This is a genomic window from Streptomyces sp. NPDC053427, from assembly GCF_044544985.1.
In the GTDB taxonomy this organism is placed as follows: domain Bacteria; phylum Actinomycetota; class Actinomycetes; order Streptomycetales; family Streptomycetaceae; genus Streptomyces.
The window spans coordinates 304805-394969 of sequence record NZ_JBITYA010000011.1; the positions used below are offsets into that span (position 1 = coordinate 304805).

The following is a 90165-nucleotide window of genomic DNA, read 5'->3' on the forward strand; positions in this document are numbered from 1 at the left end:
GTCCCCCGCAGGGCGCCCGGGCCCCCCCCGGGGGGGGCCCCCCCCCCCCCCCCGGCGGGGGGGGGGGGGGGGGGGGCCGCCCCCCGCCCCACGCCGCGATGCGCCGCCGGCGGCTCACCCTCCGCGCAGCAGGCGGCGCGTCGGCGCCGACGGTCAGTTGATTCCCCGGTCGAGGCCGGACCAGTACGGCTGACGGAGCTTGAACTTCTGGATCTTGCCGGTGGCCGTGCGGGGGATGGCGTCGCGGAACTCGACGGAGGTGGGCGCCTTGTAACCCGCCAGGTGCCGCTTGCAGTGCGCGATGAGGTCGGACTCCTGCACCGTCGCCCCCTCGACGAGGACCACCAGCGCCTTGATCGTCTCGCCCCACTTCTCGTCCGGCACACCGATGACGGCGACCTCGGCGACCGCCGGGTGGCTGAAGAGCGTGTCCTCCACCTCGATCGACGACACGTTCTCGCCCCCGGTGATGATCACGTCCTTCTTCCGGTCCGAGATGGTCAGATGGCCGTCGGCGGCGTCGATGGTGCCGCCGTCGCCGGTGTGGAACCAGTCGCCCTCAAGGGCCACCGAGGTCTCCTCCGGCTTGTCCCAGTAGCCCTCGAGCACCGTGTTCGAGCGGGCCAGGACCTCGCCCGACTCGGAGACCTTCAGTGTGACGCCGAGCGCGGGCAGTCCCGCGCGGGACAGCTTGTGCGCCCGCTCCTCGGCGGGCAGTTCCGCGTCGGCGGGCCGGATCCGGTTGAAGGTGAGCAGCGGCGACGTCTCGGTCAGGCCGTAGATCTGGGTGAACTCCCAGCCCAGTTCCTCGCCCACGCGCTGGATGGTCCTGCTCGGCGGCGGGGCGCCCGCGCAGACGACCCGTACCCGATCGCGGCCCGGGATCTCGCCCTCCCATGTCGCCGCCGCGTCCAGCACGGCGTTCCAGACCGCGGGCGCGCCGCACATGAGCGTGACGCCGTGCTCTTCGACCCGCCGCAGGATCTCCGCGCCGTCGACCTTGCGCAGCGCCACCTGTTTGACGCCGAGTCCGGCCATCACGTACGGCATTCCCCAGCCGTTGCAGTGGAACATCGGCAGCGTGTGCAGGTACACATCGCGCTCCCACACCCGCGTGTGCAGGCCGAAGGTCATGCCGTTGACCCAGATGTTGCGGTGGGTCAGCTGCACGCCTTTGGGCCGGGCCGTGGTGCCCGACGTGTAGTTGATCGTCGCGGTGGCATCCTCGTCCGGGTGCGACCAGGGGCGCGGCTCAATCCCGAACCGCATCAGGCCGGTCTCGGTCTGCTCGCCGAGCACGAACCGGTGGCGCGCCTTCACGCCGCTCAGGGCGTCGTCCAGCTCCGGGTCGACGAGCAGGACCGAGGCCCCGCTCTGCTGCACCACGTAATCGACCTCTTCGGGCTTGAGACGGAAGTTCACCGGCACGCAGATCCGGCCGCTCATCGGCACCGCGAACAGCAGCTCCAGCATCCGCGCGGAGTTGTGGCTGACCACCGCCACCCGCTCTCCCTCGCCGACCCCGAGCGCATCCAGGCCCGCCTGCCAGGCCCGCACCCGCTCCGCCAACCGCCCGTACGTCGACTCGGGCACCGGCGGGCCGGGTTGATGCGGTTCGTCGACCACCCCGGGACTGCCACGGAAGCCCAGCTCGGCACGGTCGAGGAAGTCCGCAATCGTCATTGGTGTCCGCATCGTTCACTTCTCCTGTATCCGGAACAACCGCGTCTGACAGGAGTCTGGCAGTTGGCGTCTGCGCCGGCAGATGAAGCGACGCTTCCGTCGGGCAGAACCGGCAGGTCCGGCGGGCCGGCGGCGCGGGCGGCGGCCCCCACGAGGCGCGGCCCCGTGCGGGGGCTACCCCCACCCCTGAGTGGTGGTTCGCCGGATGGGCAACGGCGCGGCCGGCGGCGATCGTATGGCCAGGGATTTCGCTCATCGGACGGCAAGGGCCCAGGGCACACGGTGCCGGGGACCGACCGCCCTGTCGGACGTCCCGGAAGACCACGTGAAGATCACGAAGGGGGAACAGTGAATCGTCCCATGGGGCACGCTCTCGCGCGCCGGACACTGCTCGCCGGTGCCGCCGCGGCCGGTGCGGGAATCGTGTGGGGAACCACCGGTAAGGCCGTCGCCGACGGGGGGCGACAGCCGCTGGCGCAAGGGGCGGTGGACGCCGAGGTGGCGCGCCTGGAGCGCGGGCTGATCGAGCTGCGGCGGGACCTTCACCGGCATCCCGAGGCGCCGGGTGAGGAGCGGCGTACCGCGGGGGTGGTGGCCCGGGAGCTGCGGGCGGCCGGGCTGACGGTCACCACCGGGGTGGGCGGCCACGGCGTCGTCGGCATCCTGCGGGGCGCGCGGCCGGGCCGGACCGTCGCGTACCGGGCGGACATGGACGCGGTGCCGCCCAAGGACATCGTCGGCGGCGGCCCGGCGACGGCCCACCTCTGCGGCCACGACATCCACACCACGGTGGCCGTCGGCGTCGCACGGGTCCTGGCGCGGCTGCGGCAGCGGCTGAGCGGAACGGTGGTGTTCCTCTTCCAGCCCGCCGAGGAGGCCCTGGCCGGGGCCCGCGCCGTGATCGACGCGGGCGTGCTGGAGCGCACCCGCACCGAGGAGATCCACGCGCTGCACTGCGGGCCGTTCCCGGTGGGGCAGTTCGCCGTGACGCCGGGCTACGGGCTGCCGGGCCAGGACCGCGCGGAGGTGACCCTCTCGGGGCCGGACGCGCCCGGTGCCGCGCGGCGACTGGCCGCCGAGATCGGCGCGCTCGCCACGGTGACTCCGCCGCAGACGCCCGCGGACCTGGAGCGGATGGTCGCCGACGTCCAGACACCGGACGGGCCGCTGGCGCGCTTCGTGGCCGTCCGGGCCGGTGCGCAGGAGGCCAAGGTGAGCGTGTCCTACCGCTGCTGGCCGCAGGAGCGGTACGTGGCGGTGCGGGAGGACATCCGCCGGCTGGCCCGGTCGTACGAGGGAGCCGGGGTGAGCTTCCCCGCCGAGCCGTTCCCGGCCATGGTCTGCCCGGAAGGCGACGCCCGCTCGCTCGCCCGCCATCTGCGCCGCACGCTCGGCCGGGACACGGTCACCGAGCTCCACGCCGCGTTCCCCTTCAACGGCGAGGACTTCGCCCTCTATCTGGACCGCGTCCCCGGCACGTACACCTTCCTCGGCGTCCGCGCCCCCGGCGCCCCCCTCACGGCCTGCTACCCGCACTACCCCGACTTCTCCCCGGACGAGCGCGCCATCGGCGTCGGCGTGCGGGCGATGGGCGGCTGGATCGCGGAGCGGACCCACCGGGCGCCGGGCCTGCCCGGAGGGTCCGGCAGGCCCTAGCGACACCGTCCGCCGCGCCCTCGCCTACGTGTCGGCGGTCAGCCCGCCCGCCACGCCCCAGCTGTCGGCGGGGACCTCGTGGATCCATACCTGCACGCTCTCGGCGGGAATCCGGTACGCGTCCACGAACGCGTCGGTGATCTGCTTGACCAGCTCCCGCTTGAGCTCGACGCTGCGCGGGCCCTGCTGGACGGTGACGATCGGCATGGCTGAACTCCCTTTTCAGTGGCGGCCGTTGCGTGCCGTCGGCGCCGGATCTCCGGGCCTCCGGGTGGCTCACCGGCGTGGGATCAGCCCATCGCGTCCGGGGCGCGCGACCAAGAAGCGGATCGCGCAGGCAGCGATCACCGATCGAGATCGGCGGGCGCCGCGCAGGCCCGCAGCAGCAGTTCGACCCCCTCGGGCGGTGCGGTCCGCTGGACGGCGAGGGAGGTGGTCAGTTCCATCCCCGGGTTGCGGAAGGGGAGGTAGGCGACCTTCGGGGTGTTCAGGCGGCGGGCGTGGGCGGCGTAGACGACGGTCCACAGGGCGTCGGCCGGGCCGCAGGCGCCGATTGCGGTCAGGGTGTTGTCCAGGCTGCCGGGCTGCGGGCCGGGGACGGGGGTGAAACCGGCCTCGCGGCAGGCCGTGACGACCAGGTCGACCAGGGGCCGGTTCCGGCGGCGTTCGGCCAGGACCAGGGGCACGTCCGCGAGGTCGGCGAGGGCGAGGGTGCCGGGGGAGGCGGCGAGCGGGTGGCGGGCGGGAACGGCGGCCACCAGGGGGTCCTGCCACAGCGGGACGAAGGTCAGGCCGCCCCGGGCGTCCCCCGTCGCCTCGCGGGCGTGGGAGCGGCCCCCGTCCTCCGCATCGCCACGGACGAACGCCGCGTCCAGTTCGCCGGCCGCGACCCGCTCCAGGCGCTCCCGGGCCGGGGCGGCGATCAGCTCGACGCCGAGTTCCGGGGCGAGTTCGGCCAGCGCGTCCAGCACCCGGTCCAGGTGGGCGCCCAGGCCCGTGCCGGTCCCCACCCGCAGCAGGCCGGTGCGGGTGGCGGCCAGGTCGGCGACCACCGCGCGGGCCCGTTCCTCGGCGGCGAGCAGTGCCCGCGCCTCGGGCAGGAACCGCTCGCCGACGCGGGTCAGCCGCACCTGGCGCGCCGACCGGTCGAACAGGTCGGCCTTCAACTCCCGCTCCAGCCGCCGGATCTGCTGGCTGACCGCCGACTGCACGATGTGCAGCCGGTCCGCCGCCCGCCCGAAGTGCAGCTCCTGCGCGACCATGACGAAATACCGCACCTGTCTGAGTTCCACGCCCTCGCCCGTCCCGGTCGATTCCCGCTCGCTGTCCCGTACCACCGCGTCCGCCGCCCGCCCATCATCCCCCCGAGCAGGGCACCGCTCGGCGGGCGGCGAACGCGTAGTGGGGCGGGCGGGGCGACCGGGCCTGGAGGCCGAGCAGCCGCTCCACGGCCTCCAGTGCGGTCAACTCGGCACGCCACAGGGGGAGTTGACGTTGCAGGGTGGCGCGGGCGGTGAGGAGGGGGGCGGCGGTGCGCCGGGTCATGCGGGGAGCGTATGGCCCCTTGCGGTCAGCCGGCGTCCGCAGGGGCACGGAGCGGCCACGGCCCCGGGCGTCATGGCACGGGACCGGCGGTGTCAGGGCCGCCGGTCCCGTGAGTCCGGTCGGCGTCAGGCCACCGAACCGATCCGCCCCACCGGCCGGGCCGCGTCGTGGTGGATGGGCGTATGGGCGCCGGTCAGCGGGGTGCCGGTGCCACCGCGGCGGTTGGCGACGATCTCGGCGGCGATGGAGAGGGCGGTCTCCTCGGGGGTGCGGGCGCCGAGGTCGAGGCCGATGGGCGAGCGCAGCCGGTTGATCTCGAGCTCGGTGACGCCGATGTCGCGCAGCCGCTGCTGGCGGTCGAGGTGGGTGCGGCGCGAGCCCATCGCGCCGACGTAGGCGACCGGGAGCTTCAGCGCCCGCTCCAGCAGCGGGACGTCGAACTTGGCGTCGTGGGTCAGCACGCACAGGACCGTACGGGCGTCCAGCTCCTGGGAGTCGAGGTAGCGGTGCGGCCAGTCGACGACGATCTCGTCGGCGTCCGGAAAGCGGGTCCGGGTGGCGAAGACCGGGCGGGCGTCGCAGACGGTGACGTGGTAGTGGAGGAATTTGCCGATGCGGACGAGCGCGGAGGCGAAGTCGATGGCACCGAAGACGATCATGCGGGGGGCGGGTACGGAGGATTCGACGAGGAGGACGACCGGTTGGCCGCACTGCGAACCGTCAGTACCGATTTCGAGGGTCGCGGTGCGTCCGGCGTCGAGCAGGGCGCGGGTCTCCTCGATCGCCGTGCGGTCGAGGGCGGGGTGGCCGCCGAGGGTGCCGGTGTGGCTGCCGTCGGGGCGGACGAGCAGGGCGCGGCCGAGCAGTTCGGCCGGGCCCTCGATGATCCGCGCGACCGCCGCCGCTTCCCCCTGGGCAGCGGCGGCCAGCGCGGCGGCGAGCGTGTCGGCAGTGCTGTCCACCGGGGCTCCCGTGGATCCGCTGTCGACGGCGGATCCACGGCCGCTCGCCCGTACCGGGGTGATGAGGATGTCGATGATGCCGCCGCAGGTCAGGCCGACGGCGAAGGCGTCCTCATCGCTGTAGCCGAAGCGTTCGAGAACCGGTTCGCCGGTCTCCAGCGCCTCCTGGCACAACGCGTAGACCGCTCCCTCCACGCATCCGCCGGAGACCGACCCGATCGCCGTGCCGTCGGTGTCGACGGCGAGGGCGGCGCCGGGCTGGCGGGGCGCGCTTCCGTTGGTGGCCACCACGGTGGCCACCGCGAAATCGCGTCCCTGCTCGACCCACCGGTGCAGCTCTTCGGCGATGTCCAGCATGTCGGTCTCCTAACGGACGGGGAGCGGGCTGGCGCTTACTTGACGCCCAGCCACTGCTCGATCGGATGGAGCGAGAAGTAGACGAGGAAGATGCCGGTCAGCACCCACATGAAGGGCCCGATCTCGCGCCACTTGCCCTGGGCCGCCTTGATGGCGGTGTAGGCGATGACGCCGGCACCGACTCCGGTGGTGATCTGGTACGTGAACGGCATCAGGCCCACGGTCAGGAAGACCGGGATGGACACGGAGCGGTCGCTCCAGTCCACGTGGGCGGCGGCGCTCATCATCATCGAGCCGATGACGACCAGGGCCGCCGAGGCCACCTGGGCCGGGACGAGCTGGGTGAGCGGGGTGAAGAACAGGCAGGCCGCGAAGAACAGGCCGGTGATGACGGACGACAGGCCCGTACGGGCACCCTCGCCGACGCCGCTCGCCGACTCGATGAACACGGTCTGCCCGGAGCCGCCGGTGATGCCACCGATCGCACCGCCGGCGCCGTCCACGAACAGCGCCTTGGAAAGGCCCGGCATCCGGCCCTTGTCGTCGGCCAGCTTGGCCTCGGTTCCGACGCCGATGATGGTGGCCATGGCGTCGAAGAAGCCGGCCAGCACCAGGGTGAAGACGATCATGCCGACGCTGAGTGCGCCGATCTTGTCCCAGCCGCCGAGCTCGACATGGCCGAAGAGGCCGAAGTCGGGCATCGAGACCGCGCTGCCGTGCAGCGCCGGGGCGGCGCCCTGCCAGTCCTTGTCCGTCAGCCCGCCGAGCTTGGTGGCGGCGATGGACAGGACCGAGCCGGCAACGATGCCTATGAGGATGGCTCCGGGCACCTTGCGGGCCTGCAGCACGAAGATCAGCAGCAGGGTGACGCAGAAGAACAGGACGGGCCAGCCGGCGAGTTCACCGGTGGGGCCGAGGGTGACCGGGCCGCCCTGGCCCTTGCCCACGAATCCGGCCTTCACCAGGCCGAGCAGGGCGACGAACATGCCGATGCCCATGGTGATCGCGTGCTTGAGGGCCAGCGGGATGGCGTTCATGATCATCTCGCGGAGGCCGGTGACCACCAGGAGCATGATGACGACGCCGTACATCACACACATGCCCATGGCCTGAGGCCAGGTCATGTTCGGGACCACCTGCGTGGTCAGGGCCGCCGAGACGTTGAGGCCGGCCGCGAGCGCCAGCGGCACCTTGCCGATGAAGCCCATCAGCAGCGTACAGATGGCCGCACCGAGCGCGGTGGCGGTGACCACGCCCGCATGCGCGAGGGTGTTCTTCTCCACGTCCGGGGTCGAAAGGATCAGCGGGTTGAGCAGAAGGATGTAACACATCGCCATGAAGGTGGTGATGCCGCCGCGCAGCTCTCGCGCGACCGTCGACCCTCGTTCGGAAATGTGGAAGTACCGGTCGAGCCAAGAGCGGCCGGCGGGAAGACGCGAGCCGGTGCCCGCGTCTTCCGCCACCGTCTTCGGCTCAGTGGACTGCTGGGTCATGGTGCCTGACTCCCAAGGTTCACAGGGGCACTCGCATCGACTGCGAGATTTGGGACGAAACTTCGGCTGCACGACCCGGGGGACGGCCCGAGGCGAACGTGGGGTACTGGCCGGTGGGTTGCCGGCGCAGCGACTGCGTGGTGCGTGGGTGGTGCGGGGTCGAGCTGGGATCCGGGCGGTACGGGGAGGAGGACGGACAGGGACACCCCTAGCCACGTACCGCCCGGAACCGGTTGTCCAGGGGTCGCCCCCCGGACGGATCAGGTGCCGGTGAGGTGCTCGGGGCGTACCGGCGTCTTGTTGAGCTCCAGCCCGGTCGCGTTCCGGATCGCCGCGAGGACGGCCGGAGTGGACGACAGGGTGGGGGCCTCGCCGATGCCGCGCAGCCCGTACGGGGCCGCGTCGTCGGCGAGTTCGAGCACATCGACCGGGATGGTCGGGGTGTCGAGGATCGTGGGGATGAGGTAGTCCGTGAAGGAGGGGTTGCGCACCTTCGCGGTCTTGGGGTCGACGATGATCTCTTCCATGACCGCCACGCCCAGGCCCTGGGTGGTACCACCCTGGATCTGGCCGACGACGGACAGCGGGTTGAGCGCCTTGCCGACGTCCTGGGCGACGGCCAGCTCGATGACCTTGACCAGGCCGAGCTCGGTGTCCACCTCGACGACCGCGCGGTGCGCGGCGAAGGAGTACTGGACGTGGCCGTTGCCCTGGCCGGTGTGCAGGTCGAACGGCTCGGTGGGCCGGTGCCGGAACTCCAGCTCCAGGTCGACCGACTCATCCTCCAGGACGTCCGCGATGTCCCTGAGGACCTCGCCGCCGTCGGTGACGACCTTGCCGCCCTCCAGCAGGAGTTCGGCGGTGGCCCACGCCGGGTGGTAGGTGCCGAACTTGCGGCGGCCGATCTCCAGGACCTTCTCCCGGACGGCCTCGCAGGTGTTCTTCACCGCGCCGCCGGTCATGTACGTCTGCCGGGAGGCGGAGGTGGAGCCGGCCGAGCCGACCTGGGTGTCGGCCGGGTGGATGGTGACCTGCTGGACACCCAGTTCCGTACGGGCGATCTGGGCGTGGACGGTGATGCCGCCCTGGCCGACCTCCGCCATCGCGGTGTGGACGGTGGCGACCGGCTCGCCGGCGATGACCTCCATGCGCACCCGCGCGGTGGAGTAGTCGTCGAAGCCCTCGGAGAAGCCGACGTTCTTGAGGCCGACGGCGTAGCCGATGCCGCGCACCACACCCTCGCCGTGGGTGGTGTTGGACAGTCCGCCGGGCAGCGCGCGGACGTCCGCGCCCTCGCCGGCCGCCAGCCACTGCTGCTCCGGGGGAAGCGGCATCGCCTTGATGCGGCGCAGGAGTTCGGCGACCGGGGCCGGGGAGTCGACCGGCTGGCCGGTGGGCATGATCGTGCCCTGTTCCATGGCGTTGAGCTGCCGGAACTCGACCGGGTCCATGCCCAGCTTCTTGGCGACCTTGTCCATCTGCGCCTCGTAGGCGAAGCACGCCTGGACCGCGCCGAAGCCGCGCATCGCGCCGCAGGGCGGGTTGTTGGAGTACAGCGCGATGGCCTCGATCTCGACGTCGTCGACGACGTACGGACCGACGGCGAGCGAGGAGGCGTTGCCGACGACGGCCGGGGAGGCGGACGCGTAGGCGCCGCCGTCCAGCACGATGCGGCACTTCATGTGGGTGAGCTTGCCGTCCTTGGTGGCGCCGTGCTCGTACCAGAGCTTGGCCGGGTGCCGGTGGACGTGTCCGAAGAAGGACTCGAAGCGGTTGTAGACGATCTTGACGGGCTTGCCGGTGCGCAGCGCCAGGAGGCAGGCGTGGATCTGCATCGAGATGTCTTCGCGGCCGCCGAACGCGCCGCCGACGCCGGAGAGCGTCATGCGCACCTTCTCCTCGGGCAGGCCGAGGACGGGGGCGATCTGCTTGAGGTCGGAGTGCAGCCACTGGGTGGCGACGTACAGGTCGACGCCGCCGTCCTCGCCGGGCACCGCGAGGCCGGATTCCGGGCCGAGGAAGGCCTGGTCCTGCATGCCGAAGACGTACTCGCCGGAGACGATGACGTCGGCCTTCTTGGCGGCCTCGTCGGCGTTGCCGCGGATGATCGGCTGGCGGTGGACGATGTTGGGGTGCGGTACGTGGCCGGAGTGGTGGTCGTCGCGGCCCTCGTGGATGAGGGGGGCGTCCTCGGCGATGGCGGAGGCCTCGTCGGTGACGACCGGCAGCTCGACGTACTCGATCTTGATCTTGGCGGCCGCGCGGCGCGCGGTCTCCGGGTGGTCGGCGGCGACCAGCGCGACCGGCTCACCGTGGTGGCGTACCTTGCCGTGCGCGAGAACCGGCGTGTCCTGGATCTCCAGGCCGTAGTTCTTCACGTCGGTGGGCAGGTCGTCGTAGGTCAGTACGGCGTAGACACCGGAGGTCGCGAGCGCCTCGGAGGTGTCGATCGACTTGATCTCGGCGTGCGCGACGGTGGAGCGGAGCGTGTGGCCCCACAGCATGTCCTCGTGCCACATGTCCGAGGAGTAGGCGAACTCGCCGGTCACCTTGAGGGTGCCGTCGGGCCGCAGCGTGGACTCTCCGATACCGGCCTTGGTCTTGCCGCCCTGCGTGAGGTTGGTGGGTGTGCGAGTGACACCAGCCATGGTGGTCAGGCCCCCTGTCCGGCGGTCCGGGATTCGCCGCGGGCGGCTGCCAGCCGGACCGCGTCGAGGATCTTCTCGTAGCCCGTGCAGCGGCACAGGTTGCCCGACAGCGCCTCGCGGATGTCGGCGTCCGACGGGGAGTCGTTGCGCTCCAGCAGCTCATCGGCGGCGACCAGCAGGCCCGGGGTGCAGAAGCCGCACTGGACCGCGCCGGCGTCGATGAACGCCTGCTGGATCGGGGAGAGTTCGCTGTTCTCGCCGGTCTGCGAGTCGGCCGGCTTGGACTGCCACTGCTGGGCGTCCTGGAGGCTCGTCCCGCAGGCACCGGTCGCACAGCCGCCGTGCTCGGCACGCTGCTTGGCGAAGTCCGCCAGTCCCTCGACGGTCACCACCTCGCGGCCCTCGACCTGGCCGGCGGCGACGAGACAGGAACACACCGGCACGCCGTCCAGGCGGACCGTGCAGGAACCGCATTCGCCCTGCTCACAGGCGTTCTTCGAACCCGGCAGGCCCATCCGCTCGCGGAGGACGTACAGCAGGCTCTCGCCTTCCCAGACATCGTCGGCCTCTTGCTGCCGGCCGTTGACGGTGAATGTCACGCGCACTGTGCGCTCCTCTCGTTTCCGCGGTAGGACTCCCAGGTCCAGCCGAGGGTGCGGCGCGCCATGATCCCGACCGCGTGGCGGCGGTACTTGGCGCTGCCGCGCACATCGTCGATGGGGTTGCAGGCCCCGGAGGCGAGCTGCGCGAACTGCTTGGCGACCGACGGCGGGATCGGGGCACCCGACTCCCAGAAGCCGCCCTCCTCCAGCGCCGCGGCCAGGAAGATCTCGGCCTCCTTGGCGCGTACCGGGGTCGGCGCGGCCGAGCCGATGCCGGTGCGGACCGTGCGGGTCTCGGGGTGCAGCGCGAAGCCGAACGCGCAGACGGCGATGACCATGGCGTTGCGGGTGCCGACCTTGGAGAACTGCTGGGGGCCGTCGGCCTTGGGCAGATGCACCGAGCGGATCAGCTCGTCGGGCTCCAGGGCGTTGCGCTTGACGCCGAGGTAGAACTCGTCGATGGGGATCATCCGGCGGCCGCGGACGGACTCGACCTCGACCTCGCAGCCGGAGGCGAGCAGCGCGGGATGCGCGTCGCCGGCCGGGGAGGCGCAGCCGAGGTTGCCGCCGACGCCGCCGCGGTTGCGGATCTGCGGGGAGGCGACGGTGTGCGAGGCCAGTGCCAGGCCCGGAAGCTCGGCTCGCAGATTCTCCATGATCTTGGTGTAGGTGACGGAGGCGCCCAGCCGTACGGTCTTCTCCCCGACCTCCCACTCGCTCAGGTCACCGATACGGTTCAGGTCGAGCAGGTACTCGGGGCGGCGGTGGTCGAAGTTGATCTCGACCATCACGTCCGTGCCGCCCGCGATGGGCACAGCTGTGGGGTGCTCGGCCTTAGCGGCGAGCGCCTCCTCCCAGCTGGCGGGGCGAAGGAAGTCCATGGGTGGCCTCTTCTACGAATTCTACGAAATCGGTCGTTCGCTGCTCATGGTGAGGACCTTCGGCCCTCGTCGCCACGGAGCTTGTTCACGTCTTGTTAACGCGGTTGGGCCAAGTGAACGCGCCAAGGGCCCACCCGGTGCAGTCACCGAAACCATGAAGCGGTTGGCTGGCCAAGCCACCCGTCTTGTAGATTCGAACGAAAGACGAGGCTCTGAAACCTCGCGGCATTCCACCGGCCACACAAGACAGCAAAGAACGGCGGGCGAGGTCATGCGGCTCCGCGCACTCCTGGACACCGACACTCTGGGCCTACGGCTGCTCGGAGGCGAGGACGAGCTGGACCGAACGGTACGCGGCGTGATGACCACCGATCTCCGCGACCCCAGCCGATATCTCTCCGGTGGCGAACTGGTACTGACGGGCCTCGCCTGGCGCCGCGAGGCGGAGGACTCCGAGCGGTTCGTGCGGATCCTGGCCTCCGCCGGGGTCGCCGGGCTCGCGGCCGGCGAGGCGGAGCTCGGCGCCGTCCCCGACGATCTCGTACAGGCCTGCCTGCGGCACCGGCTGCCGCTGTTCTCGGTGGTCGAGGACGTGTCGTTCGCGTCCATCACCGAGTACGTCGTACGCCAGGTCTCCAGCGAGCGGGCCGGCGACCTGGCCGCCGTGGTGGACCGCCACCGGCGCCTGATGACCTCCGGGCCCACCGGCGGCGGTCCCGAGGTCGTCCTGGACCTGCTGGGATCGGACCTGGACCTGCGGGCCTGGGTCCTCTCCCCCACCGGCCGGCAGATCGCCGGATCGTCGCTGGCGGACTCCGGCCCCGAGCTGCCCTCCGAGCTCGGCGCCCGGCTCGCCGGCGAGCATCTGGCCGCCTCCCGCAGCGGCCGCCGCGGCCCGCACCGCGTCACCCTCGGCGGCATCACCTACTCGCTGTTCCCGATCCGCTACGACGGCCGCGACCTGCGCGAAACCCTGCTCTCGGACTGGCTGCTGGCCGTCGAGGCGGACGCCGGCGACTGGTCCGAGGAGCGGCTGGATCTGCTCAACGGCGTCACCCAGCTGATCGCCGTGGAACGCGACCGGCGCGATGCGGCCCGTACGGTGCGCCGGCGCCTCGCGCAGGAGGTGCTGGAGCTCGTCCAGACCGGCGCGCCGCCCGCCGAGATCGCGGCCCGGCTGCGGGTGGCGGCGCCGGTGCTGCTGCCGGGGCTGGGCAGCGCCCCGCACTGGCAGATCGTGGTGGCCCGCGTCGAGTGGGAGTCCGGCGAGGTGCCCGGCGGCCCGGTGGCGCAGACGCTGCTGGAGGAGGTGCTGGTCGATCCGGGCACGTTCGGGCCCGAACCCTCGGACCGGATCGCGGTGGCGCACACCGGCGACGAGGCGGTGGCGCTGGTGCCGCTGCCCGCCACGCCGGACGAGTCCGGGGACACCACGGTCGTCGGCCTGCACGCCGACGACCTGCTCGCGGTCGTCCGGGAGCCGCTGGGCCGGGGGCTGGACGCCGATGGCCGGCTGACCGTCGGCGTCAGCGCGTCCGTCCATTCCGCCGAGGGGCTGCGCGGGGCCCTGGAGGAGGCCCGGCACGCCCGCCGGGTGGCCGCCGCCCGCCCCGGCCGGGTCTGCGCCGCCGGGCACGAGGAGCTGGCCTCGCACGTCCTGCTGCTGCCGTTCGTCCCGGACGACGTCCGCCGCGCCTTCACCGCCCGCCTCCTGGACCCGCTGCGCGACTACGACCGCCGGCACCGCGCCGAGCTGATCCCCACCCTCGAGGCGTTCCTGGACTGCGACGGCTCCTGGACCCGCTGCGCCACCCGGCTGCACCTGCATGTGAACACGCTCCGCTACCGGGTGGGCCGGATCGAGCAGCTCACCGGCCGCGATCTGTCGCGGCTGGAGGACAAGCTCGATTTCTTCCTCGCGTTGCGGATGAGCTGATTCCGGCCGAGCCGATTCCGAGCGGTGCCCTGCGGATCCCGTCGCCGAGCGGCGGGATCCGCGCGTTTTTCCCGGCCTCCCCGACGCCGCGGACCGCTCTTCGGGTGAACGCATCGCCGTACGCCATTCGGGGTACCTCGATCGGGCGGCTTGCCGTCAACGGCGGTTGCCTGCGCGGCGGCCGCGCCACCGGGTGGCGTGGCCGATCAGGGCCGTCACGCCGGGCCCGAGCGCCCTCCCGGCGATTGTGAAATCATTCACCCACCCCCTTGGCCGCACGACGGAATTCGTGCTGAGATTCGCCCACTGCACCAGTTCCCGCTCAATGGCGCGCTCGGGGAGGGCAATGTGGCGGATACCGCCATGTCAGGATCCGCGGAATCCGCGGATTCCGTTAGGTCCGCAGAATCGGCACCGGAATCCACATCAGCACCGGAATTCTCATCGGTATCGGTCCCGGCACCACTGGTGCCGGCCGCCAGATCGGTCGGCGACAGATCGGGCGCGGACGGATCGATCACGAACGACGACCCCCTCGACCGCGCCGTGTGGCGGCTGCGCTCCCGCGGCTGCTGGGACGACGCCGCCGCGCTGCTGGAGCCGCACGCCGCCCGGCACGCCCCCGCCGCGCTGCGCCGCGCCGCGCTCCTCGTGGAGCGCTGCATGTTCACCGCCACCGGGTGGGCCACGGCGGAGGACGCGCTGCGCGGCGCCGAAGCGCTGGCGGGCGACGACGACGAGCGGGGCGGGGCGGCCTGTGAACGCGGCCAGCTCGCGTACGCGGCAACGGTGCTCGGCGTGCGCGACCGGGCCGACGAGGCGCGTTCGGCGCTGGGCCGGGCCGCCGCGCTGCTCGCCCCCGCCGCGGCCGGGCGGCCGCTGCTGGACTTCCGCCGCGGGCTGATGGCCGAGCATGTCGCCGACAGCCCCGACTCGGCGCGGGCCGCCTACCGCCGCGCGCACGCGGGCGCCACCGCCCAGGGCGACACCCTGCTGCTGTCCTTCACCTGGCGCCATCTGGCCGGACTCGCGTTGCGCGACGGGGAGTTGGCCGAGGCCCGGCACGGCTTCGCCGAGTCGCTGCGGATCCGGGAGGAGCTGGGGTTCCTGGTCGGTACGGCGCCCGCGCTGGCGGCGCTGGCCGATGCCGCGCCGGAGGAGGACGCGCCCCGGCTGCGCGCCGAGGCCGCCCGGCTGTTCCGTCTCATGGGCGGGGTGCCGACCTGGCTCGCCGATCACCTCACGCCGGATCCGGCCGCGACGTAGAACGGCGCGGGGCGACGTGGGACGTGGGACGCAGGACGTCCTACGTCCCGCGTACGGGCCGATGCCCGGCCGTAGGGACCGGTCCCACCGGTCGGGCACCGCGGACCCGACCGCCCCGTCAACCCCCCGTCGTCAGCCATGCGGGCCGACGAGGCGATTGGCCGAAAGCGCACGGTCACTACGGCGGATCGGCCGGGGTGCGATGGCTGTACCCGTGTGCGAGGCTCGGACGCGGGTGCCCCGCCCCCGCCCCACGGGCCCCGAGAATGGCCGCAAGTCGCACTGTGACGCGACGGCCGGGCCTGAATGCTGTTCCGGGACCAGCTCCCTTTGGGGGCGCCTTTTCAGGAGGTCCACCGTGGCAGCAGGAGTGTCCAACAGCACCGCGTCAGCCGACTGGGGCAAGGCGGATTTCGAGTCGATCTACAACTGCCCTGATCCGCGTGGGTACTTCACCACTCTGCAACCGTTCGAGTACCAGATTCCGCACCACGGCCAGGCGGTCTTCCGCGCCGTGACCGAAGCCCTGCGGCGACGCCGCAGCGACCGCCCGCCGCTGAACGTCATCGATCTGTGCTGCTCGTACGGGGTCAATGCGGCGCTGCTCAACCACCGGCTGACCCTCGGCGACCTCTACCGCCGCTACGCCCGGCGCGGTCCCGGCAGCCCCGCGACGCCTCGGCTCGCCGAGGAGGACCGGGCGTTCTTCGCCGGCCGGCGACGCCCCGAAGCGGCCCGGGTGATCGGCCTCGACGCGGCGGAACACGCGGTCGCGTACGCCCAGTCGGTCGGCCTGCTCGACCGCGGTTTCTCCGAGAACCTGGAACTCGCCGACCCCAGTCCGCACTTGCGGGCCGCACTCGCCGACATCGACCTGATCACCGTCACCGGCGGCGTCGGCTACATCTCCGAGCGCACCTTCGCCCGTCTTCTCGACTGTGTGTCCACGCCGCCCTGGGTCGCGGCGTTCGTGCTCCGTACGGTGTCCTACGAACCGGTCTCCGCCGCCCTGACCCGCGCCGGGCTGGTGACCGAGAAGCTGACCACGCGGACGTTCCGGCAGCGCCGGTTCACCGACGGCGAGGAGCGGCGTGCGGCGTTCGCGGCGCTGGCCGCGCGCGGGCTGTCCACCGTCGGCAAGGAGGCCGACGGCTTCTACCACGCCGATCTGTATGTCTCCCGGCCCGCCGCCGATGCCGCGGCGCTGCCGCTGGCGGAGCTGCTGCCCGGCTGAGCCTGCGGGGCCGGCCCGCTCAGTGCGGGTGCCGGGCCGCCGACAGATGCTCGCGGGCGATGCGCTCGGCGACCGCGTACTCCTGGGCGATCAACGCGTCCAGCAGCGCCGTGTGCTCGGAGGCGTCCGCGAGCAGTTCGGCGGTGCGCAGCCGGGAGCCGCCGGCCGGCCATTGGGTGCCGCGCAGCAGATCGTCGGTGACCTGGGTCAGCCGGCGGTTGCCGGTGAGGGAGATCAGCGCGTGGTGGAAGGCGCGGTCCGCCTCGGCGTAGCCGACCCGGTCGCCGTGTGCCGCGGCGCTCACCCCCGCGTCGGCGAGCGGACGCAGCTCCTCCCAGCGCTCCGGCGGCAGCGCCCTGGCCAGCCGGACGATCGCGGGGACCTCCAGCATGGCGCGCACCTCGGCCAGCTCGGCCAGCTCGCGGGAGCTGCGCTCGCAGACCCGGAAGCCGCGGTTGGGCACGACCTCGACGGCGCCCTCCCCGGCGAGCTGCTGCATGGCCTCGCGCACCGGGGTCGCCGAGACGCCGTAGCGCTCGGCGAGGGCGGGGGCGGAGTAGACCTCGCCGGGGGCCAGCTCCCCGCCGACCAGCGCCTCGCGCAGCGCGGCCAGCACCTGACCGCGTACGGAGTGCCGCTGCGGACGGACCGGCTGGCGGGGCACGGTCGGCTGCAGCAGGGCGGAACCGGCGTGCGCGGGCGTACGCGTGAGTGCGCGCGGCGCCTGTTCCGCTGTGCCGTGCTCCATGGGTGCCTCCTGACGGTTCCCAGCACCATAGGCGCCCGCAGCGCCGGTTCACACCTCAGCGGGCCTGGGTAGCGTCTTCCGATAAGGTAAGGCTTACCTGCTAACGATCGCGATTCGGTGGTCTCCCGCATGACTCCTGCCCCCGCCGCCCCGCCGCTGAGACAGCCCGTGACCGCCGCGTACGCCCGGCTTTTCGAGGCCTTTCCCGGCCTGCGGGTGACCGAGTGGGACGCGGCACCGCCCAGCGGCGACGGCTGGGTGTCCGCGGCCGGTCTCGCGGCCGGCGGTGAGACCCTCGACACGTTTCTCGCCTGGGACGACGCGCAGATCCTCCGGGACTACGGGCAGCGCGCCCGCCCCGACGTCATCGCCGGCTTCGCGCTGCACCGCTACGCCTGGCCCGCCTGTCTGCTGATCACCATCCCCTGGTTCCTGCACCGCCGGGTGCCGCGGCTGCCGGTGGCGGACGTGACCTTCCAGCGGGAGCTGGGCCAGATGGCGGTACGGGTCCGCTCGTTCGCGTGCCTTCCAGGAGATCCGGCGGCGGAGCTGCCCGGCGCCCGGGTCGTGCCCGACGAGGAGGCGCTGCGGGCCGAGGTGCGGGCGGCGGTGGCCGAGCATCTCGAACCCGTGCTGCACGGTTTCCGGAGCCGGATGCGGCGCGGCCCGCGGGCGCTGTGGGGCATGGCGTCCGACGAGATCGTCGAGGGCCTGTGGTACCTCGGGCATCTGCTGGGCGAGGAGTCGCGCGCGGTCGCCGAACTGGAGCGGCTGCTGCCGGGGGCCACCGCCCCCTACGTCGGCAGCGCGGCGTTCCGCACGCTCACCGGCCCGAACGGCGAGGCGCTGCCCACCCGCGACCGCGCCAGCTGCTGCATGTTCTACACGCTGCGCCCCGACGACACCTGCATCACCTGCCCCCGCACCTGCGACGCCGACCGCATCACCCGCCTCACGGCAACCGCCTGACCCACACACCACCCCTTCGGGTCATCGTATTCGAACTCAATCCCCCCTTCCCTTAAGGGAGTTCGAGGGCCGACCACCCATCTGCCGCTCCCGGCACCACCTTGGCGTTCTCTTGCCACGAAACCCCCCTGGGGGAGGGAGGAATTCCGCCAGGATGCCTCGCGAAACCGCGTATGCGAGGTACTCGAGGCAAGGATTCCCAGAATGAGAATGACGGACATATCGCTGAATTGGCTGATTCCGGCGGCCCTGCTGCTCGCCGGTGTCACGGCGGCCGTGGCGGTGGTCCTGCGCGGCAAACGCGCGGCCGGCCGGCCCACCGACGACTCGTGGGAGCGCAGCGAGGAACGGCGCCGACGCAAGGAGGCCGTGTTCGCCTCGGCCTCCTATCTGCTGCTGTTCTGCTGTGCGGCGGTCGCCGCCGCGCTGTCCTTCCACGGCCTGGTCGGCTTCGGCGTGCAGAACCTCAGCCTCTCCGGGGGCTGGGAGTACCTGGTGCCGTTCGGGCTCGACGGTGCGGCGATGTTCTGCTCCGTACTGGCGGTGCGCGAGGCCAGTCACGGCGATGCGGCGCTCGGCTCCCGGATGCTGGTGTGGACGTTCGCGGGCGCCGCGGCCTGGTTCAACTGGGTGCATGCGCCGCGCGGCATGGACCACGCGGGCGCGCCGCAGTTCTTCGCCGGGATGTCGCTGTCGGCGGCCGTCCTCTTCGACCGGGCGCTCAAGCAGACCCGCCGGGCGGCGCTGCGCGAGCAGGGTCTGGTGCCCCGTCCGCTGCCGCAGATCCGGGTCGTGCGCTGGCTGCGGGCCCCCCGCGAGACCTTCGGGGCCTGGTCGCTGATGCTGCTGGAGGGCGTACGGTCGCTGGACGAGGCGGTCGAGGAGGTACGGGAGGACCGCCGGGCGAAGGAGCAGCGCCGGCTGCGCCGCCGCGAGCAGGGCAAGCTCGACCGGGCCCGGATCAAGGCCATCAACCGGCAGCACCGTTCCTGGGGCATCGGCAGGGGCGGCGGCCGGCTGACCGTCACCCAGGCCACCGCGGCGCCCGCGGAGATGGGCGACCGGGATTCCGCCATATCCACCGACCCTCAAGGACCGTTGCCCGCATCAGATTCGCCGGTGCGCTACCGCCCGGCTCTCAAGGCCGTGACCGGCACTGATCTCGGCACCACCGCCGTCGCGGCCGAGCCGCGCCGGACCGTGGACCTCACCGCCGAGGACGACACCCAGACGCTCCCCCGTCTGGACTCTCTGGAGGAGAAGCTCGCCGCGATCGAGCAACGCTTCGCCTGAACGGTGGCGGACCGCGCCGAACCCACACCCCCGATGCCGGCTCAGGCCGGTCCGCCGCCCAGCTCGAACCACACGCTTTTGCCGACCCCGTGGGACCGTATGCCCCACGCGTCCGCTAAGGAGCGGACCAGCACCAGACCCCGGCCGGACGTCCCCTCGGTGGTCGGTGCCTTCGGCTCGGGGCGTCCCGAGACGAAGTCGCGTACCTCCACCCGCAGCCGGTCGCCGACCGTGGCGGTGACGACGGCGCCGCCCTCCGCATGGACCAGGGCATTGGTGACCAGCTCGCTCGTCAGGAGCGTGGCCACCTCCGCGACCTCCGTGGCGGCGTTTCCCGCCCCCGCCCAGCAGTTCAGCAGCAGCCGGAGTTCCCGGCGCACCTCGCCGACCGCCCGCAGGTCCGCATGGCGCACCTTGCGTCGCAGCATCCCCGGTGTTCGCGCGGCGATCCCCCCGCCCCGGCCCTGCTCGGTCGCCTTCTGCAGTCTGTCCCGTTCCTCGCGCCGCACAGGCTGACGCATGCTCTCCCCCGCCCCCGACAATGATCGGCGCTCTCCCTCGAACAGCCTCACGGTGATGCATTCCCATCGGGCCAGGCGCCATGCTTCGACCGACGCCATACCGCGCCATGCGGAGCCCCGTTCCCCAGTGGGTATGCCTCCGGTAACCGTCCGGACCGGAACCGGCCACATCCCGTATGCGTGAGAGGAGCCGCCGTGCACGACGACCGACTGCTGGTGGAGGGGCGTCTGGAGCGGGCGCTGGGGCAGTTCATCCGGCCCGCGCAGTACGCGGCGCGGGTGCCGCTGGGGCTGGACGTATGGCACGCGCCGGGCGAGCCGGTTCCGGTGGCGGAGGCGTTGCGGGCCGCGTACGAGCCGTTCGCGGTGGGTGAGGCCTGGGGGCCGCCGTGGTCGACGAGCTGGTTCCGGCTGACGGGCGAGGTGCCCGGGGAGTGGGCGGGCCGGCGGGTGGAGGCGGTCATCGACCCCGGGTTCGGCGGCGACGGGCCCGGCTTCCAGGCGGAGGGGCTGGTCCACACGGCGGACGGCGTACCCCTGAAGGGGATCCATCCACGCAACCGGCACATCCCCGTGGCCGCCCCGGCGCAGGGCGGCGAGCAGGTACGGCTGCTGCTGGAGGCGGCCGCCAACCCGGCGGTGCTGCGGGACTTCCGCCCCACCGACCTCGGCGATGTCCGCACCGCGCCGCCGCACCCCCTGTACCGCTTCGCCGCCGCCGACCTCGCCGTCCTCGACGAAACCGTCTGGCATCTCGTCCTGGACATCGAGGTGCTGTCGGAGCTGATGCCCGAGCTGCCCGCCGACCGCCCCCGCCGGCACGAGATCCTGCGGGCCCTGGAGGACATGCTGGACGCGCTGGACCTGCACGACGTCGCGGGAACGGCGGCCGCCGGACGGGCCGCGCTGGAGGACGTACTGAGCCGCCCGGCCGCGGCCAGCGCCCACCGCGTCTCGGCCACCGGGCACGCCCATATCGACTCCGCGTGGCTGTGGCCGCTGCGCGAGACCGTGCGCAAGGCCTCCCGGACCTTCGCCAATGTCACTCAACTGGCAACGGAATACCCGGAGTTGGTGTTCGCGTGCTCCCAGGCGCAGCAGTACGCGTGGGTCAAGGAGCACCAGCCGGACATCTGGGAGCGCATCAAGGAGGCCGTACGGCGGGGCAACTGGGCGCCGGTCGGGTCGATGTGGGTGGAGTCCGACGCCAATCTGCCCGGCGGCGAGGCGCTGGCTCGGCAGATCGTGCACGGCAAGCGCTTCTTCCTGGAGGAGCTGGGGGTGGAGACCGAGGAGATCTGGCTGCCGGACTCCTTCGGCTACACCGCCGCCTTTCCGCAGCTGGCGCGGCTGGCCGGGGCGAAATGGTTCCTGACCCAGAAGCTGTCGTGGAACCAGAGCGACAAGATGCCGCACCACACCTTCTGGTGGGAGGGCATCGACGGCACCCGCGTCTTCACCCACTTCCCGCCCGTCGACACCTACAACTCGCAGCTCCACGGCCACGAACTCGCCCACACCGAGCGCAACTTCGCCGAAAAGGGCCGCGCCACCCGCTCCCTGGTCCCCTTCGGCTGGGGCGACGGCGGGGGCGGCCCGACCCGGGAGATGCTGGAGCGGGCCCGTCGGCTGCGTTCCCTGGAGGGCTCACCGCGCGTCACGGTCGAGCCGCCGGCCCGGTTCTTCGACGCCGCCCACGAGGAGTACGGGGCGGCGGCGCCGGTCTGGTCGGGCGAGCTGTATCTCCAGTACCACCGCGGTACGTACACCTCGCAGGCGAAGACCAAGCAGGGCAACCGGCGCAGTGAACACCTGCTGCGGGAGGCGGAGCTGTGGGCGGCGACGGCCGCGGTGCGGGGCGGCGGCCGCGGGGCGTACGCCTACCCGTACGACGCCCTCGACCGGCTCTGGAAGACCGTTCTGCTGCATCAGTTCCATGACATCCTGCCGGGCTCGTCCATCGCGTGGGTGCACCGGGAGGCGCGGGCGACGTATGCGGCGGTGGCGACGGAGCTGACGGAGATCATCGAGGGGGCGATCGGGGCGCTGGGCGGGGCGGCGGCCGGGGCCGCAACCGGGGCGGACGCGGTGCCGACGGTGTTCAACGCCTCGCCCTACGACCGGGACGAGATCGTCGAGCTGCCGACGGGGGCGCCGGAGAAGCGCACCGCCGTCCCCGTCCATGTGCCCGCGCTGGGCTCGGCGACCGTCCGGCCGCCCGGCCCGCACTCCCCCACGCCGTCGCCGGCGTCCGTGCGGTCGAGCACCGACGCGCAGGGCGCCATCACCCTGGACAACGGACTGCTCCGCGTCCGCATCGACGCCGACGGCCTGCTGACCGCCGTGCGCGATCTGCACGCCGCACGCGAGGTCCTGGCCCCCGGCGCCCGCGGCAATCTGCTCCAGCTGCACCCGGACCACCCCACCAAGTACGACGCCTGGGACCTCGACCGGCACTACCGCCACCGCGGCACCGATCTGACCGACGCCGAGTCCGTCGAGCTGGTGACGACCGGGCCGCTGACCGCCACGGTACGGGTGACCAGGGCATTCGGCGCCTCGCGCATCGCCCAGGACCTGACGCTGCGGGCCGGCTCCCGCCGCCTCGACATCCTCACCGACATCGACTGGCGCGAGTCCGAGAAGGTCCTCAAGGCCGCCTTCCCTCTCGATGTGCACGCCGAACGGTCCACCGCCGAGGTGCAGTTCGGACATGTGCACCGCCCCACCCACGCCAACACCAGTTGGGACGCGGCCCGTTTCGAGATCCCCGCGCACCGCTGGCTGCGCGTCGCCGAGCCCGGCTACGGCGTGGCGCTGCTCAACGACTCGACGTACGGCCATGACGTCACCCGTACGCCGCATGCGCAGGGCCTGGGCACGACCGTACGGCTGACGCTGCTGCGCGCCCCGCACAGCCCGGATCCGGAGACCGACCAGGGCAGGCACCGCTTCACCTATGCGCTGCTGCCGGGCGCCGGGGTGGGCGACGCGGTCGCCGAGGGCCTGGCGCTCAACCTCCCCCTGCGGACCGCCACCGCGCCGCCCGTACCGCCGCTGATCCGCATCGACCACCCGGCCGTCACCGTCGAGTCGGTCAAGCTCGCCGAGGACCGCAGCGGCGATGTGGTGGTGCGGCTGTACGAGTCGCGGGGCGGCCGGGCCACCGGCACCCTCGCTCCCGGATTCGCGGTCGAACGGGCCACCGTGACCGACCTGCTGGAACGCCCCCTGCGGGAGGAGGAGGGAGGGCCGACGTCCGACATCACGGTGGAGCTGCGCCCGTTCCAGATCCTGACGCTGCGGCTGCGGCCCCAGCGCCGGCCCCGTAGCTGACCGCGCTCGGTACCCGACCTCCGGGGTCCACCGCTCCGCCTACATCCGGGGAATGTTGCGCAGGTTGGAGCGGGCCAGCTGGGCCATCCGGCCGACCCCGCCCGCCAGCACGATCTTCCCGGCCGACAGTGCGAAGCCGGACACCATCTCCGCGCTGATCTTCGGCGGAATCGACAGGGCGTTGGGGTCGGTGACGATGTCCACCAGCGCCGGGCCGTGGTGCCTGAACGCCTCGCGCAGCGCGCCGCGCACCTGCTTGGGCTTCTCCACCCGCACGCCGTGCGCCCCGGCCGCGCGGGCGATGGCCGCGAAGTCCGGGTTGCGGTTGGTGGTGCCGTACGAGGGCAGACCCGAGACCATCATCTCCAGCTCCACCATGCCCAGGGAGGAGTTGTTGAAGAGGACGACCTTCACCGGCAGGTCGTACTGGACCAGGGTGAGGAAGTCTCCCATCAGCATGGAGAACCCGCCGTCGCCCGACATCGAGACGACCTGCCGCCGGCGGTCGAGGAACTGCGCGCCGATCGCCTGCGGCAGCGCATTGGCCATCGAACCATGGCTGAACGAACCGATCACCCGGCGCCGGCCGTTGGGGCTGAGGTAGCGGGCGGCCCAGACGTTGCACATGCCGGTGTCGACGGTGAAGACCGCGTCGTCGGCGGCCTCCTCGTCCAGGACGGATGCGACGTACTCGGGGTGGATCGGGAGGTGCTTCTCCACCTTGCGGGTGTAGGCCTTGACCACCCCCTCCAGCGCGTCGGCGTGCTTCTTCAGCATCCGGTCCAGAAACTTCCGGTCCGTCTTCGGCCGGACCTTGGGGATCAGACAGCGCAGCGTCTCGCGGACATCGCCCCATACCGCGAGGTCGAGCGTGGTGCGGCGGCCGAGGTGTTCGGGGCGGACGTCGACCTGGACGATGGTGACGTCGTCGGGAAGGAAGGCGTTGTAGGGGAAGTCGGTGCCCAGCAGGATCAGCAGATCGCACTCGTGGGTGGCCTCGTAGGCCGCGCCGTAGCCGAGCAGCCCGCTCATGCCGACGTCGTACGGGTTGTCGTACTGGATCCACTCCTTGCCGCGCAGCGCATGCCCGACCGGGGACTTCACCCGTTCCGCGAACTCCATCACCTCGGCGTGCGCGCCGGCCGTGCCGCTGCCGCAGAACAGCGTGACCTTGCCGGCCTCGTCGATCATCCGGGCCAGCTTGTCGATCTCGGTGTCGCCGGGGCGTACGGAGGGGCGCGAGGTGACCAGGGCGTGCTCGACGGCGCGCTCGGGGGCCGGCTCGGCGGCGATGTCGCCGGGGAGGGAGACGACCGCGACGCCGCTGCGGCCGATGGCGTGCTGGATGGCGGTCTGCAGTACGCGGGGCATCTGCCGGGTGCTGGAGATCAGTTCGCTGTAGTGGCTGCACTCGGCGAACAGGCGGTCGGGGTGGGTCTCCTGGAAGAAGGTGGTGCCGATCTCGCTGGAGGGGATGTGGGAGGCGAGGGCGAGCACCGGGGCCATCGAGCGGTGTGCGTCGTAGAGGCCGTTGATCAGGTGCAGATTTCCGGGCCCACAGGAGCCGGCGCAGGCCGCGAGCTTGCCGGTGAGCTGCGCTTCCGCCCCGGCGGCGAAGGCCGCCACCTCCTCGTGCCGGACCTGGATCCAGTCGATGGCGGAGTTGCGGCGGATGGCGTCGACGACCGGGTTCAGGCTGTCGCCGACGACGCCGTAGAGCCGCTGCACCCCCGCCCGCACCAGGATGTCCACGAACTGCTCGGCGACGGTCTGCTTGGGCATGGCGGCCGGCTCCTCCCGACGGTGCTGCGCCTCGGACGGCACTCGGCCCGCCTACCCGCCGCACCAGGACTCCCACACCCCGACGGCCGTCCGGTCCTTCGTATGGCCCTGGACGGCAACTGCGGCGGCGTCCGCCGGGGCGCGCGTCCGTGCCGCGTCCGGCAGGCTTGGGCCATGAGAGAGCGCAGGGCACGGACCGTCACATGAGTGTGTGGCAGTTGGTCGCGGTCGGCCTGGTCCTGCTGCTCGGGCTGCTCGGGGTGCTGATGCCCGGCATTCCCGGGCCGCCGATCGTCTGGGCCGGGGTGCTGTGGTGGGCGCTGACCGAGCGGACCGGCGTCGCCTGGACGGTCCTGATCGCGGCCACCGCTCTGCTGCTCCTCAACCAGGCCCTCAAATGGCTGCTCCCGGCCCGCAACCTCCGCGCCGCCGGCGCGCCGTACCGCACGCTGCTCCTGGCGGGTCTGGCCGGCATCGCCGGGTTCTTCCTGGTCCCGGTCCTCGGCGGGCTGCTGGGCGCCGTCGGCGGCCTCTACGCCCTCGAACGGGTGCGGCTCGGCAGCCATGGCGACGCCTGGGCCTCCACCCGTACGGTCATGCGCGCCATCGGTCTGAGCGTGCTGATCGAGCTGTTCGCCTGCCTGCTGGTGGTCGGGGCCTGGATGGGCGCCGTGCTCGCGAAGTGAGCCGCGTACGGCACGGTCGTCGCTACGCGGCCGCCTCGCCCGCCCCCGGGATCTCCCCCTCCGCCCGCAGCCCGGCGCGCCACAGGTGATGCAGCGCATACGCCCCCCACGGCCGCCATGCGTCCGCCACCCCGGCCGCCCCGAAACCGGCCCACACGTCCGGGTCGCCCATCCCGCGCATCCGGATGTACGCCGCCGCCCGCGGCCCGGCGCCGGGGAGGGCCGCCAGCGCGCGCTCGGCGACATTCCGGTCCGCGCCCGCGTCCAGCACGATCTCCCCGGCGGCGAGCGCGGCGCACAGTGCGCGTACCGGCGCCGCCACGTCCGCGCCGGTCAGCTCGGTGGGCCCCGGGAAGAGATGGGTGAGCCCCCCGTCCGGCGCATCCAGCGGCTTCCCGTACGTCCGCACCAGCTCCGCGGCACGCTCCGGCGGCCCGCCCAGAACCGTCCGGACGGCCAGCTCCTCCGGGTCCACGGCGCCGGGCGACCGCAGCCCGGGGCGCTCCGCCACCAGCGGGCCGAGCAGCGGGTCGGCGCCCAGCCGCTCGGCGACCGCGTAGGGGTCGGCATCCAGGTCGAAGAGGCGGCGCAGCCGCTGGACGGCCGTCGCCAGGTCCCGGAGATCGGTCAGCCGCAGCCGGCACTCCAGCCAGCCGCCGTCCGCGCCCCGGTCCGCCGGGCAGACCAGCCCGGCGGGTGAGATGCGCCGCGACCGCGCGCCGCCGCATTCGTCGACCTCCGCGGTCCCGGTGCCGTAGTCGAGCCGCAGCGTACGGCGGTAGGTGCGGCCGCCGCGCGGGCCCCGCATCTCCTCGACGCCCGGCACCGCCCGCACCTGGAGGAAGTCGAACATCTCGGCCTCGGCGCACGGCCCCCGATAGGCCAGCCGGACCGGAATCCCGCCGGCCGCGCTCCGTGCCGTGCCGCGGACCGCCGCCGCCCTCAGCTCGCTGGGCGTCCCGGCGTAGATCTCCCGCATCGTGTCGTTGAACTGCCGGATGCTGGCGAACCCGGCCGCGAAGGCCAGCTCCGTGACCGGCAGCTCCGTGGTCTGGAGCAGCACCCGGGCGGTGTGCGCCCGGCGGGCCCGCGCCAGCGCCACCGGGCCGGCGCCGAGCTCCGCGGTCAGCTGCCGCTGCACCTGCCGCGCGCTGTACCCCAGCCGGCGCGCCAGCCCGCCGACGCCCTCCCGGTCGACCACGCCGTCCCCGATGAACCGCATGGCGCGGCCGACCAGGTCGGCCCGTACGTTCCACTCCGCCGACCCCGGCACGGCGTCCGGCCGGCACCGCCGGCAGGCCCGGAACCCGGCGGCCTGCGCGGCGGCGGCCGACGGGAAGAACCGCACATTGACCCGCTTGGGGGTGACCGCGGGGCAGCTCGGCCGGCAGTAGATCCCCGTGGTCCGCACCGCGAAGAAGAACTCCCCGTCGAACCGCGCATCCCGACTGGACACCGCTTCGTACCGGGCCTCGTCACACATCACGTCGTCGCGCACCCTCCCAGTCTGCGCCGCCCGCACCGCCGCTACCGGCGGAAATCGGACGCGGCGCTGGTGCGACGCCCCGAGCCTGCCGGGGCCCGGCACCGCGGGCCCCGGCAGGCTCGGCCTCCGCTACCCCCGCGAGCCCCGCTTCCGCTCGCCCATGTGCCGGCCCAGCGCCTGCTTCTGCTTCCAGTCCCGCCGGATGTCCGCCCGTACCCGGGCGTCCGTCTTCGCCACGATGCGCAGGTTCTCGCGCCGCAGCTTCCGGAAGCTCTCCAGCCGGCGCTCGGGCAGCGCCCCGTCCTCGATGGCCGCCAGCACCGCGCAGCCCGGCTCCGTCTCGTGCGCGCAGTCGGGGAAACGGCACTCCTCGGCCAGCGCCTCGACATCCGAGAACGTCCGCGCCAGCCCGGTCTCCGCGTCCCACAGCCCGACGCCGCGCAACCCGGGGGTATCGATGAGCACCCCGCCCCACGGCAGCGCCAGCAGATCCCGCGTGGTCGTGGTGTGCCGCCCCTTGCCGTCCCGGTCACGGATGGCCTGGACATCCTGCACGTACTCGCCGACCAGCGCATTGGCCAGTGTGGACTTGCCCGCACCGGACCGCCCCAGCAGGACGGACGTACCCCCCGCGAGCACCGCGGCCAGCGCCTCGACCCCCTCTCCGGTGGCCGAGCTGACCCCCAGCACCTGCACTCCCGGGGCCACGGTCGCCGCGTCCTCGACCAGATGCGCCAGCCGGTCCGGCCCCCCGGCCAGATCGGCCTTGGTCAGCGCCACCAGCGGCTGGGCCCCGCTCTCCCAGGCGAGGGAGACGAACCGCTCGATGCGGCCCAGGTCGAACTCCTCCGCCAGCGAGACGGCGATCACCGCATGATCGACGTTCGCGGCGAGGATCTGCCCCTCCGACCTCTTGGACGAAGTGGACCGCACGAACGCCGTGCGCCGCGGCAGCAACGCCCGTACGACGCCGTCGACATGGTTGCCGGCCCGGCCGTTCTCGAGGTCGATGACGGCCCAGTCCCCGGTGCACGGCACCTTCATCGGATCGCTCGTCGCCACCAGCGCGGTATCCGCCAGGACGGTTCGGACGCCGTCGCCCGTGCCGTCACCGTCTCCGGCGCTAGCGGCCACTACGGCGTCCACGCGCCCGCGATCCACGCGGACGATACGGCCGGGCACAATCCCCTGCCCGGCATAGGGGGTGAAATTCTCCGCGAAACCTTCGTCCCAGCCATAGCCGGACAGCGGGTGCGCAGCGGAGAGAGTGTGGTCGAACAACGGGATGACCCTTCGAAAAGGAGTGGTCCCGGCTCCGCGCACCACGCGCGAAAGAGAGAAATGACGTCAAGTCAGCCGGAGACCACGGGGGTGGAATTGATGAACTCCTGAATGCGGGCAGCACCCTTCACAGCGACAGTCATCAGTACTCACCTCCGGATTCCTCGATACGGCCGACGACGGCGGCTTCGTGCCGCCCTCCGCAACGTCGCCGAGCCTAGACCGGCCCGCGCGGCGGCGCACTTCATTTTCCCGGTCGCGATCGGCGACCCGGTGAGGCGCCCCGAGTACCCCCAGGGCACCGCCGAGCGGACGGGGGGACGGCGTGGCTGCGCCGCCCTCGCCGCCCCCTCGCTCGTGACGCGTCGTGGAACGTCAGTCGCGATCCCCCAAGTAGTCGGTGACGATGCAGCCGTCGACCTCGCCCTCGTCGGCGGTCTTGCCCGGCGGCGCCTGGAAGCCCGGGGAGCAGTTGAGGAACAGCAGTCCGGCCTTGAGGAGCCTGCTCCGCTGGTCGTCGCTGCCCGGGTCGACGGCGAAGTCGTCGCCGATCATGAGATCGTCCTCTTCGCCCTTGCCTTGCTTGATCGAGGTCTGGAACGCCTCCATGTCCTCGATCGTGAGGAAGTCGACGTCACCGTCGCTGCCGACCGGGTCGGAGCATTCGCCGCCGCCGTTGATGCCCGTCAGGCCCATGGCCTGCACCTGCTGCACCTCGCGGGGCGTGGCGAGGTCGATGCTCTCGCAGGCGAGCGTCGACGTGAGGAAGTCCGCGGCTTCCTGCGGCGAACCCGCGGAGGGCAGGCTGCCGCAGGCGGAGACCGAGGCCAGGGCGAGAACGGTGCCTGCGGTGGCGAGTATTCGATGGAATCGCACGACGTCCCTTTGCAGATGTGGCTTTGAATCGAGCGCGCCGACCTGAGGCGGCGGCGCCCCGGCTGCGGGGGCGAAGAAAGCCACCTGCTCTCCCCCGTTTCCCCCGGCCGTCATCAGTTGACCGGGACATGGTAAAGGAAATCCCAAGTCTGCGTTCGCCGCTGGAAGCCGGTGAACCCACCCACCGATCGGGCTTCCGGTGTTCGCGGTGCCCATGGGCGACACCGCCGAGGGGCCGGGGATTCCTCCGCCGTCACCCGGTGGCAGCCGGCCGCTCCCGCCACCAGTCCACCGTCGCCGCGATCTGCTCGTCGACGGGGGTGGCCCGTACCGTGAAGGCGGCTTCGTACGCGCGCGAATCGGCGACGAACGGGCGGTCGAACTGGTAGCGAATCTCCTTCAGTTCGCGGATCAGCGGGGAGAAGAGCGAGACGACGCTCAGCACGGCCGGCGGCAGCGTGCGCACCGCGACCGGTCCCGTTTCCGCCCGGGCGGCGAGACGGTCGACCATCTCCCGGGTGGACAGCGCGGGCTCCGTCGGCACGTGCCAGGCGCGGCCCCAGGCCCGTTCCTCGCCCGCGACCTCGACCAGGGCCCGAGCCACATCGGGGAGATAGGTCCAGCTGTGCGGGGCGTCCGGATCCCCGAGCGTGGAGACCGGCTTGCCGCGCAGCAGTCGTGGCACGACGCGGGCGGCCAGGTGCCCGCCGTCGGTCACGCCGGGCCCGAAGAAGTCCGAGGCCCGCACCTCGACCGCCTTGATGCGGCCCTGCTCGTGCAGCTTTTGCGCCTGCTCCCAAACGGCCGCGCGCACCCGCCCCTTGGGGCCGGTCGCCGCCAACGGCAGGGCCTCGGTGAGGGGACCGTCCACCGGACCGTAGCCGTAGAGGTTGCCCAGCATGACCAGGACGGCGCCGGTCGCCTCGGCCGCCGCGCAGAGCGACGAGGCCAGCGGCGGCCACTCGCTCGCCCAGCGGTGGTAGGGCGGTGCCGCGCAGCTGTGGATCGCGGCCGCGCCCTGCGCGACCTCGATCAGTCGCGTGCTGTCGGCCGCGTCCGCTGCGACGTGCTCGATGCCGGGCTCCGGGCTTCGGCCCGATGTGGTGACGACCCGTACGGAATGGCCCTTCTCGACCAGCAGCCGAGCGGTGGCGGCCCCGGCGGGCCCGAATCCTATGACGACATGAAGGCTCACGCGCGCACAGTAGCGCGCGCGTGTTCCGCTCTTCCCGCGTCGGGTGCGTCAGAGGTGTACCCACCGCGGGGATCGCCCGTTGCCAGCGGGTGGCTGCCCCGGGTGTCACGCGCGGGGCGGGTGACCTCGATGTTCCCAACCCCTCAGTGGTGCGGCGGAGTTGCTGCCCGGTCCCGTCCATCGGGTCGTTGTGCGGGGCGTGCGCGCGGCCTCCGCCGGGGAGGACGCGCGCGCACGCCCGGCCGTCATCGAGCGGCCTGCTGCAACCGCCCTAGCGACGCCACCAGTTGGTCCACCTCCTCCGCTGTGTTGTACAGCGCGAGCGAGGCGCGGGCCGCGCTCTCCAGTCCGTAGTGGGCCAGGGCCGGCTGGGCGCAGTGGTGGCCCGCGCGGACGGCGATACCGTCGCGGTCCAGCCAGTCGGCGATCGCGGCGGGGTCGTGGCCGGCGAGGGTGAAGGTCAGTACGGCGATCCGGTCGGGGGCCGAGCCCAGCAGATCGAGTCCCGGCACCGCGGCCAGGGCCTGCTGGGCGTAGGCCATCAGGGAGGTTTCGTACGCGGCGATGGCGTTCCGGTCGAAGGAGGTCAGCCAGTTGAGCGCGGCCAGCAGGCCGACCACGCCGGAGATGTGCCCGGTACCGGCTTCCAGCCGGTGCGGGACGGGGGCGTAGGTGGTACGGGTGAAGTCCACCGACTCGATCATGTTGCCGCCGCCCTGCCACGGCGTCATCTCCCGCAGGATCTCCGGTTTGGCGTACAGCGCGCCGATGCCGGTGGGGGCGAACAGCTTGTGGCCGGAGAAGGCGTAGAAGTCGGCGTCCAGGTCCTGGACGTCCACGGGGAAGTGCGCCACCGCCTGCGCGCCGTCGACCAGCACCTTGGCTCCGTAGCGGTGCGCGAGTGCGGTCATCTCCCGTACCGGCGGGACGGTGCCGAGCACATTGGACGCCTGGCTGACGGCCACCAGCCGGGTGCGTACGGAGAGCAGGTCGGCGTAGGCGTCGAGGTCGATCCCGCCGTCCGGCCGGAGGGGTACGGGCACCACCCGGGCCCGGGTCTCCTTGGCGACCAGCTGCCAGGGGACGATGTTGGAGTGGTGCTCCAGCACCGGCACCAGGATGTCGTCGCCGGGGCCGAGGTTGCCCCGTCCCCAGCTCTGGGCGACGAGGTTGATCGCCTCGGTGGTGCCGCGGACGAAGACGATGTCGTCCGGGGACGGGGCACCCAGGAACCGGGCGACCGCCGCCCGGCCCGCCTCGTACGCCTCGGTGGCTTCCCGCGCCATGGTGTGCGCGCCGCGGTGGATGTTGGAGTTGGCCGCGCCGTAGAAGCCGGAGAGCGCCTCGATGACCTGGCGCGGCTTCTGGGTGGTGGCGCCGTTGTCCAGCCAGACCAGGGGGTGGCCGTTCACGGTGCGGTGCAGGATCGGGATGTCGCGGCGGGCGTCCTCGGGGGCGAAGCCGCCGGGCCGGCGGGGCGCCCCCTGGGCCGGGACGGCGGGGCCGACCGCCGGGACGGCCCCGGCCGCCGCCGGCGGGTCGGTGTCCGTCACCGGCCGCGCCGACCGCTCAACGTCAGGAATAGTCATGGTAGTTGGACACCTCGACGTTCTGGAGCACCGCCAGCGCGTCCTCCACGAGCACCGCGCTGTTGAAGTACGCCGTCATCAGATACGAGGTGATGCCCTTCTGGTCGACGCCCATGTTCCGCATCGCCAGGCCGGGTTCGACCTCGTCCGCGATCTTCGCGGGGCGCAGCCCGATGACGCCCTGTTCGGCCTCGCCGACGCGCATCAGCAGGATCTCGGTCGTACCGATGCCCGCCCGGCCGGAGAATCGCACCTTGTCGGAGGGGAGCAGCGGGACGCCGCGCCAGGTCAGCAGCGGGCTGCCGAAGCGGTTGTCGATCACCGGGGGCACGCCCCGGCGGGTACATTCCCGGCCGAACGCGGCGATGGCCCTGGGGTGGGCGACGAAGTAACCGGGCTGCTTCCAGACCCGCGTCAGCAGTTCGTCGAGGTCGTCCGGGGTCGGCGAGCCGGTGCGGGCCTGTACGCGCTGGCCCGGGGCGACATTGTGGAAGAGCCCGAATTCCGGGTGGTTGAGCAGCGAGGCCTCCTGGCGCTCGCGCAGCGCGTGGACGGTGAGAGTGGACTGGGCCCGGGTCTGGTCGATGGGCCCGTTGTAGAGGTCGGCGACCCGGGTGTGCACGCGCAGCACGGTCTGGGCGAGGGTCATGTGGTACTCGCGGGGGGTGTCCTCGTAGTCGACGAAGGTGCCCGGGAGGTCGGGTTCGCCGACGTGACCGGCGGTCAGGTCGACGGGTACCTCGGCGCCCGGCAGCACCCCGTCCGTGGCGAGGTAGGCGTCCATCGCGCCCCGTAAGCCCGCGTCGCGGTCGCAGAGCCCGGCGAGCACGCTGCGTTCGACGCACAGCGCCACGCCGGGGGTGAGCGCCCGGACGCGGTACGGCATGGCTTCGGCGCGGGTCCAGGCGTCGAGGTCGAAGAACTGGCCGTCGCCGATCACTTCGAGCACCGCGTCCTCGCCGTACCGGCCGCTGACCCGCTTCTCGGCCCGGCCCTGGACGAGCACCCACAGCCGGTCGTGGGCGTCGCCGTCCTGGGCCAGCATCTGCCCGGACTCGAAGGTGACCTCCGTGAAGGCGCCCGCGAGTTCGGCCAGCAGCGCGTCGTCGGCGTCCCGCAGATACGGCAGTTCTCGCAGGTCGCCGGGGATGATGCGAGGCGATCCCTGATCGGTGTGGGTGCTGATGCGGTCGTCGCCGAGGACGTAGGTGCGGCGGCGGTTGACGCGGAAGACGCCCGATTCGACGTCCACCCAGGGCAGGGCGCGCAGGAGGTAGCGCGGGGTGATGCCGCGCATCTGGGGGCTGGTCTTGGTGGTGGTCGCGAGCTGCCGTGCGGCATCCGGGGCGAGACTCATCCGATCGTTCACGGGGACCTCCTTGAGGACATGCCGGCATGCCGGACGGCCGGCGCACGGCCGTTCACGACATGGGAACGGTTGCGATCGTGCGGGCGGAATGTGCCCCCCGCAAGGAACCGTTCGCCGGGCCGCGGCCGGAAACGCCCGGTCCTTCGAATCGACGATTCCGCATATGCGTGCGACTACCGCGTGCGGCATGCCCGCCACCACGAGCGGAGCTACCGGAATCTCCGTTCCGGCGCGTCCGGAAACGCCTCTGCGTAGGCGAGAGGCGACCTGATTTACCCTCATAAGCGCGCTTTGGCAATTACAAAGAGGGACTTATGAGCCTCCATGAGTGCTCCATGCCACCCCCCGTGCGCCCTCCCTCACGTCGGTGGTCGCCTCGGGGCGGCGGGCAGTGCCAGACAGGGGACATGACGGGACATTTTGGGCAATCGGGCGCCGGGCGGGAGGGCGTCGGGGCCCAGGCATCGCCGCCTCCCTCCCCGGAGCGGCGCCTTCGCTCCCCCGCCCGGTACCTGCGCTCCCTGCTGAGCGTGCACACCGTCGCGGGCCAGGTGTTCGTGCTGCAGCTGGGGCTGGTGGTGCTGCTCGTCGTCGCGGCCGTCGTCGCCCTCGTCCTCCAGGCCCGGGGCGCGGTCCTGGAGGAGGCCCGTCAGCGCTCGGTCGTCGGCGCCGAGACCTTCGCCCATGCACCGGGGACGCTGGCCGCCATGCAGTCCGACCGCCCCAGCGCGCTGCTGCAACCGCAGGCCGAGGCGGCCCGGAAGGCCTCCGGGGTGGACCTCATCGTCGCGTACAGCCCGCAGGGGATCCGCTGGACGCACCGGGACCCGCGCCTGATCGGCAAGCACCTCCCCGGCCACGTCGCGGAGCCCAGCGACACGAGCCGCACCGAGACGTTCACCACCACCCTCGGCCCCGCCGTGAACACCACCGTCCCCGTCAAGGACGCAGGCGGCAAGGTCGTCGGGCTGGTCACGGTCTCGATCACGGTCCACCACACCGACCAGCAGGTGAGGGGGCAACTGCCGCTGCTCCTCGGCTCCGCGGCCGGCGTGCTGCTGCTGGGCACGGGCGGGGTCGCGCTGATGAAACGCCGGCTGCGGCGGCAGACGCACGGCCTGGACCCGGCCGAGATGCGCCGGATGTACGACCACCACGACGCGGTGCTGCATGCCGTACGGGAGGGCGTGCTCATCATCGGGAGCGACGGGCGGCTGCTGCTGTGCAACGACGAGGCGCGGCGACTGCTGGACCTGCCCGCGGACGCCGAAGGGCACCACGTCGCCGACCTGGGCCTGGAGCCGCGGATGGGCGCGCTGCTGGCCTCCGGGCGGACGCTCACCGACGAGGTGCACCGGGCCGGCGACCGGCTGCTGGCGGTGAATGTGCGCGAGACCGCCCCGTACGGCGGGCCGGCCGGAACCGCCGTCACGCTACGGGACTCCACCGAGCTGCGGGCGCTGGCGGGCAAGGCGGAAGTGGCCCAGGAACGGCTCAAGCTGCTGTACGACACCGGGATGCGCATCGGCACCACGCTGGATGTGACGCGTACCGCCGAGGAGCTGGCCGATGTCGCGGTGCCACGGTTCGCCGATGTCGTCACCGTGGAACTGCTGGAGCCGGTGCTGCACGGCGCCGAGCCGCCGTGGGGGACCACCGCGCTGCGGCGGATGGCCGTCAGCGGGGCGGCCCGGCAGGACGCGCCCCGCCACCCGGCGACCGAGCTGATCACGTCGCTGCCGACCGCGTCCATGACCGCGGAGACGGCGGGCGACCCGCCCTCCCCGCGCAGCCGCCGGCCGGCCGCGCCCGCCGCCGGCGAACCGGACCCCGACTACTCGGCCCTCGACATCGACATCGGCCGCTCGCTCCCCGAGACCAACCGCCCGGTCCTCGAACGCGACCTGCGGACGGCGGACGGCTGGCGGGCGCAGGACCCCGAGGCGACCCAGCGGGTCCTGGACCAGGGCATCCGCTCCCTGATCAGCGTCCCGCTACGGGCCCGGGGCGCCGTCCTCGGCCTGGCCAACTTCTGGCGCGGCGAGGCCTCCGGGCCGTTCGAGGAGGAGGATCTGTCGTTCGCCGAGGAGCTGGGCGCGCGGGCCGCGGTCTCCCTCGACAACGCCCGCCGCTACACCCGCGAGCACGCCACCGCCGTCGCCCTGCAGCGCCGCCTGCTGCCGCAGACGCTGCCCGAGCAGTCCGCGCTGGACGTGGCGTTCCGCTATCTGCCCGCGCGGGCGGGGGTCGGCGGCGACTGGTTCGACCTCATCCCGCTGCCCGGCGCCCGGGTCGCCCTCGTCGTCGGCGACGTCGTCGGGCACGGGCTGCACGCCGCCGCCACCATGGGCCGGCTGCGCACCGCCGTCCACAACTTCTCCGCCCTCGACCTGCCGCCCGACGAACTCCTCGGTCATCTGGACGAGCTGGTCGCCCATATCGACGCCGACGAGACGCGCGAGGGCAACGGCGCCGCCATCACCGGTGCCACCTGCCTGTACGCCATCTACGACCCGGTCACCGGCCGGGCCACCCTGGCGCGGGCCGGCCATCCCGGGCCCGCGCTGGTCCGCCCCGACGGCACCGTCTCCTTCCCCGACGTCCCCGTCTCGCCGCCCCTGGGCCTGGGCGGCAGCGTGCCCGTGGAGACGGCGGAGCTCCCGCTGCCGGAGGGCTCCCGGCTGGTGCTGTACACCGACGGCCTCGTCGAGGCCCGCGACCGCGACATCGACACCGGTCTGGCGCTGCTGCGCGGCGCCCTGGCCACCGGTGCGGACCGCACCCCGGAGGAGACCTGCGCGGCCGTCCTCGAAGCGGTGCTGCCCGAGCGTCCCAGCGACGACATCGCCCTGCTGGTGGCCCGCACCCGGTTGCTGGAGCCCGACCGGATCGCCGAGTGGAACGTCCCCTCCGACCCCGCCGCGGTCTCCCCCGTACGCACCGGATGCACCCGCACGCTGGAGTCCTGGGGGCTGTCGGACATCGGCTTCACCACCGAACTGATCCTCAGCGAGCTGCTCACCAACGCCATCCGCTACGGCACCCAGCCCATCCGGGTGCGCCTGCTCCACGACCGCTCGCTGATCTGCGAGGTCTCCGACGGGACCAACGCCTCCCCGCATCTGCGCCGCGCCGCCACCACCGACGAGGGGGGCCGCGGCCTGTTCCTCGTCGCCCAGTTCGCCGAGCGCTGGGGCACCCGGTACACACCCGGCGGCAAGGTCATCTGGACCGAACAGTCGCTGGACGACGGCGACCGGGTACCGGGCCCCGACCTCACCGACGCCCTCCTGGACCAGTGGGACGAACCGGCGCTGTGACGAAGGCGGCGGCCGTCGCGTCGCGGAGCTGACGGCGCTGACGGCGCCGGCGGAGGAGCCTCAGCCGCCCCGCCGCCCGTCCGTCGAGGGAGTGCTCCGGTCCGGGGCGCAGTGCGCGAAGTGGCGACGGACGCCGCGCACCGCGGCCGCGCTGCCGGCGCCCGCGAGTCCCGCGGCGGCGAGCACCAACAGGCCGGTCCGGTCGGCCGGTTGCCAGCGCAGTTGCGCCTGCCCGTTGACCACGAACCCGTCGAAGAACATCCAGCAGACGAGGACGATGACGGGCACCGGCCGGGGTCGCGCCAGCGCCGTCACCGCCAGGGTCAGCAGGGCGAAGACGCCCAGGGCGAGCGAGGCGTGGGTCTGCTCGCCGGTCAGCAGCAGGGCGGCCACCAGCAGCGCCGCGCCGACGGCGCCGACCGGGAGGGCGAGGTCGCGCGCGAGGCTGGGGACCGGCGGCGTCCGGGGTGCGGCACGCGGGCGGAGCAGCGGTACGCCGTACGGGATGCGGCGGGCCGACGGGACGATCGACGGTATCGGGTGCTGCGTGGCGGCCATCGCAAACCTCCTGCGTGCGGCCCTGTCGGACGGCCCCCTGACGCCAGGCTGCCGCCCGTGGCGGGCGCGCGGCAGGGCCCTTGACGCCACCGATACGGGCGGCGGGCGCTTCCTGATGCCACCCTGACGTGCCCCGCGCACCGCTCCGGTGCCGCTGCCCCGGCCGCCCCCGGCCACGGCGCCGGAGAGCGGCGGGCGATGCGCTGCTCTCCGGCGCCGTATCGGGCGGATCGGCCACGGGCCCTTACCGGGCCGCCGTCCGCGGATAGAACTCCCGCGGCCGCCCGCTCCCGTCCTTGAGCCGGCCCAGCAGGCTCGCCGGATATTCGATCAGCCAGTAGCTGGCCGCGGCCACGGGGACGGCCGCGAGCAGGACGATCACGATGGCCGGCAGAAAGCCGGACCGGCCGGTGGGCAGCAGGCCGGCGTCGTGCAGCACGAGCATGACCGGCTCGTGCCAGATGAACAGGCTGTAGCTGATCAGTCCGGCGGCGGCCGCCCAACGGGCCGTCAGCAGGCGGTTCCAGAAGGTGGGCCGGCGGATGTGGAGGGTGCCGAAGAGCAGCACGATCCACAGCACGGAGGCGAGCGGGTGGTAGAAGGTGAAGGCGGCGTTCTCCGGGGCGGAGAACAGGGAGAGGCCGTAGAGGCCGGCGAGGGCGAGGGCGCACAGGGGCAGCGCCGCGCGCGGGGCGAGCCGGCCCCGTGGGCCGAGGGCGACGGTCAGTACGGCCAGGCCCATGCCGGCCGCGAAGCCGCCGAACCGGGCCTGCGGGCCGAAGTAGACGGCCCAGTCGGTGTACGGAACGCCGACGACGTAGTGCGCGACGGCGATCCAGGCGAGCGGCGCGGCGTACAGCAGCACACAGCCGCCCGCGCACAGAGCCACCCGGGAGCCGCGGCGGCGCAGCGTCCGGCAGGCCCTTACGGCGAGGGGGCCGAGCGCGACGAGGACGACGTAGAACATCACCTCCAGGGACAGCGACCAGGTGGGGCCCAGGGTGTAGAAGATCCGCCGGCCGTCGAAGACATGGGTGAAGGTGAGGTGCTCGACCAGGTCCCGCCAGTTGCCCGGCAGGGTGGGGTTGCGACTGGCCCAGACGACCAGGACCGCCAGCAGGTACAGCGGCAGGATCCGGATCGCGCGCCGGAAGAGGAACACCTTGGCCGGGCGGACCGAACGGCCGTCGAGGGCGGCCCGCGCGTACGAGAGGGTCAGCAGGTACGCGGAGAGCACGAAGAAGAGGTCGATGACCTCGAAGGAGAAGGCGGCCCCGACGAAGGGGTTGTCGACGGGCGGGTGGCTGCCGTGGGCGTCGTAGCGGAAGTACTGCTGCCAGACGTGGAAGACGACCGTGCTGAGTGCGGCGAATCCGCGGAAGCCGTCGATGTCGCGGGCCCGGCTGCGGGCCGGGGCGCCCTCGGGCGGTTCGAGGGCCGGGACGGGCCCGGGGGTGAGCGTGGCGGTCGCTGTCATCGGCGGGCCACCGCCTTCGCCGCGGCCCGCGGGGTGACCCGCCACTGCCGGTCGCCCAGCGCCTCCTTCAGATGGGCCTGCCGGGCCACCATGTTCTTGAAGTGGCTGTAGAAGAAGGTCGAGACGACGAAGTACGACCAGAACCAGGCGCGGCGGTTGCGCAGTTCGGGGACGGCCAGGCGCCAGGCGAAGAGGGCCTGGACGGGGCCGGCCGCCAGGGTGAACAGCATCGCGAGGACGCACACCGGTACCGCCCAGTCGAGGCGGTCGAAGCCGCCGCTGCGCCAGGCCGAGTAGAGCAGGATGGGCAGGATCTGGAGCGTCAGCCAGGGCTGCACCTCGCGCCAGCCGAGCAGCACCAGCAGTCCCAGCTTCTGACGGGCCGTGAAGACCGGTGACCGCAGGCCCTGCCAGAGGTGTTTGAGCGAGACCTGGAGCCAGCCCTGGGCCCAGCGGGAGCGCTGGTTCCACAGGGACTTGAGGGTGGTGGGGGCCAGTTCGCGGGAGATGAGGGTGCGGTCGACGGCGAAGCGGGCGCCTCCTTTCAGGGCGCGGAGGGTGGAGTCGATGTCCTCGGTCAGCATCGAGCCGTGCATCCGGGTGCGCGCGAGCAGGTCCGTGCGCCAGAAGCCGTTGGAGCCGCCGAAGACGCCGAAGCCGTAGAGCCGGGTGCGGCCGGGGTGGCTGACCGCGTAGATCGCCTCGAACTCGACGGCCACCAGCCGGGCGACGCGGGAGCTGTCGCCGTTGCGGATGACGCAGTGGCCCTGGACGACGTCGTACCCGTTGGACAGCCAGTGCCAGGCGTCCTGGAAGGCGGTCGGCACGGGGTGGTGGTCGGCGTCGAAGATGCCGACGAACTCGCCGCGGATGCGGGTGACGGCGGCGTTGATGTTCTGCGCCTTGGAGGTGGAGCCGGCGACCGGGAGCAGCACCAGACGGGGGTCGCGGGCCGCCATCTCGCGGAGGGTGTCCTCCACGGGCAGCGGGTGCGGGGTGTTGTACGCGAGGACGATCTCGAGCTCGCCCGGGTAGTCGAGGCGGAGGAACGACTCGACGGTGTCGACGAGGGTCGCGGCCTCATTGGGGAGGTACGCGGCGATGACGGCGCTGGCGGGCGGGTACGGCGCGCCGGGCCGTTCGGGACGGTCGGTGGAGTCGAGCGCATAGAGGCACTCGAGAACGATGAGCAGGGCGGAGAGGACGAGTCCGGCCACCACCACCCAGTACATCGCCGAGCCGAGGTCCCAGCCCAGTTGGTAGGTCTGCCGGTAGAGCACGAACGGGACGCCGACGCCGAGCAGCAGCGCCAGGACCGGGGAGAGCGAGGCGAGCGCGGGGCGGATCAGGGAGCCGAGCGGGCGGCGCCGGTGGCGGTGCGGGGCGGGGCGCATCCAGGGGGCGTAGCGGACCGGGCGCAGGTCCCGGTGGCGCAGCGCCTCGACCGCCGCGTCGCGGGCCTTTTCCAGGGCCTGGGTGCCGGCGTCGCACTCGGTCAGCGGGAGCCAGCCGACCGCCGGGGTGAGGCGGACGTTCTCGTCGGCCACGATGAAGCGGGTGCCGGCCACGGTGGTGGCGAACTTCTGCAGGCCCTGACGGGCCGTCTCCTCGTCGACGCCGGGCAGCAGCATCAGCAGCAGGCCGTCGTCGTGCCGGCCGAGCCGGTCGCAGAAGCTGCCCAGCCGCTCCGCCACGCCGGCCAGCCGCTCGGCGACCTCGCGGCGTACCCGGGGACCGAGCCGGGCTTCCAGGGCGCTCAACTCCGCGACGGCGACGACGGCGAGGACGCCGCCTTGCCGGCCGGCCGCGGGCCGCTGGAGTTCCCGGTCGAGTTCGTCCAGGAAGTGCGGGTGGGAGTAGAGGCCGGTGCGCGGGTCCTGGAGGAGCTGCTCGACCGGGACGGGGACGCGGCGCAGTTTCGCCTCGATCCGGGCGGAGAGTTCGACCGGGTCGGAGGCCTCGGGTATGCAGTCGTCGGCCCCCTGGCGCAGCATGTCGACGACGCCGGCGGGCTCGCGGCCGGCGGTGATCATCAGGAGCGGCAGCGCCTGTCCTGCGGGGACGGTACGGACCTCGCGGATGACCTCGAGTCCGGGGCGGTGGGCGGGCTGTGCACCCCCGTCGCCCCCGTCCGCCGGTTCGTGCCGTTCGTCGAGGGCGACGATGACGTCGGGGGGTGCCTGACCGACGCGGCGGTTGACCTCGCCGGGCGGGGCGTGGCTGACGTCGTGTCCGGTGGCGCGCAGGCTCCGGGTGAGCCGCTCCCGTCGTGGCCCCGGCGTGCCGACGACCAGCACATGGCCGGCGGGTCGGGGTGCGGCCTCGGGGCCGGCGGCGGTGGAGTCACGGGGGTACGTGGTGCCGTCGGTGTCGCCGAGCAGGGCCGTGGGTGAGCCCTGGGGTCCTGTGGGGTGCGAAGTGAGCACCTGGTGGGGTCCTTTCTTGCAACGAGGCATGCCGAAGCCGGTCCGGGCGCCCGGAGGAGGGCGGTTCGGACCGGGGCGGCACGGGGCGCGAGGGCGTCGATGACGCCGGCCGGGCCGCGGCCGTGGCGTGCCGCCGGGGGATGTGGGGAATCACCCGGCGGTCAGCGAGGGGCGCGCGGGGGCGCGGGCGTCATGAGGGGAGAGCGCGGGGCAGCGTCGTCAGGCCTGCCAGATGCATGACAAGCAGGGCTTTCGCGAGCGCCGTCAGCGGCTGTCTCTCCGTGGATCGGCCTGTCTCGTCAGGACGCACGGCTGTCGAGCCGGGGAATGCGCGAGCGCATTCCAGCAGTGATCGCATATGAAGGGTCCCATCCTGATCGGATTGTGGGGGAGGACCGGATGTCGGTGGTGCACCGAAGGCTCCCGCTCGGCGGGCCCGTCGGCAACGCCAGCCTCGACGATCACTGTGACGCCGCACCTTCATCCACGTAACGCTCTTATTACGTCCCGTCGTCTTACCGGTCTCGATGAGCGCTACCGTCCGGTACGCACCAGTGCATCGGCTATACACGGTAAGGAAGTTGATGAGCGATATCGGACGATAAGGCGCAACTCATCCCCCACTCTCCGCAAGCACCCCGGCACCTTCAGAGCGAAAGAGCACTGTAGGTTCGTACTTCTGGACCATCTGTTAATCTGCCCGCCCCTGGATGTTCCTCCATCTCCCGCCCCCCAAGCACCCCTCCGCCCACGGGTGCAGCGAGGTGTCCCGCACGTGTACAGCACACCGTTTTCCCCCTCCGAAGCCCGTGCCGCGCGGGCCCGGGTGGGCCTGACCACCGCTCAGGTCGCCCAGTCCATGACGGCGTGCGGCGCGCCGGCCCGCCCCGAGCTGATCGAGGCCTGGGAGTACGGCTCCCAAGTACCGACGGAGCCGCAGCTCTTCGCGCTGGCCGACGTCCTGTGGTGCGCGCCGACGGTCCTGATGGGCCTCGAGCCCCGGACCCTGGCCGAGCACCGGATGGCCCGGCAGCTGAGCGTGGAGCGGCTGGCGCAGCTGATCGGCATGGACCCGCACGCCTACCGGCAGGCGGAGGCCGAGCAGCGCTGGACCGGCGACTACCGGCAGACCAAGGCGCTGGTGGACGCCCTGGGTCTGTCGCTGCGGAAGCTGATCGGGGTGATGGGGCGGATCGACGACCTGGCCGGGCATCTGCGCGCCGCCATCGACGGACGCTGGAAGACGCATGTCTCTCCGATCATGGAGATCACCACGCTGAACAAGACCCGGGTGAGCGATGCGCTGCGCACGATGCATGCGGAGTTCGCGGAGTTCGCCGAGCGCTACATGGGGCATGTGGTGGCCCGTAACGACGACGCCCGGCTCAAGGAGGTGGCGGCCGAGCGCTCGGCGTATCTGCGGCGGCTCGTCGACCACTTCTGGGAGCTGATCGGCGAGGCCGGTGAGGCGCCGCCGTTCAACTCGGTGTCGCACTGAACCCGGCGTGCCGGGTGCGGCGATGACGCACTGAAGGCGCCGGACGCGGGCGGCCGTGCGGCCCGCGTCCGGCGGCGTGGCTCAGCGTGCGGGGAATCCCATGGGCGGTCCCTGCGGATCCGCCGGCTCGCCGTCCCCGTCGGACTCGACGTCGTCCCAGTCGATCTCCATCGACTTGCGGCCGGTGAAGACGTTGAAGAACAGGTTGAGCACGATGGCGGTCAGGCCGCCCAGCGTGATCCCGCTGTCGAGGATCGCCTTCACATCGTCCGGCATCCGGTCGAAGAACGGCGCGACCGCGGACGGCAGCAGTCCGGCACCGAGGCTGACGGCCAGGATCAGGGCGTTGCGCTCCTCGCGCAGATCGACCTTGCCCAGGATCTGGATGCCGACCGTGGCGACCATGCCGAACATCGAGATGGCCGCGCCGCCGAGCACGGGGTGCGGGATCACGGCGACCACGCTGCCGACCTTGGGCAGCAGCCCCAGAGCGATCATGAAGACACCCGCGGCGACCACCACGAAGCGGCTCATCACCCGCGACATCCGCACCAGGCCGATGTTCTCGGCAAATGCCACGTACGGAAAGGAGTTGAGCACCCCGCCGAGAACGGTGGCGACACCGTCCGCGCGCAGGGCATTGGCGACGGTGGTGTTGTCGACCCTTTTGCGGGTGATCTCCCCGATCGCGTACACGTCTCCGGTGGTTTCCACCATCGTGATCAGCATGACGACGACCATGGCGATGATCGGGAACAGCTCGAACTTCGGCAATCCGTAATGGAACGGGGTGCTGACGCCGAACCATTCGGCATTCCCCACCGCACTGAAGTCGACATCGCCGAAGCACCAGGCGACCCCGGTGCCGCCGATCAGGCCGAGCAGCACGGCCAGGCTGCTCAGGTACGGCTTTCCGAGGCGGACCACGGCGAGAATGAACAGCAGGGTGCCCAGGGCGTAGGCGAGGTTCTTGCCCGAGCCGTATTCGGGGTGCCCGATCAACTGCGCACCGCCGGCCGCGTCCTGGAGCCCCTGGGGTATCAGGGTGAGACCGATAATGGTGAGGATCGTGCCGATGACGACCGGCGGGAAATACTTCACCAGCTTGCTGAAGAACGGCGCGAACAGGAATGTCGCGATACCCGCGGTGATGACCGCGCCGTAGACGACGAGCAGTCCGGCGACGCCGCCGCCCGCACCCGTGCCGATGGCGATCATCGGGGAAACCGCGGTGAAGGTGACGCCCTGTACGAGCGGCAGCTTGGCGCCGATCTTCCAGACGCCGAAGGCCTGGATGATGGAGGCGATACCGCAGGTCAGCAGGTCCGCATTGATCAGGTAGACGAGTTCCTCGTGGCTCAGACCCAGGGCATTGCCGACGAGAATGGGGACGATGACGGCCGCGGCATAGAAGGCGAGGACGTGCTGAAAACCGTAGAGCGTGAGTTTGCCGACGGGGAGCACCTCGTCGACGGGGTGCGTCCTCTGGCCGGAGAACTGCGGGGAGGATTGTCGGGAGGATCGTGCCATCTCTGCCTTGCCTTCACGAGGTAGGTGAATAAGAAGGGAACCGGCTCCGGCATGTCCGGTGGCATGACGGGACCGGCTGGGTCCTACAAAGCCGACGTTGAGCGGTGTTGCCGACACCACGTAGCCCTGCGCTGCGCATTGTGTCCCGGTTCGACAGGACTTCCTTCGATCGGCCGGGCAAATTCCGTTATTTCCATGGAATTTGCAGGTGGGGCCAATCGGAGCGCTCACCTTAGTTGACCTGGGGCATTCCTCGCGAGTAACCGGCGGTCACCACCGTCGGCGTACGGGACGGGCGCGTGGATGGGCCGTGCGCGCGCCGGGCGCACACCTGGCTAGCTCGCATGGGGGAGCCTAGCGAAGTGCCAGGTCAGGCATGGAACACAGGGGCGCGTGGGCCGCTCCCGGAAGGGCTGGAGCGCGGCGTCCGCCCGTGCCCGCACATCCACGCAACGAAGTGAGGCATTCCCTCCATGACCGTCACGTTCCAGGACTATCTGCCGCTGAAGCAGCAGGGCGACCCCGTCGCCGACGAGGTCGTCAAGGAGCTGCTCGACGCGAACCGGATCGACAGCGTCAATGAGCTGTTCAAGAAGATCTCCACCGCCGACCAGTCGCCGCCCGCCGAATGCCCGCCCGAGCTGCGGGACTACTTCGAGTCCACCAAGCGGATGCCGGACTGGGTCGAGCCGTCCCGCCTGAAGCACACCGCGGAATTCTTCCGGCACCACAAGGCGGAGGCCGCGGCCCTCCAGGCCACCGCCGGGCTGGTGGGCACGTATCTGTCCCCGGTCGGCGCCAAGACCCTGCATTCCACGCATGAACTCGACCAGCCGCACCGCCGACTGTCGCAGTCCACCCGGCTGTTCATGGGTATGGCGGACGAGGACGCCTTCACCGAGCACTCCAAGCTCATCCCCACCTGCCAGAAGGTGCGCCTGGTCCACTCCGCGATCCGCGTGCTGCACGAGCGCTCGGGGACGTGGGACCACGCGAACGACGGCACGCCGGTCTCGCAGTTCTACACCGGCGGCGCGGCACTGGTCTTCTCCGCCGGAATCCTGGACGCCTTCGAGCGCATCGGCATCAAGAACATCAGCGAGCGCGAGGCGGACGGCTTCTGCTACGCCTGGGCGATCATCGCCCACTTCCTGGGCGTGCCCGACGAGGTGCTGCCCGAGAGCGCCCGGCACGCCCATGAGCTCTGGGACGCCGGCCGCGACACCGAGTGGGCCGGCAGCGACGAGGGCATCATCCTGACCGCCGAGTGCATCACGCTCTACCAGTCGTACGTACCGCCCGGCATGAAGGACGCGGTGCCCGCCTTCCTGCGGCTGGCGCTGTCCGACAAGTACGCGGACATGGTCAATGTCCCGCGCTCCGCCTACGACTTCGGCGCCAACGCCGTCTCCGTGGCGACCTCGCTGTTCTCCAGCAGCCCGGCCGGCGACAACCTCGTCGTCAGGCCCGTGCTCGGCGAGCTGAGCAAGGCCGTCGAGGCCATCGCCCGCAAGGCCTTCACCGAGGGCCAGGAGACCGAGCCGGCGATGACCGACCGCATCGACAAGAAGTAGCGTGACCTGCGGCTTTATAGGGTGGGACGGTCCTCGCGAACAGGCGGGGACCGTCCCCTCGCCGTAAAATCCAGTTATGGCCAAGCGCCCGGATGCCACCGCGCCGGAACTCGTTGTCGAGGCCGGCGGCGGCACGGTGATGATGGATCCGCACCGGACCTACCACGTGGGCCGCGACCCCGCCGGCGAAGTCGTCCTGAACGACGCGCGGGTCTCCTGGCACCACGCGGTGCTGCGGACCACCGACGGCCACTGGATGGTCGAGGACGAGCACAGCACCAACGGCACCTACGCGGACGGGCGGCGGGTGGAGCACTGCGACGTCGGGCCGGGAAGCGTGATCCGGTTCGGCAATCCCGCCGACGGGCCGAGCGCGGTGCTGCGCGGGGTGCCGCGGCCCACCACGGCCTCCCGGCGGCCCTCCGCCGTCTCGCATCCCGCCGGCACCCACACCTTCCGCCGGCCCAGTTCCGTACGGCCGCTGCCCGCCGCCGCCAGAACCACCCGGATCGGCCGCGCGCCCGGCAACGACCTGGTGGTCGACGATCTCGCCGTCTCCCGGCGGCACGCGGAGCTGCGCGCCGGACCCGACGGCTACGAAATCGTCGACCTGGGCAGCCACAACGGCACCTACCTCAACGGCCAGCCGGTCACCCGCGCCATGGTCGTCCCCGGCGACATCATCGGCATCGGCCACTCCGCGTTCGCGCTCGTCGGCGAGGAACTGCAGGAGTTCGTCGACACCGGTGAGGTCTCGCTGGACGTCCAGGACCTGGCCGTCCGGGTCGACAAGGGGCGCAGGACACTGCTGGACCACGTTTCCTTCCCCGTCGGTGAGAAGTCGCTGGTCGCGGTGGTCGGGCCCAGCGGGGCGGGCAAGTCGACGCTGCTCAACGCGCTGACCGGACTGCGGCCCGCGGACGACGGCTCGGTCCTCTACGACGGCCGGGACCTCTACCGCGACTACGCCGAGCTGCGCCAGCGCATCGGACTCGTCCCGCAGGACGACATCCTGCACTCCCAGCTCACCGTGCGCCGGGCCCTCGGCTACGCCGCCAGGCTGCGCTTCCCGGAGGACACCGCGAAGGCCGAGCGGCTGGCCCGGGTCGACGAGGTCATCCATGAACTCGGCCTGGACCAGCGGGCCGACCAGCCGATCCACAGCCTCTCCGGCGGCCAGCGCAAGCGGGTGAGCGTCGCCCTCGAGCTGCTGACCAAGCCGTCGCTGCTCTTCCTCGACGAGCCGACCTCCGGGCTCGACCCCGGTATGGACCGCTCGGTGATGCATATGCTGCGCGGCCTGGCCGACGACGGCCGTACCGTCATCGTCGTCACGCACAGCGTGCTGAGCCTGGATGTCTGCGACCGGCTGCTGGTCCTCGCACCGGGCGGGAAGATCGCGTACTACGGACCGCCGGCCGAGGCGCTGCCGTTCTTCGGGTTCACGCAGTGGCCGGAGGCGTTCGAGGCCTTCGAGGCGGACACCGCACGGGACTGGGCGGGGCAGTACCGCGCCTCGACGCCGTACCGGCACTACATCTCTTCCGACTCCCGGCAGCCGCCGCACGCGCCCGAGGCCCCGCGGGGTTCGGTGGCCGCGCACAAGGCGCAGAGCTGGGGCAGCCAACTGCGCACGCTGGTACGGCGGTATGCGGCGGTGCTGAGCGCCGACCGCACGTTCCTGATCATCATGGTCGCGCTGCCGTTCGTGATGGGCGCGCTGGCGCATGCCTTGGCCGGCAGCAGCTTCACCCGGGAATCGGCGCTCAACGGGCTGCTGATCCTGTGCGTCGGCGCGGTGCTGACCGGCGCCGCCAATGCCGTCCGCGAGCTGGTCAAGGAACGGACGATCTATCAGCGGGAGAGAGCCGTCGGCCTGTCCCGCTCGGCGTATCTGATGTCCAAGGTGCTGGTGCTGGGCGCCGTCACGGTCGTACAGGCCGTGGTGCTGACCCTGGTGGGACTGTTCGGCGTCCGGCTCAATGCGCCCGGAGGCAAGGGGGTGTTGATGCCGCCCCTTGTCGAAATCATCCTCGCCGTGGCGCTGTTGGCGTTCACGGCGATGATGCTCGGCCTCTTCGTGTCCGCGCTGGTGCGCAAGGAGGAGGTCACCATGCCGCTGCTGGTCCTCCTCGCGATCGTGCAGGTCGTGCTCTGCGGCGCGCTGCTGAAACTGCACGGGGTGCCGGGACTGGAGCAGGTGGCCTGGCTGGTGCCGTCCCGGTGGGCGCTCGGCGCGATGGGGGGCACCGTCGATCTGCACCGGCTGCTGCCGACACCCATCACCGCCGATCCGCTGTTCCAGCACCGGCCGGGGATCTGGCTGCTCAACATGGGCATGCTGATCGTGCTCTCCCTCGTCCTGGGGTTCCTGGTCACCAAGCTGCTGCGGCGGCGTGAGCCCGAGATCATGCGCAAGTAGCGTCGAGGAGCCGCCTGTGACCGCGCCCGCATTCCTGCCCAGCCATATCGTCCCGCCGGACGGCATGGCGACCTGGTCCGCGCCGGACGCCACCCGGCCGACGGTGCCGCTCGACCCGTTGCTTCCCGTCCAGGTCGTCGAGCGGCGGGGGGACTGGGCGCTGGCACTGTGCTCCAACGGCTGGTCGGCCTGGGTCGACGGCCGGCTGCTGCTGCCGATCCCGCACCGTCCGCCCGCCGCCGGGCAGCCGCCCGCCCGGACCGCGGACCCCCGGCCGCTGCTGGGCGCGGTCGAGAGCGAGCTCGGCCGCTATCGGCGGCTGGTCGAGGAACTGGCCGCGGGGCGGCTGGACGGCGAGTCGTTCGGACAGCGGACCCGGGGCATGCGGGTGGGGGTGGTCGTGGACGGCGAGGCGGTGTGGCTGTACGACGCGCGGCACGAGCGGTGGTGCTACTGCGACGGGGTGTCGTTGGCGACGTATGCGGTGGCGGCGGGGCCTTCGGTACGGAGCGGGGAAGAGGACGCACCGGACCCTCCGGGCTCCCCGGACTCCCAGGACCCCCCGGCCGGGGCGTACGAGGCGTCGCCGGTGGACGGCGGGGCGGCTAACGGCCCACCGCCCGCCCCCACCCGCCTGGGTGACTTCCGGTGAGCGCCGGAGTGCCGGAGCCCGACGACCGCTCCCCCGCCGCCGGCTCCTCCGGGCTGCGCGGCCGCCGGATCGCCGGGTACCAGCTGCGGGAGGAGATCGGCCGGGGCGGTATGGCGGTCGTCTACAAGGCGGAGGACCTGCGGCTCGGCCGCATGGTCGCGGTGAAGCTGCTGGCGCCCGAGCTGGCCCGTAACGACACCTTCCGGCAGCGCTTCGTCCATGAGTCGCGGGTGGCCGCGGCCATCGACCATCCGCACATCGTGCCGGTCTTCGAGGCCGGGGAGACCGAGGGCGTGCTGTTCATCGCCATGCGGTACGTCGAGGGACGGGACCTGCAGGCGCTGCTCGCCCGCGAGGGGCCGCTGTCCTTGGCGGTCGCCTGCCGGATCGCCCTCCAGGTGGCCTCCGCGCTGGACGCCGCCCATGACCACGACCTCGTCCACCGGGACGTCAAACCGGGCAACATCCTGATCGCCGAGGGCACCGACAGCGACCGCCCCGAGCACGCGTATCTGACGGACTTCGGGCTGACGAAGAAGTCGCTGTCGCTGACCGGCTTCACCAGCGTCGGGCAGTTCGTCGGCACGCTGGACTATGTGGCGCCCGAGCAGATCTCGGGGCGCCCGGTGGACGGCCGCTGCGATGTCTACAGCCTGGCCTGTGTGCTGTTCGAGATGCTGACCGGGGCGCCGCCGTTCCGCCGCGACGACGACATGGCGCTGCTGTGGGCGCATCAGTACGACCCGCCGCCGGCCCTGACCGAACGGCGCCCGGACCTGCCGCCGGCCGTCGACGCGGTGTTCGCCCGGTCGCTGGCGAAGTCTCCGGAGGAGCGGTACGACACCTGCCGGGGCTTCGTGGCGGCGCTGCGCACGGCGGGGCGGGGCGCCCCGGCGGGGCGGCCCGAGGCGCACCCCCCGACGAGAGTGGACGCGGACGCCGTGCGCTCGGGCCCGGGCGCTCCCCCACCACCGCCGAGCTGGGCCACGCCGGTGTTTCCGGGTACCTAGGACTGTCCGGTGACCGGGCCGGTGCGGTCCGTCTTCCGGGGTGCGGGCCGGTGCCGGTTCAGCTGACCGAGACCCCGGTCAGGCCGGGGGCGCGTGCTCCGGCGCCTCTCCCGGATGCCGGACCCGCCGCGCCAGCAGGCCGCCGATGTACCCGGTGACCAGCCCCCATGCGGCGCCCGCCGCCACCAGGCGCAGCAGTTGCGGCTGCAGGGTGACCTCGCCGCCCAGGTTGCCGCCGAGGTCGCCGACGCCGATCAGGGAGAGCCCGTAGTGGGCGAGGATCCGGGTGATCAGTCCGACGAGGAGCAGGGTGACGGCGAGCGCCACGGCCAGCTCCACCGCCTGCCGCCAGGCGGGCGTGCCGGCCGGGGAGCGGACCGCCGCGGCGAAGGCGGCGCCAAGCAGGACCACGGCCGCCACCGCCACCAGCAGCCAGACGCGGCCGTCGTGCTCGCCGAGGGACGCCAGGTCGACGGTGCGTGCCCCGTGCCGGGTGCGCAGGACGTCGTCGAGCAGCTGTGGCACGGGCAGCCCGATGGCCTTGTCGACGTGGCCGGTCCAGGCGCCGCCGGTGCCGATGCCCAGCGCCATCCAGGCCAGGTTCGGCAGCCCCAGGAAGAGCACGGCGAGGGTCTCGGCCGGATGGCCCTTGACGATCAGCACGATCACGCCGGTGATCAGCCCGATCGCCGCATAGGCGAGCAGTACCAGCAGCATCGCGAAGGCGGGCGGCCGTACGGAGTTCTGCAGATGCAGCAGCGGGGAGGAGAGCGGAGCCCGGCGGGAGACGAGGAAGGTGAGCGCGAGCAGCGCCAGCACCCACAGCAGCCCGAAGCCGAGGGTGGCGGGCACATCGGCGCGGAAGCCGACGGTGGGGGTCGCGCCCAGCTCCGCGCCGATCTCGTCGGCGAGGTCGTTGCCCACGGAGATCGTGAAGCTGTGGCGCGCGACCAGGGCGAGGACCAGCAGGAACAGCAGCCAGAAGGCGGCCGTACGGGCGACCCGGGCGAGCAGTTCGTGTCCGGTGGCCACCGCGCGGTGCCGTAGCGGGCGCAGGAAGACGGCGGCGGTCACCAGCGCGCCGGCCAGCGTCACCGACAGGGGTACGGCATCGAGGGCGGCGTCCGCCTGCGCGATCACCCCGGCGTCGCCCGTCAGCTCGACCGAACCGCCCGCCGCGGCGACGACGGTGGCGGCCACGACGTGCGGGAACGCGCCGCCGGGCAGGTCCCCGGCACCCGCGGCCCACAGTCCGAGCGAGGCGACCACGTACATGGTGACGACGCCCGCCGCGGCGGCGGCCAGGGCTTCCCACCAGACACGGAGGGGACCACTGCTTGCGGGGCCTCGCAGCTGGCTCACGCTGCCTCCTGCCGGACGGCGGACCGAGGGGGAATCTCCCCCACCGTAAGCACGCGCAGGCCACCCCGCTTGCGGACGACACCGGCCACCGGCACACAATTGCACGAACATTGACGAACTCGGGCAAAACTCCGGGTGGCGCTCGCTTCGCCGGATGGCCCACACGCGCCGGAAGAGGGACCCGTGACATCTCAGCCGCCGCCTGACAGCCACCCGACCGGACCGCCGTCGGGTCCGCTTTCCGGCCCCTCGCCGGACCCGTCGCCGGGCCCCCCGTCAGGCCCCTCGTCCGAGCGGCCGACGCGGCCGGGCGGGCCGCCGACGGAGCCGGACCGGCCGCGCGGACCCGGCGACGGGGGCCCGGGTGACGGAGGGTCCGGTGGCGGCGGAGGCCGGGGCGGCGGAGGCGGAGGCGGAGGCGGAGGCGGTGGGACGGTCGGCCGGCCGGGCGGCGGTACGCCCTGGTGGCGCTCCACGCCCCGGGTCGCGATCGTCGCGGCCGCCGTCGTGGCGGCCGTCGCGCTGACCGTCGTCCTGACCCGCCCGAGCGGCAACGGCGCGGGCGAGGTGTTCCTCCAGCCGGCCGCCGCGGCGGGTCCCGACCCCTTCACCAAGTCGACGGCGAAGCAGTCCTCCCCGCCGCCGACACCGACACCGAGCGCGTCCTCCGCCACGCCCTCCGGCGCACCTCCCGGCACCGCGGGCGGCACACCCACGTACCAGGGCTCGGATCCCGGCCTGTACGGCGGCAGCCGGAACACCACCAGCTGCGACGTCGAGCAGCAGATCCGGTTCCTGAAGAGCGACCAGGCCAAGGCCAGGGCGTTCGCCGACACGACGGGTATCGACGTCGGCGCCGTCCCGTCCTTCCTGCGTTCGCTGACGCCCGTACAGCTGCGCAGGGACACCCGCGTCACCAACCACGGCTTCAAGGACGGCAAGGCCACCGGCTTCCAGTCGGTGCTGCAGGCCGGCACCGCCGTCCTCGTCGACTCCCGCGGCATGCCGCGGGTGCGCTGCGCCTGCGGCAATCCTCTCCAGCGGCCGGTGCCGCTCAGCAGCCGGGCGAGGACGGCCGGTACGGCGTGGCCCGGATACCGCGCCTCGAACACGGTGGCCGTGCAGCCCGCCACCACCGAGGTGAGGTCCTTCGTCCTCTACGACCCGGAAACCGGCCAGTACTTCCGGCGCCCCGAGGGCGGCGACGGCAACACCGACAGGTGGACGCCGCCCCCGACCGCATCCCCCTCCGGCACCCCGTCCTCCGGGACCCCCACCACCCCCGGGACCTCGCCCTCGTCGTCGTCCTCGGCCTCGTCGTCCGAGCCCCCCTCCACCGGCAACGAGACCGCCACCACCCCGCCGGAAACCGGGACCGGGACCGGGGCCGGCACCGGGGGCCCGACCGCGCAGTCGCCCGGCGTCGCCTCCCCGCCCCCGCCGGCGTCCACGGGCGGCGAGACGGGGCAGGTCAGCCCGTGAGCCCCGGTCGCCGACCCCGGGGACCACGAGACCGAACCGTGTCATAAATCTCCGATCCCCCAGACAACCTCCGAAGCAGACAAAGCCTCTGTATGTGCGGCGGGTTCCCCGCCGTCAGCTGTCTGCTCTGGAGGTCCCTCGTGCACGCCGCACCTCGCCGCCATCCCGTCCGGTTCCTGCCCGCCCTGATAGCGACGGCCACCCTGCTGAGCGCTTGCGGGACGAGCGGCGCCGCGGGCTCGTCGAAGGCGGACGAGCCCACGACCAAGGTGACCGTCACCCCTGCCGCGGGCAGCAAGTCGGTCAAGCTGGGCTCGGCCATATCCATACGGGCCGACGGCGGCAAGCTCACCTCGGTCGAGGTCAAGGACGACCAGGGCACCAAGGTCGACGGGCGGCTCTCCGCCGGAGGCGCCGCGTGGGCGTCGGACGGCAAGGTCCGGCCCAAGACCACCTACACCGTGAAGACCCGAGCGAAGTCGACGGGCGGCAAGGAATCCGCCGCCACCTCGGTCTTCACCACGGAAGCGGCCGACAAGGTCAACAAGCTCACGAACACCCCCGGCGGCGGGCAGACCGTCGGCACCGGAATGCCGGTCTCGATCCTCTTCGACAACCCGGTGGCCAAGGACCGGCAGGCCGGGATCGAAAAGGCGCTGACGGTCACCACCACGCCTCATGTCGAGGGCGCCTGGGGCTGGGTGAAGGACTACTCCGGCAAGGACCGGATCGACTGGCGGCCCAAGGACTACTGGCCTTCGGGCACCAAGGTCTCCGTCAAGGGCGCGCTGGCCGGGATCGATTCCGGCGACAACGGCGGCTGGTTCGCCCGGGACTACAACTTCGGCTTCCGCATAGGCGCCGACCACAAGGCCGTCATCGATGTGCCCTCGCACACCCTGACCATGTACGAGAACGGCAAGAAGGTCGACAGCGTCGTCGGCTCCGCGGGCTCCCCGCAGGACCCCACCCGTGGCGGCGTGCACACCGTACGCAGCAAGAACGCGGCCGAGACCATGGACTCCTCCACCATCGGCCACGGCAACGAATGGATGCTGGACTCGAAGTGGGTCACCCACCTCACCGCCTCGGGTACGTTCCTGCACTCCGCGCCCTGGAACAACAAGCTCGGCGTGGCCAACACCAGCCACGGCTGCTTCGGGATGTCCACCGGCGACGCCAAGAAGGTCTACGACTTCCTGACGATCGGCTCCACGGTCGAGGTGAACGGAACCAGCAACCCCAACAAGACCGACGTCGGCAACGGCCTCGAGGTCTGGCAGGAGAGCTGGCAGCAGTGGCAGCAGCGCAGCGCCCTGAAGTGACGGACGTCCGGGCCGTCGCCCGCGGTCGCTGCACGGGCCGCGGGCGCGGCCGCCGGGCGCAAGCGGTGTGAGACCACGGCGCCGCGGGCCCCCGCGGCGCTCAGCCACGGACGACCAGGCGGCCCTTCATGTACGGATGGATGGTGCAGAAGTACGGGTAGCTCCCGGCCTTGGCGGGTGCGGTGAAGGTGGCGCTCGTTCCGGGTTCGATGTCGCCGGTGTCGAAGAGTTTGTCGCCGGTGGCCGTCAGCGTGTGCGTCGCGGAGTCCTTGTCGGTCACCGTGATCTTCACCCCCGGGCGCACGGTCAGGACGGCGGGGACGAAGGTGAAGTCCTTGGCGGTGATGCGGATCCGGCCGCCGGCGGACGGTGCGCCCGAGGGCGAGTGCGCCGTCGTGGCGGCCGGTGAGCCGCCGGTGGTCTGGGAGCAGGCGGGGAGGGCCGCCGCGATGCCGAGGGCCGCGGCGGCCACGGCGCGGCGGGGCCGGCGGCGATGCGGGAACGGCATGGTCTCTCCGTAGGGGTCGGGGCGGGCCACCCGCCCCACCCACTAGACCGCAGCCCCCGCCGCCCGGCCATCGGCGCGCGGCGTTCGGCGTACTCCCCGCAGGCCCGCGGCCTGCCATGGAGGCGCGCCGGGGGCCGGTACGCGCGGTACCGGCCCCCGGCGCTCGGCCGGCGGTTCAGCCGGTGATGATCGCCGGGTCGCTCACGCCCGGCCGCCCGTTCTCGACGTGCCCGGCGAACCGGCGCAGGAACGAGGCGTCCCCGTCCGCGACCACGGACACGTCGTACCAGCGCTTGCCGGCCCGCAGGTCCACGGTGTGCTTGACGGTGGCACCGGCGCGCACGGTGAAGGTCTCGCTCGCGCCGCCGTAGGCGTTGGTGACCGTCAGGTGGCTGTCGGCGGTGCCCGGGTTCGTCATGGTCAGCGCGAGGTTTCCGGTGGTCGCGTCGTGGCGGGCGGTGACCTCGGGGCCGGCGGTCTTGCCGGGGCCCTTGAAGACGCGCAGGAAGCCGTTGGGACCGTGGACCGTCAGGTCGTAGGAGTCCTTGGAGTACTTGGTGTTCCAGGCGTCGGAGATCTTCTTGCCGGCCTCCGTGGTGTAGGTCCACGGGCCGTCGCCGCGGTTCCCGGAGGTGACCGTGAAGCACGCACCGGCCGCGTCGCCGCCGCTGAAGGTGAGCGCGTACTTGCCGTCCGACGGCGCGGCGGCGCCGTCCACCAGCGGGGCGTACCGCAGCGGGCGGGTGGGCCGGGAGCCCGCCTCCTGCTTGGGCAGTACGGGGTTGGCGGGCGGCTTGGGGACGTAGCTGTCGTGGCGGTTCTTGTCCGGCGGCTCGTAGCCGTCGGTGTCCGGCAGCGCGGCGGGCTTGGTGTTCTCGAGGCCGAAGTCGAAGGCGGCGGTCAGGTCGCCGCAGATGGCGCGCCGCCAGGGCGAGATGTTGGGCTCGTGGACGCCGAAGCGCTGTTCCATGAAGCGGATGATCGAGGTGTGGTCGAGGACCTCGGAACAGACGAAGCCGCCGGTGCTCCAGGGGGAGACCACGAGCATCGGGACGCGCTGGCCGAGGCCGTAGGGGCCGGCCGAGTAGGAGGCGCTGCCGGAGAAGTGGTCGAGGCTGCTGTCCACGGTGGACAGGCCCTGGTTGGCGTCGGCCGGCGGGAACGGCGGCAGGACGTGGTCGAAGTAGCCGTCGTTCTCGTCGTAGGTGATGAACAGGGCGGTCTTGCTCCACACCTCGGGGTTGGAGGTGAGCGCGTCCAGAACCTGCGAGACGTACCAGGCTCCGTAGTTGGCGGGCCAGTTGGGGTGCTCGGAGAACGCCTCGGGGGCGGCGATCCAGGAGATCTGGGGGAGCTTGTCGGCCTTCACATCGGCCTTGAGGCGGTCGAAGTAGCCGTCGCCCTGCTTGGCGTTGGTGCCGGTGCGGGCCTTGTCGTAGAGCGGGTCGCCGGGCTTGGCGTTGCGGTACTGGTTGAAGAAGAGCAGGGAGTTGTCGCCGTAGTTGCCGCGGTAGGCGTCGTCGATCCAGCCCCACTTGCCGGCCGCGTCCAGGCCGTCGCCGATGTCCTGGTAGAGCTTCCAGGAGATTCCGGCCTTCTCCAGCCGCTCCGGGTACGTCGTCCAGCCGTACCCGGCTTCCTCGTTGCCCAGGACCGGGCCGCCGCCGGAGCCGTCGTTGCCGACGTGGCCGGAGAACATGTAGTAGCGGTTGGGGTCGGTCGCCCCGATGATCGAGCAGTGGTACGAGTCGCAGATGGTGAAGGCGTCCGCGAGCGCGTAGTGGAACGGGATGTCCTTACGCGTCAGGTAGGCCATCGTGCCGGTGCCCTTGGCGGGGATCCAGCTGTCGTACTTGCCGTCGTTCCAGGCCTTGTGGCCGCCGGCCCAGTCGTGGTTGAGGCCCTCGATGAACTGCATGCCCAGGTTCTCGGCGTCCGGGTGGTAGGGCAGGACGTCCTGGCCGCCGTTCGGCTGGTGCCAGACCGACTTGCCGCCGGCCAGCGTGAGCGGGCGCGGGTCGCCGAACCCGCGGACGCCCTTCATGGAGCCGAAGTAGTGGTCGAAGGAACGGTTTTCCTGCATCAGGACGACGATGTGCTCGATGTCCTTGATGGAGCCGGAGCGCCGCTTGGCCGGGATGGCCGCGGCGCGGGCGATGCTGCTCGACAGGGCGGCGGCGCCCGCGCTGGCGCCGGCTATCTGGAGGAAGCGGCGCCGGTTGAGTTCAGCCATGAGTGCGAGAACCTCTCGGTGTGTGGGGGAATGTGCGGAACGGGGGATCGCGCTGTGCGGACGGGTGAAGGGCCGTAAGGAATCAGGGCTCAGCAGAGTGTTCCAAGAGGAACCAGCGTCAGGGAAGCGGGGGTGTCCCTCACGCGACACCTCGCGGTACGCACGACGAACTCCCTGCTCGGGGCCGTGACACGACGACGCGCGCGGATATTTCGGGCACGGGGGAGGTAAGGGAGCAAGACGGCGGCCGTCCCCCTGCGCCCAGGGGGACGGCCGCCGGCCCGCTCAGGCCATGGCCGCCGCCGGCCTGCCGACCGGTCCGAGTCGGCCGGTGCGGTGCAGGCCGTAGAGCGCGGCGCTGCACGCCAGGCCCAGCGCCGCCAGGACGAGCCAGGGCAGGGCGGGCAGCCCGGCCGCGCGGGAGGCGTCCAGGGCGGCCCCGGTGAGGAGGTTGCCCAAGGTGATGCCGATGCCGCAGATGGTGTTGTAGAGCCCGTAGTGGGTGGCGACCAGGCGGTCGCCGCAGAGCCGCACGATGGTGTCCATCTCGAACGGGTAGGTGATCATCGTGCCGAGGGCGAGCAGCAGCGCGGCGAGCGCCGGCGGCAGTGCCGCCAGCGCCCAGCGGCCGATGCCCGCCTCCGGGACCGGCAGCGCACCGGCCGCCAGGAGCGGCACGAACGCCAGACCCATCGTCAGCAGCCCCCAGGCGAGGGCGCGGCCGGGCACCAGCCGCGCCTTGCACCAGGCCGTCACCCGCGTCTGCGCGACGATGGTGCTCAGCCCCGACACGGCGAACAGCATCGCCACCGCGGCCGTACCGAACTCCCCGTCGCCACCGAGCCGCTTCACCTCCAGCGGCAGCGCCAGATAGACCTGGAAGGACAGCACATACGAGCCGATCATGGCGCCGGAAAAGAGCAGGAACGGCCGGTTGGCCAGGATCCGCCGCCACTGGGAGAGCACGCCCTCGCGCCGCCCGGCCCCGTCCGCGCCGCCCTGGGCACCGTCGCCGCCGCGGGCGGGCAGCGCGCGGATCTGCACGATGCTCAGCAGCGCGAAGATCCCGGCCGAGACCAGGCAGGTGACCCGGAAGTCCAGCCCGGTCAGGACCATGCCCACCAGCGGGCCGAGCAGAATGCCCGCCTGGTAGAAGACGTTGAACAGCGCGAAGGCCTCCAGCCTGCGCTCCCCCGCCTCCGCGGCGAGATACGCCCGCACCGCCGGATTGAACAGCGCCCCGGCCAGCCCGGTGGCCGCGGACGCCGCCAGCAGCGCGGGCAGCGAGTCCACCAGTCCCAGCGTGGCGAACCCCGCCGTCCGCAGCACACACCCGGCCACGATCAGCGGCTTGTACCCCAGCCGGTCGGCCAGAGTGCCGCCGATCAGGAACATGCCCTGCTGGCTGAAGTTACGGACGCCGAGCACCAGCCCGACCAGCCACCCGGCCAGCCCCAGCGTCCCGGACAGATGCGCGGCCAGGTAGGGCATCAGCATGTAGAAGCCGAGATTGATGGTGAACTGATTGACCATCAGCAACTGGACGCTGCGCTCGTACGAACGCACCTGCGCGAGCGTGCCCTTCACCGGCCCGCCCCCTCGGAAGCCGTCTCCCGCAGGGTGAGCGGATCGACGACACTGGCGCACCGGCTCCAGGCGGTGACCTCCTTCTGGTCCAGGCGCCGCACCGTCTCCGGCCCGTCCGCCGGCGGGGCATCGAGCAGTCCGTGGGCGGCGCAGTACTCGTCGTCGTACACCGTCTCCAGATAGCGCTGCGGCCCGTCCGGGAAGACCGCCGCGATACGCGTCCCGGCCGGTTCGGTACGGCTGAGCCAGCCCGCCACCAGCGCGACCGCCCCGACGCTCCAGCCGCCGGTGGCGTAGTGCGAGGCCGCCAGCCGGCGGCAGGTCCACACCGCTTCGCCCGGCGCGACCCAGTGCACCTCGCTGAACTGTTCATAGGCGACATTGCGCGGATAGATGCTGGACCCCAGTCCGCGCATCAGCCGGGGGCGGGCGGGCTGCCCGAAGATGGTCGAGCCGATGGTGTCGACCCCGACGAGCCGCAGTTCCGGATAGAGCTGGCGCAGCACCCGCGACACCCCCGCGGAGTGTCCGCCGGTGCCCACGCTGCACACCAGCATGTCGATATGGCCGAGCTGGGAGGCGAGTTCGAGGGCCAGCGGCAGATAGGCGGAGGTGTTGTCCGGGTTGTTGTACTGGTCCGGGCACCACGCGCCGGGGTGCTCGGACAGCAGCCGGGCCACCCGGTCGCGGCGCGCCTGCTGCCAGCCGCCGCTGGGGTGCGGCTCCGGGACGAGTTCGACCCCGGCCCCGTACGCGGTCAGCAGCCGGGTCATCGAGGGTTCCAGGCCGGGGTCGGTGACCAGGGTGACGGGATGCCCGTACACCATCCCGGCGAGCGCCAGGCCCAGCCCGAGGGTCCCGCTGGTGGATTCGATGATGCGCCCGCCGGGCCGCAACTCGCCGCGGGCGCGGGCGCGTTCGACCATGTGCAGGGCGGGGCGGTCCTTGATGCCGCCGGGATTGCGGCCCTCCAGCTTCGCCCAGAAGCCGCGGCCGGGCGGGGTGAGCGGCTCGGAGATGTGCAGGACGGGGGTGTTGCCGACGAGGCCGGGCATGCCGGAGTCCGCACGGGCGGGCCGGACTCGCGTGGGGTCGGGGGTGACGGGGACGGTGGGCAGGGTGGGAAGAGAGTGCATGAGTCGCTCTCGTTGGTTGTGCAGGGACAGGGACGCTCCTGACGCGCACCGGGCCGCTGGGCACGGCGCGCGGCGGCCGGTCCGAAGAGCCGGCCGCGGGGCGGCTCCTATATCCGGCACCTGCACAGGACGGCGAGCGTCCGGCGCCCGCCGCGCGCCGGTCCGCACCGCGCGGCTCCGCTCCCCATGGCCGGATGCCGCACGGTCACGGCCGCCGCCACGGCCGCGGCGAGACCCGCCACCGGGGCGCCGCCCCCGTCCCCGGCGGCCGCCCGCCCCTGCGGGATCCGGCCGGCCGCCCCGTGCCCGCACTCGGCATGCGGACCGTCCGATTCCGGGGCCTCCGCCACCGGCGCATGGCGCGCCGAGGGCACCGCTGTGGCGCCCGCCGGATGCCGGTGGCCCGCGCCGCCCGCGCCGGAGCACGGCAGCGCGGTCAGCAACAGCGCACCGAGGAGCAGCAGTACGGCGACCGGCCACCGCGTGCGGGGGAACGGGAAGCGGAACGGTACGGGGCGGGGGAAGGTGCGGGGGCGAAGCGACACGGGTCCTCCATGGCGCGACCTCCGCCTCGTCCGCGAACGACAACGGAACGCGGAACGGCGGGATCGGCGCGAGCAGCGGAAGCGAGGAGCGGCGGAGTCGGACGCGGGCCGGAATCGGCCGGAAATCTAGACCTGCCGAACGACGGAGCCCGTAGCGCTGCGCAACGGAGGCAGGGCCGATGCCTCACCGGCCGCCCCGGACCGGGCCCACCGCGGCGCAGGCACCGGAGCTGCGGCCACCGTCGCGGCGCAGGGAAGGGCCAGCCCGACGCCCTGCTGCGGCTGCCCCGAGACACACAGCTCGGAGGAGTGCGCGTGGGAGGGGTCCCCGGGAAGGCCGCCGCCGAAGCCGTGAACGCCCTCGTCGCCGCCGTGGCCCTCGCGGCCTTCGTCAACTGCCGTGCGCTGCACGGACGATGAGGGCGTGTCCGCCTCGAGTTCGACGGCGTCCGAGACGGCGGGCGCAAGGACGACAGCGGGCACGGCGGGCACCACGGATGCGACGGGTACCACGGATGCGGCGGGCACGACCGACGTGGCGGGCACCGCGGAAGCGGCGGGCACGGCGCTCGCCAGATGCCCCTCCGCGCTCTCCGCCCGCGCGCCATGCGCGACGGTCACGCAGAACAGCAGCATCAGGGCCGGCCACAGCAACCGGAACGGGACCGCTGAACCACGGTCCCGCACGCTGCGAAGGGGCGACCACGCCGTTGCCATGCCGCGATCGTAACCTCCCGCGCCGGACACCCGGCGTCAGGCCAGAGAAATGACCGGAGTCGGCCGTACCTTGACGTCCGGCACGCTGCGCAGCGGCACCCGGCCCGTCAACCGGGTCACGCGGGCCGACCCCACCCGCCGGGTGAACCAGATGACCTTGCCCGTGGGCGTCCCGCAGCTGCCCCAGCTGTCACTCAGCGCCGCGATCGCCGAGAGCCCGCCGCGGCCCACCCGGCGCACCGGTGGCAGCCGCGGTCCGTCGTCGGCAACGGAAGCCGTCAGTTGCCGGCCGGCCCAGCGCAGTTCGACCACGCACCGGGCGTCGGTGCCGATATGGCGGTGCACGTTGGTCACGAGCTCCGTCACTCCCCGGCACACCGGCGGGATATGCGGTTCGAGCTGCCAGTACCGCAGGTGCGCGGCCACGATGCGCCGGATCTGCGGGACGCGTTCGGCCGAGGCCTGCAGTTCGACCGCGTAGTGACGGTCGCCGGGCAGCATCATCATCGTGGCTCCTCACCGCGAGGCTCATCTGCGTCACCTCGTTGGACCATCGCCCCCGAACGAGCGGCGAACGCGCGCGGGCATCGATGGTGACGAACTGTCACATACGGGTCAGTGACATGGTGAATCGTCGGCAGGGGGCCCGCAACGGCTCTTGCTGCGATCGGGCGGCGTCAACGGGTCTCCAGCCGCAGCTGGACCTCCTGCTCCTGGTCCCCCGCGGCCGTACCGACGATCCGTACCGCGAACGCATGGGTCAGGCATTCGCGCAGCCGGGCCACGGCCCAGTAGCCGCCCTGGAGATCGACCGTCACCGGCGCGGTCAGCGGCCGCGGCGCGGCCTCGGCCCGCAGTTCGCTCACATCGATGGTCACGGTCCACACCGTCGCGCCGGCTCCGGCCACCTCCGTGGGCACGTCGTCCGCGGCCCGGTCGGACGCGAAGGATTCGCGCAAGGCGCTGAAGACCGCATGCGCGTCCTGCGTCGCACAGCCGACGATCTCCACCACGACCTCGTCCGAGTGTTGCGGGTGTTCCGTGTGTGACGTCTGTTCCGCGCTGTTCACTGTCGGGGCCTTCCTCTGGGAGCCGAACGCTTCCAGGCTCGCCCCATGGCCCACGGTGTGCGACCGGAGACTCGAACGAGTGGTTTAAATGGGCGCAACTTCCCCACACACCCCCAGAGCATTACCGTAAGTAATCAGCGAGTGCGCATCGTGACCACGCGACCGCCCATCGACGGCAGGCGAGAAGAAGGCAGGCGGAGGAGGCAGCGCATGAGGACACATCGAGGAAGAGGAAGGGGAGGAGGGAGCGGGAGGGAGGGGGGAGGGAGGAAGGAAATTCAGACGGGCTGCGTCAGATTGACCGCGTTGCCGTCCGGGTCCTGGATATGCGCGACGCGCTGACCCCAGGGCATGTCGTTCGGCGGGCCCAGCACCTTCCCACCGAGGGGCTCGACCCGCTCCAGGAGACCGTCCACGTCGTCGACGGTGACGCTGAGCAGGATCCTGGTCGGAGTGCCGGTCTCCACCTCCGCGTCGGCCACAATGCCCAGCTCGGCGTTGCCCAGCCGCAGCGAGACGAAGAAGGTCGGCCCCTCGTCGGGCACGCGGGTGACCTCCTCGGCGCCGAGGAGGCCGGCATAGAAGGCCTGGAGCCGGGCGAGGTCGGGGGTGACGATCACCGGCTGGATGGCGGCGGGTGCGGTCGGCGTGGTGGCGGACATCGGGGCCTCCTGGGGCATGCACGGACGGCGGGGTATGCGCGACGGCTGTCGGGGTGAGCATGGGGTCCTACGGGTCAGGCTCCCCTGGTAGACGCCGCCGGGCGTGGCGACTCATCGGTGGATGCCGTCCGGATCGCCGACCGGCGGCAGCGGGCGGTCCGTGGAGGGCGTGCGGACGTGACCGGCAGGGCACGGTGCGCCGGTGAATGTGGTGTCCGCGGCGTGGGCGAGGATTTCGATCTCGTCGCCGAGGGCCCATTCGGCGGCGCGCGAGGACATTGCGGCCGGAACCAGGTCGCTGATGCCGGGGGCCGGCGGAATGTCGTAGGTGGCGTGCGCGTCGTGCGGCAGGACGACGCGGAAACCGGTCGCCAGGGCCGTTCGGGCGGTTGCGCTGACACACATCTCGGACAGCACACCGCAGATGGCCAGCGCCCGGACACCGGCGTCGGCGAGGAGGGTGCCCAGCGGGGTGTCCTCGAAGCCGTCGTCGTCCGTCTTGCGGACCACGAACTCCAGGGGGCCGGGTTCGACCGGCAGATGGAGTTCCCAGCCGGGGGTGTGCGGCTCGTCGACGGCACCGGGCGGGCCGTCGTTCTGGAGATGGACGACGAGGGTGCCGGCGGCTCGGGCACGCGCGATCAGGTCACGACTGCGGTCGAGTACCCGGGCCGCGTCGGGCACCGCGTCGCCGCCGGAGACGAAGGCCGTCTGCATGTCGACGACGATCAGGGCCTCGACGGGGTGCAGCTGGGGGTGAGAGTGGAGGGCCTGGGGGTGACGGCAGATCGCTGGCTCGGTCATGCGTCCCATCGTGCGGCAGGCGTCGGGAACGTACGGGCGGGAGGGGCCGCGGAGGTGCACCCGGAGCGTCTGCGGCGGCGCACCGTACGGACGGCGGAGGGCCGTCAACCAGCCCGGCTCAACGCCGGGTTCGGGCGACCGGCGACCCCGGCGCGCCCGACCGCGCTCCGCGGGGCGCACCCTCGCGGGTCATTCGGCGGCCCTCCCCGGCCGTCGGCACCGCCGCAGGCCGTCCCCGGCCGGCGGTGCGATCCGGACACGCCCCGCTGAGCCGTACGGGCTCTCGTAGTTGCCACGGGCATCGACCGGACGGATCATCCCGTACGGAACAGCCCCTGTCGGAACGCCCTTACGGGAACAACACGCACCGGACGGACACGCACGGGAACGGCACCCGCAGGGACGGCACCCCCGACCGAACACGCACGAGAGGACATCCACGACAGGACACGCACGAGACGACACCCACGACACGACACCCACGAGAACGAGCGCGCGCCAGGGGCACGGGTGTGAACGGCGCGTGCGAAGAGGACGGACGGGCATGAGGACGACGCGAGGGAGAGTCACCATGGCGGAGGCGGGGGAAGCCGCCGTGAGCGGACACTGCGCGCCCGGCTTCGAAGGCGTGCGGGAGGCCTTCGCACGGAATTTCCGGGTGCACGGGGAGGTCGGCGCGGCGGTGACGGTGACCGTGGACGGGGAGGCGGTGGTCGACCTGTGGGGCGGGCATGCGGATGCGGGGCGGACGCGTGCCTGGGAGCACGACACCCTGGTCAACGTCTACTCGACCTCCAAGGGGATGACCGCGCTGTGCGCGCATCTCCTCGTGGACCGGGGCGAGTTGGAGCTGGACGCACCGGTCGCCCGCTACTGGCCGGAGTTCGCGCAGGCCGGCAAGCAGGACATACCCGTGCGCTGGCTGCTCAGCCACCGCGCCGGGGTGATCGCGCCCCGCGAGCCGGTGGCCGCGCGCCATGTCTACGACTGGGATCACGTGTGTGCCGCGCTGGCCGCCGCGCCGCCGTGGTGGGAGCCGGGTACCGCGCAGGGGTATCACGCGGTGACGTTCGGTTATCTGGTGGGCGAGGTGGTCCGGCGGATCAGCGGGCAGTCGCTCGGGGCGTTCCTGCGGAGCGAGATCGCGGAGCCGCTGGGTGCGCGGGTCTTCATCGGTACGCCGGCGGAGGAGCACGCGCGGTGTGCGGAGATGGTCGGGCAACTGGACGAGGCGCGGATCGCCGAGCGGTTCCCGGGCATTCCGAAGCCGCCGTTCCATGCGCTGTCGGACCACCCGCTGGCCGTGGTGATGCTGGCGCTGACCTACATCCCCACCGGCGATGTCAACAGCGCCGCCTATCGCTCGGCCGAGATCCCGGCGGGCAACGCGCACGCCTCGGCGCACGGTCTGGCCACCGTCTACGGCGCGCTGGCGGGCGGGACGCTCGTACGGCCCGCCACTTTGGAGGCGATGCGCGAGGCGCAGAGCCTGCCGAACGAGCCGGATCTGGCGATCGACGCGCTCGCGCCGCCCGGGACGGAGCGGCGGTGGGGGCTGGGTTTCATGCTGAATCATCGGAGTCAGGCCGGTCCCAATCCGCGGGCCTTCGGGCATGGCGGCGCGGGTGGCTCGTACGCCTTCGCGGATCCGGAGAACGGCATGTCCTATGCGTATGCGATGAACAAGTACGGCACCGGAGCCACCGGTGATGCCGACCCGCGCAATCTGGGGCTGATCGCGGCGACGTACGAGGCCCTGGAGCGGACGCGTGGCGGGGCTGCCCCGGGGTGAACGCGCGCCGGATCCGCTCCCGCCCGTCCGCCCATCCGCCCGTCCGCCGGGGGCCTACGGCGCTGCCGACTCCGGTGGCGGCGCCGGCTTGGGCGCGACGCGGGGTTCACCGGCCGCGTCCGTGAGCGCACGCAGCGAGGTGATCAGGCCGGCGCGCTGTTCCGCGGGCAGCCGGGCGACGATGTCGGCGATCTCCGCGTGCCGGTGGGAGAGCACCCGCTCGACGAGGTCCCGGCCCGTTGCCGTCAGGCTCAGGACGACCTCGCGGCGGTTGCCGGGATTGGCCTGCCGGCTGACGTTGCCGGACGCCTCCAGCCGGTCGACCATCCGCATCGCGGTGGACGGGTTGACCCCCAGCGCGGTGGCCAGTGCGGCGAGCTTGACCGGGCCCTGACTGTCCAGCACCACCAGGGCGCGCAGCTGCGGCAGGGTGAGCGTGGGCTCGGTCTCGGCCAGCGCCCGCGCCGATATCGCCACCAGCAGCCGGGAGGCGGTCAGCACGGCGGCGATCACCTCCTCGGCGTCGTCGTCGAGTCCGCGATCGGGCCCGGAGTGCGCGTCGTGTCCCTTGGCGACCATGCCGTCTTTATACCCGGTGAGCGCGTTTCCCCTGATGGCAGGCCTGTTCCGGCAGCATCGGGCGCCCCGCGTCCGCACACTCCGCGCTTGCCGTTGCACGGCGCAATAATGGAGAGATGCGGCACGGATCCGTGCCCGGTGCGCAGGTGTGCCGGGCCCGGGAAAGGCAGTGGTGACCATGGACGCCGAGACCGTTCACGAGGCGTATTCGTTCGTCTGCCTGCACTGCGGATACGGGTGGGAGCAGGAGTACGAGATCCGGCACGCCACCGATCTGGCCGGGCAGCGGCGAACCGACTACTTCGTCGGGGGCCGGCGGGTCGCCTCGCCGCTGACCCGCGCGGACTGCCCCGCCTGCAATCGCGGGCCGCTGCGGATCCTGCGCCCCGGCCGGGTGAATGCGTCGCGTTCGCTGTTCGCATGGTCCAGCTACCCCGACTGGTCGTCACCATCCGGTGTACAGAAGGTGGTTGATGACCAGGGCTAGGGCGGCCTGAGCCGTCAGCCAGTGGCGGTGCCGGGCGGCGGGCAGCAGGGCGGCCGCGGGCAGCAGCCAGACGGCGAACGGCAGCCAGATGCGTTCGGTCTCCGCCTTGCTCATGCCGGAGAGATCGGCGGCGAGGAGGGCGGCCAGGGCCGCCAGGGTCAGCAGGACCTGGCGGTCGGCGGCGGTGCCGGGGAGCCGCCGCAGCCGCCGTAGGGCCGGGGGTGCCGCCGCCAGGGTCCGCCGGAGGCCGGCCACGGTGGCGAGGCCGGTGATCAGGACGGTGCAGGCGAGGTTGGCCCAGATCCAGTACGCGTACGGGCGGACCGCCGCGGCGCCTTGGTAGTAGCGCTCGACCAGCAGGCGGTAGCCCTCCCACCAGTCGAATCCGGCGAGGGTGAAGGCGGCCGCGACGGCCGCCGCACCGGCCAGGAAGAGGGGCAGCGGGCGGAGGGTGCGGCTCATCAGCAAGATCGCGGCGGCGATGAGCGCGACCAGGGTGAGGCCGTAGGAGAGGTAGCAGGTGAGGCCGAAGAGGAGGCCCGCGGCGAGAGCAGCCGCCGCGGGGGCGCGCACCGAGCGGGTCGCGGCGAGCGTCAGCAGGGCGAGGGCCCAGGCGGCCACGGCGGCGAAGTAGCCGTCCGCGGAGGTGCCGACCCAGACGGCGGCCGGGGCCAGGACGAGGAAGGGCGCGGCCCGGCGTGCGGTCGGCTCGTCGGTGAGGGAGCGCAGGGCGACGAGGACGGCGGCCGCGGCGGAGGTGCCGAGGGTGAGGCACCAGACGCCGGCCCAGGCGCCGCCGCCCAGGCCGATGCGGTCGAGGCCGACGAAGGTGAGGACGGCCGCCGGCGGGTGGCCGGCGACATGGGCGGGCCAGGAGTCCGGCCCGTGGTGCAGAAGGATGTGGTGGGTGAAGTCGCGCAGCGCCGGGCCGAGGTGGTCGAAGCGGCGGATGACGGTCAGGTACTCGTATGAGGTGGTGAGGCGGCCGGCGATGCCGGTCCCGAAGCCGTCTATCAGGGCCAGCGACCAGGTCCAGGCCATCGCCGCGAGCCAGCTGGTGAGGACGAGGGCGCGCCAGGGCAGGCGGGCGGCCAGCGGGGGGCCGTAGGCGATGACGAGGACGGCGGCCGTGAGCGCGGCGGGGGTGCCGGGGCCGAGGTGCGGGAACCATGAGGCGTACAGCGGGGGCCAGTTGACGTGCAGGCTGCCGTTGGCGCGCTGGATGAGGGTGCCGATGACGGCGGCGGCCGTGACGAGGAGGATGCCGACGGCGGCGGCCAGCAGATCGGCGCGGCGCACGCGGCGTTCTCCGGACGTCATGCGACGCGTCGCACGGGGCGTCGTACGGGGAAGCACTCGAGGGATCACACCGGAACGCTAGGTCGCCGGTGGGCCGCAACGGCCGCCGTGCCGTGGCGACGTCAGAGTTTCGTCATGCGTCGCGGCCGCCTGGGAGCGCCGGTTGCCGCATACGGTCGAAACGCGGCGGCGGACCCTCGCCGCGCGCAATCCGTCGAGGACACCCGATCCGTCGAGGACCCATGATGCGTGCCCGTTTTCCCGTGCCCACTCCCCCTACCTCGCCGTCGTTCTGGCGCAGTCCGCTGCGCGGCCCCCGGCTGACGGCGCTGCTCGGCGTCGTGCTGCTGGCCGGTATCACGCTGCTGTTCGTGACCGGACTGCTGTCGTACGCCGCGTACAACCCGGATCTGGCCGGCGGCGTCAACGACAAGACGCCGGGCAAGGGGCTGTTGGGCTTCTCTCTCTTTGCCTGGCCGACCGGTCCGCACTGGCTCTACCGCGTCACCCAGGGGGTGCATGTCACCCTCGGCATCGCGCTGGTGCCGGTGCTGCTGGCGAAGCTGTGGTCGGTGATCCCGAAACTGTTCACGCTGCCGCCCGCCCGGTCGCCGGGGCATGCGCTGGAGCGGCTGTCGTTGCTGCTGCTGGTCGGTGGGGCGCTGTTCGAGTTCCTCACGGGGATTCTCAACGTCCAGCTGGACTACCTCTTCCCGGGGTCGTTCTATGCGCTGCACTTCTACGGGGCGTGGGTGTTCATCGGTGCGTTCGTCGCGCATGTGGTGCTGCGGTTCCCGCGCACGGTGCGGGCGCTGCGGGAGCGGACGGACCCGGTTGCGGAGGCCGACGACACCGGGCTGGTCGCGCCGCGGCCCGCCGCGCCGACCGTGTCGCGGCGTGGCGCGCTGTGGCTGGTCGGCGGCGGTTCGCTGCTGCTGTTCGCGACGACGGCGGGGCAGAGCGTCGGGGGGTGGTGGCGTCGTACGGCGCTGCTGGCGCCGCACGGTGGCGCGGATCCCGGGAGCGGCCCGAACGGTTTCCAGATCAACAAGACCGCCGCGCATGCCGGGATCCGGCCGCAGGACACCGGTGACGACTGGCGGCTGACGGTCGAGGGCGGCGGGCGGCAGGTGCGGCTCGGCCGCACCGAGCTGCTGCGGCTGCCCCAGCATGTGTCGGCGCTGCCGATCGCCTGTGTCGAGGGCTGGTCGACGGACGATCAGCTGTGGAGCGGGGTGCGGCTGCGCGATCTCGCCGCGCTGGTGGGGCTGGGTGAGCGGCCGCCGGATGTCCTGGTGGAGTCGCTCCAGTTGCACGGGGCGTTCCGGCGGGCCGCGCTGCGCGCCAACCAGGTGCGGGACGGGCGTTCGCTGCTGGCGCTGCGGGTGGGCGGTGCGGAGCTGTCCGAGGACCACGGCTATCCGGCGCGGATCATCGTTCCGGCGGCGCCCGGGGTGCTCAACACCAAGTGGGTGGCGCGGCTGACGTTCGGGGAGCTGCGATGAGGCGGCCGGCGGAGCCGGGGGCGTCGGCGGGGGCGTTGCTGCGGCGGATCGGGCGCCGTCCCCGGTACGGCGAGGGGGCGCTGCATCTGCTGCTGATGTTCGCCTCGTTCGCGCTCACCGGGTATGCGGGGCTGCGGCTGCTCGGCGGGGCGCAGTGGCCACTGGTGGTGGTGTGGTTCGTCGGGGCGGCGCTGGTGCACGACCTGGTGCTGCTGCCGCTGTATGCGCTCGCGGACCGGGCGGTGGGCGCGGCCCTCGCCCGGTCGGGGCGGCACCGGGCGTGGACGATGTATGTCCGGGTGCCCGGCGCGCTGTCGGGGCTGTTGCTGTTGGTGTGGTTTCCGCTGATCGCCGGCTCGGCAGGACTGCCGGCCGGCGCCTCGGCGGCGCATTACGAGTCGACCACCGGCCTGCCCGGGGATGTCTTCCTCGTCCGCTGGCTGCTGATCACCGCGGGGCTGTTCGCGGTGTCGGCCCTGTTGCTGCTGGGCGGTGCGGTGGCGCCCCGGCTGCGCGGTACGGCGGCGCGGGCGCGGCGGCGCAGGGCCACGAAGCGGCGCTCGGCGGCCTCCGGCCGGTGAGTCCGGGGCTCCGCGACGGACCACTGTTCCTCGGGCGCCCAGCCGGCGGCGGCCGCGTACCGCAGCAGCGCAGGCGTGCCCACCCGGGCCCAGGGGAACAGTGCGCCCGCCGCGCGGTGGCCGCCGTGGCCGCTGTCGACCCGTACCTGGACCTGCTCGTCGACGTCCGCGGCCGTGGTTTCCACGATGAGCAGCCCGCGCCGGGTGAGCAGTTCGGCGGTGCGCAGGAGCAGGGCGCGGGGGTCGCCCCCGATGCCGATATTGCCGTCGAGCAGCAGGGCGGTGCCCCAACTCCCCTCGTCCGGGAGGGAGTCGAAGACCGAGCGGCACAGGGCGGCGCCGCCGATCGCGACGGTACGGGTCACCGCGGCCTCGCTCACGTCGATGCCGAGCGCCCGGCGGCCCCGGGCGGCGAGCGCGGCGACCAGCCGGCCGGGGCCGCAGCCGATGTCGAGGACCGGGCCCTCGCAGCGGCGCAGCGCCGACAGGTCGGCGACGTCCGCCCCGGCGCACCAGCGCTCGACGTCCAGGGGCAGCAGCCAGCCGTCCGGGCGGCGCAGGAACAGCGGGCCGCGGCCGCTGCGCAGCGCGTCGGCGTACGGGTCGGCGCCCCAGGTCGGGGCGCGGTTCGTGGTGGGGCTCATCGCTCGGCGACCGCCGTCAGCCGGGCGAGAGTTGCGGCGAAGCGTCCGCCGGGTGCGGCGGCCGCGACGTGTTCGGCGTCGGCGGCGGTGTCGACGTCGCGCAGCGGCGGCAGGTCCCGCACCCGGAGTCCGGCGTCGGTCAGCCGGGCGCGCTGGGCGGCGCCGGTGCGCGGGGTGGACATCGGTACGCCGCGGAGCAGTCGGGGGTCGGGGTCGGCCAGGCCCAGCGCCCAGAAACCGCCGTCGTCGGCCGGCCCGAACCAGGCGTCGCAGTGCTGCCAGGCGTCCGGTTGCAGGGCGGGGGCGAGGAGTTGGGCGGTGACCTGGGGGGTGTCCATGCCGATGAGCAGCGTCGGCCCGGGGCTGTCGGCGAAGGCCGCCGCCAGTCGTTCGTCGAGGCCGCCGGCGCACTGCGGCCGGATCTCGAAGCCGGCGGGCAGCCAGCTCCCGGGGCGGCCGTCGAGGACGACGACGCGGCGGCGGGCGGGCATGGTGGTGACGGCCTGGAGGGTGTCGCGCAGGGCGGCCTCGGCCAGTTGGGCGGCCTCGTGGGGTGTGTAGGGCGGGGTGAGGCGGGTCTTGACCCGGCCGGGGACCGGTTCCTTGGCGATGACCAGGACCGCGGTCGGGCCCGGGGCGGGTGCGGGCGGCACCTCGGCCGCGTGCGCGTCGCTCATCGGGCCGCCCCCCGTGCCTCGGCGCCCGTGCGGGGCGGCGGCTGCCGCAGCACGCCGCGCATATCGCGCACCGCGTGCCAGGTGCCGCGCCAGGTGCCGGTGACCTTGGAGCGGCCGGTGCGCGGGCGGTAGGGGACGTCGCGTTCCTCGATGCGCCAGCCCGCGTCGGCGGCCCGGACGACCATCTGGAGCGGATAGCCGCTGCGGCGGTCGGTGAGGCCGAGGCCGAGCAGGGCGGTGCGGCGGGCGGCGCGCAGCGGGCCGAGGTCGTGCAGGCGCAGGCCGGTGCGGCGGCGCAGCATCCGGGTCAGGGCGAGGTTGCCCAGCCGGGCGTGCGGGGGCCAGGCGCCGCGGCCCTGCGGGCGCCGGCGGCCCAGTACGAGGTCGTGCCCGCCGTCCTGTACGGCGCGTACGAACGGGGCGAGCAGGCCGGGGTCGAGGGAGGCGTCGCAGTCGCAGAAGCAGACGATGTCGGCGTCGGCGGCGAGCAGTCCGGCGTGGCAGGCGGCGCCGAAGCCGCGGCGCGGTTCGTGGACGACGGTGGCGCCGAGGTCGCGGGCGAGCGCGGCGGAACCGTCGGTGGAGCCGTTGTCGACGACGATGGCCCGCCAGCCGTCCGGGATGCGGGCCAGGACCCAGGGCAGCGCGGCGGCCTCGTCCAGGCAGGGGAGGACGACGTCCACCGGGGCCGGGCGTGGGGTGGTGAGGGCGGGTCCGGCCGGGGCGGCCCGCATGCCGTCCCGGGCGAACTCGGCCATGCCGTCGGCGAATCCGGTCTCCGCCCGCCACCCGAGCTCGTCGGCGATCCGCCGCGACGACGCCGTGATGTGCCGGACGTCGCCGAGGCGGTACTCCCCCGTGACGACCGGCTCCGGTCCGCCGCAGGCCCGGGCCAGCGTGCGGGCCATCTCCCCTACGGTGTGCGGTTCTCCGCTGCCGGTGTTGTACGCGGTCAGCGTCCCCGCATCCCGTTCCGCCAGGGCCTCCAGCGCCACCGCGTTGGCCGCGGCGATGTCCCGTACGTGCACGAAGTCCCGCCGCTGGCCGCCGTCCTCGTACACCGTCGGCGCCTGGCCGCGGGCCAGCGCCGAGCGGAAGAAGGAGGCCACGCCGGCGTAGGGGGTGTCGCGGGGCATGCCGGGCCCGTAGACGTTGTGGTAGCGCAGCGAGAGGGCGCGGCCGCCGGTTGCGCGCGCCCAGGAGGCGGCCAGATGTTCCTGGGTGAGTTTGGTCGTCGCGTACACATTGCGCGGGTCGACGGGCGCGTCCTCGGCGACGAGTCCCGGCCGCAGTTCCGCGCCGCAGGAGGGGCAGCGCGGCTCGAACCGCCCGGCGTCCAGATCGGCGGCCGCACGGGGGCCCGGCCGCACCACCCCGTGCTCGGGGCAGGTGTAGCGGCCCTCCCCGTAGACCACCATCGACCCGGCGAGCACCAGGGCGCCGACCTCGGCCGCGGCCATCTCGGCGAGGAGCACGGCGGTGCCCAGGTCGTTGCAGCCGACGTAGTCGGGCGCGTCCGCGAAGTCCTTGCCCAGGCCCACCATCGCCGCCTGGTGGCAGACCGCGTCCACGCCCCGCAGGGCCTCGGCGACGGCCGCCCGGTCCCGTACGTCCGCGACGATGCGGCGCTCGCCCGGCCGGGGCGGGGGCGGTTCGGGGTGGGCGGAGGGCAGCAGCGCGTCGAGGACGACGGGCTCGTGCCCGCGGGCCGCCAGCGCCGCGACGATCTGCGATCCGATGAATCCGGCGCCGCCGGTGACCAGTACACGCATGCCGGTCACGCTAAATGCGGCGGGGCGTTCCGGCCCGTCCGACGGACGGTGCGTCATGGGTCCGTAAGATCCCCGGCCGCCCGCGCGGGCCGCTGGACGGCGATTTGATAACAGAGCGGCAGGACCGTATTTCGGTCCGGCATATCAGGCATATGCTCAGGTCGGGGGCGGTTTTCCCCTGCCTGCTGACGCATCTGATGACCCCGTCGGAGTACACCTTGGCCGTGTCCCACACCGAACAGCGCACCGGCTCCCGGGTGCTGGTCGCGCTCCCGTATGCCGTGATGGCCGCGGTCTGTGCGGGGGACCTCATCGCCGGACCCGGACTCGGGCTGCTGCCGCTGGTCTCCCTGGGGCCCGCGTTCGCCGGGCTGGTCGGCGGCTGGCGGCGGACCGCCCTCGTCGGGCTGATCGCGGCCGTCCTCTGTACCGCGCTGGGCCTCTACAGCGACCTGATCGAGGGGCGGCGCGGGCTGACCGCGCTGCTGACGGTGGCCGGGGTCACCGCGGCGGGTGTGGTGGCCGCGGTGATGCGCCAGCGCCGCGAGGCGGAGCTGGCCAGCGTCCGGTCGATCGCGGAGGTCGCCCAGCGCGTCCTGCTGCGCCCGGTCCCGCGCGCTGCGGGCCCGCTGGTGATCGCCGTCTCCTACACGTCGGCGGTGGCCGAGGCCCGGATCGGCGGGGACCTGTACGAGGTGGTGACCTCACCCGGTGGCGTACGGATGATCGTCGGCGATGTGCAGGGCAAGGGGCTGGAGGCGGTGGAGACCGCGGCGGTGGTGCTCGGCGCGTTCCGGGAGGCGGCGCACGACGAGCCCGATCTGTCCGCGGTCGGCGAGCGGGTGGAACGGGCGCTGAACCGGCACCTGGCGGGCGAGCGCTTCGTCACCGCGGTGCTGGCCGAGGTCGGCGACGGCCCGCACGCCACGCTCCTCAACTTCGGCCACCCGGCCCCCCTCGTCGTCCGCCCCACCGGCTCGGTGGCCTTCGCCGCGCCGCCCGACCGCGCCCTCCCCCTCGGCCTCTCCGACCACGGCTCCGACCCGCCGCTCCCCTACGAGGTGCCGTTCGCCCCCGGTGACCAGCTGCTCTTCTACACCGACGGCGTCACCGAGGCCCGCGACGCGGCGGGCCGCTTCTACCCCCTCGACGAACGCGCCGCCCTCCTCAAGGAGCCCGACCCCGAAGGGGCGTTGCGGGCGGTGCGCGAGGACCTGGTCGAGCACGTCGAGGGGCCGTTGCACGACGATGCGGCGATGCTGCTGGTGCGGTACCGGGAGGGGCACGGGGGCCAGGACCGGAACCAGGGCGTCCCTCTCGGACGAGCGGTCGGGAGCTGAGCGCGCGACGCCCCCTCAATTGCCCCGCCAGGGCCCACACTTGCCTCTTTGCAACAATGCTCGGTGTTTCCCTACCGAGCATGCACAGATAGCGAGGTCTTCATGACCAAGGTCAAGCTGGCCACCGACCACGGCGACATCATCCTGCGGTTGGACGCGGAGAAGGCCCCGAGGACGGTCGAGAACTTCGTCCGGTACGTCGAGGACGGCTACTACGACGGGACGGTCTTTCACCGGGTCATCAAGAACCTCGTGCTCCAGGGCGGAGGGTTCGAGCCCGGCATGAACATAAAGACCACCCGTGACGCCATCGTGAACGAGGCGAACAACGGGCTGGGCAACAACGCGTACACCGTGGCGATGGCCCGCATGACGGAGCCGCACTCGGCAGCGTCACAGTTCTTCATCAACGTCAACGACAACGACTCCTTCAACCACACCGACCAGACCGAACAGGGCTGGGGCTACGCGGTCTTCGGTGAGGTGATCGAGGGCCGAGAGGTCGTCGACGCGATCGAGAACGTCCGTACGGTCACCAAGGCCGGGTATGCGGATGTCCCGGAGGTCGACGTCGTCCTCGAGCGCGCCGAGATCGTCGGATAGGGGCGGCATTCGCACGGCTTTCGGACCGTCCCGCCGTCCTGGAGCGGGTCGTCGCGGTGGACGCCACCCTTGTGCGCGCTCACCGGGACGCGGCCGGAGCCCGCAGTACGGGGGCTCCGGCCGGAGAGCCCGACCACCGAGCCCTCCGGCGATCCCGACGACGAGGCGGTGGCCGCGCCCGGTCATCCCAACGGCAACCCCGTGTAGTTCTCCGCCAGTTCGGCCGCGGCATGCGGCGAGGTGGCGATGCGGTCGAGCTGGGAGAGCTGGAGCCGGGTCTCGAAGGGGCTCTGGTCCGGGTCGGTGTGCAGGGTCGAGGTCATGAAGGAAGAGAAGTGTTCGGCGCGCCAGACGCGGCGCAGGCAGGTGGCGGAGTAGGCGTCGAGGAGCGCCGTCGAGCCGGTGCGGTGCAGGTGGGCGAGGGCGCGGGCCAGGACGGTGACGTCGGCGACCGCGAGGTTGAGGCCCTTGGCGCCGGTGGGCGGGACGATGTGCGCGGCGTCACCGGCGAGCAGGATGCGGCCGTAGCGCATGGGTTCGGTGACCGAACTGCGCATGGGCAGGACCGACTTCGCGGTGATCGGGCCGCGCTCCAGCTTCCAGGGCGTGTCGACGGCGGCGCGTCGCTCCAGTTCGTCCCAGATGCGGTCGTCGGGCCAGTCGGCGGGGTCGGTGCCGTTGGGGACCTGGAGGTAGAGGCGGCTGACGGTGGGCGTGCGCATGCTGAAGAGGGCGAAGCCGCGCGCGGAGTGGGCGTAGATCAACTCGTCGGAGGACGGGGGCACTTCGGCGAGCACGCCGAGCCAGGAGTAGGGGTAGCTGCGCTCGTAGGTGCGGCGTTCGTGTGCGGGGACGGCGCTGCGGGTGACGCCGTGGAAGCCGTCGCAGCCGATGACGTAGTCGCAGGTGAGGGTGTGTTCGCGGCCCTTGTGGCGGTAGCGGATGCGGGGGCGGGAGGTGTCCGCGCCCGCTACGGCGAGGGCCTGGGCGTCGAACAGCAGGGGTGGGCCCGAGGCGAGCTGGAGGGCTATGAGGTCCTTGACGACCTCCGTCTGGGCATAGACCGTGACCCGGCGCCCGCCGGTCAGCGCGGGGAAGTCGAGGCGGTGGGCGCGCCGGTCGTGGCGCAGCTCGATACCGTCGTGGACCAGGCCCTCGCGGTCCAGCCGCTCCCCCGCCCCGCAGGCGCGCAGCACGTCGACGGTGCCCTGTTCGAGGATGCCGGCGCGCTGCCGCCGCTCCACGTAGGCGCGGTCGCGGTGTTCCAGGACGGTGCAGTCCATGCCGGCGCGGTGCAGGAGGCGGGCGAGCAGCAGGCCCGCGGGGCCGGCGCCGATGATGCCGACGGTGGTGTGGCGTGGGCCCGTCACGTCGGTGTTCCTTCCGTGAGGTGGGCGAGGAGGGCGGCGCGTACCGGGGCGGGGCGTTCGACGGGGGCGAGGTGGGCGGCCCTGGGGAGTTCGAGGAGGGTCGCGTCGGGGATGCCGTCGGCGAGTTCGCGGGCGTACGGGGGCGGGGTGGCCGGGTCGGCGCGGCCCGCGACGATGAGGGTGGGGGCGGCGATGCGGGGCAGGTCGGCGCGGAGGTCGCAGGCGGCGAGGGCGTCGCAGCAGGCCGCATAGCCCGTGGGCGAGACCGTGTGGCGCAGCGCGTCGAGGAGGGCGGTGGCCTGCGGGGAGGCGGCGAAGGCGGGGGTGAACCAGCGGCCGGCGGCTGCGTCGGCTACCGGGCCGGTGCCTTTCTCGCGGACGAGCGCGGCCCGCTCGTGCCAGGCGTCGGGGGCGCCGAAGCGGGCGGCGGAGCAGATCACGGCGAGGGAGGCGATCCGCTCGGGGTGGTGTGCGGCGAGCCAGGTGCCGACGGCGCCGCCGAGGGAGATTCCGGCGTGGGCGAAGCGGTCGATGCCGAGGGTGTCGGCGAGGGCGAGGACGCGGCGGGCCAGGTCGGGGACGGTGGTGGTGGGCGTCGGGGTGGGTTCCGGGCCGTCGTCGTGGCCGGGGAGGTTCCAGCGCACGGTGCGGAACCGGCCTGCCAGGTAAGGGAGTTGGGCGTCCCAGACATGGTGGGAGGTGCCCAGGGAGGGGCCCAGGACCAGGGGCGGGGCGTCGGCGGGGCCGTCCAGGGTGTGGTGCGGGAGCGGTGCGGTCGGCGGGTGGGTCATGGGGTGGGCTCCTGCGGGTGGTGCGCGGGGCGGGCCAGGGCGCGGTCGACGAGGGGGCCGGCGGAGCCCAGGTAGGTGGTGGGGTCGAGGAGTGGGCGGAGGCGGTCGTCGGGGAGGGTGCCGGGGGCGAGGGCGTCGCGGAGGTCGAGGCCCTCTGCGGCGGCGCGGCGGGCCGCCTCGTCGAGGGTGCGGCGGGCCTCGGCACGGCCCAGTACGGGGGTGAGGGCGGCGGCGAGGCGTTCGGTGACGACCAGGCCGCGGGTCGCGTCGAGGTTGCGCCGCATGCGGTCCGGCCGGACCTCCAGGCCGGCAGTCAGTTCGGCGGCGTCCCGCGCCGCGCCGCCCACCAGGCGCAGCGCCTCTCGCAGCGGCTGCCATTCGGCGTGCCAGGCGCCGGGTGGGCGTTCGTCCTCGGCGGTGAGGGACCCGTACAGCACGGCGGCCTGCGCCGGGACCTGGCGGGCGGCGGCCGCGATGAGCGTGGCGCGCACCGGGTTGGCCTTGTGCGGCATGGCGGACGATCCTCCTCCGGCGCCGCCCTCGGCGAGTTCGCCGATCTCGGTGCGGCAGAGGGTCAGAACATCTGCCGCCATCTTGCCGAGGGCGCCCGCGGTGAAGGCGAGCGCGCCGGCGAGGTCGGCGATCGGGGTGCGCAAGGTGTGCCAGGGCAGGGCGGGTTCGGCCAGGCCGGTCTCGGCGGCGTACCCGGCGAGGAGCCGTACGCCCGGGCCGGGCCCGGCCGCTTCGCCGGGCCCGGCCCCGGCCTCGGCGTAGGCGTGGAACGCCGCGAGGGTGCCCGCGGCACCGCCCAGTTGGGCGGGGAGCGAAGCGCGTACGGCGGCGAGCCGGTCGTCGGCGTCGAGGACGAGGCTGCGCCAGCCGGCGGCTTTGAGGCCGAAGGTGGTGGGCACCGCGTGCTGGGTGAGGGTGCGGCCGGCCATGGGGGTGTCGCGGTGTTCGGCGGCGGTGCGGCGCAGCGCGTCGGCGGTGCGGCCCAGGTCGGCGCGGACGGCGTCCAGGGCGCGGGCGCTGACCAGCATGGTGGCGGTGTCGAGGATGTCCTGGCTGGTGGCGCCCCGGTGGACGGCGGGAGCGGCGTCCGGGTCGCGGTCGGCGACGGCGGCGGTCAGGTCGGCGACGAGCGGGACCACCGGGTTGCCGGCGGCGCGGGCCCGCAGCGCGAGGTCGTGGCAGCGAAGGGTGTGTGCCGCGGCGGTGACGGCGGCGGCCGCCGATTCCGGGGCGAGCCCGAGGGCCGCCTGGGCGCGGGTGAGCGCGGCCTCGGCGTCGAGCATGGCGCGCAGATAAGCGGCGTCGCCGGTGCGGTCGGCGACGGCGGAGCCGGCCCAGGAGGGGCTCAGCAGGCCCAGGTCGGCGGCGGGGGGCGGGACTTCGGCCATCGGGTGCGGCCTCTCCTCGCCCGGCCTGTCATCGGAAGGCAAGGAACACCGTCTCCTCGTGGCTGCCGTCCTCGGCGCCCTGCAGATGGATGTCGAAGCGGTAGCGGCGGGCGGGGCCGTCGGGGCGGGCGAGGAGGGTGCGCGCGCGGTCGGCGGGGAGCCGGGAGAGCAGCGGGTCGGCGGCGTGGGCCGTTGCGTGCTCGGGGAAGTAGATGCGGGTGAAGAGGTGGTGCAGCAGTCCGCGGGCGAAGACGCAGACGGCGAGGTAGGGGGCGGCGTCGGGGCGCGCGGCGGGAGCGGTGGCGGGGAGGGTGCGTACGGCGTAGTGGCCGTCGGCGTCGGTGGGGACGCGGCCGAAGCCGGTGAAATCCACGCCGTTGCGGCCGATGACCGCGCCGGTGGCCGGGTCCCGGCGCAGCGAGCCGGGCGCGCCCGTCAGGCTGCCGTCCGGGCCCGCCTGCCAGAACTCCAGCAGCGCGTCCGGCACCGGGGCGCCGGCTCCGTCCCGTACGTGTCCGTGGACGGTGAGGGTGTCGGGGTGGCCGGCGGGCGCGATCTGTTCGCCTCCGGGGAAGGGGAGGGCGTAGCCGTAGAACGGGCCGATGGTCTGGGACGGGGTCGGGGGGAGCGCGGCAGCGGGGCGCGGGACGGCGGGCATCAGCGGCCTTCCTCGATCCAGGTGGCGGACGGGCCGTCCAGGACGATGTCCCAGCGGTAGCCGAGGGACCATTCGGGGCGGGACAGTTCGTGGTCGTAGGCGGCGACCAGGCGGGCGCGGGCGGCGGGGTCGGTGACCGAGGCGAGGATCGGGTCGTAGGGGAAGAGCGGATCGCCGGGGAAGTACATCTGGGTGACCAGGCGTTGGGTGAAGGCGGAGCCGAAGAGCGAGAAGTGGATGTGGGCCGGGCGCCAGGCGTTGTCGTGGTTGCGCCAGGGGTAGGCGCCGGGCTTGACGGTGGTGAAGGCGTAGCGGCCGTCGTCGTCGGTCAGCGCCCGGCCGACGCCGGTGAAGTGCGGGTCGAGCGGGGCGGGGTGCTGGTCGCGCCGGTGGGCGTAGCGGCCGGAGGCGTTGGCCTGCCATATCTCGACGAGCTGGCCGCGTAGGGGGCGGCCGGTGCGGTCGAGGACGCGGCCGGTGACGGTGATGCGTTCGCCGAGCGGCTCGCCCGTGTGCTGCCGGGTGAGATCGGCGTCGAGGTCGGTGATGTCGGTGACACCGAAGGCGGGGCCGGTCAGTTCGACGGCCTCCGGGTCGGCGAGCGCGTCGATCTCGACGAGCGGGTGGCGGGGGTGGCGGGGGGTGCTGCTGCGGTAGGGCGCGTAGTTCCGGGCGGGGTGCTCGGGTGCGGGAGCGCCCGCGGTACGGGCCCGGTCGGCGGCGGTCTCGAGTGCGGCGATCTCGCGGGAGATGTCGGCCTGCGGGGTGATCGGTGCGGTCATGATGCCTCTCCGTGCAGGGGTGCGGATACGGCTGCGGCGGCTATCTCTCCAGTACCACGGCGAGGCCCTGGCCCACGCCGACGCACAGCGTGGCGAGTCCCGTGCCGGAGCCGGCGGCGGCCAGTCGGTGGGCGACGGCGCCGTATGCGCCGATGGGGGTGCGGACGGCGTCGACGACGTACGCGTCCCGGGGGCGGCCGGTGATCACGAGGCCTCCTTGAGGGCGCGCAGGGCGGCGAGTTCCGCGGCGGTGGGCGGGTCGGTGACGCCGATCCGATCGGCCCTCTTCAGGTCCCAGCCGGTGGCGTCCCGTACCTGATCGGCCGTCACTCCCGGGTGCAGTTCGGTGAGGACGAGTTCCGCGGTGTCCGGGTCGGGACGGAGCACGCCGAGGTCGGTGATGACCACGGTCGGGCCGGCGCCGGGCAGGCCGAGGGCCGCGCGGTCGCCGGGGCCGCTGCCGTGGCCGAGGGTGGTGACGAAGTCGAGCCGGTCGACGAAGTTGCGGCGGCTGTGCCGGAGCACCATCAGCACCTGCCCGCAATTGGCGGCGATCTCGGGTGCGCCGCCCGCGCCGGGCAGCCGCCCTTCGGGCCTGCCGGGGCCGCGGTCGACGACGGTGGTGTTGATGTTGGCGAACCGGTCGACCTGCGCGGCGCCGAGGAAGCCGACGTCGATGCGGCCGCCCTGGAGCCAGTAGTTGAAGATCTCCGGTACGGACACCACGGAATCGGCGGTGTCGGCGAGTTCGCCGTCGCCGATGGACAGCGGCAGCCGGGTCGGCTTGGAGCCGAGGGTGCCGGACTCGTAGACCAGCACCAGGTCCGGATTGACGGTGCGGCGGGCGAGATTGGCGGCCGTACTGGGCAGCCCGATGCCGACGAAGCAGGTACGGGCGCCGACGAGGGCGCGGGCGGCGTTGATCTCCATGAGCTCGTCGGGGGTCCAGGCGGGGGTGGCCGGTTGGGTGGCGGGCGTGGCCTTTCCGGGGGTGGTGGCCGGGGCGGCGGCCGTCGGACGCTCGCCCCGCACCTCCTCGCCCCGCGCCCCTTCCGTCCGCACCGTCTCCTTCCGCACCGTCTCCGCCAGCCAGCGGCCGAACGCCTGCCGGTCCCGCGCGATCCCGTCCCACTCCCGGTAGAAGGCGTTGTCCCGGACCGAGTACCCCGCCGCGTACGAGGGGTGCGCGCCGCCGGGGACGACCGCGACCGCGTCCACGACCCAGCTGGGCAGCACGACGCCGCCGGGGCGCGGCTCCAGCGTGTCGACGAGCTCCTCGACGGTGACCAGGACGCGCCGGGCGGCCAGCGCCGCCTCCTTCTGCACGCCGGTCAGGCCCCACAGTTGGACGTTGCCGGCCCGGTCGGCCTGCTGCGCGTGGATGACCGTGACGTCGGGGTTGAGGGCGGCGACGGCGGCGAGCTGTTCTCCCGTGAACGGGCAGGTGACGGTGGAGACGGTGGACGTACGGCCGGGGATGTCGCTGCCGCGGTAGCCGCGCAGCACCGCGAACGGGAGCTTGGCGGCGCCCGCGGCGTAGCGGTTGGCCATCCCGGCGTGGCTGTGTTCGTCGATCTCCAGCGGGGCGGGCCAGCCGTTCTCGACGGCGTCCCGGAAGCGGTGCAGCGAGCCGACGCCCGGGTTGCCGCCCCAGGAGAAGATCAGCTTGGCTGCCGCGCCGGCGCCGATCAGCTGGTCGTAGACCACGTCCGGGGTCATCCGGGCGAGCGTGAGGCCGGTGCGGCCCTGCCGGATGATCTCGTGCGCCGCGGCGAACGGGATCAGATGGGTGAACCCCTCCAGCGCCACGGTGTCGCCGTCGTGGATCAGCTCCGCGACGGCGTCGTGCAGGGAATGGATGTCGGCCATGTCCTCGCCTTCGGTTCCGGCTCCGTCACCGCGCTCGTCAGCCCGCTCGGCCCAAGGACCCGTTCGCGGGGGCCATCGATTCGTTCGCATAGTGAACTTAAGTTCAAAATCCAGCTGCCCCGAGTTTGAACCCCGCCCCCGGCCCTGTCAACGGTGCGCCGGGTACGGTTCCGACGAGATCGCCGCACCGTGGAGAGCCGATGAGCCACCCCGCACCCACCGACCCGTCATCACCGGGACCGCCGCCCGAGGCGGTGGCCCCGCTGATGCGCAGCCTCTCCGTGCTGCGCGAGCTGGCGGCGCGCGGCGGCCGGCAGGCGGTGGGCGACCTCGTGCGCGGTACGGAACTCGCGCGCTCCACCGTGGACCGCGTGCTGAGCACCCTCGCCCGGCTCGGCTACGTCCGCACCGAGGGCCGGGACGCCGTCCTCACACCCCGGCTCCTGGAACTGGGCAACGCCTACCTCGCCGCCTCCGAACTCCCCGACCGGCTCGGCCCGCTCGCCGACCGGCTCGCCGACGAGCTCGACGAGTCGGTCTCGCTGGCGGTCCCCGACGGCGACGGCGTCCGCTTCGTCCACCAGGCGACCCGCCGCCGCGCCATGTCGCTCGCCTTCCGCATCGGCGATCTGCTGCCCGCCGAACGGGGCGCGCCCGGTGCGCTGTTCGCGGCGGCGTGGGACTCCGACGACTGGCGCCGCTGGCGACGCCGGCGGGCCGCCGACCCTACGGACGCGGGCTTCCCCGCCGTTCCGCCGCGGCCCGCCGCCGACGCGCCGGCGGCCCCGGACGAAGCATCCGGCGGCGACTTCGAAGCGCGGGTGGCCGCCGCCCGGACGGCCTGCTGGTCGCAGGACGACCAGCTCATCGAGCCGGGCCTGGTCGCGGTGGCCGTGCCGGTACGGGACCCGGCGGGGCGTACGGTCTGCGCGGTGAGCGTCGTCAGCCACACCAGCCGGCTGAGCGCGGACGAACTGCGGGAGGCGGTACTGCCGCGGCTGCGGGAGACGGTGGCCGCCATGGAGTACGTCCTGGGTGCGCCGCCCGCCGCCGACGCCGGGGCCGACCCCGTAGCGGCGCATGCGAGCTGGATGCGGGCATCGAAGCAGGAACTGGGTCCCGAGTTCGTCGAATCGATGGCCCGCGGGCTGATCACCCTCACCGCATTCGGCGGCGGCCGCGCCGCGCTTTCCCTCACCGCCGTGGCGAAGGCCACCGGTCTGGCCCGCGCCACCGCCCGCCGGGCCCTGATCACCCTGGAGCACCTCGGCTACCTCGCCACGGACGGCAAGCTCTTCCGTCTCACGCCGAAGGTCCTGGAGCTGGGCTTCGCGCACCTCTCGGGCCTGACGCTGCCCGCCATCGCCCAGCCGCATCTGGCGGCGCTGGTCGAGCGGGTGCACGACTCCGCCTCGATGGCGGTGCTGTCCGGCGACGACATCCTTTACGTGGCGCGCGTCCCCACCGTCCGCATCATGAGCGTCAACATCACCCTGGGCACCCGCTTCCCCGCCCACGCCACCTCGATGGGCCGAGTCCTCCTCGCCGACCTCCCACCGGCCGAGCTGTCCGCCCGCCTCGCCCTCGTGCACCTCGAACCCCTCACCCGTCACACCCTCACCGACCCGCACCGCCTCATGGCCACCCTGGAGACCGTCCGCGCCGACGGCTACGCCCTGGTGGACGAGGAACTGGAGGAGGGCCTGCGCTCCCTCGCCGTACCGGTCCGCGACCGCACCGGCCGGGTCGTGGCCGCCGTCAACGTCTCCACCCACGCGGCCCGTTGCACGCCGCAGGAGGCCCGGGAGGCCATCCTCCCGGCGCTGCGCGAGGCCGCGGCGGACATCGAGGCGGACCTACGGGTCGCGGGGCGCTACGTACGCATTCCGACGGTGTGAGCGGCGAGCGGCCGTCGGGGCCCTGCGGCATGCCGCGGGCCGTGAACTCGCAGAGGCGCAACGCGCGCATCCAGGACCGAGGCACGACCGAGGCGTCGACCTCTACGCGGCCGGTACCGCGCCCAAGGAGCCGTGCCCGAGGCCGCCGAGGGTGGCCGGCCCGCATCCCGCGCAGCCGGTCGCCGTCAGCTCCGGCCGCGGCGGCCGGTGACCGCCACCAGTCCGATCGCCACCGCACCCAGCAGGCCCGCCAGCGCGAAGGCGGTGAAGCCCAGTTGGTCGTTGCCGTCGGCCGCCAGGGTGCCGCCGAGCCAGGGGCCGACCACGGCGCCGGTGCGGCCGATGCCGGTGACCCAGCCCAGGCCGGTGGCGCGTTCGGTGGACGGATAGACGCGGTCGGCGGCCGCGTAGACCATCGTCTGGGCGCTGAAGAGCCAGACGCCGGTGAGCGCCACGACCACGTAGGTGAGGGCGAGCGGCGGATGCGCCCCCAGCAGCAGCGCACCGGCGGCGGTGAGCAGGAACCACAGGGCGGAGACGGTGACCGGGCCGAACCGGTCGGCGGTGCGGCCGGCGATGAGCATGCCGGCGATGCCGCCCGCGTTGATGATGAGCAGGAAGCTGACCGAGGACGTCAGGCCGTAGCCGGTGGCGCGCATCATCTGCGGGAGCCAGGTGCTGACGCCGTAGACCAGGAGCAGCCCGCAGAACGAGGCGAGCCACAGGAGCGGGGTCGCCCCGCGGACGCCCGGCCGGAACAGCGCGCGGACCGCGGCCAGGCGGCCCTTGGCGCCCGGGGGCGGCGCGTCGGCGGGGACGGGGCGGGCCATGCCGTAGCGGTAGGCGACGGCCTCGGCCTCGGCGGTGCGGCCCTTGGCCAGGAGGACGCCGGGAGATTCCGGCAGCAGCCGGAGCAGCAGCGGGGTGGCGACGACCGCGGGCAGTACGCCGGCCCAGAACACCGAGCGCCAGCCGACCGCGGGGGCGAGGGTCAGGCCGAGGCCGGTGGCGACCATCCCGCCCGCGTGGTACGAGGTCATCAGCAGGCCGGTGGCCAGCGCGGCGCGGCGGGGCGGCGCGAACTCCATCACCATCGAGAGGCAGAGCGGCATCAGGCCGCCGAGGCCGAGCCCGGCGAGGAAGCGCCCGGCGCCGAAGAGTGCGGGCGCGCCGGAGAGGGCGCAGACCGCGGACCCGGCGGAGAACAGCAGCACGCTGGTGACCAGGACCGGCCGGCGGCCGAGCCAGTCGGTGAGGGTGCCGGTGGCGAGGGCGCCGATCAGCATGCCGAAGGTGGTCCAGCTGCCGATGGTGCCGGCCGCTCCGGGGGTGAGTCCGAGTGACGGGTCGTCAAGCATGTGCGGCATGACGGCGCCGTAGACGTTGACGTCCATGCCGTCGAAGAAGACGGCGAGCCAGCACAGCGCCAGGACGGGCGCGACGGAGCGGAAGGTGTGGTGGGCGGGGGCGCGGGCTGCGGGGGTGTCCGTGGGGGACGCGGGCGTGCCGATGGGTGACATGGCGACCTCGGATTCACAGCGGGCAAGGTGGCGCGTGAACGACAAAGGCTGTTCGCGTGGTGAACTTTCGTTCGCCCTACTGGCCGAGGATCCTCTCCCCGTACCCCGGGGCTGTCAATGGCCCGCACCGCCTCAGGGCCGGTCCGGACCCTCCCCCTCGGTACGGCCGCCGCCCGAAGTACCCCGCCCCTCCCCCACCGCGTGCACCCGCCGCTCCCGCTCCGCGCGCCCCGCGGCCGTGGCGACCGAGGGCCACACCCGGTCGAGGGCGGCGTTCATCGCGGCCCCCACCAGGACGGCGAAGGCCGAGACACCGATCCACAGCAGTACGGCGACGGGCGCGGCCAACGACCCGTAGATCGTGGGGCCCTCGACGGTCGAGGTGAGGTAGAGGCGGAGCAGAAAGCTGCCGAACACCCACATCGCGAGGGCGACGACGGCGCCGGGAATGTCCTCCGGCCACGGCGAACGGACGGGTACCGACGCGTGGTACAGCGTGGTCAGAAAGGCCACGGACAGGATCAGCACGACCGGCCAGTACAGGACCCGGACGATGTCGGCGCTGGCCGGCAGCCAGCCGACGACCGCGTCCGGCCCGGCCACCATCAAAGGCAGCGCGACGGCACCGACGACCAGCGCCGCGAGGTAGAGGGCGAACGCCAGCAACCGGGTCCGGACGATGCCGCGCCGCCCGTCGAGCCCGTACATGATGGTGATGGTGTCGACGAAGACGTTCAGCGCCCGGGAGCCGGACCACAGGGCGATGGCGAAGCCGAGGGAGATGACGTCGGGGCGCCGGCCCGTGAAGACATCGTCCAGCAGCGGCCGGGCGATCTCGTTCACGCCCTTGTCGGAGAGCACGGTGCCGGAGGCGTCGAGGATGTTCTGCCGGATGCTGTCGATGGTGGCGTGGCCGATCCACTGCTCCATATAGCCGAGCAGGCCGATCAGTCCGAGCAGCAGCGGCGGCAGCGACAGCAGACAGAAGAACGCGGCCTCGGCGGCCAGCCCGGTGACGCGGTACTCCATGCAGGAGTTGACGACGTCCTTGAGCAGCAGCCATGCCAGCCGTCGCTTGGAGACATTGCGGTAGAGGACCCGGGCCCTGGTCAGACGGCCCGCCGGCCGTTTGACTGGTTCGTTTGCTGGCGGCACCTCCTTACCGTATCTGCCATGGCAGCCAGCACTCATACGGTCACGAACCAGCCCCCGCCGCTGGTCGGATACGACGTCTTCGCCTCCGATCCGGCGCTCACCGAGGGCATCACGCGGTACGTCGACGACGTACGGCTCGAGGAAGTACGGGAGGAATTGAGCCGGCTCGGGCAGGCGGCCGGCTCGGCGCACGCCCGGCAATGGGGCGAGCAGGCCAACGCCCACCCGCCCGTGCTGCGCACCCACGACCGCTACGGGCACCGCATCGACGAGGTGGAGTTCCACCCGGCCTGGCACCGGCTGCTGGGGCACGCCGTGACGGCCGGTCTCACCGACGCCTGGTCGCGCCCCGACGGGCAGGTCCGCCGCAGCGCCGGATTCCTCGTCTGGAGCCAGGCCGAGGCGGGGCACACCTGCCCGGTGTCGATGACCCATGCGGCGGTGCCCGCGCTGCGCGCCGACCCGGAACTGGCGGCCGAGTGGGAGCCGCTGCTGACCTCCCATGTGTACGAGCGGGACCTGCGGCCGGCCGCCGAGAAGGGCGGGGCGCTGGCCGGGATGGCGATGACGGAGAAGCAGGGCGGCAGCGACGTACGGGCCAACACGACCTCCGCCGAGCCGCTGGCCGCCCCCGGCGAGTACGTCCTGACCGGGCACAAGTGGTTCTGCTCGGCGCCGATGTCCGACGTCTTCCTGGTCCTGGCCCAGGCACCCGGCGGGCTCACCTGTTTCCTGCTGCCGCGGGTGCTGCCGGACGGCACCCGTAATTCCTTCCGTATCCAGCGGCTCAAGGACAAGCTGGGCAACCGCTCCAACGCCTCGGCGGAGATCGAGTTCGACGGGCGGACCTGGGCGCGCCGGGTGGGCGAGGAGGGGCGCGGGGTGGCGACGATCATCGAGATGGTCGCGGCGACCCGGCTGGACTGTGTGACGGGGGCAGCGGCGGTGATGCGGCAGGCGGTGGCGCAGGCGGTGCACCACTGCGCGTACCGGGAGGCGTTCGGCGGGCGGCTGATCGACAAACCGCTGATGCGCAATGTGCTGGCCGATCTGGCACTGGAGTCGGAGGCGGCGACGACGCTGGCGCTGCGGCTGGCGGCCGCGTACGACAGCGGCACCGAGCAGGACCGGCACTTTCTGCGGCTGGCGGTCCCGGCCGCCAAGTACTGGGTGACCAAGCGGTGCACGCCGGTGGCCGCCGAAGCGCTGGAGTGCCTGGGCGGCAACGGCTACGTCGAGGAGTCGGGGATGCCGCGGCTGCTGCGCGAGGCGCCGCTGAACTCCATCTGGGAGGGCTCGGGCAACGTCCAGGCGCTGGACGTACTGCGGGCGCTGCAGCGCGAACCGGCCGCGCTGAACGCGTACCTGACGGAGATCGGCGCGGCGCGCGGCGCGGACCACCGGCTGGACCGGGCGATCAAGGCGATGCTGACCGAACTCGCCGACCTGGAGGGCATCGAGGCGCGCGCCCGGCGGCTGGTGGAGCGGCTGGCGCTGGTACTCCAGGGGTCGCTGCTGGTGCGGTACGCGCCGCCCGAGGTGGCGGACGCGTTCTGCGCGTCCCGGCTGGGCGGCGACGCGGGCGCGGCGTTCGGGACGCTGCCGCACACGCTGGACCTAGCGGCGATCGTGGCGCGGGCGCGGCCGGTCATCGGCGGCTGAGTCCTGCGGGGCGCGGCGGTGCGTCCCGCGGGGCTGGCGCGGCGGCGGCTCCTCGTTCCCAGTGGCGGGGCGGAGCGCCCGCCTGGAACGGGGACAGGGGGATCCCGCCGCCGCGCCGGTCAAGGAGCGGTGCCGCGCCGACTCGGCACCCCTCCCGGTCTCAGGGCCATCTCGGCGGATCCGCCGCGGTCCGCCCGCGCCGCGCCGCGTCGATGGCCAGGATGAGGTCCCCGTCGGATGCGTCCGGCCGGAACCCGGCCAGCGCCCCGCGGGCCTCGTAGTAGCGCAGGATCCGGCCGGCGTCCTCCCCCTCCGTACGGCCCGCCTCGCGCAGATGCACCACGAGGTCGGCGAAGGCCAGCGCGGGCAGCAGCCCGCCGACCCGAGCCACCCGGTCGAGCAACCGGGGCGCACCGTCGATGACATAGCCGTCGGCGGGCAGCGGCTGACGCCTGATCAGGACGTCGACCGCGGGCAGTCTGGGCACCCCGTAGTGGTCGGCCAGCCGTCCGGCGCGCGCGATACGCAGTCCCTCCGTCGCTCCGATCACCACGACGCGCGGAGCGGTCACCCCCATGGTGAGCTCTCCTCCCGCGCCGTGCCTGGGATGTGGTGGCGGCCGATGGAATCCCCGGCGGACAGCCAGGGGGCTCGCCGACGGGTGTCCGGCAAGCCTCCGGCCTCGGGATGCCATCGGCCGCTGAGGACCAGACTCCCGGTGCGGGTCATAGGCCACAACGGTTGCAGTCCGTTGCAGCCCGTTGCCATGGATCTGCGCAATGGACCTGCGTTCCGGGCCTGGTGACGGCACGATGGGCACGGGCCAGGGGGAGGCCACCCGTAGGCGGCTTCCGGTGGCCGCCGTGACAGTTGGGCAACGGGGAGCAGCGTGAAGGACACAGCGATCGGCAGCGCCGTCCGGTCGGCCCAGGACATCCGCGAGACCGCGCGCCGCCTGGCGTCGGTCCGGGAGGCCGCGCTCGCGGGCGAGCTGCCGCCCGAGTCGCCGCTGGACGCGCCCCGCCCGGTCATCGGCGAGTCCTGGTTACGGGCCATCGGCTCGGGCGTCGACCCGGAGCGCGACCGCGCCCAACAGCCGCTGTCGGTGGCCGAGTTGGAGCACCGTCGGCACACCTCCCAGCTGACGACGGTGCTCCCGGTCCTCAACGACGGACTGCTGGCGGCCGCCGACGCCGCGCAGCAGATCATGGTCGTCACCGATGCCGAGGGCCGGGTGCTGTGGCGGGAAGGCAGTGCGCCGGTCCGGCGGATGGCCGACCGGCTCGGCTTCGACAAGGGCGCCGACTGGACCGAGGGCGTGGTCGGCACCAATGGGATCGGCACCGCGCTGGTGGCCCGGCGCCCGGTGCTGGTGCACTCCGCCGAACACTTCGTCCGCTCCCACCACCACTGGACGTGTGCCGCGGCGCCGCTGCACGACCCGCGCGACGGCCGGCTGCTGGGCACCGTCGACATCAGCGGCCCGGCCCATTCCTTCCACCCCACCACACTGTCGCTGGTCTCCGCGGTCGCCGGGCTCGCGGAGGGCGAGCTGCGCACCCGGCATCACACATCCCTGGAGCGGCTGCGGTCGACGGCGGCGCCGATCCTGGCGCGGATCGGCGGCCGGGCGCTGGCCGTCGACCCGAACGGCTGGATCGCCGGGGTCACCGGCATCACTCCGCCGGACCGGGTGGCGCTGCCCAAGTCGCCGCAGGCCGGTCCGCTGTGGCTGCCGCGGTACGGCATGTGCACGCTGGAGCCGCTGCCCGGCGGCTGGCTGATCCGCATCGGCCGCGACGAGCCGGCCGCCGGGCCCGGCCGGGTGCTGCTGGACGTCAGCGGCCGGGACGGCTCCACGGTCACCGTCACCGGGCCGGCCGGCGGCTGGTCGCACGAGCTCTCCCCGCGCCACGCCGAGCTGCTGTTCGTCCTCGCCGCGCACCATCCGCGGGGCCGCAGCGCCGCCGAGCTCGCCCAGGACCTGTTCGGGGACCGCGGCCGCACGGTCACGGTACGCGCCGAGCTGTCCCGGCTGCGCCGCCATCTCGCGGGCGTACTGGCCCACCGGCCGTACCGCTTCGCGGACGGCGTGGAGGTGGAACTCCGCCTGCCGCCACGCCCCCTGGAACTCCTGCCCCACTCGTCGGCACCGGCGGTGCGGGCAGCGCGGGCTGGGTAGGGCCCCACGTTGTCGGCCGTCCCGCCGTGGTTGGTTTCTCGCCGTTGCGCCTGGCGGCGGGCGTGGGTTGTTCGGGAGCGGTGCCGGCCCTACACGGCTCCGCCGCTACGGTCCGTCCCCTCCCGTGGGTGGGTGGAAGGGGTCGGTGGGGGCGGGCGTCGAGTCGTGCGTTCACCATGACCGGTCCCAAGAGACACCTGACCACGTACATACACCCCCACCGTCTTCTCTCCACCCCCAACGGGGAGGTGCCGGGTCGTAGCGGCGGAGCCGTGTAGGCCCGGTGCCGCTGCCGAACAGCCCCGCG

At 73.0% G+C, this 90165-nt stretch carries 71 protein-coding genes and 3 pseudogenes; 24 read left to right on the forward strand and 50 right to left on the reverse strand.

The window, feature by feature from the left end:
- Window positions 1–153: 153 nt before the first annotated feature.
- Complete coding sequence (locus ACIGWZ_RS29670) at window positions 154–1695, reverse strand: AMP-binding protein (RefSeq protein ID WP_400069773.1); 1542 nt, start codon at window positions 1693–1695, stop codon at window positions 154–156.
- A 348-nt stretch (window positions 1696–2043) separates the two neighbouring features.
- On the opposite strand from ACIGWZ_RS29670, the gene ACIGWZ_RS29675 reads away from it, so the two are divergent.
- Window positions 2044–3339: a M20 family metallopeptidase gene (locus ACIGWZ_RS29675; protein ID WP_400069774.1), complete on the forward strand. Its 1296-nt coding sequence runs from the start codon at window positions 2044–2046 to the stop codon at window positions 3337–3339.
- 24 nt (window positions 3340–3363) lie between these two features.
- On the opposite strand, the gene dmpI is transcribed toward ACIGWZ_RS29675, so the two are convergent.
- The 8 genes from dmpI to ACIGWZ_RS29715 all read right to left on the reverse strand — a co-directional run bounded on the left by dmpI (window position 3364) and on the right by ACIGWZ_RS29715 (window position 11827).
- Window positions 3364–3546, reverse strand: coding sequence for a 4-oxalocrotonate tautomerase DmpI (dmpI, locus tag ACIGWZ_RS29680; protein WP_400069775.1), 183 nt, complete (start codon window positions 3544–3546; stop codon window positions 3364–3366).
- A gap of 137 nt (window positions 3547–3683) precedes the next feature.
- The gene (locus ACIGWZ_RS29685; RefSeq protein WP_400069776.1) at window positions 3684–4631 is read right to left on the reverse strand and encodes a LysR substrate-binding domain-containing protein; all 948 of its coding nucleotides are present in this window, start codon (window positions 4629–4631) and stop codon (window positions 3684–3686) included.
- Window positions 4632–4695: 64 nt separating this feature from the next.
- Window positions 4696–4884, reverse strand: a complete 189-nt coding sequence (locus tag ACIGWZ_RS29690; protein ID WP_400069777.1) for a hypothetical protein — start codon at window positions 4882–4884, stop codon at window positions 4696–4698.
- A gap of 125 nt (window positions 4885–5009) precedes the next feature.
- Window positions 5010–6203: an XdhC family protein gene (locus ACIGWZ_RS29695; protein ID WP_400069778.1), complete on the reverse strand. Its 1194-nt coding sequence runs from the start codon at window positions 6201–6203 to the stop codon at window positions 5010–5012.
- Window positions 6204–6238: 35 nt separating this feature from the next.
- Complete coding sequence (locus ACIGWZ_RS29700; protein ID WP_400069779.1) at window positions 6239–7696, reverse strand: NCS2 family permease; 1458 nt, start codon at window positions 7694–7696, stop codon at window positions 6239–6241.
- A 260-nt stretch (window positions 7697–7956) separates the two neighbouring features.
- Entirely contained in the window at window positions 7957–10344 is a 2388-nt protein-coding gene (locus ACIGWZ_RS29705) for a xanthine dehydrogenase family protein molybdopterin-binding subunit (protein WP_400069780.1), read from the reverse strand.
- A 5-nt stretch (window positions 10345–10349) separates the two neighbouring features.
- A complete protein-coding gene (locus ACIGWZ_RS29710; RefSeq protein ID WP_400069781.1) occupies window positions 10350–10949 on the reverse strand; it encodes a (2Fe-2S)-binding protein in 600 nt (199 codons plus the stop codon).
- Window positions 10940–11827, reverse strand: a complete 888-nt coding sequence (locus tag ACIGWZ_RS29715; protein WP_400069782.1) for an FAD binding domain-containing protein — start codon at window positions 11825–11827, stop codon at window positions 10940–10942. Before ACIGWZ_RS29715 ends, ACIGWZ_RS29710 begins: the two co-directional genes overlap by 10 nt.
- 271 nt (window positions 11828–12098) lie before the next feature.
- Here ACIGWZ_RS29715 and ACIGWZ_RS29720 point away from each other — a divergent pair, with 271 nt between their 5' ends.
- The 3 genes from ACIGWZ_RS29720 (at window position 12099) to ACIGWZ_RS29730 (ending at window position 16263) form a co-directional block, all read left to right on the forward strand.
- Window positions 12099–13763, forward strand: a complete 1665-nt coding sequence (locus tag ACIGWZ_RS29720; RefSeq protein ID WP_400069783.1) for a PucR family transcriptional regulator — start codon at window positions 12099–12101, stop codon at window positions 13761–13763.
- A gap of 468 nt (window positions 13764–14231) precedes the next feature.
- Window positions 14232–15029 carry a hypothetical protein gene (locus ACIGWZ_RS29725; protein ID WP_400069784.1) on the forward strand — a complete coding sequence of 266 codons (798 nt, stop codon included), beginning with the start codon at window positions 14232–14234 and terminating at the stop codon, window positions 15027–15029.
- 358 nt (window positions 15030–15387) lie between these two features.
- On the forward strand, window positions 15388–16263 hold the full coding sequence (locus tag ACIGWZ_RS29730) for a hypothetical protein (RefSeq protein WP_400069785.1): 876 nt from the start codon (window positions 15388–15390) through the stop codon (window positions 16261–16263).
- A gap of 19 nt (window positions 16264–16282) precedes the next feature.
- Here ACIGWZ_RS29730 and ACIGWZ_RS29735 read toward each other — a convergent pair whose 3' ends face one another.
- Window positions 16283–17011, reverse strand: a complete 729-nt coding sequence (locus ACIGWZ_RS29735) for a GntR family transcriptional regulator (RefSeq protein WP_400069786.1) — start codon at window positions 17009–17011, stop codon at window positions 16283–16285.
- A gap of 129 nt (window positions 17012–17140) precedes the next feature.
- Between ACIGWZ_RS29735 and ACIGWZ_RS29740 the strand changes: the two genes are divergently transcribed.
- Window positions 17141–17980: a (2Fe-2S)-binding protein gene (locus tag ACIGWZ_RS29740; protein WP_400069787.1), complete on the forward strand. Its 840-nt coding sequence runs from the start codon at window positions 17141–17143 to the stop codon at window positions 17978–17980.
- Window positions 17981–18184: 204 nt separating this feature from the next.
- Complete coding sequence (locus ACIGWZ_RS29745) at window positions 18185–19273, forward strand: DUF2637 domain-containing protein (RefSeq protein ID WP_400069788.1); 1089 nt, start codon at window positions 18185–18187, stop codon at window positions 19271–19273.
- Window positions 19274–19314: 41 nt separating this feature from the next.
- Here ACIGWZ_RS29745 and ACIGWZ_RS29750 read toward each other — a convergent pair whose 3' ends face one another.
- Window positions 19315–19701 (reverse strand): ATP-binding protein, encoded by a 387-nt coding sequence (locus ACIGWZ_RS29750; RefSeq protein ID WP_400069852.1) that lies wholly within the window; start codon window positions 19699–19701, stop codon window positions 19315–19317.
- Between the two features lie 288 nt (window positions 19702–19989).
- Here ACIGWZ_RS29750 and ACIGWZ_RS29755 point away from each other — a divergent pair, with 288 nt between their 5' ends.
- Entirely contained in the window at window positions 19990–23130 is a 3141-nt protein-coding gene (locus ACIGWZ_RS29755; RefSeq protein ID WP_400069789.1) for an alpha-mannosidase, read from the forward strand.
- Window positions 23131–23169: 39 nt separating this feature from the next.
- Here the strand turns inward: ACIGWZ_RS29755 and ACIGWZ_RS29760 are convergent, their stop codons facing one another.
- Complete coding sequence (locus tag ACIGWZ_RS29760) at window positions 23170–24912, reverse strand: pyruvate dehydrogenase (RefSeq protein ID WP_400069790.1); 1743 nt, start codon at window positions 24910–24912, stop codon at window positions 23170–23172.
- 203 nt (window positions 24913–25115) lie between these two features.
- On the opposite strand from ACIGWZ_RS29760, the gene ACIGWZ_RS29765 reads away from it, so the two are divergent.
- Complete coding sequence (locus ACIGWZ_RS29765) at window positions 25116–25598, forward strand: DUF456 domain-containing protein (RefSeq protein ID WP_400069791.1); 483 nt, start codon at window positions 25116–25118, stop codon at window positions 25596–25598.
- 22 nt (window positions 25599–25620) lie between these two features.
- Here the strand turns inward: ACIGWZ_RS29765 and ACIGWZ_RS29770 are convergent, their stop codons facing one another.
- From ACIGWZ_RS29770 to ACIGWZ_RS29795, 6 genes are all read right to left on the reverse strand, one after another.
- Window positions 25621–27081, reverse strand: a complete 1461-nt coding sequence (locus ACIGWZ_RS29770; protein ID WP_400069853.1) for a DNA-3-methyladenine glycosylase 2 family protein — start codon at window positions 27079–27081, stop codon at window positions 25621–25623.
- Between the two features lie 132 nt (window positions 27082–27213).
- Complete coding sequence (rsgA, locus tag ACIGWZ_RS29775) at window positions 27214–28365, reverse strand: ribosome small subunit-dependent GTPase A (protein WP_400069792.1); 1152 nt, start codon at window positions 28363–28365, stop codon at window positions 27214–27216.
- A 375-nt stretch (window positions 28366–28740) separates the two neighbouring features.
- Window positions 28741–29241 carry a hypothetical protein gene (locus ACIGWZ_RS29780; protein WP_400069793.1) on the reverse strand — a complete coding sequence of 167 codons (501 nt, stop codon included), beginning with the start codon at window positions 29239–29241 and terminating at the stop codon, window positions 28741–28743.
- A 253-nt stretch (window positions 29242–29494) separates the two neighbouring features.
- Window positions 29495–30436 (reverse strand): NAD-dependent epimerase/dehydratase family protein, encoded by a 942-nt coding sequence (locus tag ACIGWZ_RS29785; protein WP_400069794.1) that lies wholly within the window; start codon window positions 30434–30436, stop codon window positions 29495–29497.
- A 245-nt stretch (window positions 30437–30681) separates the two neighbouring features.
- Window positions 30682–32025 (reverse strand): SufS family cysteine desulfurase, encoded by a 1344-nt coding sequence (locus ACIGWZ_RS29790; protein ID WP_400069795.1) that lies wholly within the window; start codon window positions 32023–32025, stop codon window positions 30682–30684.
- Complete coding sequence (locus tag ACIGWZ_RS29795; protein WP_400069796.1) at window positions 32012–33394, reverse strand: family 2B encapsulin nanocompartment shell protein; 1383 nt, start codon at window positions 33392–33394, stop codon at window positions 32012–32014. The genes ACIGWZ_RS29790 and ACIGWZ_RS29795 overlap by 14 nt, the downstream gene beginning before the upstream one ends.
- 407 nt (window positions 33395–33801) lie before the next feature.
- On the opposite strand from ACIGWZ_RS29795, the gene ACIGWZ_RS29800 reads away from it, so the two are divergent.
- Complete coding sequence (locus ACIGWZ_RS29800) at window positions 33802–36714, forward strand: SpoIIE family protein phosphatase (protein WP_400069797.1); 2913 nt, start codon at window positions 33802–33804, stop codon at window positions 36712–36714.
- 60 nt (window positions 36715–36774) lie between these two features.
- Here the strand turns inward: ACIGWZ_RS29800 and ACIGWZ_RS29805 are convergent, their stop codons facing one another.
- The 3 genes from ACIGWZ_RS29805 to ACIGWZ_RS29815 form a co-directional block, all read right to left on the reverse strand.
- Complete coding sequence (locus ACIGWZ_RS29805; RefSeq protein ID WP_400069798.1) at window positions 36775–37272, reverse strand: hypothetical protein; 498 nt, start codon at window positions 37270–37272, stop codon at window positions 36775–36777.
- A 244-nt stretch (window positions 37273–37516) separates the two neighbouring features.
- On the reverse strand, window positions 37517–38749 hold the full coding sequence (locus tag ACIGWZ_RS29810; RefSeq protein WP_400069799.1) for an acyltransferase family protein: 1233 nt from the start codon (window positions 38747–38749) through the stop codon (window positions 37517–37519).
- A complete protein-coding gene (locus tag ACIGWZ_RS29815) occupies window positions 38746–41175 on the reverse strand; it encodes a glycosyltransferase (protein WP_400069800.1) in 2430 nt (809 codons plus the stop codon). Before ACIGWZ_RS29815 ends, ACIGWZ_RS29810 begins: the two co-directional genes overlap by 4 nt.
- 775 nt (window positions 41176–41950) lie before the next feature.
- On the opposite strand from ACIGWZ_RS29815, the gene ACIGWZ_RS29820 reads away from it, so the two are divergent.
- Window positions 41951–42673, forward strand: a complete 723-nt coding sequence (locus ACIGWZ_RS29820; RefSeq protein ID WP_400069801.1) for a transcriptional regulator — start codon at window positions 41951–41953, stop codon at window positions 42671–42673.
- Window positions 42674–42754: 81 nt separating this feature from the next.
- Here the strand turns inward: ACIGWZ_RS29820 and ACIGWZ_RS29825 are convergent, their stop codons facing one another.
- Window positions 42755–44203, reverse strand: coding sequence for a nucleobase:cation symporter-2 family protein (locus tag ACIGWZ_RS29825; RefSeq protein WP_400069802.1), 1449 nt, complete (start codon window positions 44201–44203; stop codon window positions 42755–42757).
- A gap of 473 nt (window positions 44204–44676) precedes the next feature.
- Between ACIGWZ_RS29825 and ACIGWZ_RS29830 the strand changes: the two genes are divergently transcribed.
- The 4 genes from ACIGWZ_RS29830 (at window position 44677) to ACIGWZ_RS29845 (ending at window position 49861) form a co-directional block, all read left to right on the forward strand.
- On the forward strand, window positions 44677–45777 hold the full coding sequence (locus ACIGWZ_RS29830; RefSeq protein ID WP_400069803.1) for an oxygenase MpaB family protein: 1101 nt from the start codon (window positions 44677–44679) through the stop codon (window positions 45775–45777).
- 76 nt (window positions 45778–45853) lie between these two features.
- Window positions 45854–48199, forward strand: a complete 2346-nt coding sequence (locus tag ACIGWZ_RS29835) for an FHA domain-containing protein (protein WP_400069804.1) — start codon at window positions 45854–45856, stop codon at window positions 48197–48199.
- A gap of 16 nt (window positions 48200–48215) precedes the next feature.
- The gene (locus ACIGWZ_RS29840; protein ID WP_400069805.1) at window positions 48216–48851 is read left to right on the forward strand and encodes a hypothetical protein; all 636 of its coding nucleotides are present in this window, start codon (window positions 48216–48218) and stop codon (window positions 48849–48851) included.
- Complete coding sequence (locus tag ACIGWZ_RS29845; protein ID WP_400069806.1) at window positions 48848–49861, forward strand: serine/threonine-protein kinase; 1014 nt, start codon at window positions 48848–48850, stop codon at window positions 49859–49861. Before ACIGWZ_RS29840 ends, ACIGWZ_RS29845 begins: the two co-directional genes overlap by 4 nt.
- A gap of 78 nt (window positions 49862–49939) precedes the next feature.
- Here the strand turns inward: ACIGWZ_RS29845 and ACIGWZ_RS29850 are convergent, their stop codons facing one another.
- Window positions 49940–51223 (reverse strand): streptophobe family protein, encoded by a 1284-nt coding sequence (locus tag ACIGWZ_RS29850; RefSeq protein ID WP_400069807.1) that lies wholly within the window; start codon window positions 51221–51223, stop codon window positions 49940–49942.
- A 507-nt stretch (window positions 51224–51730) separates the two neighbouring features.
- Between ACIGWZ_RS29850 and ACIGWZ_RS29855 the strand changes: the two genes are divergently transcribed.
- Together ACIGWZ_RS29855 and ACIGWZ_RS29860 are read left to right on the forward strand one after the other, a co-directional pair.
- Window positions 51731–52705 (forward strand): DUF6777 domain-containing protein, encoded by a 975-nt coding sequence (locus tag ACIGWZ_RS29855; RefSeq protein WP_400069808.1) that lies wholly within the window; start codon window positions 51731–51733, stop codon window positions 52703–52705.
- Between the two features lie 140 nt (window positions 52706–52845).
- The gene (locus ACIGWZ_RS29860) at window positions 52846–54030 is read left to right on the forward strand and encodes an Ig-like domain-containing protein (RefSeq protein WP_400069809.1); all 1185 of its coding nucleotides are present in this window, start codon (window positions 52846–52848) and stop codon (window positions 54028–54030) included.
- A 100-nt stretch (window positions 54031–54130) separates the two neighbouring features.
- Here ACIGWZ_RS29860 and ACIGWZ_RS29865 read toward each other — a convergent pair whose 3' ends face one another.
- The 10 genes from ACIGWZ_RS29865 to ACIGWZ_RS29910 form a co-directional block, all read right to left on the reverse strand.
- Window positions 54131–54538 carry a cupredoxin domain-containing protein gene (locus tag ACIGWZ_RS29865; protein ID WP_400069810.1) on the reverse strand — a complete coding sequence of 136 codons (408 nt, stop codon included), beginning with the start codon at window positions 54536–54538 and terminating at the stop codon, window positions 54131–54133.
- A 175-nt stretch (window positions 54539–54713) separates the two neighbouring features.
- Entirely contained in the window at window positions 54714–56771 is a 2058-nt protein-coding gene (locus ACIGWZ_RS29870) for a phosphocholine-specific phospholipase C (RefSeq protein WP_400069811.1), read from the reverse strand.
- 285 nt (window positions 56772–57056) lie between these two features.
- Entirely contained in the window at window positions 57057–58358 is a 1302-nt protein-coding gene (locus tag ACIGWZ_RS29875; protein ID WP_400069812.1) for an MFS transporter, read from the reverse strand.
- Window positions 58355–59494, reverse strand: coding sequence for a PLP-dependent cysteine synthase family protein (locus ACIGWZ_RS29880; protein WP_400069813.1), 1140 nt, complete (start codon window positions 59492–59494; stop codon window positions 58355–58357). The genes ACIGWZ_RS29875 and ACIGWZ_RS29880 overlap by 4 nt, the downstream gene beginning before the upstream one ends.
- 107 nt (window positions 59495–59601) lie before the next feature.
- Window positions 59602–60039, reverse strand: coding sequence for a hypothetical protein (locus tag ACIGWZ_RS29885; RefSeq protein WP_400069814.1), 438 nt, complete (start codon window positions 60037–60039; stop codon window positions 59602–59604).
- 126 nt (window positions 60040–60165) lie between these two features.
- Entirely contained in the window at window positions 60166–60756 is a 591-nt protein-coding gene (locus ACIGWZ_RS29890; RefSeq protein WP_400069815.1) for a hypothetical protein, read from the reverse strand.
- 36 nt (window positions 60757–60792) lie between these two features.
- On the reverse strand, window positions 60793–61260 hold the full coding sequence (locus ACIGWZ_RS29895; RefSeq protein ID WP_400069854.1) for an ATP-binding protein: 468 nt from the start codon (window positions 61258–61260) through the stop codon (window positions 60793–60795).
- 173 nt (window positions 61261–61433) lie between these two features.
- Entirely contained in the window at window positions 61434–61826 is a 393-nt protein-coding gene (locus ACIGWZ_RS29900) for a hypothetical protein (RefSeq protein ID WP_400069816.1), read from the reverse strand.
- Between the two features lie 278 nt (window positions 61827–62104).
- On the reverse strand, window positions 62105–62488 hold the full coding sequence (locus tag ACIGWZ_RS29905; protein WP_400069817.1) for a VOC family protein: 384 nt from the start codon (window positions 62486–62488) through the stop codon (window positions 62105–62107).
- 111 nt (window positions 62489–62599) lie between these two features.
- Window positions 62600–63292, reverse strand: coding sequence for an isochorismatase family protein (locus tag ACIGWZ_RS29910; protein ID WP_400069818.1), 693 nt, complete (start codon window positions 63290–63292; stop codon window positions 62600–62602).
- Window positions 63293–63863: 571 nt separating this feature from the next.
- Here ACIGWZ_RS29910 and ACIGWZ_RS29915 point away from each other — a divergent pair.
- Complete coding sequence (locus ACIGWZ_RS29915) at window positions 63864–65084, forward strand: serine hydrolase domain-containing protein (RefSeq protein WP_400069819.1); 1221 nt, start codon at window positions 63864–63866, stop codon at window positions 65082–65084.
- Window positions 65085–65138: 54 nt separating this feature from the next.
- On the opposite strand, the gene ACIGWZ_RS29920 is transcribed toward ACIGWZ_RS29915, so the two are convergent.
- Entirely contained in the window at window positions 65139–65663 is a 525-nt protein-coding gene (locus tag ACIGWZ_RS29920; RefSeq protein ID WP_400069820.1) for a MarR family winged helix-turn-helix transcriptional regulator, read from the reverse strand.
- A 178-nt stretch (window positions 65664–65841) separates the two neighbouring features.
- Between ACIGWZ_RS29920 and ACIGWZ_RS29925 the strand changes: the two genes are divergently transcribed.
- On the forward strand, window positions 65842–66150 hold the full coding sequence (locus ACIGWZ_RS29925; RefSeq protein WP_400069821.1) for a hypothetical protein: 309 nt from the start codon (window positions 65842–65844) through the stop codon (window positions 66148–66150).
- Here ACIGWZ_RS29925 and ACIGWZ_RS29930 read toward each other — a convergent pair.
- On the reverse strand, window positions 66109–67470 hold the full coding sequence (locus ACIGWZ_RS29930) for a hypothetical protein (RefSeq protein WP_400069822.1): 1362 nt from the start codon (window positions 67468–67470) through the stop codon (window positions 66109–66111). The two genes, ACIGWZ_RS29925 and ACIGWZ_RS29930, sit on opposite strands and share 42 nt — an antisense overlap.
- A gap of 224 nt (window positions 67471–67694) precedes the next feature.
- Here ACIGWZ_RS29930 and ACIGWZ_RS29935 point away from each other — a divergent pair, with 224 nt between their 5' ends.
- Entirely contained in the window at window positions 67695–68954 is a 1260-nt protein-coding gene (locus ACIGWZ_RS29935; RefSeq protein ID WP_400069855.1) for a molybdopterin-dependent oxidoreductase, read from the forward strand.
- A 391-nt stretch (window positions 68955–69345) separates the two neighbouring features.
- On the opposite strand, the gene ACIGWZ_RS29940 is transcribed toward ACIGWZ_RS29935, so the two are convergent.
- The 4 genes and pseudogenes from ACIGWZ_RS29940 to ACIGWZ_RS29955 all read right to left on the reverse strand — a co-directional run.
- Window positions 69346–70179 carry a methyltransferase domain-containing protein gene (locus tag ACIGWZ_RS29940; protein ID WP_400069823.1) on the reverse strand — a complete coding sequence of 278 codons (834 nt, stop codon included), beginning with the start codon at window positions 70177–70179 and terminating at the stop codon, window positions 69346–69348.
- A complete protein-coding gene (locus ACIGWZ_RS29945) occupies window positions 70176–70856 on the reverse strand; it encodes a DUF2064 domain-containing protein (protein ID WP_400069824.1) in 681 nt (226 codons plus the stop codon). Before ACIGWZ_RS29945 ends, ACIGWZ_RS29940 begins: the two co-directional genes overlap by 4 nt.
- The gene (locus ACIGWZ_RS29950) at window positions 70853–71590 is read right to left on the reverse strand and encodes a glycosyltransferase family 2 protein (protein WP_400069856.1); all 738 of its coding nucleotides are present in this window, start codon (window positions 71588–71590) and stop codon (window positions 70853–70855) included. The genes ACIGWZ_RS29945 and ACIGWZ_RS29950 overlap by 4 nt, the downstream gene beginning before the upstream one ends.
- A pseudogene (locus ACIGWZ_RS29955) lies at window positions 71579–72628 on the reverse strand (NAD-dependent epimerase/dehydratase family protein); the annotation flags it as partial. The gene ACIGWZ_RS29950 and the pseudogene ACIGWZ_RS29955, both read right to left, overlap by 12 nt.
- Window positions 72629–72825: 197 nt before the next feature.
- On the opposite strand from ACIGWZ_RS29955, the gene ACIGWZ_RS29960 reads away from it, so the two are divergent.
- Window positions 72826–73968, forward strand: a complete 1143-nt coding sequence (locus ACIGWZ_RS29960; protein ID WP_400069857.1) for a PP2C family protein-serine/threonine phosphatase — start codon at window positions 72826–72828, stop codon at window positions 73966–73968.
- Window positions 73969–74070: 102 nt separating this feature from the next.
- A complete protein-coding gene (locus tag ACIGWZ_RS29965) occupies window positions 74071–74571 on the forward strand; it encodes a peptidylprolyl isomerase (RefSeq protein ID WP_400069825.1) in 501 nt (166 codons plus the stop codon).
- Window positions 74572–74753: 182 nt separating this feature from the next.
- Here the strand turns inward: ACIGWZ_RS29965 and ACIGWZ_RS29970 are convergent, their stop codons facing one another.
- From ACIGWZ_RS29970 to ACIGWZ_RS30005, 8 genes and pseudogenes are all read right to left on the reverse strand, one after another.
- Entirely contained in the window at window positions 74754–75941 is a 1188-nt protein-coding gene (locus ACIGWZ_RS29970) for a 4-hydroxybenzoate 3-monooxygenase (protein ID WP_400069826.1), read from the reverse strand.
- Entirely contained in the window at window positions 75938–76732 is a 795-nt protein-coding gene (locus tag ACIGWZ_RS29975) for an alpha/beta fold hydrolase (protein ID WP_400069827.1), read from the reverse strand. Before ACIGWZ_RS29975 ends, ACIGWZ_RS29970 begins: the two co-directional genes overlap by 4 nt.
- Window positions 76729–78132, reverse strand: coding sequence for a 3-carboxy-cis,cis-muconate cycloisomerase (gene pcaB, locus ACIGWZ_RS29980; RefSeq protein WP_400069828.1), 1404 nt, complete (start codon window positions 78130–78132; stop codon window positions 76729–76731). The genes ACIGWZ_RS29975 and pcaB overlap by 4 nt, the downstream gene beginning before the upstream one ends.
- 28 nt (window positions 78133–78160) lie before the next feature.
- Window positions 78161–78790 (reverse strand): protocatechuate 3,4-dioxygenase subunit alpha, encoded by a 630-nt coding sequence (pcaG, locus tag ACIGWZ_RS29985; RefSeq protein ID WP_400069829.1) that lies wholly within the window; start codon window positions 78788–78790, stop codon window positions 78161–78163.
- Window positions 78790–79572, reverse strand: a complete 783-nt coding sequence (pcaH, locus tag ACIGWZ_RS29990; RefSeq protein ID WP_400069830.1) for a protocatechuate 3,4-dioxygenase subunit beta — start codon at window positions 79570–79572, stop codon at window positions 78790–78792. The genes pcaG and pcaH overlap by 1 nt, the downstream gene beginning before the upstream one ends.
- A gap of 40 nt (window positions 79573–79612) precedes the next feature.
- Window positions 79613–79795, reverse strand: a pseudogene (locus ACIGWZ_RS29995) (hypothetical protein); the annotation flags it as partial.
- Window positions 79777–80502, reverse strand: a complete 726-nt coding sequence (locus ACIGWZ_RS30000) for a CoA-transferase subunit beta (protein WP_400069858.1) — start codon at window positions 80500–80502, stop codon at window positions 79777–79779. The pseudogene ACIGWZ_RS29995 and the gene ACIGWZ_RS30000, both read right to left, overlap by 19 nt.
- Window positions 80503–80637: 135 nt before the next feature.
- Window positions 80638–81441: pseudogene (locus ACIGWZ_RS30005) on the reverse strand (CoA transferase subunit A); the annotation flags it as partial.
- A 200-nt stretch (window positions 81442–81641) separates the two neighbouring features.
- On the opposite strand from ACIGWZ_RS30005, the gene ACIGWZ_RS30010 reads away from it, so the two are divergent.
- Window positions 81642–83339: an IclR family transcriptional regulator C-terminal domain-containing protein gene (locus ACIGWZ_RS30010; RefSeq protein WP_400069831.1), complete on the forward strand. Its 1698-nt coding sequence runs from the start codon at window positions 81642–81644 to the stop codon at window positions 83337–83339.
- A 185-nt stretch (window positions 83340–83524) separates the two neighbouring features.
- On the opposite strand, the gene ACIGWZ_RS30015 is transcribed toward ACIGWZ_RS30010, so the two are convergent.
- A complete protein-coding gene (locus ACIGWZ_RS30015) occupies window positions 83525–84859 on the reverse strand; it encodes an MFS transporter (protein ID WP_400069832.1) in 1335 nt (444 codons plus the stop codon).
- Window positions 84860–84991: 132 nt separating this feature from the next.
- Window positions 84992–86014 (reverse strand): YihY/virulence factor BrkB family protein, encoded by a 1023-nt coding sequence (locus ACIGWZ_RS30020; protein ID WP_400069833.1) that lies wholly within the window; start codon window positions 86012–86014, stop codon window positions 84992–84994.
- An 18-nt stretch (window positions 86015–86032) separates the two neighbouring features.
- On the opposite strand from ACIGWZ_RS30020, the gene ACIGWZ_RS30025 reads away from it, so the two are divergent.
- The gene (locus ACIGWZ_RS30025; RefSeq protein WP_400069834.1) at window positions 86033–87676 is read left to right on the forward strand and encodes an acyl-CoA dehydrogenase family protein; all 1644 of its coding nucleotides are present in this window, start codon (window positions 86033–86035) and stop codon (window positions 87674–87676) included.
- A gap of 160 nt (window positions 87677–87836) precedes the next feature.
- On the opposite strand, the gene ACIGWZ_RS30030 is transcribed toward ACIGWZ_RS30025, so the two are convergent.
- Window positions 87837–88253, reverse strand: coding sequence for a hypothetical protein (locus tag ACIGWZ_RS30030; protein WP_400069835.1), 417 nt, complete (start codon window positions 88251–88253; stop codon window positions 87837–87839).
- 312 nt (window positions 88254–88565) lie between these two features.
- Here ACIGWZ_RS30030 and ACIGWZ_RS30035 point away from each other — a divergent pair, with 312 nt between their 5' ends.
- A complete protein-coding gene (locus tag ACIGWZ_RS30035) occupies window positions 88566–89858 on the forward strand; it encodes a GAF domain-containing protein (RefSeq protein ID WP_400069836.1) in 1293 nt (430 codons plus the stop codon).
- The last annotated feature ends 307 nt before the right edge of the window (window positions 89859–90165 follow it).

What these genes read in the sequence shown, in the direction of transcription:
- ACIGWZ_RS29670 (WP_400069773.1), bottom strand. Translation starts at nt 1,695, where the DNA reads ATGCGGACACCAATGACGATTGCGGACTTCCTCGACCGTGCCGAGCTG.
- ACIGWZ_RS29675 (WP_400069774.1), top strand. Translation starts at nt 2,044, where the DNA reads ATGGGGCACGCTCTCGCGCGCCGGACACTGCTCGCCGGTGCCGCCGCG.
- dmpI (WP_400069775.1), bottom strand. Translation starts at nt 3,546, where the DNA reads ATGCCGATCGTCACCGTCCAGCAGGGCCCGCGCAGCGTCGAGCTCAAG.
- ACIGWZ_RS29690 (WP_400069777.1), bottom strand. Translation starts at nt 4,884, where the DNA reads ATGACCCGGCGCACCGCCGCCCCCCTCCTCACCGCCCGCGCCACCCTG.
- ACIGWZ_RS29695 (WP_400069778.1), bottom strand. Translation starts at nt 6,203, where the DNA reads ATGCTGGACATCGCCGAAGAGCTGCACCGGTGGGTCGAGCAGGGACGC.
- ACIGWZ_RS29700 (WP_400069779.1), bottom strand. Translation starts at nt 7,696, where the DNA reads ATGACCCAGCAGTCCACTGAGCCGAAGACGGTGGCGGAAGACGCGGGC.
- ACIGWZ_RS29705 (WP_400069780.1), bottom strand. Translation starts at nt 10,344, where the DNA reads ATGGCTGGTGTCACTCGCACACCCACCAACCTCACGCAGGGCGGCAAG.
- ACIGWZ_RS29715 (WP_400069782.1), bottom strand. Translation starts at nt 11,827, where the DNA reads ATGGACTTCCTTCGCCCCGCCAGCTGGGAGGAGGCGCTCGCCGCTAAG.
- ACIGWZ_RS29720 (WP_400069783.1), top strand. Translation starts at nt 12,099, where the DNA reads ATGCGGCTCCGCGCACTCCTGGACACCGACACTCTGGGCCTACGGCTG.
- ACIGWZ_RS29735 (WP_400069786.1), bottom strand. Translation starts at nt 17,011, where the DNA reads ATGGAGCACGGCACAGCGGAACAGGCGCCGCGCGCACTCACGCGTACG.
- ACIGWZ_RS29740 (WP_400069787.1), top strand. Translation starts at nt 17,141, where the DNA reads ATGACTCCTGCCCCCGCCGCCCCGCCGCTGAGACAGCCCGTGACCGCC.
- ACIGWZ_RS29745 (WP_400069788.1), top strand. Translation starts at nt 18,185, where the DNA reads ATGAGAATGACGGACATATCGCTGAATTGGCTGATTCCGGCGGCCCTG.
- ACIGWZ_RS29750 (WP_400069852.1), bottom strand. Translation starts at nt 19,701, where the DNA reads ATGCTGCGACGCAAGGTGCGCCATGCGGACCTGCGGGCGGTCGGCGAG.
- ACIGWZ_RS29760 (WP_400069790.1), bottom strand. Translation starts at nt 24,912, where the DNA reads ATGCCCAAGCAGACCGTCGCCGAGCAGTTCGTGGACATCCTGGTGCGG.
- ACIGWZ_RS29765 (WP_400069791.1), top strand. Translation starts at nt 25,116, where the DNA reads ATGAGTGTGTGGCAGTTGGTCGCGGTCGGCCTGGTCCTGCTGCTCGGG.
- ACIGWZ_RS29770 (WP_400069853.1), bottom strand. Translation starts at nt 27,081, where the DNA reads ATGTGTGACGAGGCCCGGTACGAAGCGGTGTCCAGTCGGGATGCGCGG.
- ACIGWZ_RS29790 (WP_400069795.1), bottom strand. Translation starts at nt 32,025, where the DNA reads ATGACTATTCCTGACGTTGAGCGGTCGGCGCGGCCGGTGACGGACACC.
- ACIGWZ_RS29800 (WP_400069797.1), top strand. Translation starts at nt 33,802, where the DNA reads ATGACGGGACATTTTGGGCAATCGGGCGCCGGGCGGGAGGGCGTCGGG.
- ACIGWZ_RS29805 (WP_400069798.1), bottom strand. Translation starts at nt 37,272, where the DNA reads ATGGCCGCCACGCAGCACCCGATACCGTCGATCGTCCCGTCGGCCCGC.
- ACIGWZ_RS29810 (WP_400069799.1), bottom strand. Translation starts at nt 38,749, where the DNA reads ATGACAGCGACCGCCACGCTCACCCCCGGGCCCGTCCCGGCCCTCGAA.
- ACIGWZ_RS29825 (WP_400069802.1), bottom strand. Translation starts at nt 44,203, where the DNA reads ATGGCACGATCCTCCCGACAATCCTCCCCGCAGTTCTCCGGCCAGAGG.
- ACIGWZ_RS29830 (WP_400069803.1), top strand. Translation starts at nt 44,677, where the DNA reads ATGACCGTCACGTTCCAGGACTATCTGCCGCTGAAGCAGCAGGGCGAC.
- ACIGWZ_RS29835 (WP_400069804.1), top strand. Translation starts at nt 45,854, where the DNA reads ATGGCCAAGCGCCCGGATGCCACCGCGCCGGAACTCGTTGTCGAGGCC.
- ACIGWZ_RS29865 (WP_400069810.1), bottom strand. Translation starts at nt 54,538, where the DNA reads ATGCCGTTCCCGCATCGCCGCCGGCCCCGCCGCGCCGTGGCCGCCGCG.
- ACIGWZ_RS29870 (WP_400069811.1), bottom strand. Translation starts at nt 56,771, where the DNA reads ATGGCTGAACTCAACCGGCGCCGCTTCCTCCAGATAGCCGGCGCCAGC.
- ACIGWZ_RS29880 (WP_400069813.1), bottom strand. Translation starts at nt 59,494, where the DNA reads ATGCACTCTCTTCCCACCCTGCCCACCGTCCCCGTCACCCCCGACCCC.
- ACIGWZ_RS29890 (WP_400069815.1), bottom strand. Translation starts at nt 60,756, where the DNA reads ATGGCAACGGCGTGGTCGCCCCTTCGCAGCGTGCGGGACCGTGGTTCA.
- ACIGWZ_RS29895 (WP_400069854.1), bottom strand. Translation starts at nt 61,260, where the DNA reads ATGATGCTGCCCGGCGACCGTCACTACGCGGTCGAACTGCAGGCCTCG.
- ACIGWZ_RS29905 (WP_400069817.1), bottom strand. Translation starts at nt 62,488, where the DNA reads ATGTCCGCCACCACGCCGACCGCACCCGCCGCCATCCAGCCGGTGATC.
- ACIGWZ_RS29910 (WP_400069818.1), bottom strand. Translation starts at nt 63,292, where the DNA reads ATGACCGAGCCAGCGATCTGCCGTCACCCCCAGGCCCTCCACTCTCAC.
- ACIGWZ_RS29915 (WP_400069819.1), top strand. Translation starts at nt 63,864, where the DNA reads ATGGCGGAGGCGGGGGAAGCCGCCGTGAGCGGACACTGCGCGCCCGGC.
- ACIGWZ_RS29920 (WP_400069820.1), bottom strand. Translation starts at nt 65,663, where the DNA reads ATGGTCGCCAAGGGACACGACGCGCACTCCGGGCCCGATCGCGGACTC.
- ACIGWZ_RS29925 (WP_400069821.1), top strand. Translation starts at nt 65,842, where the DNA reads ATGGACGCCGAGACCGTTCACGAGGCGTATTCGTTCGTCTGCCTGCAC.
- ACIGWZ_RS29930 (WP_400069822.1), bottom strand. Translation starts at nt 67,470, where the DNA reads ATGACGTCCGGAGAACGCCGCGTGCGCCGCGCCGATCTGCTGGCCGCC.
- ACIGWZ_RS29935 (WP_400069855.1), top strand. Translation starts at nt 67,695, where the DNA reads ATGCGTGCCCGTTTTCCCGTGCCCACTCCCCCTACCTCGCCGTCGTTC.
- ACIGWZ_RS29940 (WP_400069823.1), bottom strand. Translation starts at nt 70,179, where the DNA reads ATGAGCCCCACCACGAACCGCGCCCCGACCTGGGGCGCCGACCCGTAC.
- ACIGWZ_RS29945 (WP_400069824.1), bottom strand. Translation starts at nt 70,856, where the DNA reads ATGAGCGACGCGCACGCGGCCGAGGTGCCGCCCGCACCCGCCCCGGGC.
- ACIGWZ_RS29950 (WP_400069856.1), bottom strand. Translation starts at nt 71,590, where the DNA reads ATGCGGGCCGCCCCGGCCGGACCCGCCCTCACCACCCCACGCCCGGCC.
- ACIGWZ_RS29960 (WP_400069857.1), top strand. Translation starts at nt 72,826, where the DNA reads ATGACCCCGTCGGAGTACACCTTGGCCGTGTCCCACACCGAACAGCGC.
- ACIGWZ_RS29965 (WP_400069825.1), top strand. Translation starts at nt 74,071, where the DNA reads ATGACCAAGGTCAAGCTGGCCACCGACCACGGCGACATCATCCTGCGG.
- ACIGWZ_RS29975 (WP_400069827.1), bottom strand. Translation starts at nt 76,732, where the DNA reads ATGACCCACCCGCCGACCGCACCGCTCCCGCACCACACCCTGGACGGC.
- pcaB (WP_400069828.1), bottom strand. Translation starts at nt 78,132, where the DNA reads ATGGCCGAAGTCCCGCCCCCCGCCGCCGACCTGGGCCTGCTGAGCCCC.
- pcaG (WP_400069829.1), bottom strand. Translation starts at nt 78,790, where the DNA reads ATGCCCGCCGTCCCGCGCCCCGCTGCCGCGCTCCCCCCGACCCCGTCC.
- pcaH (WP_400069830.1), bottom strand. Translation starts at nt 79,572, where the DNA reads ATGACCGCACCGATCACCCCGCAGGCCGACATCTCCCGCGAGATCGCC.
- ACIGWZ_RS30000 (WP_400069858.1), bottom strand. Translation starts at nt 80,502, where the DNA reads ATGGAGATCAACGCCGCCCGCGCCCTCGTCGGCGCCCGTACCTGCTTC.
- ACIGWZ_RS30010 (WP_400069831.1), top strand. Translation starts at nt 81,642, where the DNA reads ATGAGCCACCCCGCACCCACCGACCCGTCATCACCGGGACCGCCGCCC.
- ACIGWZ_RS30015 (WP_400069832.1), bottom strand. Translation starts at nt 84,859, where the DNA reads ATGTCACCCATCGGCACGCCCGCGTCCCCCACGGACACCCCCGCAGCC.
- ACIGWZ_RS30025 (WP_400069834.1), top strand. Translation starts at nt 86,033, where the DNA reads ATGGCAGCCAGCACTCATACGGTCACGAACCAGCCCCCGCCGCTGGTC.
- ACIGWZ_RS30030 (WP_400069835.1), bottom strand. Translation starts at nt 88,253, where the DNA reads ATGGGGGTGACCGCTCCGCGCGTCGTGGTGATCGGAGCGACGGAGGGA.